This is a genomic window from Marinobacterium sp. BA1, from assembly GCF_041155135.1.
GTDB classification, from domain to species: Bacteria; Pseudomonadota; Gammaproteobacteria; order Pseudomonadales; family Balneatricaceae; genus Marinobacterium; species Marinobacterium iners.
The window spans coordinates 1,376,506-1,491,848 of the sequence record NZ_BAAFHC010000001.1 but is presented as its reverse complement, the minus strand read 5'-3'; the positions used below and the strand labels follow the sequence as shown (position 1 = coordinate 1,491,848).

Annotated in this window: 98 protein-coding genes (2 of these 98 only partly in view); 62 read left to right on the top strand and 36 right to left on the bottom strand. The window is 55.1% G+C overall.

Features of this window, described 5'->3' with window-relative positions; translation table 11 throughout:
• From ACAM29_RS07260 to rlmE, 3 genes are all read right to left on the bottom strand, one after another.
• Positions 1-477: the beginning of an ABC transporter substrate-binding protein gene (locus tag ACAM29_RS07260; protein ID WP_369623700.1), read on the bottom strand. 1,038 nt of this gene lie to the left of the window's left edge; 477 of the gene's 1,515 nt are visible here — the first part of the coding sequence; its start codon is at positions 475-477; the stop codon falls past the left edge of the window.
• Positions 461-1,882: a diguanylate cyclase gene (locus tag ACAM29_RS07255; protein ID WP_369623699.1), complete on the bottom strand. Its 1,422-nt coding sequence runs from the start codon at positions 1,880-1,882 to the stop codon at positions 461-463. Before ACAM29_RS07255 ends, ACAM29_RS07260 begins: the two co-directional genes overlap by 17 nt.
• Before the next feature lie 95 nt (positions 1,883-1,977).
• Positions 1,978-2,598 carry a 23S rRNA (uridine(2552)-2'-O)-methyltransferase RlmE gene (gene rlmE, locus ACAM29_RS07250; protein ID WP_369623698.1) on the bottom strand — a complete coding sequence of 207 codons (621 nt, stop codon included), beginning with the start codon at positions 2,596-2,598 and terminating at the stop codon, positions 1,978-1,980.
• A 158-nt stretch (positions 2,599-2,756) separates the two neighbouring features.
• Here rlmE and ACAM29_RS07245 point away from each other — a divergent pair, with 158 nt between their 5' ends.
• Both ACAM29_RS07245 and ACAM29_RS07240 read left to right on the top strand, forming a co-directional pair.
• Positions 2,757-4,385 carry an NAD(P)/FAD-dependent oxidoreductase gene (locus tag ACAM29_RS07245; protein ID WP_369623697.1) on the top strand — a complete coding sequence of 543 codons (1,629 nt, stop codon included), beginning with the start codon at positions 2,757-2,759 and terminating at the stop codon, positions 4,383-4,385.
• Positions 4,382-5,104, top strand: a complete 723-nt coding sequence (locus ACAM29_RS07240; RefSeq protein ID WP_206841105.1) for an RNA methyltransferase — start codon at positions 4,382-4,384, stop codon at positions 5,102-5,104. The genes ACAM29_RS07245 and ACAM29_RS07240 overlap by 4 nt, the downstream gene beginning before the upstream one ends.
• A gap of 31 nt (positions 5,105-5,135) precedes the next feature.
• Here ACAM29_RS07240 and msrB read toward each other — a convergent pair whose 3' ends face one another.
• The gene (gene msrB, locus ACAM29_RS07235) at positions 5,136-6,281 is read right to left on the bottom strand and encodes a peptide-methionine (R)-S-oxide reductase MsrB (protein WP_369623696.1); all 1,146 of its coding nucleotides are present in this window, start codon (positions 6,279-6,281) and stop codon (positions 5,136-5,138) included.
• 229 nt (positions 6,282-6,510) lie between these two features.
• On the opposite strand from msrB, the gene ACAM29_RS07230 reads away from it, so the two are divergent.
• A complete protein-coding gene (locus ACAM29_RS07230) occupies positions 6,511-7,686 on the top strand; it encodes an efflux RND transporter periplasmic adaptor subunit (RefSeq protein ID WP_369623695.1) in 1,176 nt (391 codons plus the stop codon).
• Positions 7,683-10,844 carry an efflux RND transporter permease subunit gene (locus tag ACAM29_RS07225; protein ID WP_369623694.1) on the top strand — a complete coding sequence of 1,054 codons (3,162 nt, stop codon included), beginning with the start codon at positions 7,683-7,685 and terminating at the stop codon, positions 10,842-10,844. The genes ACAM29_RS07230 and ACAM29_RS07225 overlap by 4 nt, the downstream gene beginning before the upstream one ends.
• Positions 10,845-10,935: 91 nt before the next feature.
• Here ACAM29_RS07225 and ACAM29_RS07220 read toward each other — a convergent pair whose 3' ends face one another.
• Entirely contained in the window at positions 10,936-11,544 is a 609-nt protein-coding gene (locus tag ACAM29_RS07220; protein ID WP_091827610.1) for a TetR family transcriptional regulator, read from the bottom strand.
• Between the two features lie 218 nt (positions 11,545-11,762).
• Here ACAM29_RS07220 and ACAM29_RS07215 point away from each other — a divergent pair, with 218 nt between their 5' ends.
• From ACAM29_RS07215 to ACAM29_RS07185, 7 genes are all read left to right on the top strand, one after another.
• Positions 11,763-13,925 carry a PepSY domain-containing protein gene (locus ACAM29_RS07215; RefSeq protein WP_369623693.1) on the top strand — a complete coding sequence of 721 codons (2,163 nt, stop codon included), beginning with the start codon at positions 11,763-11,765 and terminating at the stop codon, positions 13,923-13,925.
• Positions 13,926-14,011: 86 nt separating this feature from the next.
• A complete protein-coding gene (locus ACAM29_RS07210) occupies positions 14,012-14,722 on the top strand; it encodes a lytic transglycosylase domain-containing protein (RefSeq protein WP_354410621.1) in 711 nt (236 codons plus the stop codon).
• 109 nt (positions 14,723-14,831) lie between these two features.
• Positions 14,832-15,251 carry a secondary thiamine-phosphate synthase enzyme YjbQ gene (locus ACAM29_RS07205; RefSeq protein ID WP_206841116.1) on the top strand — a complete coding sequence of 140 codons (420 nt, stop codon included), beginning with the start codon at positions 14,832-14,834 and terminating at the stop codon, positions 15,249-15,251.
• Between the two features lie 2 nt (positions 15,252-15,253).
• Positions 15,254-16,609 carry an exonuclease SbcCD subunit D C-terminal domain-containing protein gene (locus ACAM29_RS07200; RefSeq protein WP_369623692.1) on the top strand — a complete coding sequence of 452 codons (1,356 nt, stop codon included), beginning with the start codon at positions 15,254-15,256 and terminating at the stop codon, positions 16,607-16,609.
• A 24-nt stretch (positions 16,610-16,633) separates the two neighbouring features.
• Positions 16,634-19,702 (top strand): AAA family ATPase, encoded by a 3,069-nt coding sequence (locus ACAM29_RS07195; protein ID WP_369623691.1) that lies wholly within the window; start codon positions 16,634-16,636, stop codon positions 19,700-19,702.
• 60 nt (positions 19,703-19,762) lie between these two features.
• Complete coding sequence (locus ACAM29_RS07190; protein ID WP_369623690.1) at positions 19,763-20,866, top strand: DUF294 nucleotidyltransferase-like domain-containing protein; 1,104 nt, start codon at positions 19,763-19,765, stop codon at positions 20,864-20,866.
• A gap of 97 nt (positions 20,867-20,963) precedes the next feature.
• Entirely contained in the window at positions 20,964-21,194 is a 231-nt protein-coding gene (locus ACAM29_RS07185) for a bacterioferritin-associated ferredoxin (protein WP_206841123.1), read from the top strand.
• Here ACAM29_RS07185 and ACAM29_RS07180 read toward each other — a convergent pair.
• The 5 genes from ACAM29_RS07180 to ACAM29_RS07160 all read right to left on the bottom strand — a co-directional run bounded on the left by ACAM29_RS07180 (position 21,177) and on the right by ACAM29_RS07160 (position 28,389).
• Entirely contained in the window at positions 21,177-23,942 is a 2,766-nt protein-coding gene (locus ACAM29_RS07180) for an ATP-binding protein (protein ID WP_369623689.1), read from the bottom strand. The two genes, ACAM29_RS07185 and ACAM29_RS07180, sit on opposite strands and share 18 nt — an antisense overlap.
• Positions 23,932-24,126 carry a hypothetical protein gene (locus ACAM29_RS07175; protein ID WP_091827617.1) on the bottom strand — a complete coding sequence of 65 codons (195 nt, stop codon included), beginning with the start codon at positions 24,124-24,126 and terminating at the stop codon, positions 23,932-23,934. The genes ACAM29_RS07180 and ACAM29_RS07175 overlap by 11 nt, the downstream gene beginning before the upstream one ends.
• A complete protein-coding gene (locus tag ACAM29_RS07170; protein ID WP_369623688.1) occupies positions 24,123-26,174 on the bottom strand; it encodes an exonuclease domain-containing protein in 2,052 nt (683 codons plus the stop codon). The genes ACAM29_RS07175 and ACAM29_RS07170 overlap by 4 nt, the downstream gene beginning before the upstream one ends.
• A 1-nt stretch (position 26,175) precedes the next feature.
• Complete coding sequence (locus ACAM29_RS07165; RefSeq protein ID WP_206841131.1) at positions 26,176-26,553, bottom strand: response regulator transcription factor; 378 nt, start codon at positions 26,551-26,553, stop codon at positions 26,176-26,178.
• Positions 26,554-26,712: 159 nt separating this feature from the next.
• Positions 26,713-28,389, bottom strand: a complete 1,677-nt coding sequence (locus tag ACAM29_RS07160) for a methyl-accepting chemotaxis protein (RefSeq protein ID WP_369623687.1) — start codon at positions 28,387-28,389, stop codon at positions 26,713-26,715.
• 258 nt (positions 28,390-28,647) lie between these two features.
• Here ACAM29_RS07160 and ACAM29_RS07155 point away from each other — a divergent pair, with 258 nt between their 5' ends.
• The 20 genes from ACAM29_RS07155 to ACAM29_RS07060 all read left to right on the top strand — a co-directional run bounded on the left by ACAM29_RS07155 (position 28,648) and on the right by ACAM29_RS07060 (position 44,210).
• Positions 28,648-29,391 (top strand): spermidine synthase, encoded by a 744-nt coding sequence (locus tag ACAM29_RS07155; protein ID WP_091827620.1) that lies wholly within the window; start codon positions 28,648-28,650, stop codon positions 29,389-29,391.
• Positions 29,392-29,416: 25 nt separating this feature from the next.
• Complete coding sequence (locus ACAM29_RS07150; RefSeq protein WP_369623686.1) at positions 29,417-29,836, top strand: GNAT family N-acetyltransferase; 420 nt, start codon at positions 29,417-29,419, stop codon at positions 29,834-29,836.
• Positions 29,837-30,228: 392 nt separating this feature from the next.
• Positions 30,229-31,437, top strand: a complete 1,209-nt coding sequence (locus tag ACAM29_RS07145) for a transposase (RefSeq protein WP_369623685.1) — start codon at positions 30,229-30,231, stop codon at positions 31,435-31,437.
• A gap of 92 nt (positions 31,438-31,529) precedes the next feature.
• Positions 31,530-31,949, top strand: coding sequence for a hypothetical protein (locus ACAM29_RS07140; RefSeq protein WP_369623684.1), 420 nt, complete (start codon positions 31,530-31,532; stop codon positions 31,947-31,949).
• 149 nt (positions 31,950-32,098) lie between these two features.
• Positions 32,099-32,818: a hypothetical protein gene (locus tag ACAM29_RS07135; protein WP_369623683.1), complete on the top strand. Its 720-nt coding sequence runs from the start codon at positions 32,099-32,101 to the stop codon at positions 32,816-32,818.
• Between the two features lie 229 nt (positions 32,819-33,047).
• Positions 33,048-33,995, top strand: a complete 948-nt coding sequence (locus ACAM29_RS07130) for an IS30 family transposase (RefSeq protein ID WP_369622921.1) — start codon at positions 33,048-33,050, stop codon at positions 33,993-33,995.
• Positions 33,938-35,623 carry a DUF4435 domain-containing protein gene (locus ACAM29_RS07125; RefSeq protein ID WP_369623682.1) on the top strand — a complete coding sequence of 562 codons (1,686 nt, stop codon included), beginning with the start codon at positions 33,938-33,940 and terminating at the stop codon, positions 35,621-35,623. Before ACAM29_RS07130 ends, ACAM29_RS07125 begins: the two co-directional genes overlap by 58 nt.
• A 72-nt stretch (positions 35,624-35,695) precedes the next feature.
• Complete coding sequence (locus ACAM29_RS07120) at positions 35,696-36,136, top strand: hypothetical protein (RefSeq protein WP_369623681.1); 441 nt, start codon at positions 35,696-35,698, stop codon at positions 36,134-36,136.
• Between the two features lie 86 nt (positions 36,137-36,222).
• The gene (locus ACAM29_RS07115) at positions 36,223-37,362 is read left to right on the top strand and encodes a YaaC family protein (protein WP_369623680.1); all 1,140 of its coding nucleotides are present in this window, start codon (positions 36,223-36,225) and stop codon (positions 37,360-37,362) included.
• Between the two features lie 89 nt (positions 37,363-37,451).
• Positions 37,452-37,883, top strand: a complete 432-nt coding sequence (locus ACAM29_RS07110; RefSeq protein ID WP_369623679.1) for an acetyltransferase — start codon at positions 37,452-37,454, stop codon at positions 37,881-37,883.
• Between the two features lie 95 nt (positions 37,884-37,978).
• Entirely contained in the window at positions 37,979-38,452 is a 474-nt protein-coding gene (locus tag ACAM29_RS07105) for a murein L,D-transpeptidase family protein (RefSeq protein ID WP_369623678.1), read from the top strand.
• 100 nt (positions 38,453-38,552) lie between these two features.
• Positions 38,553-38,918 (top strand): hypothetical protein, encoded by a 366-nt coding sequence (locus ACAM29_RS07100; RefSeq protein WP_369623677.1) that lies wholly within the window; start codon positions 38,553-38,555, stop codon positions 38,916-38,918.
• Between the two features lie 130 nt (positions 38,919-39,048).
• Positions 39,049-39,330 (top strand): hypothetical protein, encoded by a 282-nt coding sequence (locus tag ACAM29_RS07095; protein ID WP_091826914.1) that lies wholly within the window; start codon positions 39,049-39,051, stop codon positions 39,328-39,330.
• 92 nt (positions 39,331-39,422) lie between these two features.
• Complete coding sequence (locus ACAM29_RS07090; protein ID WP_369623676.1) at positions 39,423-39,902, top strand: DUF3916 domain-containing protein; 480 nt, start codon at positions 39,423-39,425, stop codon at positions 39,900-39,902.
• A 65-nt stretch (positions 39,903-39,967) separates the two neighbouring features.
• Positions 39,968-40,264 (top strand): hypothetical protein, encoded by a 297-nt coding sequence (locus tag ACAM29_RS07085; RefSeq protein ID WP_369623675.1) that lies wholly within the window; start codon positions 39,968-39,970, stop codon positions 40,262-40,264.
• A 651-nt stretch (positions 40,265-40,915) separates the two neighbouring features.
• Complete coding sequence (locus ACAM29_RS07080; protein ID WP_369623674.1) at positions 40,916-41,698, top strand: class I SAM-dependent methyltransferase; 783 nt, start codon at positions 40,916-40,918, stop codon at positions 41,696-41,698.
• 88 nt (positions 41,699-41,786) lie between these two features.
• The gene (locus ACAM29_RS07075; RefSeq protein ID WP_369623673.1) at positions 41,787-42,146 is read left to right on the top strand and encodes a hypothetical protein; all 360 of its coding nucleotides are present in this window, start codon (positions 41,787-41,789) and stop codon (positions 42,144-42,146) included.
• A 336-nt stretch (positions 42,147-42,482) separates the two neighbouring features.
• The gene (locus ACAM29_RS07070) at positions 42,483-43,100 is read left to right on the top strand and encodes a hypothetical protein (RefSeq protein WP_369623672.1); all 618 of its coding nucleotides are present in this window, start codon (positions 42,483-42,485) and stop codon (positions 43,098-43,100) included.
• A 95-nt stretch (positions 43,101-43,195) separates the two neighbouring features.
• On the top strand, positions 43,196-43,552 hold the full coding sequence (locus ACAM29_RS07065; protein ID WP_369623671.1) for a hypothetical protein: 357 nt from the start codon (positions 43,196-43,198) through the stop codon (positions 43,550-43,552).
• Between the two features lie 46 nt (positions 43,553-43,598).
• Positions 43,599-44,210, top strand: coding sequence for a hypothetical protein (locus tag ACAM29_RS07060; protein ID WP_369623670.1), 612 nt, complete (start codon positions 43,599-43,601; stop codon positions 44,208-44,210).
• Positions 44,211-44,343: 133 nt separating this feature from the next.
• On the opposite strand, the gene ACAM29_RS07055 is transcribed toward ACAM29_RS07060, so the two are convergent.
• Positions 44,344-45,534, bottom strand: coding sequence for a midcut-by-XrtH protein (locus ACAM29_RS07055; RefSeq protein ID WP_369623669.1), 1,191 nt, complete (start codon positions 45,532-45,534; stop codon positions 44,344-44,346).
• 269 nt (positions 45,535-45,803) lie between these two features.
• Between ACAM29_RS07055 and ACAM29_RS07050 the strand changes: the two genes are divergently transcribed.
• Genes ACAM29_RS07050 through ACAM29_RS07035 form a run of 4 tightly spaced genes read left to right on the top strand, consistent with a single transcriptional unit; the run spans position 45,804 to position 49,559 of the window.
• Positions 45,804-47,453 (top strand): ABC-F family ATP-binding cassette domain-containing protein, encoded by a 1,650-nt coding sequence (locus ACAM29_RS07050; protein WP_369623668.1) that lies wholly within the window; start codon positions 45,804-45,806, stop codon positions 47,451-47,453.
• Between the two features lie 24 nt (positions 47,454-47,477).
• On the top strand, positions 47,478-48,110 hold the full coding sequence (locus ACAM29_RS07045) for a LysE family translocator (protein ID WP_369623667.1): 633 nt from the start codon (positions 47,478-47,480) through the stop codon (positions 48,108-48,110).
• A gap of 40 nt (positions 48,111-48,150) precedes the next feature.
• Positions 48,151-48,642, top strand: a complete 492-nt coding sequence (locus tag ACAM29_RS07040; protein WP_091826923.1) for a GNAT family N-acetyltransferase — start codon at positions 48,151-48,153, stop codon at positions 48,640-48,642.
• Positions 48,643-48,698: 56 nt separating this feature from the next.
• On the top strand, positions 48,699-49,559 hold the full coding sequence (locus ACAM29_RS07035) for a helix-turn-helix domain-containing protein (RefSeq protein ID WP_369623666.1): 861 nt from the start codon (positions 48,699-48,701) through the stop codon (positions 49,557-49,559).
• Here ACAM29_RS07035 and ACAM29_RS07030 read toward each other — a convergent pair.
• Positions 49,521-50,114 (bottom strand): LysE family translocator, encoded by a 594-nt coding sequence (locus ACAM29_RS07030; RefSeq protein ID WP_091826925.1) that lies wholly within the window; start codon positions 50,112-50,114, stop codon positions 49,521-49,523. The genes ACAM29_RS07035 and ACAM29_RS07030 overlap by 39 nt on opposite strands.
• Before the next feature lie 184 nt (positions 50,115-50,298).
• Here ACAM29_RS07030 and rimO point away from each other — a divergent pair, with 184 nt between their 5' ends.
• Both rimO and ACAM29_RS07020 read left to right on the top strand, forming a co-directional pair.
• The gene (gene rimO / locus ACAM29_RS07025) at positions 50,299-51,630 is read left to right on the top strand and encodes a 30S ribosomal protein S12 methylthiotransferase RimO (RefSeq protein WP_369623665.1); all 1,332 of its coding nucleotides are present in this window, start codon (positions 50,299-50,301) and stop codon (positions 51,628-51,630) included.
• A gap of 102 nt (positions 51,631-51,732) precedes the next feature.
• Positions 51,733-52,950: an EAL domain-containing protein gene (locus ACAM29_RS07020; RefSeq protein ID WP_369623664.1), complete on the top strand. Its 1,218-nt coding sequence runs from the start codon at positions 51,733-51,735 to the stop codon at positions 52,948-52,950.
• On the opposite strand, the gene ACAM29_RS07015 is transcribed toward ACAM29_RS07020, so the two are convergent.
• From ACAM29_RS07015 to purM, 4 genes are read right to left on the bottom strand one after another with little or no spacing between them, the layout of a single operon-like run.
• On the bottom strand, positions 52,878-53,159 hold the full coding sequence (locus tag ACAM29_RS07015; protein ID WP_091826927.1) for a YfcL family protein: 282 nt from the start codon (positions 53,157-53,159) through the stop codon (positions 52,878-52,880). The two genes, ACAM29_RS07020 and ACAM29_RS07015, sit on opposite strands and share 73 nt — an antisense overlap.
• The gene (locus ACAM29_RS07010) at positions 53,156-53,866 is read right to left on the bottom strand and encodes a DUF3108 domain-containing protein (RefSeq protein ID WP_091826928.1); all 711 of its coding nucleotides are present in this window, start codon (positions 53,864-53,866) and stop codon (positions 53,156-53,158) included. Before ACAM29_RS07010 ends, ACAM29_RS07015 begins: the two co-directional genes overlap by 4 nt.
• A 14-nt stretch (positions 53,867-53,880) precedes the next feature.
• Positions 53,881-54,528 carry a phosphoribosylglycinamide formyltransferase gene (gene purN, locus ACAM29_RS07005; RefSeq protein ID WP_206841150.1) on the bottom strand — a complete coding sequence of 216 codons (648 nt, stop codon included), beginning with the start codon at positions 54,526-54,528 and terminating at the stop codon, positions 53,881-53,883.
• Between the two features lie 2 nt (positions 54,529-54,530).
• On the bottom strand, positions 54,531-55,586 hold the full coding sequence (purM, locus tag ACAM29_RS07000; RefSeq protein ID WP_369623663.1) for a phosphoribosylformylglycinamidine cyclo-ligase: 1,056 nt from the start codon (positions 55,584-55,586) through the stop codon (positions 54,531-54,533).
• A gap of 147 nt (positions 55,587-55,733) precedes the next feature.
• Here purM and hda point away from each other — a divergent pair, with 147 nt between their 5' ends.
• The 4 genes from hda to tcdA are packed head-to-tail and all read left to right on the top strand — an operon-like array spanning position 55,734 to position 58,234.
• Positions 55,734-56,456: a DnaA regulatory inactivator Hda gene (hda, locus tag ACAM29_RS06995; protein ID WP_369623662.1), complete on the top strand. Its 723-nt coding sequence runs from the start codon at positions 55,734-55,736 to the stop codon at positions 56,454-56,456.
• Complete coding sequence (locus ACAM29_RS06990; protein WP_369623661.1) at positions 56,453-57,184, top strand: TIGR01621 family pseudouridine synthase; 732 nt, start codon at positions 56,453-56,455, stop codon at positions 57,182-57,184. Before hda ends, ACAM29_RS06990 begins: the two co-directional genes overlap by 4 nt.
• A 35-nt stretch (positions 57,185-57,219) precedes the next feature.
• On the top strand, positions 57,220-57,444 hold the full coding sequence (locus ACAM29_RS06985) for a hypothetical protein (protein WP_242530158.1): 225 nt from the start codon (positions 57,220-57,222) through the stop codon (positions 57,442-57,444).
• On the top strand, positions 57,437-58,234 hold the full coding sequence (tcdA, locus tag ACAM29_RS06980; protein WP_175527653.1) for a tRNA cyclic N6-threonylcarbamoyladenosine(37) synthase TcdA: 798 nt from the start codon (positions 57,437-57,439) through the stop codon (positions 58,232-58,234). Before ACAM29_RS06985 ends, tcdA begins: the two co-directional genes overlap by 8 nt.
• A 322-nt stretch (positions 58,235-58,556) precedes the next feature.
• Here the strand turns inward: tcdA and ACAM29_RS06975 are convergent, their stop codons facing one another.
• Positions 58,557-59,384 carry a helix-turn-helix transcriptional regulator gene (locus tag ACAM29_RS06975; protein WP_369623660.1) on the bottom strand — a complete coding sequence of 276 codons (828 nt, stop codon included), beginning with the start codon at positions 59,382-59,384 and terminating at the stop codon, positions 58,557-58,559.
• 176 nt (positions 59,385-59,560) lie between these two features.
• Here ACAM29_RS06975 and ACAM29_RS06970 point away from each other — a divergent pair, with 176 nt between their 5' ends.
• From ACAM29_RS06970 to ACAM29_RS06960, 3 genes are all read left to right on the top strand, one after another.
• Positions 59,561-61,030, top strand: a complete 1,470-nt coding sequence (locus ACAM29_RS06970; protein ID WP_369623659.1) for an alanine/glycine:cation symporter family protein — start codon at positions 59,561-59,563, stop codon at positions 61,028-61,030.
• 77 nt (positions 61,031-61,107) lie between these two features.
• Positions 61,108-62,514, top strand: a complete 1,407-nt coding sequence (locus ACAM29_RS06965; protein ID WP_369623658.1) for an aspartate ammonia-lyase — start codon at positions 61,108-61,110, stop codon at positions 62,512-62,514.
• Positions 62,508-63,515, top strand: coding sequence for an asparaginase domain-containing protein (locus ACAM29_RS06960; protein WP_369623657.1), 1,008 nt, complete (start codon positions 62,508-62,510; stop codon positions 63,513-63,515). The genes ACAM29_RS06965 and ACAM29_RS06960 overlap by 7 nt, the downstream gene beginning before the upstream one ends.
• A gap of 8 nt (positions 63,516-63,523) precedes the next feature.
• Here the strand turns inward: ACAM29_RS06960 and ACAM29_RS06955 are convergent, their stop codons facing one another.
• Positions 63,524-64,387: a prephenate dehydratase gene (locus tag ACAM29_RS06955; RefSeq protein ID WP_369625125.1), complete on the bottom strand. Its 864-nt coding sequence runs from the start codon at positions 64,385-64,387 to the stop codon at positions 63,524-63,526.
• A gap of 113 nt (positions 64,388-64,500) precedes the next feature.
• Between ACAM29_RS06955 and ACAM29_RS06950 the strand changes: the two genes are divergently transcribed.
• The 7 genes from ACAM29_RS06950 (at position 64,501) to ACAM29_RS06920 (ending at position 78,034) form a co-directional block, all read left to right on the top strand.
• On the top strand, positions 64,501-66,573 hold the full coding sequence (locus tag ACAM29_RS06950; protein ID WP_369623656.1) for an ATP-binding protein: 2,073 nt from the start codon (positions 64,501-64,503) through the stop codon (positions 66,571-66,573).
• Positions 66,573-67,940, top strand: coding sequence for a sigma-54 dependent transcriptional regulator (locus ACAM29_RS06945; protein WP_091826939.1), 1,368 nt, complete (start codon positions 66,573-66,575; stop codon positions 67,938-67,940). The genes ACAM29_RS06950 and ACAM29_RS06945 overlap by 1 nt, the downstream gene beginning before the upstream one ends.
• 184 nt (positions 67,941-68,124) lie before the next feature.
• Complete coding sequence (locus ACAM29_RS06940; RefSeq protein WP_369623655.1) at positions 68,125-69,153, top strand: TAXI family TRAP transporter solute-binding subunit; 1,029 nt, start codon at positions 68,125-68,127, stop codon at positions 69,151-69,153.
• Positions 69,154-69,245: 92 nt separating this feature from the next.
• Positions 69,246-71,402: a TRAP transporter permease gene (locus ACAM29_RS06935; protein ID WP_369623654.1), complete on the top strand. Its 2,157-nt coding sequence runs from the start codon at positions 69,246-69,248 to the stop codon at positions 71,400-71,402.
• On the top strand, positions 71,395-72,594 hold the full coding sequence (lhgO, locus tag ACAM29_RS06930) for an L-2-hydroxyglutarate oxidase (RefSeq protein WP_369623653.1): 1,200 nt from the start codon (positions 71,395-71,397) through the stop codon (positions 72,592-72,594). The genes ACAM29_RS06935 and lhgO overlap by 8 nt, the downstream gene beginning before the upstream one ends.
• 129 nt (positions 72,595-72,723) lie before the next feature.
• A complete protein-coding gene (alaC, locus tag ACAM29_RS06925) occupies positions 72,724-73,953 on the top strand; it encodes an alanine transaminase (protein WP_091827032.1) in 1,230 nt (409 codons plus the stop codon).
• Positions 73,954-74,293: 340 nt separating this feature from the next.
• The gene (locus ACAM29_RS06920) at positions 74,294-78,034 is read left to right on the top strand and encodes an EAL domain-containing protein (protein ID WP_369623652.1); all 3,741 of its coding nucleotides are present in this window, start codon (positions 74,294-74,296) and stop codon (positions 78,032-78,034) included.
• Between the two features lie 11 nt (positions 78,035-78,045).
• Here ACAM29_RS06920 and ACAM29_RS06915 read toward each other — a convergent pair whose 3' ends face one another.
• The 4 genes from ACAM29_RS06915 to ACAM29_RS06900 are packed head-to-tail and all read right to left on the bottom strand — an operon-like array spanning position 78,046 to position 85,158.
• Positions 78,046-81,267: an efflux RND transporter permease subunit gene (locus ACAM29_RS06915; protein ID WP_369623651.1), complete on the bottom strand. Its 3,222-nt coding sequence runs from the start codon at positions 81,265-81,267 to the stop codon at positions 78,046-78,048.
• Positions 81,264-82,313, bottom strand: coding sequence for an efflux RND transporter periplasmic adaptor subunit (locus ACAM29_RS06910; RefSeq protein WP_369623650.1), 1,050 nt, complete (start codon positions 82,311-82,313; stop codon positions 81,264-81,266). Before ACAM29_RS06910 ends, ACAM29_RS06915 begins: the two co-directional genes overlap by 4 nt.
• 53 nt (positions 82,314-82,366) lie before the next feature.
• On the bottom strand, positions 82,367-84,520 hold the full coding sequence (locus ACAM29_RS06905) for a putative bifunctional diguanylate cyclase/phosphodiesterase (RefSeq protein ID WP_369623649.1): 2,154 nt from the start codon (positions 84,518-84,520) through the stop codon (positions 82,367-82,369).
• Between the two features lie 5 nt (positions 84,521-84,525).
• Positions 84,526-85,158, bottom strand: a complete 633-nt coding sequence (locus ACAM29_RS06900) for a histidine phosphatase family protein (protein ID WP_369623648.1) — start codon at positions 85,156-85,158, stop codon at positions 84,526-84,528.
• Between the two features lie 132 nt (positions 85,159-85,290).
• Between ACAM29_RS06900 and ACAM29_RS06895 the strand changes: the two genes are divergently transcribed.
• The 3 genes from ACAM29_RS06895 to ACAM29_RS06885 all read left to right on the top strand — a co-directional run bounded on the left by ACAM29_RS06895 (position 85,291) and on the right by ACAM29_RS06885 (position 89,093).
• Complete coding sequence (locus ACAM29_RS06895) at positions 85,291-85,866, top strand: uracil-DNA glycosylase family protein (RefSeq protein WP_369623647.1); 576 nt, start codon at positions 85,291-85,293, stop codon at positions 85,864-85,866.
• Between the two features lie 78 nt (positions 85,867-85,944).
• Positions 85,945-88,806, top strand: a complete 2,862-nt coding sequence (gene rapA, locus ACAM29_RS06890) for an RNA polymerase-associated protein RapA (RefSeq protein WP_369623646.1) — start codon at positions 85,945-85,947, stop codon at positions 88,804-88,806.
• Positions 88,807-88,895: 89 nt separating this feature from the next.
• On the top strand, positions 88,896-89,093 hold the full coding sequence (locus ACAM29_RS06885) for a putative motility protein (RefSeq protein ID WP_369623645.1): 198 nt from the start codon (positions 88,896-88,898) through the stop codon (positions 89,091-89,093).
• A 78-nt stretch (positions 89,094-89,171) separates the two neighbouring features.
• Here ACAM29_RS06885 and hmpA read toward each other — a convergent pair whose 3' ends face one another.
• From hmpA to ACAM29_RS06870, 3 genes are all read right to left on the bottom strand, one after another.
• Positions 89,172-90,356 (bottom strand): NO-inducible flavohemoprotein, encoded by a 1,185-nt coding sequence (gene hmpA, locus ACAM29_RS06880; RefSeq protein ID WP_369623644.1) that lies wholly within the window; start codon positions 90,354-90,356, stop codon positions 89,172-89,174.
• Between the two features lie 84 nt (positions 90,357-90,440).
• Complete coding sequence (locus ACAM29_RS06875) at positions 90,441-93,371, bottom strand: transporter substrate-binding domain-containing protein (RefSeq protein WP_369623643.1); 2,931 nt, start codon at positions 93,369-93,371, stop codon at positions 90,441-90,443.
• Positions 93,372-93,462: 91 nt separating this feature from the next.
• Entirely contained in the window at positions 93,463-94,653 is a 1,191-nt protein-coding gene (locus tag ACAM29_RS06870; protein WP_369623642.1) for an MFS transporter, read from the bottom strand.
• A 147-nt stretch (positions 94,654-94,800) separates the two neighbouring features.
• Between ACAM29_RS06870 and ACAM29_RS06865 the strand changes: the two genes are divergently transcribed.
• Entirely contained in the window at positions 94,801-95,679 is an 879-nt protein-coding gene (locus ACAM29_RS06865; protein ID WP_369623641.1) for an EamA family transporter, read from the top strand.
• Positions 95,680-95,753: 74 nt separating this feature from the next.
• On the opposite strand, the gene leuA is transcribed toward ACAM29_RS06865, so the two are convergent.
• A complete protein-coding gene (leuA, locus tag ACAM29_RS06860; protein ID WP_206842046.1) occupies positions 95,754-97,451 on the bottom strand; it encodes a 2-isopropylmalate synthase in 1,698 nt (565 codons plus the stop codon).
• Positions 97,452-97,676: 225 nt separating this feature from the next.
• Here leuA and ACAM29_RS06855 point away from each other — a divergent pair, with 225 nt between their 5' ends.
• Both ACAM29_RS06855 and ACAM29_RS06850 read left to right on the top strand, forming a co-directional pair.
• Positions 97,677-98,156, top strand: a complete 480-nt coding sequence (locus tag ACAM29_RS06855; protein WP_091826955.1) for an Lrp/AsnC family transcriptional regulator — start codon at positions 97,677-97,679, stop codon at positions 98,154-98,156.
• A 78-nt stretch (positions 98,157-98,234) separates the two neighbouring features.
• Positions 98,235-100,739: an amino acid permease gene (locus ACAM29_RS06850; protein ID WP_369623640.1), complete on the top strand. Its 2,505-nt coding sequence runs from the start codon at positions 98,235-98,237 to the stop codon at positions 100,737-100,739.
• Position 100,740: 1 nt separating this feature from the next.
• Here the strand turns inward: ACAM29_RS06850 and ACAM29_RS06845 are convergent, their stop codons facing one another.
• Together ACAM29_RS06845 and ACAM29_RS06840 are read right to left on the bottom strand one after the other, a co-directional pair.
• On the bottom strand, positions 100,741-101,601 hold the full coding sequence (locus tag ACAM29_RS06845; protein WP_369623639.1) for a LysR substrate-binding domain-containing protein: 861 nt from the start codon (positions 101,599-101,601) through the stop codon (positions 100,741-100,743).
• Positions 101,602-101,994: 393 nt separating this feature from the next.
• Positions 101,995-102,786 carry a helix-turn-helix domain-containing protein gene (locus ACAM29_RS06840; RefSeq protein WP_369623638.1) on the bottom strand — a complete coding sequence of 264 codons (792 nt, stop codon included), beginning with the start codon at positions 102,784-102,786 and terminating at the stop codon, positions 101,995-101,997.
• A 116-nt stretch (positions 102,787-102,902) separates the two neighbouring features.
• Between ACAM29_RS06840 and ACAM29_RS06835 the strand changes: the two genes are divergently transcribed.
• Positions 102,903-104,177: a YbfB/YjiJ family MFS transporter gene (locus tag ACAM29_RS06835; RefSeq protein WP_369623637.1), complete on the top strand. Its 1,275-nt coding sequence runs from the start codon at positions 102,903-102,905 to the stop codon at positions 104,175-104,177.
• On the opposite strand, the gene wrbA (ACAM29_RS06830) is transcribed toward ACAM29_RS06835, so the two are convergent.
• The 3 genes from wrbA (ACAM29_RS06830) to ACAM29_RS06820 all read right to left on the bottom strand — a co-directional run bounded on the left by wrbA (ACAM29_RS06830) (position 104,157) and on the right by ACAM29_RS06820 (position 106,269).
• A complete protein-coding gene (gene wrbA, locus ACAM29_RS06830) occupies positions 104,157-104,756 on the bottom strand; it encodes an NAD(P)H:quinone oxidoreductase (RefSeq protein WP_206841190.1) in 600 nt (199 codons plus the stop codon). The two genes, ACAM29_RS06835 and wrbA (ACAM29_RS06830), sit on opposite strands and share 21 nt — an antisense overlap.
• Positions 104,757-104,774: 18 nt before the next feature.
• The gene (locus tag ACAM29_RS06825; RefSeq protein WP_369623636.1) at positions 104,775-105,758 is read right to left on the bottom strand and encodes a glutathione S-transferase family protein; all 984 of its coding nucleotides are present in this window, start codon (positions 105,756-105,758) and stop codon (positions 104,775-104,777) included.
• Between the two features lie 64 nt (positions 105,759-105,822).
• The gene (locus ACAM29_RS06820) at positions 105,823-106,269 is read right to left on the bottom strand and encodes a DoxX family protein (protein WP_369623635.1); all 447 of its coding nucleotides are present in this window, start codon (positions 106,267-106,269) and stop codon (positions 105,823-105,825) included.
• Between the two features lie 227 nt (positions 106,270-106,496).
• Here ACAM29_RS06820 and ACAM29_RS06815 point away from each other — a divergent pair, with 227 nt between their 5' ends.
• Positions 106,497-108,446, top strand: coding sequence for a DNA topoisomerase III (locus tag ACAM29_RS06815; RefSeq protein ID WP_369623634.1), 1,950 nt, complete (start codon positions 106,497-106,499; stop codon positions 108,444-108,446).
• Positions 108,447-108,538: 92 nt separating this feature from the next.
• Positions 108,539-109,972 carry an aldehyde dehydrogenase family protein gene (locus ACAM29_RS06810; protein WP_091826963.1) on the top strand — a complete coding sequence of 478 codons (1,434 nt, stop codon included), beginning with the start codon at positions 108,539-108,541 and terminating at the stop codon, positions 109,970-109,972.
• Between the two features lie 63 nt (positions 109,973-110,035).
• On the opposite strand, the gene ACAM29_RS06805 is transcribed toward ACAM29_RS06810, so the two are convergent.
• Genes ACAM29_RS06805 through arsC form a run of 5 tightly spaced genes read right to left on the bottom strand, consistent with a single transcriptional unit; the run spans position 110,036 to position 113,982 of the window.
• A complete protein-coding gene (locus ACAM29_RS06805) occupies positions 110,036-110,950 on the bottom strand; it encodes a LysR family transcriptional regulator (RefSeq protein WP_091826964.1) in 915 nt (304 codons plus the stop codon).
• Between the two features lie 32 nt (positions 110,951-110,982).
• A complete protein-coding gene (locus ACAM29_RS06800) occupies positions 110,983-112,650 on the bottom strand; it encodes a SufS family cysteine desulfurase (protein WP_369623633.1) in 1,668 nt (555 codons plus the stop codon).
• The gene (locus ACAM29_RS06795) at positions 112,647-113,033 is read right to left on the bottom strand and encodes a DUF2069 domain-containing protein (protein WP_369623632.1); all 387 of its coding nucleotides are present in this window, start codon (positions 113,031-113,033) and stop codon (positions 112,647-112,649) included. Before ACAM29_RS06795 ends, ACAM29_RS06800 begins: the two co-directional genes overlap by 4 nt.
• Positions 113,033-113,635, bottom strand: coding sequence for an NAD(P)H:quinone oxidoreductase (gene wrbA / locus ACAM29_RS06790; RefSeq protein WP_091826966.1), 603 nt, complete (start codon positions 113,633-113,635; stop codon positions 113,033-113,035). The genes ACAM29_RS06795 and wrbA (ACAM29_RS06790) overlap by 1 nt, the downstream gene beginning before the upstream one ends.
• On the bottom strand, positions 113,632-113,982 hold the full coding sequence (gene arsC / locus ACAM29_RS06785; protein WP_091826967.1) for an arsenate reductase (glutaredoxin): 351 nt from the start codon (positions 113,980-113,982) through the stop codon (positions 113,632-113,634). Before arsC ends, wrbA (ACAM29_RS06790) begins: the two co-directional genes overlap by 4 nt.
• Positions 113,983-114,064: 82 nt before the next feature.
• On the opposite strand from arsC, the gene ACAM29_RS06780 reads away from it, so the two are divergent.
• Together ACAM29_RS06780 and ACAM29_RS06775 are read left to right on the top strand one after the other, a co-directional pair.
• On the top strand, positions 114,065-115,306 hold the full coding sequence (locus tag ACAM29_RS06780; RefSeq protein WP_369623631.1) for a YihY family inner membrane protein: 1,242 nt from the start codon (positions 114,065-114,067) through the stop codon (positions 115,304-115,306).
• Positions 115,307-115,308: 2 nt separating this feature from the next.
• Positions 115,309-115,343, top strand: the beginning of a protein-coding gene (locus tag ACAM29_RS06775) for an acylphosphatase (RefSeq protein WP_369623630.1). It continues 244 nt past the right edge of the window; only the first 35 of its 279 coding nucleotides appear in the window; its start codon is at positions 115,309-115,311; its stop codon lies beyond the right edge, outside the window.

The following is a 115,343-nucleotide window of genomic DNA, read 5'->3' as shown; positions in this document are numbered from 1 at the left end:
GTCGGGCCGTTTGAGCGTGATGATGAGGTGCTCGTCACTCTGAGCGGTGACACTATCGACTTGCTCAAACCATTGTTGCTGGGGGTTGCCGCTGTTTTTATCCAGCAGTCGATTGAGGGAAAAGGCGGCCACATGGGCATCGAAGCGGCTGCCGTCGTGAAAAGTCACGCCCTTGTGCAGCTCGAAGGTATAGGTCAGTCCATCTTCGGAGAGGTGCCATTTACGTGCCAGTCGCGGCCTCAAAAGACCCTCACCATCGACCAGCGTGAGGCCCTCGAACAGATTGCACCAGGTGATCTCGCCAGCCGAGGCGGCGGCAGTAACGGTAGGGTCGAGAGTGGGCGGTTCCAGCTGAATACCAAGCCGAATATGCTCACTGGCCTGCAGAGGCAGGCTGCACAGCAGCAGAAATGGCAGCATCAACCTGCCAATGACGCTGAAACAGGCGAAATGAAACAGATCAGATAGCCTGCGCATAAACGGTCTTTGGAGCTAAGGCGACCTTATTCCGGCCCTGTCGCTTGGCATCATAGAGAGCCTTGTCAGCCGCGTGCAGCGCCGCATCCAGCAGGCTTTCGGTCAGTTGGTCATCTGTCTCGCTCTGAAGAACTGTTGCATCAACCAGGGCAACTCCAAAACTCATGCTCAGGTGAATTTCGTGCTTCTGACTGGATAAAAACGGCTTCTCAGCAATCAGGCTTCGCAGCTTGTCGAGTACCTGATAACCAGCTTCCAGGGAGCCTGTCGTCAGAATAATGGCAAACTCCTCACCGCCGAATCGAGCCAGAATATCGCTTTCCCTCAGCCCTTCGGATAATTGCCGGGATACTTCAATCAAGACCTGATCTCCGGTGGCATGACCGAACCGGTCATTGACCTTCTTGAAGTGATCAATATCACCAATAGCCACACATAATGGTTGGTAGCTCTGACGCAGCAGACGTCGGGCGGCCGCCTGAAAATGACGACGGTTAGCAAGCCCGGTCAAGACATCGTGCTCAGCCAGAAAGGTCAGCTCCTGATGTGCTTCGCGCATGCGAGCTTCCTGATATTGTATGCGCTGGACGTAACTGCGCACGGTTTTGGCCAGACTGGAAATTTCATCGCCACCATGAGTATCAAAGGCATCAACATCAACAACCGGGGCGCTCACATTGCGCTGCATCTGCAGGATGCGCCTCACCACCACGACCTCGAAATAAACCCCGGCCAACAAGGCAAAGACCAGCAGCAACAGGGCAAGTGCGATCAGATTGCGTTGTTGGACATTGATCTCGGCGGCAAGCTGCTCGCTTTGCATCACCATCTGTTGGCGCATGGTGGCGGAAAAGTAGCCCATCAGTATAGCCAGTTGCCCGGCCAGTTCACGGTTGTTGTGTGACAGGGCTCTGATTTGGCGCTCAAGCCCCGCTTGGCGCCCGGTATCGATGCGCTGGCTGACCAGCTCATTCAGTTCGTCAATGTTGCTCTGCAGCTGTGCTTGTGTCTCGCGGACCTGATTGATCAGATCAGGGTTGCCACCCTGCTGGGCAAGGCGGTCGGTCAGCTGGTTTACCCAGAGGGTTCGATCGGTCAGATTTATCAGTGCCTGACGTCGCTCGGTGTGGTTGTTGGCAACAGACAGGCCAAAGCCAAGGCTGTTCAGCGACTCGGCCTGTTGCACCAGTCGCACTGAGGTCATCAGGTTTTCCATTTCGGTACTGGTGAGCGTGTCTACCTGATCGTGCAAGCGCTCGAAGGCACGGCTCATGATGGCCGTAACACCGATAATCAGGGCGAGGATCAGCAGGGTCATGCCCAGCGTCTTGGTGGTCAGACCAAGACCGACCCGCCGGTGGATCATTTTGCTGCCGGCAGCTGGCCGGAGAGCTTTGGCAGGCAATCGCTATCTTGTGTATTCATTTAGATACGCTTTTTGTTGTTTGGATACAGGTGTAGCTGATAACGACGGTTACTTCAATTTATTGGTGAAAATTTTCAACCACGGAAGCCCTTGCCTACCACGTAGACTTCACGTGAGCGTGAACGTGATGCTTCCGGTTTGCGAATAACCACTGTGTCAAAGTGGTTGCGAACTTCCTTCACGAACGCTTCATAGCCCTCACCTTGAAACGCCTTGGCAATAAAGCTGCCTTTGGGCTTCAGGACCTGTTGTGCCATGTCCAGCGCCAGTTCGATCAGGTAAATGGAGGCTGCCTGATCCGCCGTGGCGATACCGCTCAGGTTGGGTGCCATGTCCGAGATCACGACATCAACCGGATTTTCATTGATCGCGTGCAGGATCTGCTCGAATACGCTGTCTTCAGTGAAATCGCCCTGAATAAACTCCACATCGGGCAGACTGTCCATTGGCAAAATGTCGGATGCGATCACTTTGCCACCTGTGCCGACCAGTTTGGAGGCGACCTGTGACCAGCCACCGGGCGCCGAGCCCAGGTCGATCACCAGCATGCCGGGACGAATCAGCTTGTCCTTTTCATTGATCGCCAATAACTTGTAGCTGGCACGGGAACGGTAACCGTCTTTCTGTGCCTGTTTGACGAAGGGGTCGTTGACGTGCTCATCGAGCCAGCGTGCACTGCTTTTGGAACGGGCCATACGGGTTGCAAACCATCTGAAAATTAAAACCTGATTGTACGTCTCGCAGCCTGTTGGTGCCATGTTCTCGGGTGTATCAGACTGACTTTACCCTTGTTGGTCGCTATAATTCGCGGTTTATTGTCCCTTTGCCGGATAAACCGGCCGGAACCCTTGCCATGATCCGTCTCAGCGAACTGTCACTTCCTCTTGATCATCCTGAAATCGCCCTGCGTCAGGCCATTCTGAAACGGCTTGAGCTGGCGGATGATGCGCTACTCGGTTTCAGTGTTTTCAAGCGCAGCTATGATGCGCGCAAGAAGAACACCGAGATTACCTTCGTCTACATTATCCACCTGGATGTGAAAGATGAGGCTGTCGTGCTGGCGCGCTTTGTCGATGATCCGCATGTGACCATAGCGCCGGATACGGAGTATCACCCAGTTGCCGTGGCACCCGCCGATCTGGCTGAACGACCGCTGGTGATCGGTTTTGGTCCTTGTGGTCTGTTTGCCGCCACGATTCTGGCGCAGATGGGGTTCAAGCCGATCGTGCTTGAACGCGGCCGTGATGTTCGCAAGCGTACCCAGGATACCTGGGCGCTCTGGCGTCAGCACAATCTGAGTACCGAATCCAACGTCCAGTTTGGCGAAGGTGGAGCAGGGCTGTTTTCGGATGGCAAGCTCTATTCACAGGTCAAGGACCCCAAATTTTATGGCCGCAAGGTGATGCAGGAGTTTGTTGATCACGGTGCGCCGGACAATATCCTGTATGTCAACAAGCCGCATATCGGCACCTTCCGCTTGACCACGGTAGTATCAAGGATGCGTCAGAGCATCATTGAGATGGGGGGCGAAATTCGGTTTGAATCCAAAGTCACTGACTTGCTGCTGGAGAATGGCGAAGTCAAGGGCGTGACCCTGGCTGATGGCAGTCAGTTGCTGAGCCGTCATGTAGTTTTGGCGCTGGGGCACAGTGCGCGTGATACCTTCCGTATGCTGCACCAGCGCGAAGTACATATCGAACCCAAGCCCTTCGCCATCGGTTTTCGTATTGAGCACCCGCAGTCGATGATCGACCGGGCGCGTTTAGGCAAATATGCAGGCCATGAAGAGCTGGGAGCGGCGGATTACAAGCTGATCCACCATGCCAAAAACGGCCGGGCTGTTTACAGCTTCTGCATGTGCCCGGGTGGTCAGGTGGTTGCGGCGACCTCGGAAGAGGGACGCGTGGTCACCAATGGTATGAGCCAGTATTCGCGCAAGGAGCGTAATGCCAATGCGGGCATTGTTGTTGGCATCAACCCGGAACAGGATTTTCCCGGTGGGCCGCTGGCCGGGATCGAACTGCAGGAAAAGCTGGAGTCGATCGCCTATCAGTTGGGTGGATGTGATTACCGTGCCCCGGCTCAGCTGGTAGGGGACTTTTTACGTGGTCGTCCTTCCGAAAAACTGGGCGAAGTCGAGCCTTCCTATCAGCCCGGGGTCAAACTCTGTGATTTGGCCGAAGCGTTGCCGGATTACGTGATCGAGGCCATGCGCGAGGCGCTGCCGGCCTTTGGGCGCAAGATCCGTGGCTTTGACCGCGAAGATGCGGTGCTGACCGGGATTGAATCGCGTACCTCATCGCCGATTCGCATCACTCGCGACCCACACACCCTGCAGAGTCTCAATGTGCGCGGCCTTTACCCTGCCGGTGAGGGGGCAGGGTATGCCGGTGGTATTCTGTCGGCCGGTATTGATGGCATCAAGGTGGCGGAAGCGGTGGCACTGGACATTCTGCAGCAGCGGGAAACCGAATCGGCATGAAACTGGACGACATCAAGAAGCTGCAGCAGAAAAAGTACCGCAGCGAGCTGGGCGCCTGTCTGGTTGAGGGCGAGCATCTGGTACTGGAGCTGCAGCAGGCGTTGCAGCTCCGTCCCGAGCTGCAGGCCGCCGAACTGTATCTGACCGAAGAATACCGGGACTGGCCAACGCCGCTGGTCAAGCATGAAATCGGCAGTAAACAGATGCGTGCCCTCAGCGCCACCAAGTCGCCACAGGGAATTCTGGCGGTGCTGCCCATCGATGCGATAAGGCCGGTATCTGCCGATGGCGATATCGCCATCTATCTGCACGAAGTTCAGGACCCGGGCAATCTGGGCACAATTCTGCGCACCCTGGCCTGGTTTGGCGGCTTTCGCTGCCTGCTCAGTCCCAACAGCGTCGATCCGTTCAACCCCAAGGTGATTCGTGCCAGTATGGGGGCGATTTTCCACGTACCACTGGAACTGGATGTACCGCTGGAGAGCCTTGCTGAGCGTTATAAACGGATCGGTTGTCTCGACATGCAAGGCGAGCCGCTCAGCGCGCCCACTTTCAGCGAGTGTGACTGCTATCTGTTTGGCAACGAGGCACGCGGTGTGCCGCGTGAACAGCTCGATAGCCTGTCGGCATGCCCGTTCACCATTACGGGTTCAGGCCAGATCGAATCGCTCAATCTGGCAACGGCTGTCAGCCTGAGCGTCTACGAACGCAGGCGCTGAGGCGGTCTGACCGCAGCGCCTGCCACGGGGCTCAGCGAACCGCGTCGATCCAGTCGCCATAGCCCTGTGCTTCCATCTCCTCAAGCGGGATGAAACGCATGGCTGCCGAATTCATGCAGTAGCGCAGTCCGGTGGGTGCTGGACCATCATTGAATACATGGCCCAAGTGTGAATCGGCCAGTGCACTGCGAATTTCAGTTCGGGTCATAAACCATGAACGGTCCTCGTGCTCAGTGACCATACCCTCGCTGATGGGCTGCGTAAAACTGGGCCAGCCGGTACCGGATTTATACTTGTCGCGTGATGAGAACAGTGGCTCGCCTGAAATGACATCAACGTAAATGCCGGGACGTTTTTCATCCCAATATTCATTTTCAAAGGCGCGTTCAGTACTATCCTCGCGTGTCACCTTGAACTGCTCCGGTGTCAGACGCTGACGCAGAACCTCATCCGAGGGGCGCTGATAGTCCTTCCCAGGTGGCCCCATCTCTGTACTGCCAGACTCGGCTTTAGTTGGGCTAAACTGGCTGAAGTCGAGTGTTTGATCATCCCCCCAGACTTGCTCGATAAACTGGTAACGCCCTGAGTTGTGGGTGTAAAAGCGATACCGCACCGGGTTCTTTTTGTAATAGTCCTGATGGTAGTCTTCTGCTTCATAGAATGTGCTGAAGGGCGTGATCTCGATCACCACCGGTTTGTCATAGCGCCCGGACGCGGCCAGGGCATCACGAGAGGATTCGGCAACCTGTCGCTGCTGATCATCATGATAGAAAATGGCCGGACGATACTGTTGCCCGCGGTCGACAAACTGGCCCTTGGCATCGGTGGGGTCCATGAAACGCCAGAAGCCTTCTACAAGCCCCTTGTAGGTGATCAGGGTCGGATCATAGTAGACCTGTACGGCTTCGGTATGACCTGTGCTGCCTGAGGACACCTGTTCATAGGTCGGGTTTGGCTCGGTGCCGCCGCTGTAGCCTGAGATGGCTTCAATAACACCGGGAATTTTTTCGAAGCCCTGCTCGACGCACCAGAAACAGCCCCCGGCAAAGGTTGCTACTTGATACTGCGACAGGTCAGGAGTAGCTGGGGTGTCAGCTGCGGTCAGCCGTGTTGATGCAAATACAGACAGTGCCAGCGCAAGTATGCCGCCGGCAAGGTATCCATTTCGGATAATCATGGGTATCTCCCGTTATGTTCTACTGCTTAGGACCTGCAACCGGGTAAAAGAGTTTCATGCTGCAGCGGACAACAGAGACCACTGGTCGCCTAAAAGGTTTGATTTCAACAAGCTTTTACGTGGCCTGTCGTGAAAGTGTTTAGTCAGCATAGTCTGATTTACATCCATACATGGATGAATGTAAAATACCCTATCTTTTCACTCTGCTTTTGGAAACGGGATTAACGTCATGAAAACAGCTTTTCATACCGGTCGGGCAGTTCTGCTGGCTCTGGCGGCATCGCTGCTGGTGGCCTGTGGCAGCGACGAAGCGCCTCAGAGTGCTGCCGCCCCCGGCGGGCAGGCACTTCCGCCGGTGACGACCGAAGTACTAACCGTCAAGCGACAGGATATTCCGCTACAAAAATCATATTCATCATTGCTGCGCAGCGATGACGAAGTCACGTTAGTAGCGCGTGTGACCGGGGTACTGGAAACGCGTCAGTTCGAGCAGGGTGACTGGGTTGAGCAGGGGGATCTGCTCTATACCATCGAGCCAGAGTTGTATCAGGCTCGCGTCAACGAACGGGCTGCAGACCTGAAAAGTGCCCAGGCAGAGCTGGACCGCGCCCGCCGCGATGCGGAGCGTTATCAGCAGCTACTCAGCCGCAATTCAGTCAGTCGTCAGCAGGTCGATCAGGCAGAGGCTGAACAGAGTGTTGCTCAGGCCCGTGTTGCTCAGGCAGAGGCGGCACTGGCCAGTGCGCGTATTGACTTGAATTACACCCAGGTGAAGGCACCGGTTGCCGGCATGGTTGGACTCAGCCAGATCAATCTGGGCAATCTGGTCAATGCCGGTTCAGAACTGGTCACCATTACTCCGCTGGACCCGCTTGAAGTACGCTTCCAGCTGCCGCAACGGGATGCCTTTGAGCTGCGCAAGCAGCTGGCTGCCGGAGAGACTGATATTCGAGAAATTCGGGCCTCGCTCCAGCTGGCTGGCGACAACGGTACCCAGTCCCTGACTCTGCAAGGGCAGATGGACTTTCTGGGATCTCGAGTGGATGAGAGCACAAGTACTGTGCAGGCCTCTGCCCGCTTTGAAAACCCTGATGCACAGGTACTGCCGGGGCAGTTTGTGCGTGTCAGCATCGAAGGGCTGAAGCGTTTCAATGTGATTGCCGTGCCTGAAATTGCCGTTACTCAGGGGCTGATGGGGCCTCAGGTATTTGTAATTGATGAAGAAGGCAAGGCCCGTGCACAGGCGGTTCAGCTGGGTGAGATTGCCGGTGAATGGCAGATCATTCTCGAAGGGCTGGAAGAGGGTGTACAGGTTGTATCCGGTGATCCTTCTGGTATCAAGCCGGGTACGCCGATCCAGGCAGCCGCCGCCGATGAAGCGGCAGAGGAGGCGAACGCCGAATGAATTTCTCCAATTTCTTCATCGGTCGGCCGATCTTTGCCACGGTGCTGGCAATTATCCTGACCCTGGTCGGGGTTGTCAGCATGCGCGTGCTGCCAATCGAGCAGTATCCCAGCGTTGTTCCCCCCACAGTGTCGGTGCAGGCGCGCTTCCCCGGTGCCAATGCCGAGACCGTGGCCCAGACCGTGGCAGCCCCACTGGCCGAGGCAATCAACGGGGTCGAGAACATGTTGTACATGACCTCGACCAGTGCCGACAACGGTATCATGAGCCTGAGCGTGGCGTTTGATATCGGCACTGATGGTGATACCAACACCATCAACGTCAATAACCGTGTGCAGGGTGCGCTGTCGCAGCTGCCCGAACAGGTACAGGCACAGGGGGTGACGGTCAAGTTGCGCTCCAGCTCTATCCTGATGGTAGTGGCGATGATTTCGCCCCAGGGTGACTACGACAACATCTACATGCAGAACTACGCCACTCTGAATGTACTGGATGAGTTGCGTCAGGTGCCGGGTGTGGGTGAAGCGGAGGTGCTCGGTGGTGGCAAGTTCGCCATGCGCATCTGGATGGACCCCGATAAGCTGGCGCAGTATGACCTGACACCAACTGAAGTGGCAGCCGCAATTCGGTCGCAGAATACCGAAGTGCCGGCAGGCAGTCTGGCGGCAACACCCAATGCGAATCCGCGTGCCTATACCTATACTGTGACGGCGGGTGGACGCCTGTCCAGTGCGGATGATTTCCGTAATATTTTCCTGCGCACCAATGCTGACGGTTCGGCGCTATTGTTGAAAGATGTGGCGCGTATCGAGCTGGGTGCCTCATTCTACGGTATCGATGCACGTCTTGATGGGGCCGGTATGACGCCCATTATCATCAACCAGCAGCCGGGCGCCAACGCGCTGGAAACATCACTGGCGGTCAAGGCCAAGATGGAAGAGCTGGCCGGACGCTTTCCGCCGGGTCTGGATTACGTAGTACCGTACGACACCACGCTGTTTATCAGTTCATCCGTTGAAACCGTGGTGACGACCTTCATCGAGGCGTTCCTGATCGTTGGCGTGATTCTGTTCGTGTTCCTGCAGAACTGGCGCTTTACCGTGATCGCCATGTCGGTGGTGCCGGTGTCGGTTATCGCAACCTTTGCCGGCTTCTATCTGTTCGGCTTCTCAATCAACCTGCTGACATTGTTTGCGCTGGTGCTGTCGATCGGGATCGTCGTGGACGATGCCATTCTGGTAGTGGAAAACGTTGAGCGTGTGTTGAGTGAAGATGATGACATCAGCGTGCGTGATGCCACCATCCGAGCAATGAAAGAGGTGGGCGGCCCTGTTATTGCGACTTCGCTTATCATGGCGGCCGTGTTTGTGCCGGTAGCGTTCCTGGGCGGTTTTACCGGCCAGATCTACCAACAGTTTGCCCTGACGGTGGCGATCTCGGTTGGCTTTTCGGCCCTGATGGCACTGACCTTTACACCGGCCCTGTCGGCCATTTTCATCAAACACAAGCCGCGTTTCGAAGGTTCGGGTGTGTTGCACGTATTGCATGCGCCACTTCGTCTGTTTGATCGCGTGTTTGCGGCTGTTACAACTGCCTATGTCTGGATCGTTAAGCTGCTGGTACAGCGTTGGGTGCTTGCACTGGCGCTGACCGCTGCGTTCAGTGCCGGTTCCTGGTGGATGTTCAGCACGACGCCGACTTCTTTGGTACCGGAAACGGATCAGGGGATTGCGTTGGTCAGTGTTCAGCTTCCTGATGCCGCTTCACTGGATCGAACCAGTCAGTACATGGGTAAGCTGAGTGAGGAGATCGAACAGATCCCCGGCGTTAATCATGTCGTGTCAATTGCAGGCTATGACATCCTTTCCAGTGCGGTTAACACCGCTCGGGGTATCATGTTCATTAGTCTGGTGCCCTGGGAAGAGCGTGAACTGACAGTTGACCGGCTGGTGGGCCAGGTGATGCAGTTGGGTGCACAGATTGACGGTGGTAGTGCCATCGCCTTCAACATGCCGCCGATTATGGGACTCTCAACAACAGGCGGTTTTACCGGCTATCTGCAGTCCTTTGGCGGTGCCAGCTCGGAAGAGCTGTACATGGCATCGGTGAAAGTGATGCAGGCCGCCGCCCAGAATCCTGCGCTGCAGCGGGTATTCACCACCTTCAACGTGAATGTGCCCTCGTTCCGCGCCAACATCGACCAGCAGAAAGCCCTGAGCTACGGGGTGCCACTGACCGATCTGAACGCAACCCTGTCGAATACGCTGGGTAACGGTTTTGTGAACTATTTCAGCTATCAAAACCGCAACTTCCAGGTGTATCTGCAGAACGAAGATGAGTACCGTGACGAACCCGAAGATATCAATAATATCTTTGTGCGTGCGGGAAATGGCGAGCGGATTCCTCTGTCCGAGTTCGTAACGCTGGAACGTCAGGTTGGTCCGGCGGTGGTATCCCGTTTCGGCGTCTATCTGGGTGCCCAGTTCCAGGGCGGACCGGCACCGGGATACAGCTCGGCTCAGGCCATAGCTGCCATGAACGAGATTGTACAGCAGGAGCTGGGTGACAACTGGGGCATGGGCTGGACCGGTACGGCCTATCAGGAAACAACCCTGGGGAATACGGCTTCCATGGCGATCATCTTCGGTATTCTGATGATGTTCCTGATTCTGGCGGCACAGTACGAAAGCTGGTCCCTGCCATTGGCGGTTATGACCGCCACGCCGTTTGCCTTTTTTGGTGCCATCGGCGGGATTGTGCTGCGGGGACTGGAGGTGTCCGTCTATGTCGAGATCGGCCTGTTAGTGGTGGTGGGGCTTGCCGCGAAAAACGCCATTCTGATCGTGGAATTCGCCGAACTACAGCGCAGGGAGTTGGGCAAATCAATTCATGAAGCGGCTGTTACCGCAGCTGAGTTGCGTTTCCGCCCAATCGTTATGACCTCTTTTGCCTTTATTCTCGGTACCCTGCCGTTGGCACTGGCCAGCGGTGCCAGCGATGTGAGCAGTCATCATATCGGTACGGCGGTGTCGGTCGGTATGGCGTCGGTGGCGATCATTTCCAGCTGCTTCGTGCCGAGTTTCTACGCCATGATTGCACATGTGTCTGACTGGCTCAGACGCAAGCGTGGTGTGGCTGAGTCAAATACGGCTCACTGACCTTCAGGTTAAACTGGAAAAAGGCGCTCTCCTTCGGGACGGCGCCTTTTTTATTGCACGATTATGGGAGCAGGGGGGTAAACCGTACGATTCAGCGGTGGGTCATCAGCCCAATCAGGTGGGAAATTAGTGTCTCACCACGGCTGAGGATAGAGTACGCGTCAGGTTTGCGCAGCCAATCATGAAACAGGCCGGAGAGACAGGTATTCATCAAATCGGCAGCCACCTCTGGTGCAACTGAAAGCTCCTGTTGATCCGCGGCGAGGGCGAAATAACGCAGCAGAGCCTCATGAATATCACAGGCGATCTCTTCCTGCATGGTGATAGGGTCGATATCACTAAAAAATTCGCAGCGGTACAACAGAATGGAGTGCACACGCGTATAGCGGGGCTGCTCAAGTCGTGCCAGACCCTTGAGGCAGGCCAGGCGAATTGCGTTCAGTGGGGACTCAGTCAGTGCAGGATCATCAATCTCCTGCACCAGTTCATCAAACGGCATTCGCACCCGTTCCAGCATGGCCCGGAACAGGTCAGCCTTGTTCTTGAAATGCCAATAGACAGCACCGCGTGTCATGCCAGCATGACGGGCAATCTGTTCCAGTGTGGTACGTGCTACACCATGAGCCATGAACATCTCTTCTGCTGCATCAATCAACGCTTCGCGCGTGGCTGCTGCTTCGGCTTTGGTGCGTCTAGCCATAGCTGTAAAGAACCCCAACTCAAATCGTTGAAAAATGAACCATTATTTTATCGTATCGGCGGTATAAAAACATCGATACATTTGTAGATGTATGTATATTCGACAGCCACTGGTCAGATTTACGTATCTTTACGCACCTTAATCTTTGTTTAAGTCAGGCTCAGTTAAAATAGAGGTCAACTGACTGAATCAGTGGCCGCTATGGCTAAGGATGGTGAATGATGAGATCGTACCTGCTGCAGGTGCACCGTTGGCTTGCTCTGCTCCTGACCCCCTTGTTTTTGTTGATTACGTTGACCGGTATGGTGCTGGCGCTCAAGCCTGTGCTGGCCGATCTTTCGGCACCGCCTTACACCGGGGCTGTTGAGGTTAGCCAGGTGCAGGCTTTACTGGAAAGTGCGTCTGCCGATGGGCCGGTTGTCGCCATCGAACGCAGTGCAACGTCCGGTCAATGGGTTATACCTGCGCTGGGTGAGTACCGCCTGAGCGATGGAGTGCGTGTTGGTCCCAGTGAGACGTCCGGTGGGGCGTTCTTTGACTGGATCAAAGATCTGCACAAGGATCTGCTGGTTGATGCCGGATGGTTGGTGGAGTGGGCGACTTGGGCAATGCTGGCAATAGTAGTGGCTGGTATTTTGTTGGGCTGGCCAAAGTTCAAGCAGTCACTGCTGGGCTGGCACCAATTCCTGGGTGTGTGGCTGTTTCCGTTAGTCCTGCTACTGCCGTTGACCGGTATTCTGATGACCTTGCATGTAGCACGTCCTGATCTGGGCCTGCAGCGCGGGGCGGAGCCCACCTCGTTGCAACAGGGTCTGGAGCAGGCGGCGGGCGAGCATAACCTGTCGGGGTTGATCAGTGCGCGTGGTTTCAAGTCAGGTTCGTTGTTGATCGAAACCGAGGAAGCCATGTTGGTGGTCAGTGGCGATCAGGTGACTCCCATCGATTTGTCCTCCAACTGGCCCAAAATGTTACATGAAGGGCTTTGGGGTGGTTGGGTATCCGGGCTTTTCAACATGCTGGTTGGGATGCTCGTTATGGGGCTGACGCTGACAGGGTTCATCAGCTGGTTGAGGCGTCGACAAGCCGCTCGTATCAGCGATATCCGTTCAGGTGCAGAGGTACTGATCGTCTTTGCCAGTCAGACCGGTACAGCTCAGGGCTTGGCCGCTGCAACCGCAGCCACTTTGGAAAAGTCAGGGATTATTGCCGACCAGGGATCGATTGCCGCGTTTCCTGCCAGTAAGTGGCATGCTTACCAACAGGCGCTGGTGATCTGTTCGACTACCGGTGAAGGTGAGCTACCGGATAATGCCCGTAGCTGGGTGAGCGGAATCAAAGCCAGGCAGCTGGAAGGCGTGTCATTCAGTCTTTTGGCACTGGGTGATCGCCGCTATACCCATTTTTGTGCCGGTGGCCAGCGCTTGCGGACTGAGTTGATCAAGGCTGGTGCCCATGAACGACTGACTTTGCACGAGGTGGATGGTGACCCCGCCGTTGGTTGGCAGCAATGGTTGCGACAGCTCGCCGAGTACAACAACTGGAACCTGCAGATCGGTGGTATGGCCGTGCAACGGCAACGGTGTGAGGCGACACTGATTGAGCGTACCCGTCTGGATACTCCGATGGGTGACGATAGCCCTCACAGTTACAGCCTGACGTTTGCCGTGCCGGAAAGTACCCGTTTTGCCCCCGGTGACCTGTTCCAGTTTCAGCCCCGACCTGATGCAGAGCCGCGCACCTACTCAGTCGGTTCGGATTATGAGACAAGCCCCGGCAAGGTGCGCCTGACGGTAGGGTTGCTGCGATATGAAACTGAACAGGGTAATGAGGTTCTGGGTCTCGGCAGCAGTGAACTCTGTTTGAACTGGCCGCTGAACGAATCACGGAGTGTCGAACTGGTGGCTCATCCGGGGTTCAATCCGCCTCAGAACTCAGAGCATCCGATGATCCTGGTAGCGACTGGTTGTGGCATTGCACCCTTTATCGGATTTCTTGAGGCGCGCGCTGCCACGGATCGAAAGGGACCGGTTTGGCTGCTGTTTGGTAACCGTCACGAGAAAGGTGACTTCCTGTATGGAGAGCAGATCAAGGCGCTCAAAGAGCAGGGCGTTATCACCAATCTTGATACCGTCTTCTCTCGTGATGGTGGTGATCAACGCTATATCACCGAGCGGATTGAACACCGGGGTGATCAACTGCTGGAATGGATCAACCGGGGTGCCAACCTGTATATCTGTGGTCGCGCATCTACGCTGGGGAGGGGGATCGACGGCGTGCTGATGCAGTTACTGCAACGCAAGGGGGCCAGCAAGGCTGAAGCAGAGGCTGAACTGGCACGTTGGGTCAACGAAGGCATCATGCACCGCGACCTTTTCGACTGAATGACCTGAACTTGATCAAGTCTGGCCGATAAAGCTGCCCCACAGGGGCAGCATTTCCCGCACACAGGTTCTAGAATGTTGCATAAATGGATTTGAGACTCGACCCTGCTGCCATGTACCGATACGTTTACCCTCTCATGTTTGCCACACTGTTGCTGCCTAGCTTTCATGCCACCGCAGAGATGCGCAAGATTGTGCATCCCGATGGTCGGGTGGAATACACCAACGTTGCGCCTGAACAAAAGGCAGCTGTGGTCAATACCTACTACAAATACCGCAATGCTGACGGTGTGCTCTCTTTCAGCGATGCAAAACCGAGTGGCGTGCAATATGAACTGGTGCGTTTCGACTGTTTTGCCTGCAAGGTTGATTCTACCGTTAATTGGGAGACGACCCCCTTGTTTGCCGACCGTTATCGGGATGAAATCGAACGGATCGCCGCGCTACATGATATGGATGCTGCGCTGGTACGTGCGGTGATTCATGCTGAATCAGCCTTTAACCCGCAAGCGCGTTCCAGAGCCGGTGCGCAGGGGCTGATGCAGTTGATGCCGCAAACGGCAGCAGAGCTCGGTGTCGGTAACCCCTTTGATGCTGAGCAGAATATCGACGGTGGCGTGCGCTATCTGGCCGGATTACTCCAGCGCTATGACCAAGACGTACGCTTGGCAACGGCAGCGTATAATGCAGGCCCCGGCGCAGTGCAGCAGTACGGTGGCATACCGCCCTATGCTGAAACCCAAGCCTATGTGAAAAGGATAGAGGTGCTCTATCGGCGCTATCAAATGATCGATTAGCACGCCTGAATGATTGGCACATGTAAAACGCTGCCTGTACGAGATGTGGTTGAGAACACCGATACACAGCTCTATAGTCGTGCCATTCAGTTATCCATCGGTTCTTCATATGTGGCATCAAACAACCATCAGTCTCAAGGCGCGACCTCGCGGCTTCCACCTTGTGACTGACGAGATCGAACAGGCACTGCCGGAATTACGCCGAGTCAGCACCGGCCTGCTGCATCTGTTATTGCAACACACCTCTGCAAGCCTGACGTTGAACGAAAATGCCGACCCGACCGTTCGCGCTGATTTCGAGGCGTTTTTTAACCGCAATGTGCCGGAAAACGAACCCTACTACCAGCATACCTATGAAGGCCCTGATGACCTGCCTGCTCATTTCAAAAGCAGCATACTTGGCGTCAGTCTGGTGCTGCCTATTGCCAATGGGCAGTTGGCGCTGGGCACCTGGCAGGGGATCTATCTGGGTGAACATCGTAATCGCGCTGGCCGCCGCACCCTCATCGCGACCCTACAGGGAGAGTAACCGTGTCTGATCAGCCTTCACTGTTTGATGAAGAGATGCTGCCGCAGCCTTCGGTGCCGGTTAGCTCGGCGCGCACGGAACGTGCCCCGGCAAAGGCCAAAACCGGGGCCGAGGGGAGTCGTCAAACGTTGCGTGTCCTGCACAGCTCCGACTGGCATCTGGGCCGATTACTGTACGGCCAGAAGCGCTACGATGAATTTGCCGCCTTTCTTGACTGGATGTTGGCACAGATCGAGCATCTGAATGTCGAGGTACTGCTGATCGCCGGCGACCTGTTTGATACCACTACCCCGAGCAACCGGGCGCAGGCGCTTTATTACCGCTTTCTGCACCAAGTGGCGCGCTCACGCTGTCGTCATGTGGTGATCATTGGCGGCAATCATGATTCTCCCAGTTTTTTGAATGCGCCATCCGGTTTGCTCAAGGCGCTGGACGTGCATGTGGTCGGTGCTGCCTGTGACAATCCGGCAGATGAGGTGGTATTGCTGAAAGCAGAAAATGGCGCACCTGAAGCAATTATCTGTGCCGTTCCCTACCTGCGTGATCGTGATATTCGCCAGAGTGAAGCGGGCGAAAGTCTTGAGGACAAGGACCGCAAACTGGTGCAGGGCATTCGTGAGCATTATGCGCAGGTCTGTGTCGCTGCCGAAGAGCTGCGAGAGTCACTGCAGGTGGATGTGCCGCTGATCGGCATGGGCCATCTGTTTGCCGCTGGTGGCAAAACGCTTGATGGCGATGGGGTGCGTGATCTTTATGTGGGATCTCTGGCGCAGGTGGGTGTGGATGCCTTTCCCGATTGCCTTGATTATGTGGCACTGGGGCACCTGCATGTACCTCAGGCCGTGTCGGGCTGCGAGCAGATTCGTTACAGTGGCTCACCGCTGGCCATGGGATTTGGGGAAGCGAAACAACAGAAAAGCCTGTGCCTGATCGAGTTTGAAGGGCGTCGCCCACGGCTTGAATTGATCGATATCCCGCGTTTTCAAAGGCTGGAGCGGATCAAGGGTGATCAGGCTCAACTGAGTGCCGCACTGGACAAGCTGGCGCAGGAGCAAACCTCGATCTGGCTGGAGGTGTTGTACGAAGGCGAGCAGGTGGCCGCCGACCTGCGCGACTGGCTGGAACAGCATACCGATGGCACCCAGCTGACCATACTGAGGGTCCGCAACAACCGGGTAGTGGAGCGCATTCTGGCGCGCAGCGGTGAAGAGGAGACGCTGGATGATCTGGAGCCGATGCAAGTATTCGAGCGTGCGCTTGAACTGCATCAGGTACCCGAGACGCAACAGGATGAACTGAAGCGTCTGTTTGGCAGCGTGCTGCAATCCATGGCCGAGCAGGACCATCGTGCCGAATAGGCGCCTGCGTCAGAGAGACACACAATGCGTATTCTTCAGATCCGTTTCAAAAACCTCAACTCCCTGGCCGGTGAATGGCAGATCGACCTGACCGATCCCGCCTATATCAGCGATGGCATCTTTGCGATTACCGGCCCTACGGGGGCGGGAAAATCGACCCTGCTGGATGCGATCTGTCTGGCACTGTACGGGCGCACACCGCGCCAAAGCCGGGTCAATGCCAGCCAGAATGAGGTGATGTCACGTCAGACCGGCGAGTGCTTTGCCGAGGTGCTGTTTGAAACCCCGCAGGGACGCTGGCGTTGCCACTGGAGCCAGCACCGCAGCCGCAAACAGGCTGATGGCGCGCTGCAACAGCCCAAGCACGAGATTGTAGACGCCGATGCCGACAAGGTGCTGCATACCAAGCTCAAGGATGTGGCCGACACCATTGAACGTCTCACCGGGATGGATTTCGACCGCTTCACCCGCTCCATGCTGCTCGCGCAGGGTGGCTTTGCGGCCTTTTTGCAGGCCGATGCCGACGCACGTGCCCCCATACTGGAACAGATCACCGGCACCTCGATCTATTCCGACATCTCTGTCGCAGTGCATCGTCGAAGGGGCGAGGAGCGACAGAGACTCGATCACTTGAAAGCCGCCCAGTCCGGCCTGCAGCTGCTGGATGAGGAGGAAGAAGCCACACTGTCACGGCAATTGGCCGAGCTGTCAGAGCAGGTACAGCAGCGGTCAAACGTGATCGGACAGCAGCAAACGCTGCTCAACTGGCGACAGCAGCTGGACCGGGAATCCCGGCAGGCCGCGCAACTGAAACAACAGTGGCATGAACTGGAGCAGGCACAACAGGCGTTTGCGCCGCAACAGCAACAGCTGGAGCAGGCGCTGCGAGCGGAGGCACTCAGGCCTGCCTATGAGCCGCTGCGTCAGCGCCGGGGCGACCTGCAGCGCGCGCAAGAGCAGCTTGACCCGCTTCAGGCAGGACTTCCGGCCCTGCAGGACGCCGCCGATGCGGTGCTAGCCCGGCAACAACAGGCACAGGCGCATCTGCAGCAGGCGGAAGCTGAGCTGGAACGCCAACAACCCCTGCTGCGTCAATTACAGGAGCAGGACTGGAAACTGCGTGAGCAGCAGGCGCAGGTGGCACAGTTAAGCGCCCGCCTGCCAGCCGAGCTGCTTGAAGGGTCAGCACCTGACCCGGCAACGCTGGAGGCCGCCATCGAGCGTGATGAGCAGGCACTGCACGCGGCTCTGGCCGGCAGTACCCGCGTACAGATACAGCAGAAACAGGATCAGATTCGCAGTCGTGGCGAGCAGTTGGGTGAACTGCGTAACCGAGTGCAACAGGCCGATGAGCTGAAACAGGCACAGCAGGAGGCCGCTCATAAGCGCGCGGCACTTAAACCGGAACAGGATCGGATACAACAATCGCTTGAACAACAGCACGCTGAAGAAAGCAGGCTGCAGCAGGAGCAACTGGACCTGCAGAAGCTGCAGCGGCTGGCTGAGCGGATTGCCGACTTGGAGCAGCAACGCCATGAGCTGGAGCCGGGTAAACCCTGTCCACTGTGTGGTTCGGAGCAACATCCCTGGCGCAGCGAGCAGCCACCGCAACTGACCGAAGAAAAAACCCGCTTGCAGCGGCTGGAACAGCAACTGACAGCCTTGCGCAGCGAACTGCAGGCGCTGGCGGTACAGCAGGCGCGACTGGAGCAGGACGAGAAGGGGCTGCACCAGCAGGAAGCGGACAGCCAGCAGCGTCTGGAAGCACTGCAGGCCCCCATTCAACACTGTCTGCAACTGCTGGCGTTGGATACTTGTCCAACGCAGGATGAGATCGAGCAGGCGCAACAGGCCGCCCGTCAGCAGTGGGGCGAGTTGCGCGACCGGCTGGCTGAAATTGACCGGCTGGAGCAGGCCCTCAAGCAGCAACGAGCCGAGCAGGAGCGTGTGCAGCAACGGCTGGCGCTGGATGCGGCACGGGCTGATTTGACTCAACTGCAACAGCAGCGACAGGCACTTTCGCCAGAGTCGGATACCGCCGCGTTTGAACAGCGCCTGCAGCAGGCAATACGTCAGGCGCGTCAGGCGCAGGAACAGGCGCAGGCTGCTGCCATTGAACAGCAGAACAGCCTCAACCGCCGCCAGCAGCAGATCAGTGACCTCAAGCGCCATATGACGGACTTGAACACCGAAATGGCTCAAATGCAGCAGGCCTTCGATGCCGCACTGGCGCAAAGCCAGTTTGCCGACGAGCAGACATTACAGGCGGCACTGTTGCCGGAAGCGTCGCTCAAAACGTTGCAGCAGGCGGCTGATAGATTGAAAGCGGACGCGGCACGCTTGCAGGCGTTGCAGGAGCAGTGCCAAAGCAGCCTGCAGTTGCTGCAACAGCAGGCTTTGACCGAGCAGAGCAGTGCAGAACTGGCAGCGGCACTTGAACAGCTTACGTCAGAGCACGGACTGTTGTTGGAAAAACGCGGCAGCCTGCAGCAGACATTGAACATCAATACCGAACGCAAGGCGCAGTTCGGTGCCCAGCAGCAGGCGATCGATGCCCAGCAGCGTGAATTGGAGCGCTGGGATACCCTGCATGCCCTGATTGGCTCGGCAGATGGCAAAAAATTCCGTAACTTCGCTCAGGGGCTGACTTTTGAACTGATGATCGGTCACGCCAACCGCCAGCTGCAGAAAATGTCTGACCGCTATCTGCTGGTACGTGATGCCGAGCAGCCGCTGGAGCTGAACGTGATCGACAACTATCAGGCGGGCGAAATCCGTTCTACCAAAAACCTGTCAGGTGGTGAAAGCTTCCTCATCAGCCTGGCGCTGGCGCTGGGGCTGTCCGGCATGGCCAGCCGCAACGTTCGTGTTGACTCGCTGTTTCTGGACGAGGGGTTCGGCACCCTGGACGAAGAGGCGCTGGAAACGGCACTGGATACCCTGTCCGGCCTGCAGCAGGAGGGCAAGCTGATCGGCGTCATCTCCCATGTGCAGGCACTGAAAGACCGCATCGCCACCCGTATCGAGATACAACCGCTCAGCGGTGGCCGCAGCCGTATCAGCGGGCCGGGGTGTGTGGCGCTAAGCGGCTGAATCAACTGGACTTTACGATCCCTGCCTCTATGCTGAAGGAAACAAGAGGAGGGGAGCGGGATGGATTCGGTTTGGCGAGAACTGTTTGGCCAGCAACGCAGCCTGGAACTGCAGCTGCCATCTGCGCTGCTTGAACCGCTGGAACGGCTGCTGGAGCAGGCGTCTGACAGCTGGGATCAGGCACGCGACTGGCAACCCCAGCTGGTACGAGCACTACAGCAGTTGTCATTGCCGGGTTGGCTGATTGCTCAGCTGCTGAGCGATCACAATGACCTGCTGTATCGGGTCGCCATAGATGAAGCGATGGACGAGATGCAGGCCGAAGGCTGGGGCCCGGCGCCTGTACGTTTCTGTGTGCTGGTGATGGGGTCGGGCGGGCGTCATGAAAGCCTGCTGCACCCGGATCAAGACAACGCGCTGATTCTGGAAGACTACCCCCTCGAACGCCACAACGAGATCGACGCCTGGTTTCGCACACTGGCCGAGCGCTTCACCGCCCGGCTGGATCAGGCGGGGATTCCCTACTGCAAAGGTGATGTCATGGCCTCCCGGCCACTCTGGCGCAAGCCGATCAGCGAATGGAAAGAGCAGATGCGGCTCTGGATGGCGACTCGGCGGGTCAAGCTGGTGCAGCTGTGCAACATCCTGTTTGATTTCGCACCGGTGTACGGTGATGCAACCCTGGCGCAGCAGCTACGCGATGCTATTCAGGCGCAGATACCAACGGCGGGGTTGTTTCTGCACGAAATGGCCGAGCTGTTTGATGAGTCGCCGGTGGCACTGGACCGCTTCGAACGCCTGCAGGGAGATGGCAAGAATGCCCCGCACCCGAATGCACTGAACCTCAAGCGGCAGGGGCTGCTGCCACTGACGGCGGCACTGCGCCTGCTGGCACTGAAAAAGGGCTGCCCCGAGGTGTCCTGCCGGGCACGCCTTGCCTGGCTCGACCAAGCCGGGGTGTTGCAAGCGGGGCAGGCAAGGGTACTGACCCAGGTATTTGAACGTCTGCTGGACAGACTGCTGCAGGCTCAACTGGAACGGACGGAAGGTAACGGGCTACCGGACAACTGGATTGATCAGGCTCTGCTGGACGATTTTGAACAGCGCCAACTGCAGTGGGATTTGAAACAGATTAGGGGGCTTCAACAGAAAGCTTTGGGATAAGAATAATTTGCATTCATGGCTTGTAATGAGAATGTTTGTTATTTATATTGGGCGTATAAATGATATCTATTCTCATGCTTTTAGTGGTGAATGGCTGATGATCGTATGTATTTGTAAAAGAGTCAGTGACCGCCAGATCCGTCAGATGGTGGACGAAGGTGCCAGCTCACTGCGCGATATTCGCAAGGCAACCGGACTGGGTACACAGTGTGGTAAATGTGTCTGCGAAACCCGGGACATACTGCGTGAGCTGAACGGCCAGGACAGCAACCCGCTGAGGGATCTGGCCGCGCTGGCATACGAGCTTCCCTCAACCGCAACTGCCTGAAGGATTGTCTTCTTCCGGCGCTTTTGGCAATTCCATTATCAGGCAGGCCCCCCCCAGCTGCTGCGGGTCATCTACCCATAGACGTCCACCCAGATGGCTGATGATACCGCGGCTGATTGGCAATCCAAGTCCGGTTCCCCGTGGGCGTGTGCCGGCAGGCTGGCCTTCTTCCTTGCGCGCCTGCTCGATCTGATGAAACTTCTCGAACACCTTTTCCCGCTCCGCTTCGACAATGCCGGGGCCATTATCTTCCACCCGAATGCGATAGTGCCGTTTGTGCGGCGCCAGGGTCAGCAATACCTGTGAATTCGCGTCGCTGGCGAACTTGCTGGCATTGTCGAGCAGATTGATCAGTACCTGCTGCAATCGGTCCGGGTCGGCAATAACCATGCAGGAGCTGTCAGGCAGTTTCAAGGCCAGCTCCACTGCACGATCCTCATACAGCCGGGTAACCGCATCCACCGATTGTTGTACCAGCTCGATCAGGTCGCAGCGTTCGGGGTTCAGCGTCATACGACCGGACTCCAGTCGCGCCAGATCCAAAATCTCTTCAATCAGGCGTGACAGGCGCTCGCTCTCGCGGACGATAATCTCCAGAAAGTGCTGCTGTTTCTCAGCAGGCATGGCCTCTGCATCGCGCAGGATCTCGGCAAAGGCGCGGATCGAAGTCAGCGGCGTGCGCAGTTCATGGCTCACCATCGCCACAAACTCATCCTTGAGCCGATCCAGCTCGCGCAGGCGTTCGTTGGCACTGCGCAATTCTTCCCCGATCTGGGCCAACTCGGATGACTTCTGCTCCAGCCTTCGGTTGTACTCCAGCGTCTGTGACGTGGTATCCAGAATGCTTAGGATTGAGGGCATATCCAGCGCTTCGCCTCGCACCACCGAATTGATCAATATGCGTGCGGTGGCGCTGCCCAAAGCACCGGTCAGCCCCTGTTCGGCCGCCGCGATCATGGCGGGTGTAGCGGCGCTGTCGTCACCCGGTTCCGGTTGCTGTCCGCCCAGTAGGCGCCGAGTGGCGGGCTGGCCCAGATAACGGCTCAGCAGCATGAACAGTTCATACCGGCTGGCCTGCCCCTGCCAGATCGGGGCCTGTTCCGCTTCGGGGCGCAGCGCGTTGGTGAACAGTGCGGCCTGGGTCTGCTCCATGTGGCTCTGACGGCTGAACAGCGAGATGCCTACCAGCAGTCCCACATTCACCAACATGCTCCAGAACAGCGCATGGGTATAGATATCCCAGCCTTCCAGCCCAAACAGGGCGTAGGGGCGCAGCAGCTCAATGCCAAGGGGGCCGTGCTCAAGAAAGTCCGTATCCAGCCAGCCGGACAGGGCAAAGCCGGGAATCAGCAGAGTCCAGGCCCACACCAGCGTACCGGCAATCATGCCGATAGCGGCACCGTTGCGACTGGCTCCACGCCAGTAAAGCCCCAACAGCAGTGCGGGGGCAAACTGAGCAGCTGCCGCAAACGACACCAGTCCGATGGTGACCAGACTGTACGCCTCACCGATCAGGGCATGGTAGAGATAGCCCAGAATCAGGATCAGGATGATGGCTACCCGACGAATGCCCAGTAACCAGCCGGATAGATCGGGACGGCTGGCTAGCTGCAGACTGCGCCAGCGCAACAGCAGCGGCATCACCAGCTGGTTGCTGATCATGGTCGAGAGGGCGATGGTCTCCACAATCATCATGCTGGTCGCGGCCGACAGCCCGCCGATAAACACCAGCAGCGGCAGTGCCTGCAGGCCTGCCGATAGCGGCAGTGTCAGCACAAAGTTGTCCGGCTCACCGGTCGCGCTGCCCCCCAGCAGCCCGGCCAGTGCAATCGGAATCACGAACAGGTTGATCAGCAGCAGATACAGCGGAAACAGCCAGCAGGCACGGCGCAGGTGCTGTTCGTTTACGTTCTCGACCACCAGCACCTGAAACTGACGAGGCAGGGTGATAAAGGCCAGCGTGGCGAGCATCAGCGTGCCGAACCAGCCCAGTGCGCCACCGGGAATCTGCTCCAGGCCAAAGCGCTGTCCCAGGTGCGGTAGTTCGGCAGCGGCACTGGCCATCAGGTCATGAGGGCCGGAGTAGAGCACAAAGGTGGCGAAAAAACCGACGGCCAAAAAGGCGAACAGCTTCACCAGTGATTCAAAGGCGATGGCTGTGACCATCCCCTCATGCCGCTCGCTGGCATCCAGATGTCGGGTGCCAAACAGAATGATGAACACCGCCAGCACCAGTGATACCCAGAACGCCTTGTCGCTGAGGAAGCCGCTCAGTGAAAGCTGCGGCAGCGTCTGATCCGGGTACTCGGTCAGAATCGCGTAGCTGACGGTGATCGCCTTCAGCTGCAGGGCGATGTAGGGCATGATCGCGATCACTGCGATCAGGGCTACCAGCGCGCCCAGGCCTCCGCTTTTGCCGTAGCGGGCGCTGATGAAGTCGGCAATGGAGGTGATGCGCTGTGCACGGGCGATGCGGATCATCTTGCGGATCAGCATCCAGCCGCACAGCATCGCCAGTGTGGGGCCAAGATAGATCAGCAGAAAACTCAGCCCCGTGGTAGCGGCGCGGCCCACGCTGCCGTAAAAGGTCCAGGCGGTGCAATACACGGCAATCGACAGCGCATACACGGTGGGCGAATTGACCAGCGAGCGACGCTGTTCGGCGCGGCGGTCGCCCCAGGCGGCAATGACGAACAGCAAGGCCAGATAGCTGAACGCGACGATGAGGACGGTGACATCACTCCTCATGGGGACGCTCCAGAATCAGGGCTGCCAACAAAATCAGCACCGCCCAGATCAGATAGATGATCAGCGGCAGGGTGGAAAAGCCCCAACGGCCTTCACGATCGAACAGCAACAGCAGTGGCGGTGAAAACAGCAGAAGGGCCAGTAAGGTCAGCGCCAGCAGGCGGTTCTGTTCGTTGCGTTTCATGATGGACGCCCCTGTTCCACTTCGCGCTGCAACTCAAGCAACTGCTCAAGCGTTTCGATACCGCGTGAACGCAGTCGCGGTAGCAGCGCCAGCAGCAGTTCGGCGGTCACACGTGCATCCCCCAGCGCCGTGTGCCGTGTACCGGGCGGGAAGGTCAGCTCGAACCGCTCGGCCAGCGCATCCAGTCCGTGACCTTCCAGTGTCGGGTCGATGGCACGGGACAGCAGCAGCGTATCCAGTACCGGCATATTGAACGCGGGCCCGGTCTCGCCACTGGCCAGACGCAGCGCCAGCAGATCAAACACCGCGTTGTGAGCAACCAGCACACCGGGGCCCACGTACTGATGAAAGCGTGGCAGCACCACCTCGATGGGCGGGGCATTGGCCACATCGGCATCCGTCAGATGATGAATGGCGGTACTGTCAGGCGGGATCGGTCGTTGTGGATTGATCAGCTGGTCAAAGCTGTCCTGTGCCAACAGACGGCCGCGCAGAATGCGACAGGCGGCGAGGCTGATGATCTGATCACCGCCGCGCAGGTCCAGCCCTGTGGTTTCGGTATCGAACACCACCAGTTCAAGTTCCTCCAGCCGGGTATGCGCCAATGCCGCGTCAGGGGCGGGCAATTCGGCAATACTGAAATCATGAAACTCGGGTCGTGTCTGGTCTGCGGGCTGTTCCGCCCGGGGCTGTGGGCGGGCACCACGGCTTGACGCTGGCAGCGGCAGGCGCAGGCTGGCGGTGTCAGTATCGTTGCGGGGCTGCGACCACAGCTCGGCACCGTGTTGTGCCAGTACATCCTCAATACGGGGAGAGAGCGGGTCATCGAACAGGTGCAGCGCGTGCCAGAGGCTGAGCTGATGATCGGTCAAGGGTTCACCCTGCCAGATCAGGTCCAGATAGACCCGTTTGTTGCCCAGCAGCACCTCGATATCCAGTGCCTCCACCGGCCGGATCTGTACCAGTTCACGAATCAACCGCTCCAGCATCGCCAACAGGGCCGGGCCGTCGACCCGAATCCAGACCGGGATGCCCACCGGTGTCAGCTCAATCGCTTCTTCATGCAAGCGCTCGCCGAGCGCACTGAACAGGTCGTTGGACCAGGTCTCTTCCAGCCCCGACTGGCTCAGCTGATGAGACTCGACCAGACGGGTAAGGGCTTCCACTTTTTGCGACAGGGCCTGACTCTCCTGACTGATCGCCTGTTCCAGTCTGTGCTGCAGCTCAGGGTTGTGCTCGACCTGCACCAGCGCATCGGCCGCGCTGCCCAGGCTGCCGGCATGGCCACGCAGGCGGGGCAGCAGGGCCGCCAGCTCACGGCGCCAGCGCTGGTCGCTTTCCAGCTCATGAGTGGTGTCTCGCAGGGTGATGAGCGCGCCGCCATGGCGTGCCCCCAGGCGGCGCAACTCGCAGCGCAGCCAGCGCGGCTCGCCGGGCAGCAGCAGCTGGCGGGGTGAGCCATCCTGCGGCAACTGTTTAAGCGCATCGTTCAGGCTGGCGTGGGGCAGCAGCTGACTGATGCGACGGCCCAGCCCCAGCGCCGGCTGGTCATGAAAGAGTGTGCGGGCCGCGGGATTGAACAGCAGCAAACGCTGGTGGTCGTCACAGATCAGCAGCGGCAGGTCCAGCACCTGCAGCACGCCCTCCAGCTCCTGCTGAATGCGCAGCGCCTCGGCCGCCCCCTCGTCACGGGCATCACGCAGGCGCGACCGGTCACCGCGCCAGCCGTCACGAATATGGTCAAGGTCAGGCTGCAGGGGCTTGAGCCAGCCATCCAGCGGGAAATCGGAACGCGCATCCGGGCTGGCCACCAGCCGTGCCAGCAGCACCTGAAACTGCCGCAAAGGGCGAAATAGGTGGCGCTCCAGCACCATCCCCAGCATCAGCACCACGACAGCAGGGCTCAGGCCCAACACCCAGAGGGCGACCCGTTCAGGTGTGGCGGGTGTGAGTACGGTATCCAGCCAGAGCAGCAGCCCAATGCCGCCAAACAGCAGTACGCCGCACAGCAGCATCCAGAGTCCCAGCAGGTTCTGACGCGACGGCATGCTAGCCTCCGTTGCCGCTTTCCAGCAGGGCCTGAACCCGGCTGACCAGTTCGCGAGTCGAGAAGGGCTTGGTAATGTAATCACTGGCTCCCAGTGCCATTCCTTTCTCCTTTTCCACCTCGCGGCCATGGGCCGTGAGCATCACCACCGGCAGGCTGCGGGTGGCCTCATCCGCGCGCAGCTGTTCCAGCAGATCAAAGCCGCTCATGCCCGGCAGGCTGATATCCAGCAGGATCAGATCGGGTACCTGTTGGCTGATCAGTACCTGCGCCTGCTCGGCATCCTCTGCCGTCGTCACCTCGAAGCCCGCCTGCTGCATCAGAAACTCCAGCGATAGCAGAATGTTCGGTTCATCATCGACAACCAGTACGCGGGGCATAATCTCTCCGGCTTTCAGTGGGTTAGTTTCAGTCTAGTGTGCATCAGGCAAAAGGAAAGGGGCAGGGGGCGGCGCCAGACTTTAGTCGTTAATCGATTAAGAGAGACATCAGATTGAAACGGTATGGCGCTACCGACGAATCGGTAGCGCGTAGAGGGGCTAGGCCAGTTTAAATTGCTGTATGTTTTCCTGCAAAGTGATCGAAAGTCGGGCCAACTCCTGGCTGGCAGTTGTAACCTGGGTCGCCGCCGCCGCGGTTTCCTCTATGGCCTGTGTGATGTTTGTAATGTTGCGGTTAATCTCTTCGGCAACGGATGACTGCTGCTCTGCTGCTGTTGCAATCTGCGCGTTCATATCATTAATTGACGATACAGACGCATTGATCACTCTGAGCGCTTCACCCGCCTGAGTAGCATGCTCAACTGTCTTCACCCCTTTGTCTTTGCCTTCTTCCATTTGCTTGGCGGCAGCAGTTGAACCGTGTTGAACCATATCAATCCGTTTTTGGATATCTTCCGTTGAGTCCTGCGTTCGACTGGCGAGTGAACGTACTTCGTCAGCTACAACGGCAAAGCCTCGGCCATGATCACCGGCACGAGCGGCCTCAATGGCGGCATTCAAAGCCAGCAGGTTGGTCTGCTCAGCAATACCCTGTATCATGTCAAGAACAGAACCAATCTGCTCACTGTGGGCAACAAGATCATTTATGCTGGCCGCCGATCGTTCTATTTCGGCAGCCAGTTGGTGAATGACATCTACGACACCTGACACAACAGCCATGCCATTATTGGTTTCATTATTGGCTGTTTGGGCGGCTTCTGCAGCAGCAGCTGCATTTTTGGCTACATCCACAACAGTGGCGGCCATTTCGTTCATGGCGGTTGCAACCTGTGTGATTTCAGCCTGTTGCAGCTGTACCTGCGCGTTGGTTTGTTCGCTGGAGGCTGATAACTCTTCCGCTGCTGCCGAGACTTGTACAGACGCGTCCGCGATGTGCTTCATCATGGTGCGAACGGTAGTAACCATCTCAGCGAAGTAGGCCAGCAGACTGGAGTTGTCGCCTTCACGCAAGGTGATTTGAGCAGTTAAGTCACCCTTGGAAACGGTATTCACGATCTCTTTGACGTCCGCTGGCTCACCACCCAGTTGTCGTAGAACTGTACGTGTGATGTACAGACCGGCAACCAGTGACAGAATAAAGCCAATCGCAACAGCAACCGCTGTTACGAGGACAGAACTCTTCGCCTCTGCCGTGGCATCAGACACCACGGTGTTTGTCAGTTCCTTATTGCGTTGAATTAATGTCAGGAGTTGATCTGCCATAATTTCAGATGGAGCGCTGACGTTGCGAAACTCGTTATTGTATTGGTCAAACAAATCTTCGTAGGCAACCGGATTATGCTCCTGACTCAGAGCGAGCATCAAACTATCCAAACTACCCGCCTGATTACGCCAGTTATTGATTGAAGCCAGAAGCTCTTTATACATTGCTTCACCCTGAGCGGTACGAGGTATAGCCGTATACTGCTTCAGAAGTAAGTCGAGATTTTGCCAGGAATCAAGACGTTGCTGGTAGCTGGATTGATGTGCCTGCAGTGCCTGTGGGGAGTAGTGCGGATATTGCACAACCTGAAGAGTCTGCCCGCGGATCATCAGGCGTTCGGTGTTAATCTGATTCAGAAGATCAATGGCAGTGATCCGGATATTACCAATTTCTTCTACATCCTTTCGCATCTCTATAGCCGCGGAAATACTCAGAAAACCGACGACCAACAGAATAACAGCGACGGCCGAAAAGCCGCCTGTCAGCATGGTACTCAAGCGTATGTCACGCATACAGGTCTCTCCATTGTGTGGGAACTGGTGTGTGGGCCCTGTTGCATCAGGGAGTTAACATTTGGGTGAGGTACTTCTGACCACAAGCGTTACAATGTAACGTTGTGAAGGGACTGTTATTCTTAGAGTTTTTCTAAATTAGCATAAGCTATAAGATGAACATAGTTTCATGACACTTGCGTGTCACCTGCCAACCTCCTGATATAGTGATCGATCTGGCATAATGGAGCCCTTCATATTTAAACCGCAGGAGCCAACATGTCTTTGCCCGGTCACGAAATTTATCGCGGTTATGACGAGTTCGGTGCCGTGCGCGTGCTGGACGATGGCGACAAGCGTTATCTTGCTTTTGGTGATCAGGACGAGCAAAGCTGTTGTCTCAGGAATGAACCGCTCATGCCGGAGCATGAATATGTGCGCGCCATGCTGCTGGCGTTGCTTTTCGCGGAACCCAAACAGGTGATCAGCCTGGGTTTGGGGGCCGGGGCGCTCAACACCTGCCTGCATGGTCGCTTTGCCAGCTGCAAGCAACAGATTGCCGAGCTGCGCCCGGAAGTGGTCGAGGTAGCCTATCGCTTCTTTCAACTGCCGCGTGGCAAGCGGATACAGGTCCACACCCAGGATGCCCTCGGCTTCCTGCGTCATGTGGAAACCCGAAAGGCCGACATCATCTTCAGTGACATTTATGGGGCCGAAGGGCTCAGCGATCAGCAGCTGGGTGAAGAGTATCTGACCCTCTGCGCCGAGCGCCTGAAGCCGGGTGGCTGGCTGGTGATGAACCTGTGGCGCGAACATCAGGGGCCCGACACACTGGAACTGCTGCTGCAACAGTTCGGCACGATTTACGGCTGCCACACCCAAAGCGGCAACTGGATCGTCTTTGCCGCTGAAGATGACCACGGCCAGAGCCAAAGCCAGCTGGAAAAACGCGCCCGCGTGATCAGCCAGCAGCTTAACTTTTCATTGCTGCCGTTTTTGAAGCGCCTCAAACCCTTTCCCTGAAACGTATCCGCGCAGGAGAACCAACATGCCCCGAATCATCCCTGTCGATTTTGAAGGTCCACACAAAACCGCCATCTGCTCGATCCGTGAAACCGTGTTCGTGCAGGAGCAGGGCGTTCCCGCTGAGCTGGAATACGACGGGCTGGACGCCAGTGCCATGCACGTACTGGCCTGTGTGGATGACCAGCCGGTCGGCACCGGGCGCATACTCAGTGACGGTCATATCGGCCGCATCGCTGTGCTGAACAGCCATCGCGGACAGGGTATCGGCGCTAGAATCGTGCAGGCCCTGACCGAACAGGCCGCGGCAGCCGGACATCAACGCGTCTATCTCGGGGCGCAGCTACATGCCACCAGCTTTTATGAACGCCTAGGCTTTACCCCCTACGGCGAAACGTTTATGGATGCCGGTATTGAGCACATCCATATGGAGAAACATCTGTAACCAACCCTGTTGCCAAACGTGCACATCTGGGGCAATCTTGAAGTCTGCCAGCGGGAAGTCGGCAGCCACAATGACAGGGAAAAAAGGATGAGTCGGTGACCGGGACGGTTTGCAGTTTTCATATTTCAGCAGTTGATCATCTTCTTTCTGGCAAGCCTTTGTTCTCTGGCGCTGTGGTCTGTACCCGTTTGAGCCGCAGTCTGGGAACTGTTGTACCTTTTTCTTCTGAAAGTAGCGTTTCGAATCCAATGAAATCAGTGAGTTATGACTAGCTCGGGAAAATTAAAAGGTATACCCGATAATAATTATTATGAGGTCGAAGGCCTCATAAATGGACTGTTGAACATAACCGCTTCGCGGTGGAGTGCGAGATTTTAAAGAGGCATAGGGACATGCCGAATAGAGCGATACAACGGCTATTTCAGTCGTATAAAGCGGCGTTGGATGAATCGCCTCAGCCACGGAAAAACCGGCGGGCGATTACATCCATTACGTATTGTAGAACGCGGGATATGGGGGTGAGTTATTACGCCTGCCCGGACTGTCAGGAGTGGTGGGAACAGTGTCACTCCTGCCGTCACCGCAGCTGTTATGTGTGTGCGCAGAAGCACCGTAAAGACTGGATTGAGGCACAGAAGCAGCGCCTGTTAGACGTGCCGCACTTTCACGTGATCTTTACGTTGCCGCATGAGTATTTGCCGCTGTGGCGGTATAACGAAGGACTGTTTGCACGGCTACTGTTCCGAGCCAGTCAGGAAGCCTTGCAGGAGTTGCTGGCGGATAAGAAGTATGGCGGCATTCGCCCCGGTATTTTGATGGCCCTGCACACCTGGGGACGGCAACTGACGCTGCACCCGCATACGCACTGTCTGGTGACGGCCGGTGGCCTGATGAAGTCTGGTGAGTGGGAAGATGTTGGTGACTACCTGCTCCCAAGTGCGGTATTGAGGCGCTATTACCGTGGCAAGGTGCAAGCCCTGCTCAAGGACGCAGCTGATGACAAACGTCTGGTCCTACCACCAGATCTGAGTGCAGAGGCTTTCTGGCGACAGCACCGTAGCCTGTACAGGAAAGAGTGGAGTGTTCGAATCGAGGAGCGCTACACGCATGGACGTGGAGTCATGCTGTACCTGGCCAGATACTGTAAAGGCGGGCCGTTGAGGCCTGAACAGATCAAGCGTTGGGACGGGCAACGGCTGGAGATGAGCTATCTGGATCACCGAGATAAGCGCATCAAGCAACAGAAATTGACGCCGTGGCAGATGATTCAGCGGTTGTTGCAGCATGTCCCGGCTAAAGGCGTACACACGGTGCGGTACTACGGACTATACGCCCCGGCGGCCAGGAAGCGGCACCAGCAGGTGCTGGCGCAACACGGCAACCTGGCGGGGTTAAAGATTCGATGTACTGCTCCTGTGGAGCAGGTGTTGTTGTGTTGTAAGGATTGTGGTGCGTCCGCAGAGTTGCTGGGAGAACGTTGGCGAAGGCAAGCAAAAGGAATTTCCTTTATAAAAGAAGACGGGGCATTGGCAGTAAGCGATTATGTCCAACAAGGCGTTGAACGTGACCTTGAAAGGGGGAGTATCGGTGACTCATCATGAACTCTGTGCCAACGTATATTTTTTGCGCTTTCAGCGGCACGTTAACTAAACGTTAGCTACACAAAACCACCACCAAAACTGAGGAGCAGAAAATGAAAGACCCACTCAATATAATGCCCGAAGGCGTCCCCTTAAAATCAGATAAGTTCTACAATATCGATGGTTGGGAGAGGATCTATACGGGGGAAGAGTTTAGACGGCCCAAAGATTTACAGAGAGTCGCAATCACCAGAGTTGAGATAACTTTTAGCTCTGAGAAAAATTTTGAAAAATTCTTCTCATTCCTAAAAGAATCTGATGATCGGTTAAGTAAAGTGCCTGACTCTGAAGTAATGTATGACTGGCAATCTCCAATAAAAAACGGCCTTACTATTAGGTTTGGGGTAGCTTGGTATGATCAAGACTTTTATATTGAAAAAAAGGAAGCTTATCTAGATAAGATGCATGAGAACCTTTTTAAGCAATTTGGCGCAAAAGTGGACGATATTAGGGTTGAACATATCCCACTTTAAATTAAAAAGTAGCTAACAAAAAGTTAAACCCGACCTCCGCTGCATTGTTTGCTTTTATGGTTTTACGCTACGCTACCATAAAAGCAAACAATGCGGCTTCGGCTGGTTAACTTGGCGTTATATCAATCAAACTGAGGCTTGAGCATTAAGTGAACATATTTTGCAAGGTAATTAACAATACTTCAGAAAAGTCTGCTCATCCTGAAAAAAATCCATCAACAGAAGTGCGTGAAGCCTCAGGTATATCTGACGAAGACCTCAAGCGGTTATTTTTTGTAGAGTTTAAAAGCCAGTCTTACGCTTCTTTCTATAACACCTCCATGGAGAAAGATAAAAGCATCTTGACTCTATCGGTAGCTGGAATTGGATTTCTTGTAACTTTATTAAATCTTTCAAAGACCATTGATTATGTAGATTTTTCACTTTTCATTATCGCAGCTATATCTTTTTTGGTGTCAATATATTGCGTTGTAACTTTGTTTGGGAAGAATGCAGATTACATAATCGATCTCACTCAAGACAGGGATATCACATTAAAGGAGTACAAGTTGCGTCAATTCGACAAATGGGCAATCAGGTCGTTCTATTTGGCAATTATCGTTTCAATAATTTTGGGTGTATCAACATCAACTTCATTAATCAAAAAAGAGGAAAGAGTAATGTCCGACAAAGAAACCATTGACAAAGTCATTGATTCAGGTGCCAAGCCTGCCAATGAAAGTTTCCAGGGGGCCGTAGACTTAGGGAAGAGTTTAAGTGGGGCTGGTGACCTCTCCCCACAAGCAAATTCTCAAACCAACACTTCTTCTACCAACAATGGCGGCGCATCAGGTATGAAGCCTGACATTTCGTCTCAGAAAAAAGACTAGATATAACAAACACCTGCACAGGAAAACCAAAAGCGCCGCTTCGCTCAGCTTTTGTTTTCCTGTGAGGTGGGCGTTATATCTTAAATCCAGACTTGTGCAGTCGATGAGAGGAATTTGAAGTTGCCGGGAATTCAGATAATAAGTGCGACACTCATGGTTGAACGGCGAGAGGTGGCCAACTGCCGAAGGTGGTACGCTTCAGCTCGCCAAAGTCAAAGTAAGTATCACCATGAGTTATCAGCAGTTGACCGAGGGGAAACGATACCAGATATCGGCTCTCCTTACGCAGGGATATTCGCCGGCAGCGATCGCTACTGTAGTTGAAGTTCATCGCTCCACAGTCTACCGGGAGATGAAGCGTAACAGTCATGACGGGGTGTATGAGCCCGAGGAAGCGCATGCCAGAAGCCATGCACGTCGAGTCATGGCACGCAAATACAGAGTGCCGGAGCAGACCGTCATGTATGTGGAACTGACATTGTCCTGGCACTGGAGTCCGGAACAGATCAGCGGTATCGGCAAGCTCATTGGTCTGCCGGTGAGCCATGAGTGGATATACCGTCATGTCGCTGCCGATAAGGCCCGTGGCGGCAAGCTCTACAAGACATTGCGCCAAGGACACAAACGGTACCGCAAGGGCAGCAACAGCAAGCGTGCGGTCATCCCGGAGCCGATTTCGATCGACGATCGTCCGGCCATCGTGGACACGCGAGAGCGTTTTGGTGACTGGGAGGTCGATACCGTTCTGGGCAAGCATGGTAGCGGTGCGTTGGTCACGCTGGCGGAGCGCAAGAGTCGCCTGTATCTGGTCCGCAGGGTCGACGCCAAGCGGGCTACGGACGTGCGGGATGCGATCATCGATATGCTCATGCCCTATGCGGACCATGTGCATACAATCACGGCGGACAACGGCAGCGAGTTCGTCGAACACAAGGCCGTAGCGGAAGCGCTGGGGGCGGAGTTCTACTTTGCACACCCGTACTCCTCATGGGAGCGTGGACTGAACGAGAACTTCAACGGGCTGCTGCGGCAGTTCATCCCGAAGGGTACGGATCTGAGGCTGATTACGGATGAAGATGTGCGGTGGGCAGAGAAGAGGTTAAACCTGAGGCCGCGTAAATGCCTCGGATTCAGGCAGCCAGAAATGGTGTTCCAAGAATACCTTCAGGCTGCATAGGCGAGTGTCGCACTTCGGAGTTGAATTCGCGGCTACCAAAATTATTCTTACCAAATCAAGATGGGTCAGGTTCCAAAGTTGAAATTGAACATAATGGGTCTGCTGTAATTGTAGGGGCTAATGGTTCTGGTAAGAGTCGACTAGGCGCTTGGATAGAAAAAAATACTGAAGAAAATGTAGTGGTGCATCGTATATCTGCTCAACGCGCCTTAGACATCCCTGAATACGCTACCGTTAAGTCTTTAGAACAATCTTTGAATGATCTTCTTTGGGGTAATGAAGACTCAAGATATGCAAGCCAACGTTACAAATGGGGCCATAAATGGGGCGATAGGCCGGAAACATTTATGCAACAGGATTATGGGAAAGTCCTGTCTACGTTGTTTGCAACCTCCGCGGAAAGAGATCGAAAACATTCTGAAGAGACTAGAAAGCGCCAAGTATATATCCCCGTCGAAGACTCTCCGATAGATGTGCTTATAAAATTGTGGGATGAAATTCTTCCGCATAGGCAGATAGTACTAGAAGATGGCAAGGTCAAGGTAATTGATAAAGCGCATGAAACGGAATACCACGGAAAAGAAATGAGCGATGGTGAGCGTGTAGCACTCTATCTGATGGGGCAATGTTTGGTTGCTCCTAAAGGCTCAATATTCATAGTCGACGAGCCTGAAATCCATTTGCACACATCAATAATGCAATCACTTTGGAATAAGCTTGAAGAAGCTAAACCAGACTGTCTTTTTGTATATATTACCCATGACTTAAATTTTGCTTCAACGAGGGTTAGTTCCAAAAACATTTGGGTTAAAGAATACGATGGAAAAACCACTTGGCAATGGGATTTTGTCCCTGATGTTGAAGGGTTTCCAGAAAGCTTATTACTTGAACTAATGGGAAATAGGCGAACTATCGTTTTCGTCGAAGGAGAGAAAGGCGGAAAGGATCATTCTATATATCAGTCAGTCTTTAGAAGCTACAATATAGTTCCTCGCAGCGGCTGCCAAAAGGTAATAGATTCCGTAAAAGCAATGAAGCTTAACCAATCATTTCATCATGTGAATGTATTTGGAATCATTGATCGTGATTATCGTACAGAGCAGGAAATTGATGGGCTTAAAGATATTGGAGTGCACACGATTGATGTTGCAGAAATTGAAAATATTTTGCTGAACAAGTCTACCTTAAAGCTAGTGGCAGAAAATCAACATCTAGACGCAGATGTTGTAGTTAATAAATCGCTGGAAATCGCAAAAGATCTGCTATCTAAAGATGTAGAACGCCAAGCTTCATTACGCACCTGTAGGGCATTGGAAAATAGACTCAGCAGAATAGACAATAAATCAGTTGGGCTTGATGCTATCAAACTAACTGTAACTGAAACGCTGGCAGAAATAGACGTAGATACGTTATTTACAGAAAATTTGGAGCTATATAGCAACCTAACTAAGTCCGATGATCTCGATGAAATTCTCAAATATTTTAACAACAAAGGCCTCCTGTCAAATATCTGTTCAACTTTTGAACTTGGGAAAAATGGCTATGAGAAGTTGGTGTTGCGAATGCTTAATTCGGAGAAAAGAGACCAAATACTAAATGGTCTTAAAAAATATGTACCAAAGATATAACAATCGCATGTTGTCGGACTGGTTTTCCGCTGCGCTACAAACCCGCCGCAAATGCGGGCGTTAAGCACACTTATGGATGAGCAACCTATTTTAAATTTAGATGGATATCTTTTGGCCCTGAGAAGACTCAGTGGGAATCGATGTGATTTATGGGCGGAGATTTTCGATATAAGCGGTAACGTAGAGGACGACTTTCGAAAGCATCTATCAGATCGCCACGTGGCTCTCATTGATTTTTCGAATATCGGTTACAAAGAAATAGATGAGGTTCTGGAAAAGCATTCGTTTTCAATGCTCCGCATTGAAGACGAGTCTATTTTAAAGCTATTTTCTTGGGATATCGTTGAATATATTCAAATGTCTTATCGACTTATAGAGCCTGAGATAGACCCTATATCAAACAATCAGGTAGTGCTTGCTAGAGCGGAATCAGATTTTCACGGCAGGTATGTATATATTGTTATACCTGTGAAAAATAAAGGCATAGCTATGGGGCTGGCAACCCGTGCTTAACAAAGCAAAGCAGCGGAGCACAAGCAAAAACGCTTGTGCTGGACCTCACGCTGTTTGCGGCGTTATACGAAAAGAGAGTGCTCTGAGTGACTAGAGTTAGAGATCAAAAGGTTGGGGAGCTATTGAAGGTCAAGGGGCGGCCCATAAAGTTCTCGCGGCACCTTGTAAAAAAAGGTGATCGTAGGTTTGGGTTGCAAACTAGAATATTTGCAACTAATCCTTGGTCTGTAATCAGAGGGTCCATCAAGAACATTGATGATCCAGTAGCTAGAAATCAGGCTAATTCATTTGTAGAGCAAGCCGAGGATTTCTATAGGGCTTACCAATCTGCTCATGAAGTATCGTCTAAGCCGCTGCTTGTCTACTATTCTCTTATGAATTTAGTAAAGGCTTTTGGCTTATACAAAGAAGTCATGTATGAGTATGGAAAAGCCCAGCATGGTTTGCAGGAAGGCATTCATCCTAGAGGCGCTGAATTTCAAGATTCATTTCTAAAGGCATTCAAATCTAGAACTTCAAGTATCAATATATTTGGTGACTTCTATCAAGCGTTTACTGGCGCCCCGATGGCCACAAGCGAGCGTGTTTTTGATCTTAAATATATTCATCCTCAAATCTTACAGGACCATCGCTTATGGGCAGCTGCTAATGATGTTGAAGAAAGATTTGTAGAAATCGAAAGAATTGATTTTTTACATGACTCAAACGATAAAAAAATATGGGTCGTTCTTAATATTTTTGCAGATGATTTAACAAGATTCGGTATATCAAGAAGGAAGCTGGTTGATGAGGCTGGTCTTGAAGGGATGTTTCACAACGTTAAATCAGAAGAGTTTCATCGTGATAGACTGCTTCTGAAATTTGAACAGACTAACCCTATGATTTACACAGGTAGGCCAAGCGATAAGTTAGAAGCTCTAGTATCGATTTTGAAAGATGAAATTTGGAGTGCGGTGCTCAGAGCACCTCCGTACAGGAAAAACTACTTGTATCTGTCTCCTGCTTCTGAAAAAAAGGATCGTATACCGCAAATACTATCTATATATGCCTTTATTTACTATTTAGGTTCGGTCACGCGATATAGGCCATACTTCTTCGATACACTTTTATCTCAAGAGCAAGGAGCTCATATCGAAGAGCTAATATCCAATATTCCACAGCAATTTCTATTTCTGTTAGCAAGTGAATTTGCGGGTAGAGAGGTCGCGCATGCCCCTATCGTATAACAAGTCAATCAACTACGCGCCTTTCAGGCGCCGGGCGCAGCAAAGCTGCGCCGGTTATTGAGGCGTTAAATTTTCCATCGGATTTAGTGATGAATATTGAGATCGTAGAAAAAGCAGATCATCTTAAGCTGATAGAAGTCTGGGAAGCGTCGGTCAGGGCAACGCATGACTTTCTGGCTGAAGATGATCTACAGGAGTTAAAGCCGTTAATTCTGGAGCAGTATTTTGACGCAGTTGATTTAAGGTGCGCTAAAAACAGTAACGGTGAAATTCAGGGATTCTGTGGGGTGCATGACGGTAATATTGAGATGTTGTTCATCTCACCTGATGCACACGGAAAAGGCATTGGTGCTATGTTGGCGGCCCATGCTATCAAAGAGCAGGGAGCATCAAAGGTCGATGTAAATGAGCAAAATGAGCAGGCGCTGGGTTTTTACCAACATATTGGCTTTAAAGTGATAGGTCGCTCACCAGTTGATGGTCAGGGTAAGCCATATCCACTGTTGCATATGGCGCTATAAAAATTTAACAAGGCACAGCAGTCGCTCCCATTGGTCGCAGGGGCCGCCAAAACGCTGCGTTTTTTTTCCGGCCCCTGTGTACGGCGTTATATGCTATGAAATGTTTACTGATACTTCTCGCGTTGATTTCATTCCAAGCTAATGCAGATGTTGATCTAGTGCGGGTCGATAAGTCTGAGAGGAAAATGTATCTGCTGTCCGGCGGTGAAATAGTAAAGGAATACCATGTTGCACTTGGCGCTAATCCTAAGGGGCCGAAGGAACAAGAGGGTGATGAACGGACGCCGGAGGGTGAATACACCTTAGACTACAAAAAGGAAGATTCATCATTCTATAGAGCAATGCACATAAACTATCCAAATCAACAGGATATAGCGCATGCTGAGGAATTAGGCGTTTCTCCAGGTGGGTTTATCATGGTTCATGGTCAGCGTAACTGGCTAGGCTGGATTTCTCCAATTTCTCAGCGCTTCAATTGGACGAATGGGTGTATTGCACTGACGAACGATGAAATAGATGAGTTCATGGAGTTGGTTAATGTCGGTACAAAAATTGAAATTAAGTGGTAATGCATATAACAAAGCGTTGAAAATCGTTCGCTTTGCTCACTGGGGCTTCAAAAGCTACGCTTTTTCGGCCCTTTAACTACGGCGTTATGAGTGATTTTCTATGAATGTGACAAGGAAGCCTGTTCATATATTTTTCATTGAGCACTTGCTGTATTCGGTGTATCTGTTCATTTGGTTGGTGTTGGCGGCTTTTGTCATACCAAAATTGTTGGTCCGCTACGCCAATGTCGTGCCGCCAGAGGTCGCAATTTGGGTTTTACCAGCGTTCATGATGATCCCAATAATTGCAGTACTATATTTTTGGCTTCCTTATAGTGCAGTTCGGCTTTGGGTTGCTGCAGGTAACCACAATGACGGTATCGGGCAGTATGCGTGGCGTGTGTATGCTGCTGGTATCTTCTTAGTGTTTGGTTTTCATGGGGTGATGACGCTGTTTTCTGTCGGCGAATTTTTTGAACTCGTCTAGGCATCCCATAAGGCTAGGCGGTGTGTCATCCCATCATAACAAGACACAGCCGTTCGCGGCCGCCGGACGCTCGTTAGGCTGCGCACCATAGGCGCCGCTGAAAAATGGATTTATGATAAGAGGAATAATGATGAAAAATTTTGAAGAAATATATATCAAGGATATTGAAAAGATATTTAGCACAGAAAAAAGAGTTAATGTTTTTCTGAGAATAGGTGCAGTAGTAATGACGCTTGGATGCTTAATTATATTTACTGAATCATTCTATGAAATCTTGCATGGGTCTTGGAAAGACGAAATATCTTTAGGTAATCTATTAGATATGCTCTTCATAGGCTGGCTATTTTGGCCGATGTCGTATGTTGCAATAAAAGGTAAAGGCCCTAAAAAATGGTCGCCATATTCTTATTAAAATCTCATAAATAGGATTTTAACTGAAAAAACATCATGCGAAGAATCAGTGTCAAGCGCCCAAAAGCAAAAGTACGTGGTGTAGAAAGGCGAATGAGAGCCCTGGATAAATGGGCGGACTCTTTTGATGGCTATTTTCCCTCCGAGTACTCACAAGAGAGGTATTGGAATTGGAAACTGCCCGTCTTGGATAGGTTAGTGGAGCCTCCGACGACAAGTGATGAGATACAGTCGCGCTGTGCGCAGGCAATACTTAGAGCAGCCAAAAACCTACTTGAGGCAAAGCCAAAAGAATATGACCAAGCGGTCGTTTCAGCCTTAATAACCTACCCAGACATGTTTAGTAGTGAGATTTGTATATTTTTTGACAGAGAATATTTTGATTCGTTTTTTGACAGGAATAGTGAATGGCAGTCTTTAAGTCCCATCCCCAATAGGAAGCTCTCAAAATTGTTAAGCCTAGAGGTGCCGTCTCCATTCATTCAGTCAGGCTATCTATACCAGATAAAGGACGAATGGGAAGGCGAAGTCACCACTTACGAGGGGGAGTGGTGGTCATTCTATGCTCTCTAGAACGGTTAATAAATCACAGCATCGGGCGCCACTGACGTGGTTCCGGTGTGCTTGGTGTTAAGTGTATGAGCTACATATTTTTTTACATATTGAGAGTTATAATATTCCTACTGTTTTTGGTGGGCACACTCGCAACAATAAATTCCTTGATTTTTCCGGGGGTAGGATTTTTTATTGGTCTTTCGGCTACTTGTTGGTTTTTGTGGAATGTGACGATTTTGCTGCTTCCTAATAATAAAAAAGGTATTGAAGGCTTCGATAAGCTTCAATATTTTAACTCAAACTTTAAACGCACCATACCATGGATGGCAGGGGGAGTAATATTGGCGGATTTTGGGGGAATTATATTTGGCACTTGGTAAGTCACTTCTCTCACGACACTCAGTGCTAATGGGGCTTTGGTAGCTGCGCTGCCTCCTTGGCATAAAAATATGGTGTTAGGTGTGTTTATGGAATGTATATCGATAGCTCCGATTATATTTATTTGCTTGTTTCTATTAGTATTCGTTTTCTATCCAATATGGGGTGCTTTTGAGGGTTTTCTACCAAACAATAGAATGTCGAAAGAAATTCGGTTAACATTTTCTTCGGGTATAGATTTTATGCATAAAGAAATATCCGCTATGAGTTTAAGATCATTATTTTTGCTACTGGTCTATCCCTTCGCAGCACCTTGTATGGCGTCGGCAGCCTACCCAAAAACAGCGTTTGCATTAATTGTGGCGGTCATAATATCTGCGAATATATTGAGAGGTTACGTATGTACTTAACCCGGTGCATCAACTGGACTGTACAGTTCTTCCGGTTGAGTGGATGCCTCGATCAAATTCAGACGAGGTAAAAAATACCAGCGTAAAATAAGCACAAGAAAACACAGTATTATACGAATGAGTTCACGGCCTAAGATGTTAAGCTTGTGCTCTGGTCTATTTGATTCTGGCAGAGTATGAGTCAATACGCATAACCAAAGTGTCTACTTTCTGTGGGTAGAACAAGCGATTTGGGAGAGAGAAGTGCAGGAATTTGATTACTTAGAGATGAACCGCGCAGGTTGGGATAGGCGTGCAGTAGCTCATTTCGGCTCTAGTTTCTATGACCTGCCGGGCTTTCTGGCAGGTGCAACCTCTCTTCGTGAAATCGAGTTGTCAGAGCTTGGGGACGTGAACGGCAAATCTTTGCTGCATCTACAGTGTCACTTTGGCATGGACACGCTGTCGTGGGCTCGCAAGGGAGCAATTTGCACGGGCGTTGACATATCGCCGGTTGCCATTCAGAAAGCCCAGAGCCTGGCTCAGGAACTCAAGTTGAATGCAGAGTTCGTATGTACAGATGTTTATTCTTTCAAACGCTCAGGCCTAACCCCATACGATATCGTGTTTACTTCATACGGCGCACTTTGCTGGCTACCAGATTTAAGTCGATGGGCTGAGATTGTCTCTTCAAATCTTGCAGTTGGCGGTTGCTTTTATATTGCGGAATTTCATCCTATCTATGACCTTTTGTCAGGATATTCGTATTTCACTCAAGTGCAACCTGATGTGGATGAAGAAGGTACGTACACAGAAAATGGCTCAGATGCGATAGTCAAGCTTGCGACTTGGGCACACCCAATGTCTAGCGTTATTAACGCATTGATTAATGTTGGCATTCAAATTGAGCGTGTAAGCGAGTATCCGTTCAGTCCATACAACTGCTTCGAGGGTATGGTTGAGCATGAACCGGGTCGTTTTTACCTGAACCACAAAGGAAATGATATTCCAATTGTCTACAGTATAACTGGGCGAAAAGTCGCCTAACAACTGTTATATTGGGTTGATTATAAAAGTGGGCATTCGTCTGTGGATTATGGGGTAGAATAATCCCACACAAGAAGTAGATATATTCATGAAATGGAAACGAATCGTTTTTTATTTATCTTATAATATAATAAATTTAGGTTGCTTTATTATATGTTTTTATTTTACTACCACCATAAGATCTGATGGGCCGGGTGGTTTTTTTGAGCTTATAATTAAAGTTTGGGTTTTGGCTTTATCCACAGCATTTTTGGTTACTGGCCTTATTTTTTCTGCAAGAGTATATTGTGATAAAAATCCGCGCATTTTTTATTTTTTCGGCTGTATTTTAATTAGCGTGCTATTGTTGTTTTTTTCTACGATTGGTGTTTTTGAGGCGTGTAGTGATGGTAAAGGCTATTGCCGTAATTGGCAGATAGTTGCTATTTATCCTAGCAATTGGCTATAGCCACCACTTGTGGCAAAGACTGATTTTTTGAATATGACCAATGTTACCAAAATGCCAGATAATAATAAGATAATTATTTTTTTCGAATATTAACATCAAGCTTGGTGAACTTTATTTTTATTTTTTGGAAATAAAAGTATTTATAAGACTAATGCTATTGTGGCATTTCGTACCAGCGGTGAAAACGCAAATATCCCAAGGTTTTTATGAATCAAATGACGGTTCCACTTGTAAAAAATCCTGATGTTATTACTAGGTTCATGGTAATGATACGGATTTATTCATACAGGGACCAACATATGACCACCGGTCTTTGATGGCGATATCAGGAATACTATGATATATATCATGCTTTTAACTGTGTTCGTAGCGTTACTCGCGATATTGGCTCTAGTCGTTTATGCATTTAATAAATTGCCACGCTCTTATTTCTTCTTTTTATTTTTTACTCTTATCACAAGCCTTATTGTGGCCTTGAAAATATATGAGAGAAACTTCAAATTAAGTGTTGTTCCGGATGCTCTTCAGGTTAACTCTATTGCTTATAGTAAGGAGGAATCTTGGGGTTTTGGCCCAGGTGGTAATGAGGCAGGTATAAGGGTTTATCCACTGTCTGAAAAAATATCTAATCAAATTAAAAAGCTTGGTATTGAGTATTTTGAAACTCTACCTGCAAATGAAAACCAGAAAAATAGACGGTGGCGTGGGATATACGACTCATGGAGTGAAACGCCTGTAAAAGAGGAACAGTATTGGAAATATGATGAAGGAGGGCGGCTTGATGTTTATGATTATATTTGCAGATATGGTTTTTGTATCAATATTGATGAAGATGTTTTGAGGCAAGCAACCGATATAATCAATAGTGAAGGTAGTTACTATGCCTATGGGCGTATTGGTTTAATTGTTATAAGCCCAAGAGAAAACATTGTTTTATATGTATATAATGGGTAACAATATGCTTAATAATTCCAAAAGTCGATAACATTTATAGTTAAAAAATATTTCTATATGGTGCTATATTTAAATTATATATTATGGAGAACAGTATGGATTCCAGGGATCTTAGTGACAATGAAATACTCGATATTGTAAAGCCGTTGGCTGAGCATACCGAGAACGCATGGAATGAAAAGAACTATAATGAGTTTATACGCTATTTCTACGAAGAAAGCCCCTCGGATACTTTCCCTGAAGAAGATTTTAAGCGGCAGATTGAAGAAAATTATGATATATATGGAAAGCACACAATAGCAGATTTGGTGGCTATACATAGAAATCCAGATCATGTGATTGTGTTGTGGAAGGTTGAACTGGAAAAGCGAAAAGAGCCAGGGCTTCTGATCTACGGTTTTAAGGAGCGTGCTGGACAGGTTTTAATTGAAGGCTGTGCATACCACGCGTAAGAATTAATAGTAACGGCGCTACCCAGAATTTTTAAAGGACTAACGTATGAAAATCGGTTCAACCATTGCAAACACCATTTCTTGTTTTTGTGTGGCTGGAGTTCTTTCTGTTCCTGTCTTTGCGGGGGATGGTGCAGCAGGTGCAACAGAGTGTAGCTATAAACAGGCCCAAGATAGCATGCTCCGGTTTAACAATGTCATGCAAGAGCTGAATCTGGAGATAGTAAAGCTGCAAGCGGCTGGAAAGCCTATTCCCGAGAGTCTACACGGAAAGTTGACTCAGATGGTGGATGAGTCCACGCCATTGAATGTGATGATGGGCGAGATACCCAGCCCTGAGTCGATACAGGCATCTACGGCGGTCGATCCGACCATCTGTCAGGGATACGAGGGACTGATTGAAGCCTATGGCGGGAATTCGGCCGGTGTCGTTCAGGTGCACAAGAATGCGGAGTGCGACCAAGGTTCGCTTTGGACTCGCTATGGTGAGGCGATGCAAGCGGTAACTCGCGCCTTTCAGGAGCAGCGGATCACACGTGAGGATGTTGATCAATTCCGGGTTATGGATGTTCAAATCGGGCAGTATTCCACGACGAACCTTGGCAAGGCCTGTGAGATTCTTGAAGAGTACGAGTCTCAGGTGAGCGCCATCCAGTAATGGTAATCTCGGTCAATCGGGGTCTCAATAGGCACTTATCCGTCGCTGAACGGCAAGGATAACTGCGAAGCACGCACACAGGGCATGACCAAGAAGTTAATACTTATGGTCATGCCCAATCTTCGGGTTTAACTTATGGGCTGAGGACCTCCACCGCTACTGTGCCTGTACTGCTGCCTATACTGTTCTGTATCTGATAATCGAATGTGTATGTGCCAGGCACTGCAGGGTTCACAAGATCGAATGAGCCGTCTGAGTAGACGGTAATTGTACCTCCGGCAAACGGGCTGGAAGTGTTGGGTATAAGGTCTGCCGATACGCTTGCATCACCGCCCCCCCACTGGCTCAAGCTGGCTGCCGGCGTACCGAGGGTGTCATTGTTGAGCAGCCCGACGCCGGCTCCTATATTGAGTGTGACTCCGGCATCTGTAGAGTATTCATTACCGCTTCCAAGCGTGGCTGGGGTGTCGTCTACAGCGGAGGGCAAATCGCCGATCTGGACTGACACCATGCCGATGTCTGAGCTGCCATTAGCAGAAGCCATCTCGTAGTACACTGCTACAGTGCCTGCGCCACTTGTGCCATTGGCAAGAGCCGAGAATACTCCACTACTGGTCATGGTAACGTCCAGTGTCCCACCAGCTACAGGAAGACTGAGCACCGTTGTGCCATCGGCACTGGTACTGCCAACAGTGGCGCCCGAGCTTCCAAACGACAGCACGCTGATCGGTGTACCAAGATCGTTACCGAGCACATTGATCTGTACGTTGCCGCTATTTGTGACTGCCGCCATATCGTCGATGGCCTGGGCCGGGACGGGTGACACGCAGGTAAAGCTGGTCTGGCAGATTGCACCATTTTCCAGTGTGTTGCCTGCAAGGCACTCGGAAATGGGGTTATCGGATACGCAATAGGTCTCCGGTGCATTAACAGAGCGTATTTCCAGCGTAATACCACTGGTGTTGCGATAATCCTGTGGCCCGATTGGCACTGCTACGCTGCCTCCCTGTTGCTCGGACAATTCTGTCGTTGCAGGGCTTGCCGTTGTTTCTTGAATGTATACGCCGCTGGATACCGCGGTTACGGTACCACCTACTGTTAGTAACAATCCGAGTATTTGTTGTGTGCGATTGCGACTCAGCTGGCGCAAGCCAACAATCGCAAGGATGATTCCAAGTGGTAACAGCAGCAGCGAGGGAATCGGAATCGCATGAGCAGCCCCTCCAGTTCCTACAGGGCCGTAGGTTAGGGTGCCTGCAGCAAGTGCAAGCAATGGGTTCGCTGCAATCGGCAATGGCAGCATCCACATCCAGTTTTTTTTCATCGCTTATGCAGCCCTCCTGTGGCCTGCTAGAATATTTGATAGGTTTTTTTTGTGTTTAGACTGACGCAGAAAGTTAACCAGCATACCCCCTGAGCCAGTAAGCTCGACTGCGTTATTGTTCATTTTCTTCGGTGTTGTACAATATATAGCCTGTTTATTCCAATATGAGGTGTTTGTCCAATGCGCCATTGATGCCGCCGTTGTTGTGACGGCCAGTCTCCATCAGCCCCTGAGAGCAGGGGGAGTTCTTGGCATCTTTGGAATACAGCATGACGAAGATTAATCTCGTAGTGAAAGACATGTCTTTCGTTCTGCCGGACGGCAGGACCCTTTTCTCCGCTCTGAATGAGCAGTTTGATTTGCGTCCAACAGGGTTGGTGGGGCGCAACGGTGTTGGTAAAACTGTACTGGCAAAGTTACTGGCCGGATTGCTGGAGCCCGGTACCGGTTATTGTCGGTGTGCCGGTAGCGTGCATTACCTGGCGCAACACGTGGGTCGTTCAAGGGGTTCTACAGTGGCCGACTTGGCAGGAGTCAGGCACCGACTGGATGCACTGTGTCGTATTGAATCAGGCAGTATAGCCGCGGAAGATTTCGAGGCGCTGGGCGATCACTGGGATCTGCGCAAGAGGCTCCAGAATGAACTTGAACGCAATCATTTGGGCCACATGCATGCCGATACACCGGTCGACATGCTAAGCGGCGGTGAGGAAATGCACGTTTCTCTGATTGGGGCCATGCTGTCGGATGCGGATTTCTTGATTCTGGATGAACCGAGCAACCATCTTGATCGTCCAAGTCGGCAGGCGTTAATCGAGCAACTGCAGCGTTGGTCGCGAGGGCTGATCGTGGTGAGCCACGACAGGCAGTTGTTGGAGTCGATGGAACGTATCGTGGAGTTGTCCCCCCAGGGGCTGCGCAGCTATGGAGGCAACTATTCATTTTACGTCGAAACCCGTGCGCATGAACGACAGAGCGCCCAGCAAACACTTGATGAATGCAAGCTTGAACGGCAACGTCAGGAACGAGTAATGCGGAAGCACAGCCTGCGTCAGGAACAACGGCAGGCACGTGGCAACCGGCAAGGAAAAGAGTCGAACCAGGCTAAAATACTGCTGGATCGGCAAAAAGAGCGCAGTGAGGTGTCATCAGGTTCGCTACGCCAGAAACAGGCCATTACTCGAGCGCGACTTGATCAACGTGTACGGGAAGCGGCTAATCATGTTGAAGATGAATCGCACGTAACCCTGCATGCGATCCCCGTGACGCGGATTGCAAAACGCTGTGTGGCTGAGCTGGATAATGTGATATTGCCGCATTTGGAAGGGGATACCCGCACAATAAGCTTGACCATAGGCGGACAGCAGCGTATCGGTATCATTGGCCCGAATGGTTGTGGCAAATCCACGTTGCTGCGAGTGCTTGCCGGTAAGGCTGTGCCCGTGTCTGGGACATGCCTTGTGACACCTGAGTATGCATATCTTGATCAACGGCTGGAGCAACTTGATTCAGAGAAAACTGTGCTGGAACAGCTTCAGATCGCCAATCCCACAGCGACGGAGAGTGATCTGCGTATGCGCTTGTCTCAAGTAGGGCTTGAAGCGCACAAAATCACGACACCCAGTGGGTTGCTCAGCGGTGGTGAGCGTCTTAAAGGAGCACTTGCCTGTGTACTTTATGCTGACTCGCCACCGCAGCTACTGTTACTGGATGAGCCAACTAACCACCTTGATTTGATGTCAGTACAAGCATTGGAAATCATGCTGCGGGGATATAAAGGCGCTCTGGTGGTTGTGTCGCATGATGATGTTTTTTTGAAAAACATTGAGCTGACGGATCACGTGTGTGCGACTGAGCATGGTTGGCGTTTGCAGTGCCCGTCATTGTCTGGCCTTCACCCATCTGAGATCGTGCATTAGGTTACGCCAAATAAGGTAAGCACCATGGATATTTCGAACATACTGCTATTTTTGTCGATTGCGTTTATCGCAACCATTACCCCAGGCCCGGCCATCCTGCTTGCGACTTCACACAGTCTTGCCTATGGGGTGAAGCGCTCGGTTTTCACGATACTGGGAAATATAACCGGTTTATTCATCATGTCGGCGATGTCTGTTGCCGGTCTCAGCGCAATTATCCTCGGATCGGCGCTCTTGTTCTCGGTTGTTAAATTTGTTGGTGCAATCTATCTCATCTACTTGGGAATCAAGCTTTGGCGAAACGGGTTCGCAACGGTCAAAAGCTCGGGCTCTGCAACATTGCAAAATGCCAGTCGCATGAAGCTGTACTCAAGTGGACTGGCTGTTGCGCTGAGTAACCCCAAAGCCATCGCATTTACAACGGCTCTGTTTCCCCAATTCATAGCGCATGACCAGCCTGTGCTTTTCCAATTCAGTATTCTTGTCGGTACCTTCATGCTCTTGTCGTTCTGCTGCATACTTGGGTATGCGTATGCAATTCATACAACTCAGAAAAGGTATTTGGAGTCACGACACAATTACCTGGGGAAGGTTCTGGGGGGAGCGTTCGTTGCCTCTGGTATCGCATTGGCCGGCACATCACATAGAGCAGTATGACAGCCTGTGCTGCGTATTTTTAGGACAAACAGGATGGAAAATGAATATTGAAGTTGTACGGGCTGATTACGAGAACAGTCGACACCAGTTGGACATCCCGTTTCTGCTGAATGTCTATGCCTGCGATCCGATGGGTGGCGGCGAGCCCCTGAAGGATGATGTGATGTGCAACCTGGTGCCGGCGTTGTCTGCCATACCCCATGCGTTCAGTATACTTGCTTATGTGAATGACAAGCCGGCCGGTCTGGTGAACTGCTTTGAGGGGTTCTCAACCTTTGCCTGCAAGCCGCTGATCAATATCCATGATATTTGTGTACTCGGTGAGTACCGAGGCATGGGCTTGAGCCAAAGGCTTCTGGAGAAAGTTGAGGCAGTGGCGAAAGAGAAGGGGTGTTGCAAAATCACCCTAGAGGTACTCAGTAACAATACCGTGGCCAAATCAGCCTATGAGAAGTTTGGCTTCTCCGGTTACGAGCTGGACCCCAAGGCAGGGAGTGCCGTTTTTTGGCAAAAGAATCTTGAAGCTGTTTGATGTGTCTGCCATTTGGCATAGTGGTTGAGGAGTAAGGGCAGGAGTCCTGATTGCATATGACTGATTCAGAAAAGCCTGTTTTCTGGCGAGACAATCGCATGCCATACATTGAGCTGCGAAAAGTGCAGGCGGGCAGAAAGGTGTGTTATGCGCCTCACAGCCACAGGCAGTGGTCCTTGGGTGCCATTACGAGGGGGCAGAGTACGTTTCTGTACCGTGATGAGCAGTATCGAGTCGGTGAGGGCGATCTGGTTATCGTGAATCCGGAATGGGTGCATGCCTGCAACCCGATCGATGATCAGCCATGGGGCTATCTGATGCTATATGTTGATACGGACTGGTTGGCTCGGTTGCGCCACGAGGCCGGCTTGCTGGGTCGGCCCGTCTGGGAAGATATTCCAACAGCAACACTGACGCATCAGCAGATATATGACGGCTACTGCATGATGGCGCAATGCTTGCTTGATCCAGACCGCGCGTTGCTGGAGAAGCAGACCGCCGTTGTTGAATATCTGACGGGATTTATGCAAAGCCTCGCTGGCCATACGGCTGCACCGCAGTCCAAGGCCCCGGACAATCTTCAAGCGGTGGCCGACTATCTCAAGGCGCATGCCGCAACCGCCGACGTGTCCCTCGACAGCTTGTGTGAATGTACGGGCTTTAGTGCCGGTTACCTGATTCGATCATTCAAGCGCCATTTTGGTCTTACGCCACATGCCTATCTGATCAACTGCCGCATTCAGTATGCACAGCAGGCGTTGAAAACGGGGGCGCCGATAGCCGAGGCCGCACTGGATGCCGGCTTTGCAGACCAGCCACATTTTCAGCGTACGTTTAAGCGTTTGCTGGCGGCAACGCCACAGCAATACCGCCGAGGATCAGTCGATCAGCAGATAGATGCAGCTGGCCGCAAGTAGCACGGCAAGTGCTCGATTGATCAGGACCAGTGTGCGGGGGCGCTGGATGAATCGGCGCAGATAGGCGCCGGTGTAGACCCAACAGCTTAACGACAGCCAGCAAATAGGCAGGTAAAGAGCTGCGAACAGGAAGACTTCTCTCACATCCTGACCACTGGTGTAGGCACCGATGCCCGACGCCGAGGCCAGCCATGCTTTCGGATTGAGCCACTGCATGATGGCCCCGGTCATAAAGCCCGGCGCCTTGCTGGCATGTTCTTCCGGCAGTTGGCCGTTATCGCGAAACAGCTGAATGCTGAGGTACAGCAGAAAGGCGATGCCGGCCCAGCGCAGCAAGGTGGCAGCGCCCGGTAGCGCCAGAAGCGCGGAATAAAGCCCCAGGCCAATGGTCATAAATAGTGCTATAAACCCCAGAGTGGCACCGGTCACAAAGATCAGGCCCCTGGAAATGGGGTAGCGGGTACCGCTGCTCAGGCATACCAGGTTCACAGGGCCCGGTGAAATCGATGCGGCAAGCGCAAAGGCGGCCATGGGCAGAATCAATGTGAGTGTCATTATGGTCTCTCTACCAGTGCGTTCGGCCAGAGTGTGCGATAGATGCCGCTTGGCGTATTGAACAAAATTGCACTGCTCGGGCCGATCGGGATAGGGATTCTTCCACCGCTTTGCGCTATAATCGCGACTTTCTTAACCCCTGTCGGCGCTCGCCCTCAGGCTCAATCCTGAACAGTTGATCCCTATGTCTGCACACACACCCAAAGTTGGTTTTGTCAGCCTTGGCTGCCCCAAGGCGCTGGTTGATTCCGAACGTATTCTCACCCAGTTGCGCTCCGATGGTTACGAGGTGGTGCCCTCCTATGATCAGGCGGATCTGGTGGTGGTGAACACCTGTGGTTTCATCGACGCAGCCAAGGCGGAATCGCTGGAAGCGATTGGCGAGGCCCTGAACGAAAACGGCAAGGTGATTGTGACCGGATGCATGGGCGCGCAGGCAGATGAGATTACCAATATCCACCCGCAGGTGCTGGCCGTGACCGGGCCGCAGCAATATGAGCAGGTTGTAGGTGCGGTGCATCAGTATCTGCCCAAGCCCGAGCGCAAGCATGAGCCGTTCATCGATCTGGTGCCACCTCAGGGGATCAAGCTGACACCGCGTCATTATGCCTACCTGAAAATATCGGAAGGCTGTAACCACCGCTGTACCTTCTGCATCATTCCCTCACTGCGCGGCGATCTGGTATCGCGCCCGGTGGGCGATGTGATGGACGAAGCCGAGCGTCTGGTGAAGGCCGGGGTACAGGAGCTGTTGGTGGTGTCGCAGGACACCAGTGCCTACGGCGTAGATACCAAATACCGTACTGGCTTTTGGCAGGGGCGTCCGCTCAAGACGCGCATGAAAGAGCTGTGCGAAGCGATGGGTGATCTGGGCGCCTGGGTGCGTCTGCACTACGTCTATCCCTATCCGCATGTGGATGACGTGATTCCGCTGATGGCCGAGGGCAAGATCCTGCCCTATCTGGACATTCCGTTCCAGCACGCGCATCCGGATGTACTGCGTGCCATGAAACGTCCGGCCGCCAGTGAGAAAACGCTGGATCGCATCAATGCCTGGCGCGACATCTGCCCCGACATCACGCTGCGCTCCACCTTTATCGTCGGCTTCCCGGGCGAGACCGATGCGCAGTTCGAGTACCTGCTCGACTTCCTGGATGAGGCTCAGCTGGATCGTGTAGGCTGCTTCACCTATTCACCGGTAGAGGGCGCGACCGCCAATGCGATTCACCCTGCTGTACCTGCAGAGGTGAAAGAGGAGCGTCTGGCGCGCTTCATGGAGAAGCAGGCGGCCATCAGCGCGCGCAAGCTGCAACAGAAGATTGGCCGCGAGCTTGAAGTGTTGATCGATGAAGTCGGTCTGGATGGCTCCATTGGGCGTACGCAGGCGGATGCACCGGAAATCGACGGTCAGATCTATCTGCTCGATGACGTGAACGTGAAGCCGGGCGACCGGGTGCGTGTGCGCGTAACCGATGCAGATGAGCACGACCTTTGGGGCGAGCGCATCAAGCCCTGAGCTTTGTTTTACCCTGATCCACGCCAAATCCGGGCGCGTAATATGATGGCCCGGGTTTTGCTTATGGGTTAGGCCACATCCCGCATGTTTATCGAGGTTATTATGCAGTATTCACTCTTTCCCTGGTTTCAGCCGATCGTGGAAATTGCCACCGGTCGTGTTGCAGGTTATGAGGTACTGGCCAGACGCAAGGATGAACAGGGTCGGGTTGTATCGGCGGGTGCCTTGTTTCAGGACTCGACGCTACCGGCTGCGGAGCGCCTTCAGCTGGACCGTGATGTACGCCGCCAGGCGCTGAATGCCTTTCTGTCCGCGCCGGAAGATACCTATTTGACCATCAACCTGTCGCCGGAATGGATTGATGCGCTTGATCCGCTGGAGCCCTTGCCAACGCTGGAGATGATGCGTGAGGCGGGTGTGGACCTGAGCCGTGTGATTGTCGAAATTACAGAGCATGGCGGTGGGATTGATCGCATTCACCACTTGGCTCGCCGGTACCGTGCTGAAGGGGTAAGGGTGGCGCTGGATGACTTTGGCACCGGTTTCCAGCAGCTGGATCGGCTGTTGGCCTTTACACCGGATCTGCTCAAAATTGACATGCGCATGTTCAAAAACAGTGCGTTCGGGCACCAGGAAAGTGCACTGCTGCACACTTTGGGTGACATGGCGTCGCGTTTGGGCAGCAAGCTGATTTTTGAAGGGGTTGAAACCGAGGAAGAGTTTTTCCTCGCGCTGCAGTGTAACGCCAGTTACGTGCAGGGCTTTATTTTTGATCCGGCACTGCCCGATTTTCTGGCACCGGATGCCTGCTATGATCGGGTACAGCAGTTGCTGCAGCGCTATCTGGAGCAGATGATCGAGCAGTCTGCGCGGCGGCAGTGGCACTTGGAAGGCATGCAGAGCCAGTTGTTGGCGTTGCGTGATCTGTTGCTGGCGGGTGAGGGGGTTGAGGCTCTCAGGCATTACTGCCCGGATGCGGCGATTCTACGCTGCTTCATCTGTGACCGTCAGGGGCTACAAGTATCGCCCAACTATGAATATCGAGACGGTCAGTGGTGCGAAGATGTGCGGGTGATTGGCCACAACTGGAGCTGGCGCCCCTGGTTCTATCAGTTGGTGGCGGCTGAGGATTATGAGCGGCGGATTCTGCGCTCGGCGCCCTATATGGATATCAGTGGCAACCAGCGCTGCTTTACCCTGACGCTGGCACTGGACCAGCAGCGGGTGCTGCTGGTGGATGTGCTGGATCAGCTGGCCAGCGGTGATCCGATTTCGCCGCAGACTTCGTTCCACAGTGACTTGATGCCGGACTTGTCTTGATCACTGAGCTGATCAACACTGAAGGCATTGTCGAGGCTTTCCTGCAGGTTGTGCAGGAAGGCTTCGCCTGATTCTGGCATTTCGGCTGCAACCAGATTCAAGTGGCTGATCAGGTAGCTGCAATAAAACAGCTCGTCAGGCTTGTCCAGAGCGGATTGCTCGCGTGCCAGAAGGCAGTTCTCGGTTGCGCTGATCAATGCTTCGCTCATGGTGTCTCCAGGTTTTTCAGCAGCAGGGCGTAGGTTTTGCCATCGGATTCGGTCTGCTGCAGACGTACGATCAGATAGTCCAGCTCCGGTGCAAACCAGATCAGGGTTTCGCGGTCGGCATCTTCGCCCCGGTCTCGCATGACACGCACCGTATTGAAAGTGCCGTAGGGCGTCTTGACTTCTTCTTCACCGGTCACCGCAAAGGCGTAGGTCTTCAGCTTGCCGCCATCCGCCACTTGATAGGACATGCTCTGCTGGCCGGCCTTCAGGTCGAGCCGCATCTGCAGCTGATAGCTAAGCTTGTCCTGCGTACCTGGGCCAATCACCATTTTCCAGGGTTTGTCCTTTACCACGGTTGTGACCTTACCGGCGGGCCAGTCAAAGTCGATGTGTGCGCTACGGCTTTTTCCGAGCACCTTGCGGTAGTAATCGTATTTAAGCGGGCGAATCATCTCGCCGCTGCGGTAATTGAAGGACGATGCTTCGCGGATGCCCGCCATCATGGCGGAGGCCTCTGAACTGAAATGCCAGAGACCACCGGTATCCTGCCGCAGCTCGCGCACCGCTTCACCGCTGAGTGATATGCCAAGGTCAAACTCGGTCGTATACACTGCCTTGAATGGCGGCAGAGGGTCGGTGTCGGCGAGAGCGGGTGTGCCCAGCAGTAACAGGGCTGACAGCCATGCTGCCTTGAATTGAAGAGTCATGCAGCCTCCATCGGTCAGATGCCGTATTGGAAACCCGTTGTCGGAAGAGGTTCCCCATCAAGCGTAACGCCGGTATCGGTCAGTGCCAACCGGTTCAGACAAAACCACTCCACCGCCAGCGGGTAGATCCTGTGCTCCAGTGCATGTACGCGCTGCTGCAGACTGTCAGCGGTTTCATCCGCGGCAATCGGGACGCTGGCCTGTACGATCACGGGGCCTCCGTCCAGCTCCTCGGTGACGAAGTGAACGCTGCAGCCGTGCGCTTCATCGCCGGCGTCCAGGGCACGCTGGTGCGTATTCAGACCCTTGTATTTGGGCAGCAATGAGGGATGAATGTTGAACAGGCGGCCATGGTAATGGCGGACCAGTTCGGGTGTCAGAATGCGCATGAAGCCGGCCAGTACCACCAGGTCGGGGCTGTAGCTGTCGATCAGCTCAACCAGCGCCTGATCAAAGGATTCACGGTCGGCAAACTGCTTGTGGTCGAGCAGGCGGGCATCGACGCCTGCCTGCTCCGCCCGGGTCAGGCCGTAGGCATCGGGGCGGTTGCTGATCACCGCCACGATGCTGCCGTTAATCTGTCCCGTGCGTGTCTGATCGAGAATGGCCTGCAGGTTGGAGCCGCTGCCGGAGATCAGTACAACGATGCGTTTGGACGCCATGTTCAGGCTCCCTGACGCAGCTCAACCTGTTCTTCGCCTTCGGCGGCCGCTTCGATCTGGCCGATCAGCCATGCGCTTTCACCTTCAGCCTGCAGCAGTGTAATGGCCGCGTCAGCCTTGTCGGCGGGAACAGCGATTACCATGCCAACACCACAGTTGAAGGTGCGGTACATTTCACGTGCATCCACGTTGCCTTCAGCCTGCAGCCACTGGAATACCGGCGGCAGGGTCCATGAGTCGATGTCGATCACGGCCTTGGCCGAAGCGGGCAGTACACGCGGAATGTTTTCCAGCAGGCCACCACCGGTGATGTGTGACAGGGCATTGACCTGAGATTCGCGGATCAGCTTCAGGACAGACTTGACGTAGATGCGGGTTGGCTCCAGCAGGGCGTCGGCCAGGGTCTTGTCACCCATTGGCTGTTGCATATCGGCATTGGCCACTTCCAGAATCTTGCGGATCAGGGAATAACCGTTTGAATGCGGGCCGGAAGAGGCAAGGCCGATCAGGGCATCACCCACCTGAACTTTGCTGCCGTCGATGATTTCGGACTTTTCAACCACACCCACGCAGAAGCCGGCCAAGTCGTAGTCGTCGCCTTCATACATGCCCGGCATTTCAGCGGTTTCACCGCCGACCAGTGCTGCCCCGGCCAGCTCGCAACCGGCGCCAATGCCAGTGACAACGTCAGCGGCCATGTCGACATTCAGATGGCCAGTGGCATAGTAGTCGAGGAAGAACAGCGGCTCGGCGCCGGCCACGACCAGGTCGTTGACACACATGGCCACCAGATCGATGCCGATGGTATCGTGCTTTTTCAGGTCCATCGCCAGGCGCAGCTTGGTGCCGACACCATCGGTACCCGATACCAGTACCGGCTGTTTGTAACCGGCCGGCAGCTCGCACAGGGCACCGAACCCACCCAGTCCACCCATGACCTCAGGACGGGCAGTGCGTTTGGCGACACCTTTAATACGCTCGACAAGCGCGTTTCCGGCATCAATATCAACGCCGGCATCCTTGTAGCTCAGGGAAGTTTTTTCAGAACCTGTAGACATGGGTGAGTCAACCTTTAAAGCGGGTAAATAACGGTAAAAAATTATTGCGCTAGTTTATCAGGTTGCGGGCGCTCTGTGTTAGAGTTACGCGCGTCATTTACACGCCGTATGTTTTTCCTCGGTATCGCGAACCATAAGACGCTTGCAGTGATTCAAAAAGAGAAAAGCCGTTCTGCTGCACCTGTGCAGTTACCTCTGGGAATAACGCTGCGGGATGATGCCCGCTTCGAGAACTTCGTCTGTGGCCGCAATGGACTGGTGTGCGCTGCACTGGAGAAATCGGTGGCCGGTTTTGGCGAGCAGTATCTCTATCTTTGGGGACATACCGGTACGGGCTGCTCCCATCTGTTGCAGTCCTGCTGCCATGCCTCCGACCCGATCAAGCGCAGCGCCGTTTACCTGCCGCTGGCCGAGCTGAAACAGTATGGCCCTCAGCTGCTTGAAGACTTTGATCAACTGGATTTGGTATGCATTGATAACCTGGAGCAAATTGCCGGTGACCCTGAGTGGGAAGAGGCGATGTTCCATCTGTATAACCGGATGCGCGCCAACGGCCATGTGCTGATTATTGCGGCAAGCCTGCCGCCTGCAAAACTGGGGATTCGATTGGCCGATCTTGAGTCCCGCCTCAACTGGGGCATGGTATTTCAGCTCCAGCCTCTGGATGACGACACCAAGGTGGTTGCTCTGCGTGCACGGGCTCAGGCCCGTGGTCTTCAGTTGGGTGATGATGTGATTCGCTACCTGATGCATCACGGCAGCCGCAACATGGCGCACCTGCTTGTGACGCTGGACAAGCTGGATGTGGCCTCGCTCAGTGCGCAACGCAAGATCACCGTACCCTTCGTCAAACAGGTCATGAACTGGTGAGCCAGCCGGACACCGCGTCTGCCTTTCGCATCATTGAACACAACGCCCGCTTTGTCGTGATCGACAAGGCGCCGGGCATCAGCATGCACAAGGATGATCAGGCGGCCGGTCTGGCAATGCTGCTGGCACAAGAGTTGGGGCAACCGGTCTGGCCGGTGCACCGGCCAGACCGCATGACGTCCGGGCTGGTGGTGTTTGCGCTGTCGGCTGCAGTCGCCGCTGAGCTGTCGGCGGCCTTTGCTGCACAAAAAGTCAGTAAGTTCTATTTGGCGCTGAGCGATCACAAGCCGAGCAAAAAACAGGGCCGTATCGAGGGTGGAATGGTTCGCAGCCGTCGCGGCAGCTGGAAGCTTACGCGTACAGACGAAAACCGGGCGCGTACCGAGTTCTACAGTGCATCGCTCAAGCCAGGCCTGCGCGCCTTTCTGTGTCGTCCCTACACCGGTAAAACACATCAAATCCGTGTCGCCCTGAAAAGCATCGGTGCTCCGATTATTGGCGATCCGATCTATCATGAAAAAACGGATGCGGCGCAGCCGAACGTGGCCCAGCCAGATCGTGGTTATCTGCATGCCTGGCATTTGAGCTTCAGCCTTGCAGACAAGGCCTGTGCCTTTTGTACTGACCCTGACCGGGGTGAGCTGTTCCGGTTGCCCGAGGTGGCAGCGCTGCTGGCGGGTGAATGGCGTGATCCTTTTGCTCTATGCTGGCATGGTACTGCCGGCTGATTTATCATGCGCCTCTTATGAAGACTGATCAAAAAATGAACGAAAATCGTGTGCAGCGGGATTTTTACGCCCGTGACTCTGAGGAACAGCAACTCTTCCTTACCGATACCTGGTGCGACAATTGCCAACAGCTGGGGCTGGGGATGTCCGACCCTGAGGAATACGAGCTGTATGGGCTGGTCTTTATTGAAGGCAAGTGCAATCAGTGCGGCGACACCGTTCTGACCGAACTGACCGAGGATGCGTTCGACGATGAGTGATGTGGCTCAGCAGCGCTTTGGTGGTACGGCTCGGCTCTATGGACTGGACGGGCTCGAACTGTTTCAGCGGTCCCATGTGGCGGTCATTGGTATCGGGGGCGTTGGTTCCTGGGTAGCGGAGGCATTGGCGCGCAGCGGCATAGGCGAAATTACGCTTATTGATCTGGATGATGTGTGTGTCACCAATACCAACCGTCAGATCCATGCCCTCAGTTCCACCGTCGGCCAGTCCAAGGTGGCGGTGATGGCGGAACGTATCCGAGATATCAACCCGGAGTGTCTGGTACATGAAGTAGAAGCCTTCGCGACCCGTGACAATCTGGATGAGTTGCTGCATGACGATCTGAACTACGTGGTGGATGCCATCGACAGCGTGAAGGACAAAGCTGCGGTGATCGCCTGGTGCAAGCGGCGCAAAGTGCCGGTGATCACGATTGGCGGTGCCGGTGGTCAGATCGACCCGACCCTGATTCGCGTTGCCGACCTGACCCGTACCCAAACCGATCCTCTGGCCGCCAAGGTACGCTCTTTCCTTCGGCGCCATTATCGTTTCAGCAGCAGCGGGCGCCGCTTTGCCGTTGAATGTGTCTACTCAGAAGAGCAGCTGCGTTACCCGCAGCCGGACGGCAGTGTCTGTCAGCAGAAGAGCGTGATGGAAAATGGCACACGACTGGATTGTGCCGGTGGTTTCGGAGCCACCACGGTCGTGACCGCAACTTTCGGTTTTGTGGCGGTGTCTCGGGTGCTGAAAAAACTGCAGGAACGTGCCGCCCGCGAGCAATCAGTCTGACATGTAACCCCTCTTGTGGCCGTTGCGTGTCACGTTTCTCGAAATTCAGTCAAAAAAAAACCCTCTTCATCTGAAGAGGGGCAGGCAAAGTGCAAACAACTCAAAACGGCCAGAGTTGGAAATGGGATGCGAGAGCTTGAGGAAGAGCAACGACTCTCGCGGTGCCCTGCGATGCAGGACAAATTTAATATGGCCCTTTTTTGTGCGATGCACAATAGTTTTTTTAGAATAAAATATTATAATAAATAATATTTTTGTGCAGTGCGGAATAAATATAAGCCCTTATATCACAATGATAATGCTCTGATATTGCGTTAAAGCGCTATCGGCCGGTGTGGTGTCTCGCCCGGAAATGAATCTCTTCATTTGTCATATTGTTTTGCACTGCAGCAGGAATGCTTGGATCAAGTTCATCACTGCCGGGGTCTAGCAGTCCGCACATCGCCAGCGCCTTGCGCACTCTGATGCTGGTGCCCAGATACTCATACAGTACCCGTGTGCAGCAGGGCATGCGTTCACTGTTATCAGACACTCCAATGCGCAGTCCTGTCAGCCGGGTAAGTCGGTTACGGAAACTGGGGAAAAGGATTGTCTGGGTCAGCTCATGTCGATTCAGCGTTTCATAATCAACCAGAAATAAACGATCACTAAGCATCACGGCAGCCCCCTGATAGCGGTTGTGGCAGGCTGGTTCACCGGGCTCCGGTTGCATCCGCTCGGTGCGTTGAAACAGGTAGCGCCCATCTCGCTCCTCGATACAGACCAGCGTACGGATCAATTTTCCCGGCGCTGACATCGACAGGTAATATTCGAAATAGTAACCGATATAACGTTCGAGCCCCTGACTGCCACTGCGGAACAGGTGGTCCAGGTGTGCGTTGAGGTTATCTGCAGAAGGTTCGCTGGGTGGCAACGCACTGGGGCGTATCTGCACCAGGCGCTGAAACTGACTGTGTGGCAGCAGAATTTCGTGCACCTCAACCCCAAAAAAATCACAGATACGACGCAGAGTGCCGGCTGAGGGCTTGAAACGTCCGCTCAGGTAGCGATTGAACTGCGGGCGGTTGATGTCGAGTCGGCGGCAGACTTCGGCGATCGATTTGTGATAGCTGCACAGAAGGCGCAGGTTCTGGGCCAGATCCTCGTTCAATCGCGTCACCTCCTGAGGGTTTGTAGTGGGCATGCGCCAAAATGCGCTGGCACTTTTTGGTGTTGTATGTGCGCCAAAATACGCCATTCTGTAGTCAGAGTGACAAATTTTATCAGTGCTGAATCATTGATTAAATGACCCACCGTCCTAAAACAAGAATAGAGTGGAGTGCAGTGATGTTGGAATTTCTCAACGAGCTTCTCTGGGGCAAGGTGCTGATCGGCCTGCTGATCCTTATCGGTGTTGGCTTTACAGTCGTTTCGCGCTTTGTCCAGTTTCGCTATTTCGGTCGCATGTTCCGAATTCTGAGCGCCAGTCAGGCGTTCAAGCATGATAAACATGGCCATCTGAGTTCGTTTCAGGCGCTACTGCTGTCGGTGGCCGGGCGCGTGGGTGGTGGCAATATTGCAGGCGTTGCCGTGGCGATTACACTGGGTGGCCCAGGTGCCATTTTCTGGATGTGGTTGGTTGGTCTGATGGGCATGGCCACCAGCTTTCTTGAATGTACGCTGGCGCAAACCTACAAGCAGGCCGAGCCGGATGGCACATATCGTGGTGGCCCGGCGCACTATATCTCCCGTGGGCTGGGCAAAAAGTGGAACTGGCTGGCTGCGATTTACTCCGTACTGCTGCTGGTGACCTTTGGTTTCTGCTTCACAGCGCTGCAATCCTATGCCGTTGCAACCTCGGTAGGGGACGCCTTTGGTGTGCCGGTGTTCTATACCGGGATCGCCATGGCGATGCTGGTGGGCATGATCATCTTCGGTGGCGTCAAGCGTATCGCCAAAGTCGCCGAAGTACTGGTACCGATCATGGCCGGTGGCTACCTGCTGGTGGCGTTTGTCGTGCTGGGCCTCAATTTTGACCGTATCCCTGATGTATTCATGTTGATCGTTAAAAGTGCGTTCGGCCTTGAACCTGCAGTCGGTGGCGGCATTGGTGCGGCGATCATGATGGGGGTCAAGCGTGGCCTGTTTTCAAACGAGGCCGGGCTTGGCAGCGCACCCAACGTGGCAGCCGTGGCCTATGTGCCCCACCCGGCCAATCAGGGCATTGTGCAGTCTTTTTCAGTCTTTATCGACACGCTGATTATCTGTTCGGCAACCGCATTTATCATTCTGCTCAGCGGAGTGTATGAGCCGGGCAGCGGTGTCGCGGTTGAAGGTGTTGCGCTGACACAGTCGGCACTGGCGGATCATGTCGGTGACTGGGGGCGTGCCTTTGTCAGCATCGCACTGGTGCTGTTTGGCTTCAGTACCATGCTCTACAACTACTATCTGGGTGAAAACAGTCTCAATTTCTTCAGCACTGAAAACCAGAATCTGTTCAATGGATTCCGGGTTCTGATCATTGGGCTCGTGTGCTGGGGCGCCACCACCGATCTGGGTACCGTATTCGGTTTTGCCGATGTCACCATGGGCCTGCTGGCGCTGGCTAACCTGATTGCACTGCTGTTTCTGGTCAAGCCTGGTCTGCGTATTTTACGTGATTTCGATCGCCAGATCGGCGAGGGGATCGAGCAGCCGGTTTTTGATGTCAGCCAGTTCCGTGACATGAATGTGGACCCGGTCGCCTGGGAAATTGAGCCGGAAGATCTGGAGCGGATCAGGGCGCGTGAAACCGCTTCCGGCAATACTGTCAGGTAACAGCTTCTCCAATTGCTCCCGGGTTCACGACGAGCTCGGGGGTCTTTTTAATCTGTTTGCAAGGGTCTATGCATTCGATGAACATGCGCGTTGAACATGATCTTTTGGGTGATCTGGCGGTACCGGCTGGAGCCTGGTACGGCATTCAAACCCAGCGTGCTCTTGATAACTTTTCCATTACCGGTGTGCCCATCAGCCATTTTCCGGCGCTGGTACGTGCGCTGGTGCAGGTCAAGTCGGCTGCCGCCTGGGCCAACCGTGAGTTGGGTGTGCTGCCGGCAGAAAAGGCGGATGCCATCATCGCCGCCTGTGACGAGATTGATGCCGGTCATCTTCATGATCAGTTCGTTGTCGACCTGATTCAGGGCGGCGCCGGCACGTCCACCAACATGAACGCCAACGAGGTGATCGCTAACTTGGCGCTGGAGAAATTGGGGCATGGGCGTGGGGAGTACCGGTATCTGCATCCCAATGATGATGTTAACCGCTCCCAGTCCACCAATGATGCCTATCCGACAGCGGTCTGCCTGGCGATTCAGTTTGCGTCTGAACCGCTTGAACAGGCAATCCGTAGCTTGATCGAGGCGCTGGAAGAGAAGGGGCGCGAGTTTTCCCATATCGTCAAAATGGGACGTACTCAGCTGCAGGATGCCGTGCCGATGACGTTGGGGCAGGAGTTCGAGGCTTTTGCCGTCAATCTGGATGAGGATATCGACCGCTTGCATGAGGTGGCGCGGCTGTTGTGCGAGGTCAATCTCGGCGGTACGGCTATCGGGACCGGTATCAATGCACCGCCGGGGTATCAGGCGCTGGCAGTGGGACGGTTGGCGCAGATCTCCGGCAAACCGGTGGTATCGGCCACGAATCTGGTGGAAGCCAGCTCAGACATGGGCGCTTTTGTCATGTTTTCCGGCATTCTCAAGCGCTTCGCCATCAAGCTGGGCAAGATGTGCAACGATCTGCGTCTGCTGTCCAGTGGCCCACGCACCGGGCTGGGTGAAATTCTGCTGCCGCCGATGCAGCCGGGGTCTTCCATTATGCCGGGCAAGGTCAACCCGGTGATCCCGGAGGCGGTCAACCAGACGGCGTATCAGGTAATTGCCGCGGACCTGGCGGTGACACTGGCGGCAGAAGCCGGGCAGTTGCAGCTCAACGCGATGGAACCACTCATCGTGTACAACTTGCTGAACTCCATCAAGATGCTGACCTCTGCCTGTACCATGCTGGAAAATCGCTGTATTCGCGGCATTCGTGCCAATGAAGAGCAGTGTGCCCGACATCTGAACAACAGTATCGGAATTGTCACGGCGCTGGTGCCGTATATCGGCTACAGCAATGCAACACGGATCGCTTCTACAGCGCTGAATTCAGGCTCTACCGTGCGTGAACTGGTGCTGGCCGAAGGGCTGCTGCCTGAGGCGAAACTGGATGCCATTCTGAGCCCGCATGCCATGTTGGCACCGGTTGCGGTAGCGCCATGGTGAGCAAAATTCTGGTGATCTATACCGGTGGCACCATCGGTATGGTGGCCTCGGCCAAGGGGTATGTGCCGGAGCCGGGTTTTGACGTCCGGCTGAAGGCGGTGCTGGGGGATCGTACAGTGCCGGCGTTTGATCTGCTGGAGTTTGACCGATTGATCGACAGTGCCAGTGTGGTGCCGGCCGACTGGGCACAGATCGCCAGATCCCTGCAGGAAAAGTGGCATGACTACACGGGTTTTGTGGTATTGCATGGGACCGATACCATGGCCTACACCGCGTCTGCATTGTCATTCATGTTGTCACAGCTGGACAAGCCGGTGATTCTGACCGGTTCCCAGATTCCTCTCAGCCAAGTGCGAAATGATGCGCTGGATAATCTGGTCACGGCGCTGCTGTTGGCGTCGCGTACGGATCTTGCTGAGGTGTGCATCTGTTTCAATGGTCGTTTGCTGCGCGGCAATCGCAGCCGCAAGGTGAAAAGCAGCGGCCTGGATGCGTTTGATTCGCCCAATGCCGCCTGGCTGGGTAAGGCCGGGATTGACATTGAGCTGAGTGCAGAGCGACTGCCGCCACAACCCGTGCGCTTTGAAATACCCGCGTATGATCCTGATGCAGTGGTCATGTTGATGACATATCCGGGCATGCCGGTGCGGCTGCTGCAACAAGCGCTGGCGCCTGAAGCGGTAAAGGGAATGGTATTGCTCACCTATGGCGTTGGTAACCCGCCGGAAACCGAGACCGGTCTGTTGGAGGTGCTGTCTCATGCAGGAGGGTGCGGGCAGGTGGTGGTGAATGTGACCCAGTGCCAGCAGGGAGCGGTCAGTCAGGGGGCTTATGCAACGGGTGCCCTGTTGAATCAGGTCGGTGTGGTGTCGGGGCTTGATCTGACCCCGGAAGCGGCCTTCACCAAGCTGCATCATCTGATTGCGCTTGGGCTTTCACCGGATGCAATCCGCAAGGCACTGGGCTGTGCCCTGCGGGGAGAGTGTACGCCGGAACGTTGAGTGCCGGACTACAGCTCCAGACTCAGGTGGCTGAAGCGGAAAGGGTGGGCTGCATAAGTGCCGATCACGCGTACCTCTTCTGCGAAGAAGTTCAGTTCCTGCAGCGCGAACTTCATCGCCTGTTCATGCGGGTGACCTTCAATATCCAGGTGAAAGCTGGACACGGTCATGGTTTCAGAGGCCATGTAGCTTTCCAGCTTGACCATGTTCACTCCGTTGGTGGCAAAGCCGCCCAGTGCCTTGTACAGCGCAGCCGGGATGTTGCGCACACGGAACATGAGGGACGTGATGTAACGCACATCCTTCTCCAGCGGCGGCATCATCTGGTCGCGTGACAGAATCATGAAGCGGGTAGTGTTGCCGGTCTTGTCCTGAAAGTTTTCTCGCAGTACTTCCAGCCCGTACAGCTCGGCCGCCAGACTGGAGGCGATGGCGCCATGACCCGGGGTACGCTTTTGTGACAACTCATCGGCAGAGCCTGCGGTATCCAGCGCGGCAACCGGCTCAATTCCGAGGCTGCGGATGTTTTCGGCACACTGTGCCAGTGCCTGAGGATGCGACGAGACCGTTTTCAGGTCTTCGATGCGGGTGCCCGGCAGCGCCAGCAGGCAGTGGTTGACCGGCTCAAAGTGCTCGCCAATCACATGCAGGCGCGTTTTCGGCATCAGGCGGTAGATCTCTTCAACCCGGCCGGCGGTGGAGTTCTCCAGCGGAATCATCGCCAGTCGCGCTTCGCCGCGCTCGACCATAAACATCGCTTCAACAAAGCTTTCGCAGGCGCGGGGCGTCAGCTCCGGGTGCACGTGGCGGCAGGCAAGATGGGAATAGGCCCCTTCGTGGCCCTGATAGGCGATAATGGTGTTGGCGGTCATGGTATCCATACAGACTGAATAGAATGGGGCCGCTATTATGGCACAGGCGTTGATCGGCTGAAAAAAATATCTGCCTTTGCTAAGGTTCCGCGCCTGCCCAAGAGAGACTGCCAATGCCCGAACGTGCCACGTCTTCAAAATATCGCCTGTCGCTTGGCCTCAAAATTCTGCTGTATAGCCTGCTGTTTCTGTTGCTGGCCTGGTGGGGTGGTCGGGTTGCCTATGATCGGGCCATGCAGCAGTTGCATGTGGAAGGTTCCGATCGGTTGCTGAACAGCATCGGCCAGCTGCGCCGCAGTCTTGGTCAGTACAACTATTTGCCCTTTCTGGTTGCACAGAATCTGCAGGTCAGAGACTTTCTGCGCCAGCCGGATGAACATAACCGTACTCTGGTGAACCGGGTACTGGAGCAGTTCAACCTGGTGGCCGGCTCTACGGCTCTGTTTGTGCTTGACCCTACAGGCGAGGCGCTGGCATACAGCAACTGGCGTGATGAAAGTTCACAACAGTTGCGCTCTCAGTGGCAGCAGCACTATTTCCAGCAAGCGCTGGCGGGAGAGCAAGGGCAGGAACTGCAGTATCAAGAAGATCTGGAAACCGCGACTTTTTTCATGTCAGCGCCGATCTATGATGGCGGGCTGGTGGGGGTAGCCGTGATTCGGCTGGATGTACCCCGGCTGAGTGAACAGCTGACGACGGACCACCCGTTGCTGGTGGTGTCACCCACGGGAGAGCTGGTATTCAAGTCTGATCTGGGGTGGCCGCTGGGGCAGCTGGAGCCCCGGCTGTTGAGTGATGGTACCCGTCTGCAGCTTGTGCCGCATAAAGACTCCATGGCAATCATACATCGAGTTGAGCTGGATGATCTGGGCTGGCAGGTGAGTACGCTGACCGATATCCGTCCGGCCAGGCAGCGTGAGCAGTTGGTGGTGGCCTCGGTACTTTCCGGCGGGGTGGCGCTGGGTCTGTTGCTGCTGTACCTGCGTGAGTCACGCCAGAAACGTCGGCTCCAACTGGAGAGACTGCAGGAGCGGGCACGCAGTGAAGAACAGCAGCGTGACATCATCAATACCGCGCAGGTTGGTTTGATACACATTACGCCTTCGGGCCAGGTTGAGCTGGTCAACCCGATGGCGATGCAGTTGTTTGGCGTTTCGGCGGAACAGATTCGGCACCAGCCGGTGCTGAATCTGCTGCGGGCCGGCTTTTCGGCTCGGCCGCTGCAGCAGGCGCTGGGTGCATTGGGCAGCGAACGCTTTCAGCCGCTGACCGGGCTGGAAGTGGTCGGCCAGCGTGCGGATGGCAGTGAATTTCCCATGCTGATCTCGATTCGGCAGATGGATCGACACCCTGAGCTGGGCTATCTGGTCACTCTGATCGATATCAGCCGTCGCAAGCGGTTGGAGCAGGCGCTTCGAGAAGCCAACGAGTCGCTGGAACAAAAGGTGGTTGCACGCACCCAGGCATTGCAGGAAGCTCAGGCGGAGCTGGTGCAGGCTGGAAAGCTGGCGGCGCTGGGGCGGATGTCGGCTTCTGTCGTACATGAGCTCAATCAGCCGATGACCGCCATGCGTACCTATCTCGCCATTGCTGAAAAGCAGCTGGATAATCCTGATGCACTGGTGCGTAACCTGCGCCAGCAACAGCAGCTGCTCGACCGCATGGCGTTGATTACCGGGCAGCTGAAAACCTTTGCCTATCGCAAACCGGAGCGTATCGATCCGGTGTCGCTGCAGCAGGTGATGGAACAGGTGCTGCAGCTGTTTCGTGGTCGCTTCGAGGAGCTGGATCTGCAACTGCATTTTGATCCGCCGCCGCCTGACATGAAAATTGCCGGTGATGCCGCACGCTATGAGCAAGTGATGATTAATCTGATCAAGAACAGCTGCGACGCCATGTCGACACGACCCGGTGAGCACCACCTCTGGATCAGTGTGCAGGCCATAGAGAACGGACAGATGCTGCTGGATGTGCGAGACAACGGCCCCGGCATTGAGCCCGAGCATCGCACTCAACTGTTTGAGCCCTTCTTCACCACCAAGGAGGTGGGCCAGGGACTGGGGTTGGGCTTGGCAATCGTACACAGTATTTTGCGTGACCTCGGTGGCAGTATCGAACCTGTTGATCAGGCTGAAGGTGCCTGTTTCCGGCTGAGCATGCCGCTTTACCAACCAAGGAGCGAATAATGATTGATCAGGGCCGCGTACTGCTGGTGGATGATGAGGCGATGGTGCGTGAAGCAACTGCCCAGTGGCTGGAGCTGTCCGGTTTCAGTGTGGAGTGTTTCAGCCGTGCCGAGCAGGCGCTGGAGCGGATAGATCCGTTCTGCCCCGGCATTCTGTTGACCGATGTGCGCATGCCCGGCATGGATGGCCTTGAGTTGATGACCGAAGCGCTCAAGCGTGCACCGGATCTGCCGGTGATTCTGCTCACGGCACATGGCGATGTGGATATGGCTACGGCGGCCATGCGCGAAGGTGCCTACGACTTTATCGAAAAACCCTTTGTACCCGAGCGCCTGGTGGAGCGGATTCGCCGAGCCTGTGAAAAGCGACGGCTGATGCTGGAAAACCTGCGCCTGCAGCAGAGTCTGGCCAGTCGTTCGGTGCTGGAAGCGCGTCTGATCGGCATTTCACCGGCCATTCAGCGCCTGCGGCGAGAGCTGCTGGCGTTGGCCGAGCTGGATACCAATGTGATCATCTACGGTGAGACCGGTACAGGCAAGGAGCTGGTGGCGCAGTGTCTGCACGAGTACAGCATTCGAGGCAAGAAGCAGTTCGTGCCAATCAACTGTGGGGCCATTCCCGAAAACCTGATTGAAAGTGAGTTGTTTGGGCATGAGGCCGGTGCGTTTACCCATGCGGCCAAGCGCCGTATCGGCAAGTTTGAGTATGCCAGTGGCGGTACCCTGTTTCTGGACGAGATCGAGAGCATGCCGCTGCACCTGCAGATCAAGTTGCTGCGGGCGCTGCAGGAGCATGTGATCGAACGGCTGGGTTCCAATACATTGATTCCGGTCGATCTGCGTGTGGTGGCTGCTGCGAAGGTGGACCTGCGTGGCGACCCCAATTTCCGTGAAGACCTGTTCTATCGTCTCAGTGTCTCCGAGCTGCATATTCCGCCGCTGCGTGAGAGGATCGAGGATGTGCCGTTGCTGTTTGCTCATTATGCCGGCCGCGGCGCTGATGAGCATGACCGTGAAGCGCGCCAGCTTAGTGATCATGATCTGGATGCGCTTCAGTCCTACGCCTGGCCTGGTAATGTGCGTGAGCTGAAGAACATCGCCATCCGCTACGCCGTGGACCCGCGTGCCAGCGTGGCCGAACTGCTTTCACGGCAAACGCCGCTGATCAGTGCACCGCTGGCCGGGCGGCAGACCCTGTCGTTGGCTGTTCGAGTGGCTGAATACGAGTCGCAACTTATTCGTGAAGCGTTGGAGCGGCACCAGGGCAATATCAAGGCGGTCATGGATGAGCTGGACCTGCCACGCCGGACGCTGAACCAGAAAATGCAGCGTTATGGCCTGAATCGCAGTGATTTTACAGCGCAATAAGCGATTTTTTGCCTATGCTCAGAGGGCTTAATAGGCGAAATTTAGCTCATCAGGTCAGTGTTGCATGCTGAATATATATGTAAAACAAAGGGTTGTAAGGATCGAGTGAGTTGGCCCAGTTCCTGCTTTGTTATTCAGGTCACTAACAACAACGACTGATGACATAACGATAAGGGATACCAAGATGAATCAGAGCAAACGCACCCTGATCAAGACAATGGGTCTTACGCTGGCCATGGCAACCGTTGGCGGCGCTGCCGGTCTGGCACAGGCTGAAGAAAAACGTTCCTACATCATGGCAACTGCATCCACCGGTGGCACCTTCTACCCGGTTGGCGTTGCCATTGCCACGTTGGCTAAGGTGAAGCTTGAGCCTACCATCGGCATGTCCGTTTCTGCCATCAACTCCGCCGGCTCCGGTGAAAACATCAAGCTGATGCGTGAAGACCAGGTTCAGTTCTCGATCCTGCAGGGGCTTTACGGTGCCTGGGCCTGGAACGGTGAGGGTGAGTTGAAAGAGTCCGGCAAGCAGGAGTACCTGCGCTCTGTCACCATGCTGTGGCAGAACGTGGAGCAGTTCGTGGTTCGCACACCCTATGCGAAAACCGGCACCATCATGGACTTGAAGGGCTTTGAGGGCGAGAAGTTCTCCATCGGGCCGAAAAACTCAGGCACTGAAGGCTCCGGCCGTACCATTCTGGGCAATTTGGGTATCGACCCGGACAGCTTCAGCCTGGCGTACATGGGTTATGGCCCGTCGGCTGATGCGATGCAGAACGGCACTATTGATGGCATGAACATTCCGTCGGGCGTTCCGACCTCAGCCATCACCCGAGCCTATGCCGCCATGGGTGGTGATATCACCACGCTGGATTTTACCGACGAGCAGATGAAGCTGGCCAACGGTCGCTATGACCTCTGGACCCGTTATGTCATTCCGGCCAACACCTATCCGGGCCAGACCAAAGAGATCAGCACCATTGCCCAGCCCAACTTCCTGGCGGTGAATGCGGACGTGTCTGAAGAAGACGTTTATCAGCTGACCAAAACCATCTATGAAAACCTGACCTTCCTCAACGGTATTCATGCCGCTACCAAGGCGATGGCACTGGAAAAAGCGATCGCTGGCATGCCGGTACCGCTGCACCCGGGTGCTGTGCGTTACTACCGTGAAGCGGGCCTCGCAATCCCGGATCACCTGATCGCCGAGTAAGCCAGGCTTGCTCACCAGTCTGTCGATTGCACCCCCGTCAGAGGGCGGGGTGTGCAGTTGTGGTGAATACCGAATAACAGAGGACCGAGTCGATGACCTCAACGCAGCTGAATGATCAGCAGACCGCCGAGCGCCTCAAAAGCCTTGAGCTGACCAAGCGTGACGCAAACTCCCTCAGTGGGCGCTTCATTTACTGGGGCGGGGCACTGTTTGCGCTGGCCCACATCTATTTCAACACCTTGGGAACGCTGTCAGAGCTGTGGGTGGCGGCGATCCACTTTGCCGGTTTTGCATTGATCTGTGCATTGATGGTGCCGATGAGCCACAAGGCTGGCGACTCGAAGCTGATGCTGGGATTGGACCTGCTGATCGGTCTGGCGGCGGTGGGGACAACTGCTTATCTGATGCTGTTTGAAGATGCGCTCTATGCGCGTGGTGTCAACTTTATCACCACGGATTGGATCGTATCGATTATCGCCATTGCGATTGCACTGGAGTTGACACGCCGGACGACCGGCTGGTTCATTCCCTGTCTGATTTTGTTTGCCCTGACCTATGTGTTTTGGTGGGGGCAGTATGTACCGGGCATGTTCAACTTTCCGGGCCTGAACCTGGAAACCGTGCTGTACCGGAGTTTCTTCTCGTCCGAGGGGATGTTTGGTTCCATCGCCATGATCTCCTGGACCTATGTGTTCATGTTTATTCTGTTCGGTGCCTTTTTGGTGAAATCCGGTGCCGGTGACTTCATCATCGACCTGTCACGCGCCGTGGCCGGCAAGATGGTAGGTGGCCCTGGTCTGGTGGCCGTGTTTGGCTCGGGCCTGATGGGCTCGGTGTCCGGTTCATCCGTTGCCAATACGGTATCCACCGGTGTCATCACCATTCCGTTGATGCAGAAGGCCGGTTTTCCGCCGCGTTTTGCCGCCGGTGTTGAGGCAGCGGCCTCTACCGGTGGTCAGTTGATGCCACCGGTGATGGGGGCAGGTGCGTTCATCATGGCGTCTTACACCCAGATCCCCTATGTCACCATCATTGGGATAGCGGCATTGCCGGCGTTGCTGTATTTCCTGTCGGTCGGCTTCTACGTGCGTGTCGAGGCCAAGCGCAGCCATGCCCATGCGATTGAGATGGATGCACGCCCGGTGGGTGAGGTGTTCAAGGAAGGCTGGCACTGTCTGTTGCCGCTGGTGGTACTGGTTACCCTGCTGGTAAAAGGTTTTACACCTACCTATGCAGCCGGTATTTCCATTCTGTCCGTGGTAGTGGCGTCCTGGCTGTCGCCGCGCAAGATGGGACCGCGAGCGATTGTCGATGCGCTGGCACAGGGCTCAAAAAACATGGCCACCACCGCCATGCTGCTGATTGCGGTCGGACTGGTGGTGAATGTGGTCTCCATGACCGGTATCGGCAATACCTTCTCATTGATGGTGACCGACTGGGCCGGTGGCAGCCTGCTCATCACGCTGGTGCTGGTGGCGTTGGCATCGCTGGTATTGGGGATGGGCCTTCCGGTCACGGCCGCTTACATCGTGCTGGCGACCCTGTCGGCGCCGGCACTGTATGGCCTGATGGCCGAGCGGGAACTGTTGCAGCTGATGGTCAGTGGCAATTTGCCGGAAGCGGCGCGTACCATTTTCATGCTGGTGGACCCTGCCAGTCTTTCCGCATTGGCCGCGCCCATGAGCGAGGTGCAGGCGATGGGCCTGCTGGAACAGGTGCCGGCAGACTTCAAGGGGCAACTGCTGGAGCAGGCGATGGCACCCGAAAGGCTGGCCATGATCCTGCTGGCGGCTCATATGATCATTTTCTGGCTGTCGCAGGACTCCAATGTGACCCCTCCGGTCTGTCTGACAGCCTTTGCGGCGGCGGCAATTGCCCGTACACCGCCCATGGCGACCGGCTTCACCGCCTGGAAAATCTCCAAAGGGCTGTATGTGGTACCTCTGTTGTTTGCCTATACCCCGTTTATTGGCGGCAGCTGGGTTGAAGTACTGACCATTTTTGCCTTTGGTATTCTCGGCATGTATGCCTTTGTCGGATTCATGGAAGGCTATCTGGAAGGGCGGCTTAATCTACTGTTGCGTTTGTTCAGCGGTGTCTGCGCTATCGGTCTACTCTGGCCTCATGGCCAGCTGGCCTATGACTTGGTGGCTGCCGTGGCGTTTGTAGGCTTGTTTCTGTTCAGTCGTCGCTATGGGGAAAAACCGGCCACCGGTGCTGCTACAGAGGCGAGTGCGAACCATGCATGACTTTATTCTGATTGGTGGCGGAATTCTCGGGCTGGCAACCGCACTGGAGTTGCAACAGCGCTTTCCAGGCAAACGGGTACTGGTGCTGGAGAAAGAGTCTGGCCCGGCGCAGCACCAGACTGGCCACAACTCCGGCGTGATTCACGCCGGGGTGTACTATAAGCCCGGCAGCCTCAAGGCTCGCTTTTGCAAGGCAGGTAATGTCGCTACCAAGGCATTTTGCCGTGAACACGGCATCCCGTTCGATGAGTGTGGCAAGTTGCTGGTAGCGACCAATGCGCAGGAACTGGAGCGGATGAAGGCATTGATCGGCCGCTGTGCCGAAAATCAGCTTCCGATAGAAGTGCTCGATGCCGACCAGCTTAAGTCGCGCGAACCCAACATTACCGGAGTGGGGGCCATATTCGTGCCTTCTACCGGGATTGTCAGTTATAGCCGTATCTGCGAAAAGATGGTGGAGCTGGTAGAGAAAGCCGGTGGAGAGGTACGTTTCAACACCGAAGTGAAACGGATCGAAGAGCGCGAAGCCGATCTGCAGGTTGAAACTGAAACCGAACTGCTCAGTGCTGGCCACCTGATCGCGTGCGCGGGGCTCTGGTCGGATCGTATTGTAAAAATGCTGGGACAAACGCCCGATTTTCGTATCGTACCGTTTCGGGGCGAGTACTTTCTGTTGCCACCGGAGCATGACCGCATTGTGAACCATCTCATCTATCCCATTCCTGATCCCGAGTTGCCGTTTTTGGGTGTACATTTGACCCGTATGATCGATGGTACGGTCACCGTTGGGCCTAATGCGGTGCTTGCCTTTAAGCGCGAGGGTTATCGCAAACGGGATATCAGCCTGTCTGAATTGGCGGGTATGCTGAGCTGGCCCGGGCTGTTGAAAATGCTGGCTCGCAACCTGGGGCCCGGACTTAACGAAATGAAAAACAGCCTGTGCCGCAGCGGTTACCTGCAACTGGTGCGCAAGTACTGTCCACAGTTGAAACTGACGGATCTCAAGCCCTATCCTGCAGGGGTGCGGGCGCAGGCTGTGGCACGGGATGGCTCCCTGGTAGATGATTTTCTGTTTGTGAAAACCGATCGCGCACTGGTGGTGTGCAATGCACCTTCCCCAGCAGCAACCTCTGCCATTCCCATTGCGGCACATATCGTTGATCAGTTAAGCGCTAAATTGAATGAGTTGTGAAGCCTGCAGAGTCTTTGCAGAAGGGACTGGCGTCCGCGGCTGATTGCGGATAATCTCGGTGTCACAGCCATGCGCACATGGCTGGCGTCGCTCGGACGGTTCCGGGCGCTGACGTTTATCGAGGCTTATATGACTGACAAGACCGGTGTGCAATCCGTACGCCATTTTTCCCGTATTGATCGTCTTCCCCCCTATGTGTTCAACATCACGGCTGAATTAAAGATGGCCGCTCGTCGACGTGGCGAGGATATCATCGACTTCAGCATGGGGAACCCTGATGGGGCCACACCTCCCCATATTGTTGAAAAACTCTGTGCCGTTGCTCAGCGTGATGATACACATGGCTACTCGACATCACGGGGTATCCCGCGTTTGCGCAGAGCCATAGCCAACTGGTATCAGACGCGTTATCAGGTCGATATTGACCCTGAAGATGAAGCGATTGTCACTATCGGCTCCAAAGAGGGTCTGGCTCATTTGATGCTCGCAACCCTGGATCACGGCGATACCGTGTTGGTGCCCAATCCAAGCTACCCAATTCATATCTATGGTGCCGTAATTGCCGGGGCTCAGGTCCGCTCGGTTCCATTGGTGCCGGGGGTAGACTTTTTTGTCGAGCTTGAGCGGGCCATCCGCGAGTCGATCCCGAAACCCAAAATGATCATTCTGGGCTTTCCCTCCAACCCCACCGCACAATGTGTTGAGCTGGATTTCTTTGAGCGTGTTGTCGCGCTGGCGAAGCAGTATGACATTATCGTGGTGCACGATCTGGCCTATGCCGATATTGTCTATGATGGCTGGACCGCGCCTTCGATCATGCAGGTACCCGGTGCGCGAGATGTGGCCGTTGAGTTTTTTACGCTTTCCAAGAGCTACAACATGGCCGGGTGGCGTATCGGGTTCATGGTGGGTAACAAAGAGCTGGTACATGCGCTGGCACGTATCAAAAGCTACCACGATTATGGCACCTTCACTCCCTTGCAAGTGGCGGCCATCGCGGCACTTGAGGGCGATCAGCAATGTGTGCGCGATATCGCCGAGCAATATCGGCAGCGCCGAAACGTGTTGGTGAAAGGCCTGCATGAAGCGGGCTGGATGGTGGATAACCCCAAGGCGTCCATGTATGTCTGGGCCAAAATTCCGGATCACTATCGTGAGTTGGGATCGCTGGAATTTTCCAAAAAGCTGCTGTCCGATGCCAAGGTGTGTGTATCGCCGGGCATAGGTTTTGGTGACTATGGTGACGACTACGTGCGCTTTGCCCTGATTGAAAACAGGGATCGTATTCGACAGGCTGTCAGGGGAATCAAGGCCATGTTCCGTCAGGATGGAGTGTCGGGTAAGGATGAGACACCTTGACGTCAAGGTGACATATTCGGGCTCTTGAGGATTATGAGCCAGTGAACGAAGTCAGCCGTAGTATATTCAGCGATGCTAATACCTGATTATTGTCAACGGCTGACCCGTATCTTGCTTGCGACAGCTTTAAACGCTTGTTGTCTGACCGTTAATTGGTTAGTTTGGATGGCCAAACGGATGGCAGTAGTTGGAGCGAGCCTTTAGATGGCGCTGTTTAAGACCATATCCGCAACCTCATTTATACGGCACGGATCGTGCTCGTTACACATATGTTCAAGGATTGAACACACTCCTCGCACCAGACGAAACTCGTTCGGGTCCTGCTGTTTTGGTACGGCTCATGATTGATATGTGGCAGCATCGTCTGTCGCTGCGTCAACTGAGCCGCCTGTTGATGGCTGTGGTCCTGTCCATGGTACTGGTGATGACAGGGCTTGCCTCCGTAGTTGCCAAGGGCCCCGAGTTTGAACGGGTATTCCGTGAGTCTGGTGTCATGATGCTGCTTATTGACCCTGACACAGGTAACATCGTTGAAGCCAATGACGCCGCAGCCGAGTTCTATGGTTATCCGATTGAACAGCTGCAGCAGATGACTATCCAGCAGATCAATACGTTCACTGCCGAACAGGTGGCAGAAGAACGGACTCTGGCGCAAGCCGAGGGTCGCAATTACTTTCTTTTCCGTCACCGCCTTGCCAGTGGCGAAATTCGAACCGTAGAGGTTCACTCCCGCCCTTACCGTTTCAACGAGCAGAACCTGCTGTTCTCCATCATCAATGATATTACCCCGGGCCGGCATGAAGCCCAGGATCTGTGGCACTACCAGGAGCGCCTGGAAGCGATGGTGGACGCTCAGGTAAATGAACTGGAGCGCAATCGCAAGCTGCAGATCTGGCTGCTGGCGGGTGCCCTGTTGATACAGGCGGTGGTCATTACCGCCCTGGCTCTGAATATCCAGCGGCGACGTCAGTTGGAGCGGGAGCGACGCAGAACGACAGCGGCACTTGAGCTGAGCAGTGAGCGCCTCAGAGAGGCTCAACGCATTGCCAGGGTGGGCAGTTGGGAATTGAATCACATCAATCAGCGTTTCACCTGTTCTGATGAGATGTACCGGCTGTTGGACCTTGATCCATCTGAGAGTGATTCCAGCTATCGCAAGGCACTGTCGCGGCTGCACCCTGAAGACAGGCAGCGGATCCGGACTGTGTACAGTGAGGCGCTTAGAAGCGGGAAAACCTACGAGATCAAGCACCGGCTGTTACTGCCGGGTGATATCGTGAAACATGTCAGTGTATGTGCTGAAACCCTGTACACCCCCGAGGGTGAACCCGTGCAGACGCTGGGGACAGTGCAGGACATTACTGAGCAGCAGCTCACTCAGCAGGCGTTGACAGCATTGGCAACCACCTTTGCGCCGCTTGCCGGTGAAGCTTTTTATGAAGCGGTCTGCCGGCACCTGGTTGACGCTCTCGGGCTTGAGTATGCCTTTGTTGCACGGTTTGAAAAAGACTGTGAGCGGGCCGAAGTACTGGCGGGCTGGTCCGATGAAGGCATTATCCATCGTTTCAGCTATGACCTGCACGGTAGCCCTTGTTCTGATGTGTTGAAACAGCACCAACTTGTTTGTGCCACTGGTATTCAGACGAAATACCCTGAAGATTACATGCTCGCGGACATGGGTGCACAAGCCTATATTGGCAGCGCGTTGCTTGATAAACAGCAGCAAGCGGTTGGGCTGCTGGTTGTTATGAGTCGCAAGCCGTTGCTGCAGCCACAGATTGCAACCAACCTGATTCAGCTCTTTGTAGACAGGGTCAGTGCCGAGATGCAGCGCAATGAGGCGGAGCAGCTGATTGCACAGGCGGACCGCTATCGTCAGGTTGTGTTGAAGTTCTCCAGTCGATTCATCAACCTGCCACTGAATCAGATTGAATCCGCTCTTGATGATGCCCTGTGTGAGATTGGCAGCTTCTTTGATGCCGATCGTTGCTATCTGTTCGAGTATGATTTTGAGCGAAAAACCGCCTCGATGACGCTTGAGTGGTGCGCCGAGGGTGTGAAGCCAGGAGCACACAAGCTGCAGCAGCTCCCGATGAGTGAATTCCCCAACTGGATTGCTCTGCATGGAAGAGGCGAGCCGGTTGTCATAGCGGACCTGGAACAGGTTCCCGACCCTTTTATTGTCGAAATACTGAAATCACACGGTACCAAAAGCCTGATCGGTCAGCCGTTGATGGTCAGGGGCCACTGCACTGGGTTTGTCGGTATATCCTCCATGCGCCACCGAGACAAGTTTGGCAGCGAAACCGTAGCCCTACTGAAACTGTTTGCAGAGTTGCTGGTGAGCCTGAGACGCAGAGAGCTTCATGAAAGCCAGCTGCGCTTGTCTGCAAGCGTATTTGATAATGCCAATGAAGGCATCATGATTACCAACCCTGACGGCAATATTGTCAGCGTCAACAACGCCTTTACCCGCACAACGGGCTATGATGCCGACGAGGTGTTGGGGCGTAACCCCGCCTTCCTTAACTCTGACCTTCAGGGTAAGCACTTCCATGCCAGCATGTGGCAGGCTTTACAGCGTGATGGTCATTGGAGTGGTGAGGTGTGGAACCGACACAAGGACGGTGAGCTTTATGCCGTGCTGCAGAAAGTAAATGCTTTTTATGACGAGGCCGGTCGTCTGCAGGGGTATGTGGCGCTACTCTCCGATATCACAACCCTGAAGCTGCAGCAAAAACAGCTTGAGCAGATTGCCCATTTCGACCCGCTGACCGGCTTGCCTAATCGTACGCTGCTGGCGGATCGTCTGCAGCAAGCCATGGCACAGGCCAATCGTCATGGCACCAGTATCGCGGTGCTGTTTATTGACCTGGATGGGTTCAAGGCAGTGAATGACACTCATAGTCATGCGGTGGGTGACCAGCTTCTGGTACAGGTAGCACGGCGCATGAAGCGGGTGATGCGTGATGAGGATACTCTGGCCCGCCTGGGCGGGGATGAATTTGTTGCCGTATTGCAGAACCTTGAGCATCCGGATGCGAGCACTCCGGTACTCGAAAGGCTTTTGCAGGCTGCCGCCGAGCCGGTCCAGTTGGATGAGCTTGAGCTGGCCGTTTCCGCCAGTATTGGCGTGGTTTTCTACCCGCAGCAGGAATCGCTGGATGCCGACCAGTTGCAGCGTCAGGCGGATCAGGCGATGTATCAGGCCAAGCAGGCGGGCAAGAATCGTTACCATCTGTTTGATGTAGAGCGTGATCGCGCAGTACGTGATCAGCATGAAAGTCTGGAGCGCATACGGGATGCCCTGTACAGCGAAGAGTTCAGACTGTTCTACCAGCCCAAGGTCAACATGCGGACCGGTGAGGTAATTGGATGTGAAGCACTGATTCGCTGGCAGCATCCTGAACGCGGCTTGTTGCCACCGGCAGCCTTCCTTCCCGTGATTGAGAACCACCCCTTGGCAATCGAGTTGGGCCACTGGGTGTTGTGTACGGCTCTGGATCAGCAGGTCAGCTGGAAACAGGCTGGCTTGCGATTGCAGGTGAGTATCAATATTGACGCGATCCATTTGCAGCATGCCAGTTTTGTTGAGCGCTTGGACAAAGAACTGCAGCAGCGACCAACGATTCAGCCCGGAGATCTGGAGCTGGAAATTCTGGAAACCACGGCACTGGATGACGTGGTGCAGATATCGGACATCATTACTGCCTGCCAGCGCCTGGGTGTGGGCTTTGCTCTGGATGACTTCGGTACCGGCTACTCGTCGCTGACCTACCTTAAGCGTTTGCCGGCTGAGCTGCTCAAGATCGACCGCAGTTTTGTGCGTGACATGCTTGATGATCCGGATGACCTGGCAATCCTGGATGGTGTCATCCGCCTGGCTCAGGCCTTCCGACGTTCTGTTATTGCCGAAGGGGTCGAAACTCAGGCCCATTGCCAGGCGTTGCTGGAGCTGGGCTGTGAGCTGGGTCAGGGGTATGCCATCGCCAGACCGATGCCGGAAGATGAACTGCCGACCTGGCTGCTGAAGTGGTCAGAGCAGTGGCAAACTGAAGCTGAAACTGAATCTGCGCAGTGATTGCCGCCGCGTTATAGCCAGCGGCGGCGTGCAAGCACATAATACAAAAGCGGCACGACGATGATGGTCAGCAACGTAGACATGGCAAGACCAAACACCAGCGAGATCGCCAGTCCGTTAAAAATCGGGTCGCCAAGAATGAACCAGGCGCCCACCATCGCTGAAATGGCTGTTAGTGCGATGGGCTTGATTCTGACAGCTCCCGCCATCACTACGGCGTCTTCCAGTCCCATCCCTTCATCCTGTAACTGACGAATAAATACCACCAGCAGTATGGAGTTGCGCACAATGATGCCGGCCAGCGCGATCATGCCGATCATGCTGGTTGCGGTAAACTCTCGACCCAGCAGGGCGTGGCCGGGCAGAATCCCAATCAGCGTCAGCGGAATGGGTGCCATGATGACAAGTGGCATCAGGTAGGAACGGAACTGGGCCACCAGCAGCACAAAGATCATGAACACGCCGACACTGTAGGCCAGTCCCATGTCTCTGAACGTCTCATAGGTGATCTGCCACTCGCCGTCCCATTTCAGTGTGCCAAGCTCCGGCAGGTCGGGCTGGCGAATAAAGAACTGTTCCGGCGCATCCTCCTGCTGATTCAGTGCATTCACCATGCGGAACATGCCATAGAGTGGAGAGTCGATCTCACCGGCCATGTCCGCCGTGACATAGGTTACCGGCAACAGGTCCTTGTGATAGCGCGCTGCGTCCCAGTCTGACTCAACAATCTGTGCGAAGCTGGCCAGTGGTATCAACAGACCTTCACGGTTGCGCAGTTGCAGCGAAAGCAGTGCCGACGGCTGTGCTTTGTCGCCTTCATGCAGAATGACCCGAATTGGGACCGGATATTTGGCGTGTTCGTCATGCAGGTAACTCAGGTTGTTGCCGCCAAGTGCTGTCTGCAATGCTTGCACTACCTGTGCCTGAGAAACTCCCAGCCGGGCGGCGCGAGCGCGATCAACCACCAGTTGCCACTGTTTCGCCGGAGCTTCCAGTGTTGAATCGATATCGACCAGTCCCTCGATCTGCTGCATCTGCGCCATCAACTGGAGCGACAGCTCCGCACGTCTGGTTGCATCAGCGGCGTATACCTCGGACACCAGAGGTGACATAACAGGCGGGCCGGGCGGGACCTCGACAATTTTTACCGAAGCGCCAAAAGGCTCGGCGATGGCCTGCAGGGGGTGACGAAGCGATTGAGCAATGTTATGTGATGGGCGCTCGCGCTGACTCTCAGTAACCAAATTGACCTGCAGATCTCCCTGCCAGGGATCGCTGCGCAGATAATACTGGCGTACGAGCCCATTGAAGTTGATCGGCGCCGAGATGCCGGCATAGCTTTGCCAGTTTGCAACTTCAGGTACCGTCTCAAGGTGTTGCCCCAGTGACAGCAGCAGGCGTTGGGTTTCTTCCATCGGAGCGGTTTCCGGCATATCGACCACGACCTGCAGCTCCGACTTGTTGTCAAACGGCAGCATCTTCAGAATCACCAGCTGAAACACCGGCAGAGCGACGGCCAGTAAGGTCAGGCCGATCACCACCATTGCCAGCAGTGCCCGGCGGCCCCGGTGAGCCCCTAGAAACGGAGTCAGCAGTCGGCTGAAAAGCTGGAGTGTAGTCGGGTTGACACCATCACCCGAGCTGCCGGTTTCATTGGCCTGTGCGCCCCGGCGATGGTGCAGCAGACGCAGGGCCAGCCAGGGGGCAACCACAAAGGCAACAACCTGTGAAATCACCATGCCGGCTGATGCATTAATCGGGATAGGGCTCATGTATGGTCCCATCAGACCGCTGACAAAAGCCATGGGGAGCAGGGCCGCCATAATGGTCAGACTGGCCATTATCGTCGGCGCCCCCACCTCGTCTACAGCAACCGGAATGATATCCTTCACCGGATGCAGGGAGTTCTGTATGCGCCGGTTGATGTTTTCGGTGATGACGATGCCGTCATCCACCAGTATCCCGATTGAAAAGATCAGTGCAAACAGAGAAACCCGGTTCAATGTAAAACCCCAGGCCCATGAAAACACTAGCGTCAGCAGCAGGGTTACCAGTACAGCAGCACCAACGATAGTGGCCTGGCGCCAGCCCATGGCGGCCAGCACCAACAACATGACGCAAAGAGTGGCTGAGATCAGGTCTGTGATCAGCTTGCGTGCCTTGCCCGAGGCGGTCTCGCCATAGTTGCGTGTGATTACCACCTCAATGTCATCAGGCAGTGCGCGGTTTTTTAGCAGCTGTAGCCTTGCTTCAATGGCTTCGGTGATGTTAATCGCGTTTTCACCGGGCTGCTTGGCAATGGCCAGTGTTACAGCGGGATAGACCTGCCCGACAGTGCCGGACTTTGCCGCGCTTTTGCCCGGACCGAAGCCCAGCATGACGCTGCGATCGGGTACCGTACTGCCCCTGCTGATTTTGGCGACATCACGCAGGAAAACGGCGGCTCCCTGATGCATGCCGATCACCAGGCTGCGGATGCTTTCGACATCTTCCAGCAGCAGGCCTGCCTGCACCGGAATGGAGAGGTTGTCACGGGTAATTCTGACGGGCTGTGAGCTGCTGTTGGCGGCCTGCAGTACAAGCGCGATATCATCCAGTCCAAGGCCATAGCCGGCCAACAGGGCAGGATCGAAGTGTACGTCAACCCGATCAGGCACACCGCCAACGGTGTAGATATCCCGCGTACCGGGTATCCGCTTCAGTGCCACCTCCAGCATGTGTGCCAGGCGGGTCAACTCTTCGCCACCGTATCGCTGCTGCGGGTCGTACAGGGTCAGCGTCATGATCGGTACGTCGTCGATACTTCTGGGCTTGACCAGCGGCGGGCTGGCGCCAAGGTCGGCAGGCAGCCAGTCCTGATTGGAATACACCTGATTATAGAGTCGAACCAGGGCCTCCTGACGGCTGACGCCGACCTTGAACTGCACTGTGATCACGGCCTGCCCCTGACGCGATACCGAATAGACATGCTTGACGCCTTCGATCTCGCTCATCACCTGTTCGGCGGGCGTGGATATCAGGTTCTCGACCTCTGCGGCACTGGCTCCGGGCAGGGCGACCAGAATATCGGCCAGTGTCACGTCGATCTGGGGTTCTTCTTCCTTGGGAGTGAACACCAGTACCAGAATACCGAGCAGTATGGCCAGCAGGGCCAGCAAAGGTGTCAGGCGCGAGTTCTGAAACACACGGGCAATTGCACCCGAAGGGCCGACAGGAGGCAGTGAAGTGCTCAAGGCCGATACTCCTCGCCCATATTCAATGCAGGCTGTCCGCTGAGTTGCAACGGATTGGCCACTAAGCGCTCTCCCTCACTCAGGCCCGCGAGAATCTCGACCAGGCCACCGTTACGAACACCGGTGCGTATTTGACGCAAGCGAGGATTATCACTGCCATCGAGCACAAACACAGCCCTCAGCTCGCTGCGATGCAGCAGGCTGGTGACGGGAATCCAGAGCGCTTCACGAGTGGCAACCGGGAGGCTGACCTTGACCAGCATGCCCGGAAACAGACGTGCATCGGGTTCATCCAGTGTCATGCGCAGGCGGAAGCTGTGGCTTGTCGGGTCCGCATAGGGGTAGAAAGTCATTTTGCCGGTAGACAGTATATCGCCATCGGGCAGGGTCACGCGGGCCATTCGTTGCTCGCGGGCAATACCGGCATATTGTTGTGGCAGGTCTACCGCTACACGCAGCTGTTCCAGTGAAAGTCCGCTAAGAAGAGGCTGACCAGGATTGACGCTTTCACCCAGTTCTACATGGCGCTCCGTCAAAATACCCCCATAGGGAGCGGTAACACGGGTATAGTCCAGTTGCTTGCGGGCTTCGGCAACTGCTGCCTGAGCACCAGCCAGACGTGCTTCGCTGGCGCTGAGCTGGTTGCGAGCCTGATCCAGTGCCTGGTCCGCGATCAGACGTCGTTCATGCAGCGAGCGGCTGCGACTGAACTGCTGGCGCGCATCGGCAAGGCTCGCCTCGGCTTCAGTGAGAGCAGCCTGGGCCTGCTGCAGCCGCGCCTGCTGCTCGTTGTCTTCGAGCTGTACGATCAAGGCTCCGGCGGGTACTGAATCGTCCACGTCATAGGGCAGAGCGATGACGCGACCACTGGTTTGAGCCGAAACCGTGCTCTGTTGCACCGCTTCAATAACACCATCGAGCTGAACTTTTTCTTCCAGGGCACGTCGCTCGACTAAGACGGTCTCAATCGATTCGGCTGCGGTGACATGGCTTGCGAGGCCCAACAGCAGAACAGTAAGCAGGCGTTGCAGCGATGCAGGTAACATGAGAAAGCCCCTTTGAGTATATTAGATAAATCTAAATACAAAGTGGCAGATCGTCAATGGACGGGTTTCGGTCCTGCTTGCAGGAGCTGTTCACATTCAGTCAGTGGCAGGGGGCGAGCAAACAGATAGCCCTGATAGTGCTGGCAGCCATAGGCTTCAAGGATGGTGCGCTGTTGCTCGGTTTCGACACCTTCTGCGATAACGTCCAGAGACAGGGCGTGGCCCATGGCGATGATGGTCTTGATGATCATGGCATCGTCGTTGTCCGTATCTATATCACGCACAAAAGACTGATCGATTTTAATCTGGTCCAGTGGCAATCGCTTCAGGTACTGAAGTGATGAGTATCCCGTGCCGAAGTCATCCATCGAGAACTTAACTCCATGCTCTCGGAGCCGAGCCATCTTGCTGATGGTTTCCTCAACGTAGTCGAGAACGGTGGATTCGGTCAGTTCAATCTTGAGCTTGCCGGGCGGTACTGTACTTTGTGCCAATGTGGACTCAACCTCGTCTACAAAGTCGGGCTGTCGGAACTGGCGTGCGCTGACATTAACCGCGAGTTGCAGGTGAGCGGTGAGCGGGTTGCCTTGCCAGCGACAAAGCTGTTCACAGGCGGTTTTCAGAACCCAGCTGCCAATCGGTACAATCAGGCCGGTTTCTTCTGCCAGAGGAATAAACTGTGCAGGAGAGACCAGTCCCTTTTCCGAGTGACGCCAGCGCAGTAGCGCTTCTGCACCGATTGGCTGGCTGCGATGATCGAACTGCAGCTGGTAAAAGAGTTCCAGTTCGTTGCGGTCGATCGCCTGGCGCAACTCGGTTTCAAGTTCGGCACGCTGGCTGATTTCGGCCTGAATCTGTGGGTCGTAAAAGCTGACGGTGTTGCGACCGGCAGCCTTGGCTTGATACTTGGCCAGCTCCGCCTGCCCAAGCAGCGCCTCACTCTCAAACTGGCGCTCGGTAAACAGCGCAATGCCGATGCTGACGCTGAGGAAATGATTGAAGTCCTCGATTGAGTACTCGCCCTCGAGGCCGCAGCGCAACTCCTGTGCGATCTGCTCCGCCTCCCTTGCCGCCAGCGAGCGATTGCTTTGTGGCAGTTCGACCAGAACGGCAAATTCATCACCGCCGACACGCGCCAGCAGGTCGCCTTCTCGCAGCAGGGTGCGAATCTTCCGTGCCAGCTCAAACAGAAAGTTGTCACCTGCCTGGTGGCCGCGGATGTCGTTCAGGAGCTTGAAACGGTCCAGATCGATCCATAACAGAGCGTAGTAGTTCTTCATCCGCTCGCTGCTGGTCAAGTGTATCAACTGTTCCTGCAGCATGCGGCGGTTGGGCAGTTCAGTCAGTGCATCGTAAAAGATAAGACGATGATTGGCCTCTTCGGCCTGGATGCGCCTCACCAGATCATCACGAAAGCCCAGAAGCACGCCCGCAATGCGGCCGAATTCGCCTTTGGACTTGCGCTGAAGGCGCTCAATGGCGGGGAGTTTCAGGTTGGCACTCTGGTTGTACGCCAGCTGGCTCAGAGCGTCGGCGATGTCCCGTACTCGGCTGCTGATCATGCGGGCCACCACAATCACGATCAGGGTAATTACCAGTGCCGCCAGCAAGCTCATGACCAGAATGCGCAGGAATGTCTGGTCGTAACGGGTTTGGCTTTCCTGCTCTCGCTGCAGGGCACGTTCCGTCAGCAGTACCGAGATTCGGCCGGTAAACTGGGAAAAGTCATTGTAGCTGTGCTGGGCTGTCGCAAAGAAGCGATTGGCGGTATCAGGATCAACGGCGGCAATCTCAGTGGCCATGATCATCATGTTGCGATAGGCCTCGAACTCTTCTGCCAGCCGAGTGACCGAATTGTGGTTGACCTCCTTGAGCAGGCTGGACTGTCGGAGGGTTTCAACCCGGGTGTTGATTTCGGCCAATTCATCCACGAAATCCCGGTGAGCGTAATACACTTCGACTTCCGTCAGTTCACCGTTGCGAGCCCCGTCCAGGGCCTTGATGACACGGCTGTGGAGGTGGGCGATATCACGATTAAAGCTAGCTTCCTGGTGGATGGTGGCAAGGTCCAGTGCCAGAGCTGCACTGCTGTCCTGTTGTTGCTGGCGCAGACTGTTCAGGGAGAGGTAGCCCAGCAGTATCCCCAAGAACAGTACCAGCAGGGCGGGCAGCAGGAACATCATCAGAATGGTTTTGCCCGCGCGCATGAGTTTCAGTCCGCCGTTTTCAGCAGGTGGGCCCAGTGGCCGGGTTCGATGCTGGCAACATAATCAAAGCCACTGCCATCGGCATGGGGGCGAATAATGACCAGGGTGCCTTCGACCGGGAAGTACTCCATTACTTCAACCATGTTCGGGCCGTGGGCAACCAGAATGCGGTTGCTGCCACGCTCAACCGGTGTACTCAGAAGCTCAAGTGTGCGTGCAATAATCGGCTGTTTTTCACTGCTGGTCAGTGCCGCTACGTACATCAGGTTAGGGTCCACACGATAACCGCCATCACCAAAGATGATGGCCGCTGTCTGGTAGGCTCGGCACATAGGGCTGCTGTACACCTCGCCGAAGGGGATGTCGGCCAGATGAAACTGGTGGGCGATATCGCGCATGATGTCGCGACCAGCATCGGACAGCGGCCGCTGCGTGCTGCAGTCGTCAAGGTCAATCGGTACCTGATCAGGCTGGCTGGTGTCGGTGGGGCCGTGACGAATAAACAGGACATACCCACCCTCACGAATGGCCTGCAGCTGGGCCGGAGTGGCGGGGGAGGGAGTGAAAGGTTCGGCCTGTGACAGCGTGGCCAGTGCCACAAGTACAAGACCCAGCAGCCAGTGAACCTGCTGTTTCATGAAAGATCCCTCTCGACAGACATGTTTGTATTATCGGACAGTACAACAAAAACCACGTATTTAAAATGGCTTTTACACTGGTATCAATATGATACAACGGGACAGTGGAGAACAAAGTGGAGGACTTTGCTGATGTCACTGCCTGAATTGCTGCGGCAAGTGCGTGCCTGTCGTATCTGTGTTGACCAGCTGCCGCTTGGTCCCAGGCCGGTGGTGCAGGCTGACAGCAGGGCACGCTTGCTGATTGTCGGGCAGGCGCCTGGGGTGAAGGTGCATGAGACCGGTATCCCGTTCAACGATGCCAGTGGTGATCGCCTGCGAGAGTGGCTTGGCCTGAGCCGTGACCAGTTCTACGATCCATCCAGGGTGGCGATTGTGCCCATGGGGTTTTGCTATCCCGGGCGCGGCAAGTCAGGTGACAACCCTCCTCGACCTGAGTGCGCCCCAGCCTGGCGAGCACAGTTGCTGGCGGAACTGCCTGACATTGAGTTGACCCTGTTGGTGGGGCGCTATGCTCAGGAGTGGCATTTGGGCAAGGGTATGAACCTCACCGAGCGGGTCAGTCGTTGGCAGGAGTTCGGACCAGACCACATACCCTTACCCCACCCAAGCCCGCGTAATAATCTGTGGCTGCGGCGCAACCCCTGGTTCGAGCAGGAATTATTGCCTCAATTGCGGCAGAAGATAACCTTAATTGTGCCGGATTGAGCCACTTTGACGATCAGGCTTTGAGTCTTACCCGCCAAGCGCCTAAAATTGCCGACCTGAATTCAAGGGAGCCACATTTTGTCACTACCGCCATTTGTACCCGGACAGCGCTGGATCAGTAACAGTGAAGCAGAGCTTGGTCTGGGCATCGTCGTCGAATATGCCAACCGCCGTGTCGAGATCCGTTTTCCGGCTGCAGAAGAAACTCGTACCTATGCCGCCGATAACGCCCCTCTCAGTCGTGTTGCCTATGAACCCGGAGACCGGGTCTGCAATATGCTGGGAGATGCGATGGAGGTGGTTGAGCGGATGGAGCATAACCAGTGCTTCATCTACCGTGGCGTTGATGAGGCGGGCGAAGAAGTCATTTTGCCTGAACTGGAGCTTGACAGTGCCGTTCATTTCAGCCGACCACAGGAGCGACTGTTTGCCGGTCAGATTGACCGCAATGGCCTGTTCAAGCTGCGCGTCGCGATACTTGAGCAACAGCATCGGCTTCGAGCTTCGGCTGCACACGGTTTGTTGGGTGCTCGTGTACAGCTGTTGCCGCATCAGTTCTATATTGCCAGTGAGCTGAGTCAGCGCTTGGCGCCGAGAGCGTTGTTGGCGGATGAAGTGGGGCTCGGCAAGACCATTGAGGCCGGACTTGTAATCCATCAGCGTTTGATCAGTGGGCGTGCCAGCCGTGTGTTGGTTGTAGTACCAGACTCACTGGTACATCAATGGTTGGTAGAGATGCTGCGCCGCTTCAACCTGATGTTCACGCTGCTGGATGAGGCGCGCTGCGTTGATATTGAGCTGAGCGGTCAGGCCAACCCGTTTGAGTCCAGCCAGCTGGTGATCTGCCCGCTGTCGCTTTTGACACGCTCGGATGCGCGCCAGCTGCAGGCCCAAGCGGCCGGCTGGGACTTGCTGGTGGTTGACGAGGCTCACCATCTGGGCTGGAGCCAGGAAGCGCCAAGCCATGCCTATCGTTCCATCGAAGCACTGGCAGAGAAGACGCCAGGAGTTCTGCTGTTGACGGCGACGCCTGAGCAGCTGGGGCCTGAAGGCCACTTTGCCCGTCTGCGCCTGCTTGATCCGGCCCGTTATCCTGATTTGCAGCAGTTTCTTGATGAGGAACACCGTTACCTGCAGCTGAACAGTCTGATCGAACCCTTGCTGGGTGATGACGGGGCCAGTGTCCTGCGGGCTGATGTGCACCTGCGTCAGGCTCTGGCTGAGCGCCTTGGCAACGCGGCGGTAGAGGATTGGTTGCAGCTGCCCGAAGCCCAGCAGTCACAGGCGCTGGATGGACTGATCCGTCAGTTGATTGATCGTCAGGGCACGGGGCGGGTTCTGTTTCGTAACACCCGCGATACTGTCAGTGGTTTTCCTCAACGCCAGTTGCAGGTGCATTCACTGGAAATGCCACCCGAGCTGGCCCTGTTTGATGAGGAGGTGGCTCCCGAGGCCTGGCTGCATCCGGAAAAAATCATCGGTGATGACTGGCTCGAAGTGGACTCGCGGGTTGAATGGCTGGTCGAGTGGCTGAGCCTGAATCGCAACCGCAAGGTATTGGTGATATGTGCTCATGCCGCTACGGCTGTAGCGCTGGAAGATCACCTCAATCTGCGTGAAGGTGTGCGTTCTGCCGTCTTCCATGAAGGCATGAGTCTGGTCAATCGAGACCGTGCAGCGGCCTATTTTGCCGAAGAGGAATTGGGTGCTCAGGTGTTGGTCTGCTCTGAAATTGGCAGTGAAGGCCGCAATTTCCAGTTTGCCCAACATCTGGTGTTGTTTGATCTGCCACTGACGCCTGACCTGCTGGAGCAGCGCATCGGGCGTCTGGACCGTATTGGTCAGTGTGATGATATTCAGATCCATGTGCCTGTCTATACCGGCGGTACCAGTGAGGTGCTGCTGCGCTGGTATGACGAAGGACTCAACGCCTTTAGCCGTGTCTGTGCCGTGGGTGATGCACTTTACCGCCGCTTTGCTCCTCGACTGCTGCGGTGCCTGCAGCAGCCAGAGGATGCTGAGGCATTGCAGGCGCTGTTGGATGATACCCGACACGAACGTGAGTCAATGGAGCTCGACCTGTCGAACGGTCGTGACCGGCTGCTCGAGTTAAGCAGTTGTCGACCGGAGCAGGCCCAGCAGCTGCTGGATGAAGTGGCTGCGGCAGAAAACAGTCGTGAGCTGCAGGCGTTTGCGGAAAAACTGTTTGACCGTTTTGGCGTTGATACTCAACCGCACGGGCCGGACGGGCTGGTGTTGCACCCTGGTGATCACATGCTGTGTCAGCTGCCGGGCCTGCCCGAGGAGGGACTGACCCTCACGTTCAGTCGTGAGCGTGCGCTGGCAAGGGAAGATATCCAGTTCATGAGCTGGGAGCATCCTCTGCTGACCGGCACCATGGAGCTGATCGGTCGTGGTGAGTTGGGCAACAGCGCGGTGTGCACCCTTAAACTGCCGCCGCTGCAGGCGGGCACTTTACTGCTGGAACTTGTATACGAGCTGAGCTGTCCGGCACCACGCCAGCTGCAGCTGGAACGTTATCTGCCCAGTGGCAGCGTGCGTCTGCTGCTGGATCAGGAAGGGCGTGATCTGGCAGGCATGATCGGACATCAGCCATTGAATCAGCTGCTGGAAACAGTGACCCGCAATACCGGTCAAAAAATGGTCCGCCTGGCGCGGGAACAGATCAGTGCCCAGTTGAAACAGGCCGACCCACTGGTAGCAAATGCGCTGGTGAAGCTGCGTGGCGAAGCGTTGGAACAGCTGAAAAAGCAACGCAGTGCTGAATATCAGCGGCTGGCAGCCTTGGCAGAGGTCAATCCTATGGTGCGTCCTGAAGAGCTTGCCGCATTGCAGTCAGATACCGAGCAGATGGCTGCCGCGCTGGAAGGTGCCGAGCTAAGGCTGGATGCCATAAGGCTGATTCTTGTGCGTGAATAATCTTCATCAGCGGGATGGGCCCTGAGCTGTTATGTCACACACAGATGTCGTAGTATGGTGTCATATTCTTTAAGTAAAGGAGGGTATCCATGGATATCGCTTCAATGAGCACCGCCATGAGTAACATGCAGACTCAGGCGAGCCATGCCACCAAGATCAACTCGATGGTGAAGGACCAGATTGAGGCAACCGGGCAGCAGGCTCTGCAATTGATACAGAGTGCAGCACCCGTGCCTGCAGTCGATCCGACCAGTTCAGTTGGACAGAATATCGATATTCGTGTCTGACTGCTGAATTGCCTCGCATCCAGCAATCAAGGCGCCCATGGGCGCCTTGATTGTTTCAGGGGGTACTGATACACGTCTTCAAAGTGCCTTGTGCGGGCCAAAGCACTCATAATGAATGCGGCTGTCATCCACCCCCAAGGCTTTCAGCTGGCCGGCAATATACTGCATGAAGCCAAGCGGACCACAGAAGTAGAACTGCATGCGAGGGTCACTGATTGTGTCTTTCACGGCGTTCAAATCCAGCAGGCCTTCATGATCAAAGCGTGATTCGGCCTTGTCTGCCGCGTCTGGAATCCGATACCAAACCTGGCTGTTGAAATGCTCATGCTGCTTGCACAGCTGACTGACATGTTCTGCAAACGCGTGATGACTACCGTTTTCGGCCGCATGGAACCAGTTCACACTGGCTCTCTGCTTGGTCAGGCTCTCCAGCATGGCCAGCATTGGTGTCAGGCCAACACCAGCTGAGATCAGAGTCACTGGAGTGTCTGCCTGTGCCTGCAGGTAGAAATCTCCGGCAGGCGGCACCAGCTCCACGCGGTCACCTGTTTGCATATGATCATGCAAGTAGTTGGACACCTTGCCTTCCGGCTCACGCTTGACCGAGATACGGTAGCGGTCATTGGCCGGTGCTCCTGACAGGCTGTACTGGCGGATTTCCTGATACTCAAACCCTTCAGGCTTCAGGTAGATGCCCAGATACTGGCCGGGCTTGAATGGCATCACGGCGCCACCATCGGCAGGCTTGAATACGAAGCTGGTGATAACATCACTTTCACGGCGCTTTTCGACCAACTCAAACATGCGCTTGCCACGCCAGCCGCCGGTCTGTTGTTCACTCTCCTGATAGATGGCTTCTTCGCGGTCTATGAAAATACCGGCCAGAACCCCATAGGCTTCAGCCCAGGCATCAATCACGGCCTGGCCGGGGGAGAGCAGCTCATCGATGGTCGCCAGCAGGTGAGTCCCCACAATATCGTACTGTGCGGCCGTGATCTGGAAACTGGTATGTTTCTGCGCAATCTTCTCAACGGCCGGCAGCAGCGCTTCGAGGTTGTCGATGTTGGCGGCATAGGCGTGAACTGCATTGAACAGTGCTTCACGCTGGCGGCCTGACTGCTGATGTGTAAGATTGAAAATGTCTTTCAACTCAGGGTTATGGCTGAACATGCGCTCATAGAAGTGAGCGGTCATGGCAGGGCCTGCTTCGGCAATCACGGGTGCAGTGGATTTAACGATCTCGATGGTATTTTGGCTGAGCATGATGCTTCCTTATAAATGTATAAATTTAACATCTTTATAAAGAGTATCTTGAAAGCATCTTTAATGCAAAGCGTTTAAGTCAGTCTAGAACTCATGGCAGACGCGGTCCCGGCCACTTTCCTTGGCGGCATAAAGTGCCGTATCAGCACGGATACTCATGCTTTTCTGACGATCACCGGGGCGCCAGACAGTGACTCCGATACTGGTAGTGCAGTGGCCAATCAGGGGAAAATTGTGTTCACGGATCGCACGACACAAGCTCTGGGCAAGTGTTTCGGCACTTTCGGCGTTCGTGTTGGGACAGATCACCATGAATTCTTCACCACCCCAGCGGGCAATGACATCATGTTCGCGGCAGTTGCCCCTGAGTATCGTAGCGAAGTCGGTCAGGGTGGCATCCCCGGCGGCATGACCGAAGTGATCGTTGATGCGTTTGAAATGGTCGATATCCAGCAGTAGCACGGCAAAATCATACTGCCCGTCCTGTTCTGCGCGGGCGATCTCCTGGTCAAAAACCCGCTCTATATAGAGACGGTTTTTCAATCGGGTCAGTCGGTCAGTGACTGACAGCTGCTCCAGCATACGGTTTTTCAGCTTCAGCTCTTCATGTGCATCCAGCAGCTGAAGGTTGTTTTCACGGATGGTGTTGTTGAGCCGTGACAATTTGCGGTTCCAGAGCAGAATCAGTACAAGTGCAAAGGCTGTGGCAAGGGTGATCTGGCCAACCAGCGTGTAGTCGGTTCGCTCGGCATAGGTGGGTGCTGTCATCCAGCGGTTGCCGATCGATTCACGCTGATCGTCCGTGACCGACATCAAGGCCTTGTTCATAATCTGGTTGAGAGTTGCGTCTTCTGCGCGCATTGCAAATCGGGCGGTGTAGTTCGGCTCTATCTGGCCGGAGATCTTCAGATTGGCAAAGAAGTTTTGTCCCAGCCCGCGGGCCATGGCTGGCAAGGTGTCTGCCACGGCAAAGATATCGCCCTCGTTCAAGGCATTCAGCGCTGTGGGCAGGTCCGGATAAGTATGCAACTGAAGTTCAGGGTAGGATTGCTGCAACCAGAGATGAGGGTCGTCATTCGTGACGACGCCGATGGTTTTCTGCTCAAGCTGTTCGGCACTGCTGACAAACACCTCGTCGAGCCGGGTGGCGATCACCAATGAGGTGTTGAACAGAGGCTGGGTGAAACTAAGGCTTTGCTGCTCGGGCAACAAGGGTGATTTGGAGATCAGATCACAGTGCCCCTGTTGCAGCGCGCTGAGGGCGGTAGCATAGTTGTCTACCGGCACCAGGCGGAAACTAAGACCCGAATGGTTGCGGATTTTTTCCAGCATGTCGGCAAAGGCGCCTACATGGCGGCCGTCTTCAGTGATCTGCTCATACGGCATTCGGTGGCGTTGAACGCAAATACGCAGTGCTGCTCTGGATTCGAGCCAAGCTAGCTCCTGGCCAGTCAGGTGAACATAGTGGGTTGGGTTGTTGGTGCGCGCAATCCACTCTTGCTGCAGTTCGCGCTTTTCTTTTTCGGTCAGGCTGTTCATCGCTTTCTGGAGAATATCGCGCAGCAGCGGCAGGTCTTTGCGCACAGCTAAATGCAGTGACAGCGGTTCGCCACCCTTGATGTTCAGGGTGCTGAGGGTTTTCAGGTTGGGAACACCATACTTCTGACTCAGATGATCGGCAACGCTCATCAGCTCAATGGTGGCATCTGCCTGGCCTGTGCTGACCATCATCAGTGACTCAAGGCTGTCTGATGACGCAACCAGGTTGACTCCGGGCACACGGCTGAACTGCTCGTACAGAAAGAAACCGTCGGGCAATACCAGTGACTTGCCTTTCAGCTCTTCCAGGGTGTTGATGGGCTGACTGTCACTGTGCTGATACAACGCCTGCGCAAGTCGCAGGTAAGGAGTTGTAAAATGCATGTACTGCTCACGTTCGGGTGAGCGTACGATATTGGTCATGACGTCCAGTTCGCCGCTGCGAATCATCTGCAGGTAGTCGTCCCAGCGCTTGCCGCTGACGAACTCCACCTGCAGGCCTGCCCGCTCGGCCAGAAGTCGAACCAGGTCAACCGAGTGCCCGCGGGGCTTGCCGTCTTCGTAAAAGCTGTAGGGTTCAAAGTTTTCTTCGTTATGAACCCGGATTACTGGCATTTGCTTGACGAATTCGCGCTCTTCAGGTGTCAGTGCAACGGTGCGGGCATTTCGAATAAAGCCAAGGGATTCACTGCCAACCCAGAGGTCAATCAGCTTATCCCATTCGCTGTCAGTGATTGCGTCCATTCCTTTCTGCAGCAGTGAGCGGACCTCCGGCCTGTCGACGCGGACTCCAAAGCGTAGGTCTTCGCGGCCCACGTTGCGCAACTGGAATTCGCCCGCCACTTTGATGTTGGTATAGGCGTTACGTGAGGCATAGTGGTAGCCGCTGGTCAGGTTCTGGATTGCCGCATCCACCTCGCCAAAGGCCAGCGCTCGTACAAGGCGCTCGTAATCATCAAATTCGACCACTTCAATATCGTTGTGGGAGCGAAGCTCAGGCAGGTAAAAGATATTCTGCAGTACGCCAACACGCTTGCCGGACAGGTCGGCAAGGCTTTTGTATTCGCCAAAGTGTTTTTGAGTGAATACAACGGTGGGAATTTCAAAGTAGGGCGTGGTGTAGAGGGTGTAGGGGGTGCGCTCGGGTTTGAATGAGATATCGGCAATGACATCGATCTGCTGTTCGCGCAGCATGCGCAGGTTGTTGGACCACTCGCCGGTATGCACGTCGATGCGCATACCGGTTTTCTGTTCCAACAGCTTAGTCAGGTCAGCGACAAACCCCTTGTGTTGGCCATCCTCAATAAAGGAAAACGGCACAAAGTCATACATGGCGGCCAGTGTAATGGGCTCGCCGCTGTCAATAAGCGCTTGTTCATGCTGGTCCAGCGTCAGATTGTCAGCCCGTGCTGTTGATGCAATAAGCAGTGCCAGTAGAAACAGACTTGCCAGGCAAGCTGAAAGTATACGCGTCACTGTTTCTATCCCTGTCAGTTCGTATCAGATATTGATCAAGTTGACATGATCAATCGACCTGAAGCAAGCATCCTTGCACTGAACGGATCGATTATTGCGTAGGCTCTGGCTGTGAATGACGCAGTCGAGCCAGACTCCAAAGACCCAAAATCGGTCCGGGGAGCAGCAGCCAGGGCAGCCAGTGTACCGGGATCATGACCAGCAGTTGGCTGAGCAGTGCCACTGACAGTACCGAAAGTGTATAGCCCATGCAGTTCATCAGCGTCAGGGCGCTGCCTATAACCTCTGCCGGTGCATTCTGGGTGGATAGCGTCGATAGTTGAGGTGAGTCTGCGGATACGCTCAGGCCCCAGAGCAGCCAGAACACAAACACCAGCAGGAACGGCATTGCGAACATCAGCGGCGAAAGCAGGCAGCAGAGTCCTGACAGCATCAGCATGCCGCGGGCGACCGGGCCACTGCCCAAGCTGACAGACAGCTTGCCGCCAATAATGCAGCCGATACTGCCGGCACCCAGCACCAAAAAGCTGAGCAGGCCGATATTGAGATCGGTCTCATGCTCCCGGCTCCAGGCCAGCAGCCAGATTGGAGCAAAGGCCCAAACCGCATACAGCTCCCACATGTGGCCAAAATAGCCGCCGGCGGCAAGCCGCAGCGGACGATGGCGCAGGGCAAAACTCAGTGCATGCCAGCGCAATGGTGCGCCGCGATACAGTGCAGGGCCATCAGGTACCCCCAGCAAAATCATCAGCGCGGCGATACCGGAAGCAGCACCGGAAGCCAGAATAACCAGCTGCCAGTGATCGCCCAATACACCGGACAGCAGGTGCGGTGACGCACTGCCCAACACCAGTGCGCCGACAAGATAGCCGAGTGCACGCCCCAGTCCTTGTGGATACCAGCTGGCTGCCAGTTTCATGCCCACCGGATAGATTCCGGCCAGCATCACGCCGCTGAGAAAACGCAACAACAATAGCTGGTCATAGCTATGGGTATGACAGCCCAGCAGGTAACCGATCAGGGCACTGCTGCCGGCACAAAGTGAAAACAGAATGCGCGGCGAGATGCGATCAGCCAGTGCGATCACGGCAAACAATAATGCACCGCTGATGAAACCCAGCTGTACCGAGTTAGTCAGGCTGGAGACCGCGCTGTCGGGCAAGCCCCAGTCCTTCTGCAGCGCCGGCATGATGGCGTTGCCGGCCAACCAGTTTACGGTACCCAGAAATTGCGCCAGTACCAGCAGCGGCAAAATGCGTGCAGGCCTTTGTATCTCGCTCATTGTGTAATATCCGTTATTTTTATGGCTTTTACTTTACCGGTGCCGTCGGTTACTGGAAAGAGGCTGCCACCGAGCTGGTACCAAAGTAGCGGGACATTCACTAGAATGCGTCTCCCTGTCTCTTCTGTCACATATAGGTGCTGCCCCATGGGGCTCTGGATACCCTTTACCATTCTGGCCGCGTTTATGCAGGCCTGGCGCAACGCCTTTCAGAACCGCCTGAGCAAAGATGTAAGTACCGCTGGGGTTACGCTGGCACGTTTCATCTGGGCCAGCCCCTTGGCCGGGTTTTATCTCTGGCTGCTGTATCGCTGGGAAACGGCGCCCATGCCCGCGTTAACTGGATCATTCATACTGCTGATCGTACTGGCCTCCATTGCTCAGATCATTGCTACAGCCTTGATGGTGGTACTGTTTCGCAAGCGCAATTACGCCATCGGAGTCGGACTGGCCAAAAGCGAGGCCGTGATTGCAGCGGTACTGGGAGCGCTGTTTTTTGCCGCGCCGCTGTCACCGCTGGCCTGGGCCGGTGTACTGATCGGCGCGCTGGCATTCTGGCTAATGACCAATCCCGGTGCCCTTCGAGAGGTGTCATTTGGTACGCTGCTGACCGGGCTTGGCAGTGGGCTGGCATTTGCGTTGACCACTCTTTGGGTGCGTGAAGCCAGCCTGTTGCTGGGACTGCCGTTTCTGTACAGCGCAGCCTGGGTGCTGCTCTGTGTAATCGCCACACAAACGCTTATGCTGCTGGCGTGGCTGCTGTTGCGTGAACCGTATACGCTGATTGCGCTGTGGCAGCGGCCAAAGCTGGTGTTTGCAATTTCGCTGTTCAGCTGTATCGGTTCGTTGGGCTGGTTTACGGCCATGAGCCTTGAAACCGTGGCGCTGGTCAAAACGCTGGGGCAGATCGAGGTGCTGTTTACCTTGATGATTTCGGCGCGCTGGTTCCGGGAGAAACTCAATGGTCGTGATCTGGCGGGGCTGGGGCTGATCGTAGTCGGTGCCCTCTGCGTGATGCTGGCTTGATCGATCCTGCTGTGAGCAGATGTTCGTCAGTATGCAAGGGGAGGGGGGCACCGATTGACGATGCCCCCTGAAAATCATGCCTGCTGAGTCTGCTTAGCGGTGGCAATCCGAGTTGCTTGACCACAGCGGTTCAGGCCGGATACCACTGCCTTGAGCGAGGCGCTGACAGTATCGGCATCCACAGCCATGCCGCAGACGCGCTGGCCTTCCACATTCAGCTGGACGTAGGCGGCGGCTGCAACGTCGGAACCTTCACCCATGGCGTGCTCGGCGTAGTCGACCACATGGATACTGAGCCCGGTGCGGGTCTGCCAGGCGCTGATGAAGGCCGCCATGGCACCCTTGCCCTTGCCCTCGATACACACCTGTTCGCCGTCGACGCTGATGTCGGCCGCCAGAGTTTCGGCATCTCCACTACGCTCGATGCGGTAGCCGTCCAGACTCACCGGTACCTTGTCCTGTACGAAGTGCTGGACAAGCAGGTCATGGATCACCTGACTGTCCAGCTCACCGCCTTGCTCCTCGGTTTTTTTCTGTACGATCGGGGCCAACTCCAGCTGCAGCCAGCGCGGGATGCTGATGCCGAAATCGCGCTCCAGCAGGAAGGTCATGCCGCCCTTGCCGGACTGGCTGTTGACGCGAATCACCGCCTGATAGCCACGGCCCAGATCCGCCGGGTCGATCGGCAGATAGGCGACCTGCCAGGGCTCGTCATCCTGCTGCTGCTTGAGTGACTTGCGGATCGCATCCTGGTGGCTGCCGGAAAACGCCGTGTAGACCAGCTCACCGATCCACGGGTGACGCGGATGAATTGGCAGGCCGGTGCATTCGGTGCAGACCTGAATGATCTCGTCCGGGTTGGACAGATCAAGCTGCGGGTCCACACCTTGGCTGTACAGGTTCAACGCCAGCGTGACGATATCCATGTTGCCGGTACGCTCACCGTTGCCAAGCAAAGTACCTTCCACCCGGTCGGCACCAGCCATCAGGGCCAGCTCAGCGGACGCCACGGCACCGCCACGGTCGTTGTGGGTGTGCACCGAGATGATGGCGCTGTCGCGGCGGCTCAAATGCTGGCAGAAATACTCCACCTGATCGGCAAAGTGGTTCGGCGGACCAACTTCGACGGTTGTCGGGAGGTTAAGAATGCAGCGCTTCTGTGGCGTTGGCTGCCATTCGTCCATCACCGCTTCACAGACATCAACGGCATAATCCACTTCGGTGCTGGTGAAGCTCTCCGGTGAATACTGGAAGGTCCAATCCGTCTCCGGGTATTTAGAGGCATACTCTTTTACCCAGCGCGCACCGCGCACGGCGATCTGCTTGATTTCGTCCTGGCTCATGCCGAACACCCGCTCACGCTGGATGCGAGATGTAGAGTTGTAGACATGCACCACCGCCTGCTTCACACCCTTGAGTGCCTCGTAGGTGCGAGCAATCAACTCTTCACGCGCCTGCACCAATACCTGTACGCGCACGTCATCAGGGATCTGGTTTTCCTCGATCAACCAGCGGGTAAAGTCGTAATCCGGCTGGCTGGCGGACGGAAAACCGATCTCGATCTCCTTGATGCCGAGCTTGACCAGCAAATGCCACAGGCGTTGCTTCTGGGCCACGTTCATCGGCTCCAGCAGGGCCTGGTTGCCATCGCGCAGGTCGACACTGGCCCAGATTGGGGCTTCGGTCACCTGACGGTCGGGCCAGGTACGGGTAAAGCCGGTGACGGGTTCAACCGGCTGATATTTGCGATGGTTAAAGTTGGCACTTGCCATGGTTTTGCTCTCCATTGGTTGTGGGGTGGGCCGCTGCATTAGACATTCCGGGTAGGACTGTCATCGCCGTCAGGGCTCGGGTAGAACCCGTTGGCGCCTGCGCGGACCGAAACTGAATATGGGACACATGATAGGGGATTTATGATGTCAGGCGATTGCTAAATTGCGCTATTTTGGTCTATTTTTGGCAATATAAATCTCAAATTTATTTTATAGAGCAATTTTATGTCGATACATGAAGAGAGGGCGACACTGGATCGCTATGATCATGCCATTTTGCGAATTCTGCAGCAGGAAGGCCGCATCAGTAATCAGGAGCTGGCCGACCGTATCGGTCTGTCGCCGTCACCCTGCCTGCGGCGGGTGCGGGCGCTGGAAGAGAATGGTCTGATTCGTGGCTATCGGGCATTGGTTGATGCCAAAAAACTGGGGCTGAACCTCACCGTAATCCTGCATATTTCCATGGATCGGCACACGCCAGAGCGGTTCGAGAACTTTGAGCGCACGATCGCCGAACTGCCGCAGGTGTTGGAGTGCCTGATCATCACCGGCCAGGATGCCGACTATCAGCTTCGGGTGCTGGTGGAGGACATGGACGCCTACCATGACTTGCTGCTGCACCAGATTACACGTATTGAGGGGGTTACGGGGGTGCACTCCAGTTTCGTGTTGCGCAAGGTACTTGAGCGTGGCGTTGCCTGTTGATACCGGGATGCTGTTAAGTCGCCGTTTGTCCCGTTATGCTGATGTCTTACATGGGCGCCACCCGACAGGAGTCTGACGATGCGAACCACCGAGTCACGTTCTGCGACAGAGACGGGCGGGCGCATGGGCACCTTTGCAGGCGTCTTCACCCCCAGCATCCTCACCATTCTCGGCATTATTCTGTTCCTCCGCCTTGGCTATGTAGTCGGGGCAGCGGGGCTTGGACTGATGCTGCTGATTCTGCTGACAGCGAATCTGATCTCGGTGCTGACCAGCCTGTCGCTGTCGGCGGTGGCTACCAATCTGCACGTCAAGAAGGGTGGCGACTACTACCTGATCTCACGCACGCTGGGACAGGAGTTTGGCGGGGCGATCGGACTGGTACTGTTTTTGGCTCAAGCGGTTTCGGTGGGGTTCTACTGTATCGGGTTTGCCGAGGCAGTGGTCGGGATGATCCCGGGTGCGCCGGACTGGAGTGTTCAGCTGATTGCTGCACTGGCGGCACTGCTGCTGTTCGGCTTTGCCTGGAAAGGCGCCGATTGGGCCACTCGGTTGCAGTTCGGCATTATGGTGATCCTGGCTCTGGCATTGGTATCCTTCTTCATAGGAGGCGTAGAGCGTTTTGATGCCGAACAGCTGTCGGCCAACTGGTCAGCACCGGGTGAGGTTGATTTCTGGCTGCTCTTCGCAATCTTCTTCCCGGCTGTTACCGGCTTTACGCAAGGGGTCAGCATGTCGGGTGAGCTGCGTGATCCCGGGCGCAGCATTCCCAATGGCACTTTGAGTGCTGTGGCACTGTCGATACTGGTCTATCTCTTGGCGGCCTTTCTCTTTGCCGGAGCGTTGCCGGCAGAGATTCTGAGCCAGGACTATGCCGCCATGCAGCAAGTGGCGGTGTTTGCGCCCTTGATTCTGGCCGGTGTGTTGGCGGCAACGCTCTCGTCAGCCATGGCGTCGTTCATGGGAGCGCCACGCATTCTGCAGTCGGTGTCGCAGGACCGGTTGTTCCCGCTGCTCAACCCTTTTTCCAAGGGCAGTGGTGCCAGTGACAATCCACGCCGCGCGTTATTGCTGTCGGGCGTGGTTGCGTTGATGACCATCGGCTTGGGTGAACTTGACCTCATTGCACCTGTGGTGTCGATGTTCTTTCTTATCTCCTATGGCTTGATCAACTACGCAACCTGGTTTGAAGCACAATCCGCGAGCCCGTCGTTCCGTCCCCGTTTTCGTTTCTATCATCCCTTGCTCAGTTTGGCGGGGGCGCTGGCCTGTCTTGTGGCCATGCTGGCAATTGACCTGCTGGCCGGAATGGTGGCATTGGGTATCATGGCGCTGATCTATCGCTATCTTCAGCTGAAAGCGCCCCTGCCACGCTGGGCGGACGGACGGCGTTCGTATCACACCCGGCAGATACGTCAGCATCTGCTTGCGATTCGCAATGGCCCTGACAGTCCACGTGACTGGCGCCCGAATATTCTGCTGTTTTCTGACAGCAGTCATCGCCGCTTGCCACTGTTGAAACTGGCGGCAGGGCTGGAAGGTGGCAGTGGTTTCGTCACTGCCGTGAAAATGCTGGAGGGTGAAGGACTCCGGTTGCGCCGTCAGCGTGATGAAGTAGAAAAAGTGCTGGCTGACGATATCCAGCGTGCAAGGGTCGATGCCTGGCCGCTGGCGCTGACAGTGAATACATTCGATGCGGGGCTGCGGACCTTGCTGCAAGGCTTTGGTCTCGGCAGCCTCAGAGCCAACCTGATACTGCTTAACTGGCTGGAACATGATCCTCGCACGTTATCAGCTGAGGCTACACATATTTTTGCCCGTCACCTCTGGACCGCTTTCCATGAGGGCTGCAGCCTGCTGGTGTTTGATGGTGATGAAAATCGCTGGGCTCAACTGGAACAGATCCCGCCGGATCAGCGCCGCATCGATATATGGTGGTGGGGCGATGCGTCCAGTCACCTGATGCTGTTACTGGGCCATCTCATGTTGCGCACGCCCGAATGGGAAGGTGCCAGCCTGCGGATTCTGATCGCCCGCAGCGATGAGGACGACCCAACCGCGACACCGGATGATGTGCGCCACTACCTGGAGCAGAGTCGCATTGATGCCCGCGCGGTGCTGATTGATCATACCGACCCCGGCGCACGGGAACGCTATTCGCTGGATGCATCTCTGGTGTTTCTGCCGTTCAGGCTTCAGCGCAACGAGCCGGTTGACTGTTACGGACAGCCTCTTAATGTCGCGCTTGAACCCCTGCCGCTCAGTGTGGCGGTACTGGCCGCCGAGGATATTGATCTGGATGCCGAACCGGAAGAGGGGGAGGCGGCCGAGCGGGCTCGTGCTCTGGACGTCCTGAATGATGCGCGTCGCCTGGCCGAATTAACTGCCGGCGATCTGGAGCAGATGGAGGCCGATTTGGCTGCTGCTGAAGTCGATGCCACTCTGGATCAGGCTGAGTGGGCGCAACGGCAAAACGATCTGGAACAGGCTCGGCGCCGGGCGCTCAAGGCTCGTGCCCGAGTTGAGACAGCTCACCAACTCGCAGTACATGCGGGGGTGCCAGAAGAGATGTTGAAGGCCTGATTTACCAGGCCTGTAGCCGCTCGTGGCGGATCAGCTGTGCCAGCTGCTCGCAGCCGGGTACTTTGCTGCGATAGCGAAGCTCGATGTAGACCGGAGGCAATTCCGGCAGGCCAAGCTGTGAGCCAATGCTCTCCATCCCTTCTGCCAGTGCCCCCTGAGTTCTGACAGTCACACCCAGTCCGGCCCGCACAGCTGCCATCAGGCTGGTAAAGCTGGTGGTTGAATACACGGTACGCCAGCTGATATCGGTGGCATCCAGTGCCTGCAAAGTCGCCTCACGGAACAGACAGGGCACATTCAACAGCACCAGTGGCAGGGGGCGGTTCTTGGACCACTGATAGCCTGCCGGCCCAATCCAGATGAGTTGTTCGTAGCCCAACAGCTCACCGCGCACCTGACTGCGATCACGGCGGAGAATCAGGGCCAGGTCGTACTGTTCGTCGTCGTAGTCCTCACAGACGCTGTTGCTGTAGTCGGTCTGCACATTCAGGCGAATACCGGGGTTGTGTTGCTTGAAGCGCGCCAGAATGGAGGGCAGCATGCTTTCGGTCAGCGACAGCGACACTCCTATACGCAGCTCGCCTTCTGCACTTTGCTCGGTGATGGCGGCTAATGCGTCTTCCTGCAGCGCAAGCAACTGGCGAGCATAGCCCAGCATGGTCTCGCCGGTTGAGGTCAGCACGCGCTTGCGCCCCTCGGTACGGAAAAGCGCCACATCCAGTTCCTGTTCCAGACGGCGAACCTGCTGGCTGACGGTGGACTGGGTTTTGTGCAGGCGTTCAGCAGCGCGGATAAAACCATCTTCATCGACCACGGTGACAAATGTGCGCAGCAGCTCGGTACTCAGGTTAGGCTGGGGCATGATCTATCCATTATGAATAACGATCAATACGATCTAAATTAATCGTTATTCATAATACAAGGGCAGGCCTAAGCTGTCATCAATGATCACAGGGAGGGTTTGATGATGGTTGCCGCTACAGATTCGCAAACACGCAAGGTTCGCCGCTGTCACAATGGCAGTATTGATATGTCATTCTACCTGCCACGAGGCCGTCGACTTCGCGCTGTTGCGTGCATGCGACTGCTTAAAAGCTGTGTACTGGGGGTGACAGGCATCTTTAAAGCAGTAAGCCGCACAGTGCCAGCCCCGCCTGACCGCTGGCGAGCACCTGCAGAAACAGTTAAAGCACCACCGGGTCGGTATAGCTCTTCTCGTTGATGTATGTGTGACAGTGTGGGGTGCTAAGTTCCGTTAACTTGGCTGCTTTTGGGTACGGTAACGGTTGGGGCTGACGCCCAAGTGTTCTCGAAACATCAGGATGAAAGGGGCTGGAGCACTGTACCCCAGCTCCAGCGCAATCCGGGTGACGCTCATCTCCGTGCCCAGCATCTCTATGGCCTTCATCAGGCGCAGACGAGCATACCAGCCTTGCAGAGTGAGTCCTGTTTCACGACGGAAGTGCCGCTCCAGTGTGCGGGTCGACATCGCCATTTCGGCTGCAATCTGATCCAGACCGGGTCGTTTTCCAGGGCGTGCATAGAGCCGAGTGCAGAGTTTGGCCAGTCGGGTATCGGCGGGCCAGGGCAGGGTGTGCCCGCGTTGTGGCAGGCGTCCCAGGGTTTGCAGCATCAACTGGATCAGATTGTGCTCATAACCGTGCAGCGGGTACTCCACCTCAAAATTGGCCGCGGCCAGCATCAGTTCACGCATCAGCGGGGAAACCTCAAGTACCAGAGGTATCGCTGTGTCGAGTGCGTTAAATCCTGTTTCGATATAGAGGCTTTTCAGCTCGGCACCGAATTCGGTATAGGTACTGTGCTCGACCCCTGCCGGCAGCCATACGGCTGTGCCCGACGGAACGAAAAGGCGCTGGCCTTCAAGGTTTGTCACCAAAGTACCTGAGGTGGCGTAGAGCAGTTGGTGCCAATTATGTGTATGTGGCGGGAACAGGTGTTGAGGCGGCATCTGCTGCTGGCGAACATAGACCTGGCGTGGCAGTGAGTGCATCTCGGGTGGCGAGAGTTGTGTGATTGTATTATTCATCGCTCAGGCCTGTATTCATGGTTGTCGAGTTTCATATGTAATCTGTCATTTTATATGAAGAATAGGCCATCTCTGTCCTTTAATCTGATGAACATCAGAAAACAGGAGGGTGGAGAATGCTGACCGAGAAGGTAAAGGTCCTGATTGCCAGCGTGATGGCTGTGGTCATCACGGTAGGGATAGCACGTTTTGCCTATACCCCGATGATTCCGGAAATGATGTCAGGTGTCGGGCTGAACAATGCTCTGGCCGGTATGCTGGCCACGGCCAATTATGCGGGCTACTTCAGTGGTGCCTTGCTGATCTCGTTTATCCGCTCGTCGGGCCTGAAAATATGGCTGTACAAGGCCGGCTTGTTGGGCGCGGTTCTGACCACTGGCCTGATGGGGTGCACAAGCCAGGAGTGGCTCTGGTATCTGCTGCGTTTTCTGTCAGGGTTGAGCAGTTCTGCTGGCGTATTGATCGGTGCTGGCCTGTTGATGAGCTGGCTTCTGCGACAGGGGCATAAGCCCGAACTGGGTATTTTCTTTTCGGGTCTGGGAATCGGTATTGTCATGACGGCACTGCTGGCGGAGATGATTCGACTCCGTTTCAGCTGGGACCAGCAATGGATGATCTACGGGTTTTCCGCCCTGATCCTGCTGTTGCCGGTTTGGTGGTGGAGCCCGGACTACCGCCGCTGCCTGCCCGCCAGTGCAGCCGCGCCAACTTACGAAGCACGAAGGATCAGTCCATTCATGTTGCTGCTTCAGTTGGCCTATTTCTGTGCCGGTGTGGGCTATGTGGTGACGGCGACGTTTCTGGTTGCCATTGCGGAAGCTTCGCCCCTGCTGGAAGGCCGTGGTTGGCTGATCTGGCTGGTGACCGGCATTGCGGCGGCGCCTGCGTGCTGGCTGTGGGATTTGCTGGTGCGCAGGCAGGGAGACTGGCTGGCATTGCTGCTGGCTTACCTGCTCAATGCGGCCAGTGTGCTGTTGTTGCTGATGACAACCGGGCTGGCAGGTGTCATGTTGAGTGCGATCATCTACGGCGTCAGCTTTATCGGTATTGTCAGTATGACGCTGGCAATGGTGGGGCGGCTCTACCCGGAGAATCCCTCGCGGCCGATGGGACGGCTCACCTTCGGCTACGGCATCGCGCAGATGCTGGCGCCCATGATAGTCGGTTATCTGGCGCAGTCGGAAGGCAGCTATCAGAGTGGGTTGCTCATCACGCTGGTGGTGATTATTGTCGGTGCAGTGTTGTTAGTAGGGGCCTGGCTTGTGCAGCAGCAAGGCATGGAGCCTGACGATACGGCACAGTCGTCCGTAGATGTGTTGGACTATGAGGGACGATGCGGGCGCCCTGTGGCAACCCGCAGAGATTCAGCTTCAGGCACTGAGTTTAGCTGAGATTCGGGCAACGTGTGCGCCCTGAAAGTGGGCCATGGTCAACTCTTGCTCTGAAGGTGTGCGTGAGCCGTCGGCACCAGCAATGGTGGCAGCCCCCAGCGGTGAACCGCCGTGTACGGAACTGATATCAGTCATCTCCGGCAGCGCATAGGGCAGCCCTACCACGACCATGCCGTGATGGAACAGGGTAGTGTGGAATGACTGGATGGTAGTTTCGTTGCCACCACCGGTGCCGGTACTGGTGAAGACACTGCCCACCTTGCCGACCAGCGCTCCCTTTGCCCACAGCCCACCGGTCTGGTCAAGGAAGTTGCGCATCTGGCTGGCCATGTTACCGAAGCGGGTCGGCGTGCCGAAGATGATGGCATCATATTGGTCCAGTTCCTTGGGGTCGGCGATGGGAGCCGCCTGATCCAGCTTAACGCCGGCGTTGCGGGCAACCTCTTCCGGCATCAGCTCGGGAACGCGCTTGATGACCACCTCGGTATCCTCAACTGACTGGGCGCCTTCTGCAATGGCCCGGGCCAGGGTTTCAATGTGGCCATAGGATGAATAGTAAAGTACAAGAATTTTGCTCATGATTGCATCTCCTGAGTTTTATTGACTGACAGCTTCACGCTGATGTGGCTGATTAAGGTCCAGAGTCGGGCCGACAGGCACCACACCCGTCGGATTGATGGTGTGATGGCTGCGGTAATAGTGGTGCTTGATGTGTTGCATGTTGACCGTCTCGCTCACACCAGGCCATTGATAAAGCTCACGTACGTATCCCCAGAGATTAGGGTAGTCGACGATCCGTTTCAGGTTGCACTTGAAGTGACCGTGGTAGACGGCATCAAATCGAATCAAGGTCGTGAACAGACGCCAGTCTGCCTCGGTGATCTGGTCGCCCAGTAGATAGCGATGGGTCTCAAGCCGGGTATCCAGTGCGTCCAGGGCTTCAAACAGGGGGTGAACAGCCTGTTCGTAGGCTTCCTGAGTGGTTGCAAACCCCGCCTTGTATACACCGTTGTTGATGCGGTCGTAAATCTCACTGTTCAGCGTGTCGATCTCACTGCGCAGCAGTTGAGGGTAGTAATCCCCTGGGGCGGCACCAATCTCATCAAAGGCGGAGTTCAGGATGCGGATGATCTCCGCTGACTCGTTGTTGACGATGGTCTGACGTTGCTTGTCCCAAAGTACTGGAACGGTGACGCGGCCCGAGTAGTTCGGATCGGCTTTAAGGTAGAGCTCGTAGAGGTAATCCAGCCCATATAGTTCATCTCCGGTTGCACCCGGCTCCGTTGCGAAAGTCCAGCCGTGGTCACCCATGTAGCTGTGTACCACCGAAACCGAGATCATTTTCTCCAGTCCCTTCAGGTGGCGAAAAATCAAGGTGCGATGGGCCCAGGGGCAGGCGAGGGAGACATACAAATGGTAGCGGCCGGGTTCTGCCTGAAAACCGTCTTCGCCGCTGGGGCCAGGCTGGCCGTCGGCAGTAATCCAGTTACGGAACTGTGACTCCGATCGCATGAAGCGACCCTGATTGGATTCGGTGTCATACCACTGGTCAACCCAGCGGCCATCAAGCAGTAAGCCCATGATAATCTCCTGATTGTCAGTGAGGCCGGTTAATTGAATGTCCTGGCTAGATCGACTTCAGAGCCTAGCTCTGACGCTGGTGCAGCATTCGGTCCAGAGACAGGTTGCCACCGCCGCTGATCAGCAGGGAAACAGACATGGCCAGCAGAGACAGAGCAAACTCATAACCGTTGTTTGAGACGAACAGGCCGTGACCAATATGTACGGCGAAAATGGCGACCAGCATGGCAAAGGCCAAAGCTGCTGCTGCCGGGCGTACCAGCAAACCAATTAGAATCGCCAGACCACCGAAGAATTCAGCACTGCCGGCCAGCAGCGCCATCAGATACCCTGGCTCAAGGCCAATGGACGCCATCCACTGACCTGTACCTTCAAGACCGTAACCACCGAAAGCGCCGAACAGTTTCTGTGCGCCGTGTGCCATGAAAATAACACCTGCCGGGACACGCAGTGCCAAGGGAGCAAAACTGTCGGATGTATTCAGCAGGCGTGTGATCAGTGAGGCGTTCATCGTGTTTCTCCACGTGTTTGATGGCTTGAGTTAACTATAGTTGCCATGTGATTGATTAAAAATGGCTAAAATTAGCTCATATTGATCAGATTTATAGATTATTTGGTGGGCTATGCTGTCTCAGATTATGGCTAATATCTGAATAACTGTTTTTATATACAGTCTTTATCGACATGTGTTGTCTGATCTCTTACTCTTGGCATTCCCAAGCCAATGCCCCGAATATCATGAAGCTCTACATCGCCGAAAAACCAAGCCTTGCCCGTGCCATCGCCGCCGTACTGCCCGGGCCTCAGAAGAAAGAGGAGGGGCTGATCCGCTGTGGCGGTGATCAGGTGGTGAGCTGGTGCATCGGCCATCTACTGGAGCAGGCCGAGCCTGATGCCTACGATCCGGCCTACAAACAGTGGCGATTGGAACATCTGCCCATCGTACCCGGTGAATGGCAGTTGAAGCCGCGCAGCGGTGTGGCCAAGCAGGTGGCGGTATTGCGCAAGCTGGTGAAACAGGCGGACCAGATCGTCCATGCCGGTGACCCGGACCGCGAAGGCCAGTTGCTGGTGGATGAAGTGATCGACTTTCTCAAGGTACCGGCTACCAAGCGGTCACAGATGCAGCGCTGTCTGATTTCGGACCTGAACCCCGAGGCGGTGCGCCGTGCCATTGCGCGGCTTAAGCCTAATCAGGACTTTGTACCGCTGTCGGTGTCCGCATTAGCCCGTTCCCGCGCCGACTGGCTGTTCGGTATCAACATGACCCGGGCGCTGACCATCAAGGGTCGCAGTGCCGGCTATGACGGCGTGTTGTCCGTGGGACGGGTACAGACACCGGTGCTGGGGCTGGTGGTACAGCGTGATGCCGAGATTGCCGCCTTTGTGCCCAAGCCCTATTACGAAGTGGATGCTCATCTGCTCACCGAGCGGGGCGAGCGTTTTACCGCCCGCTGGCAACCCAGTGAAGCCTGCGCCCGTTTTCAGGACGAAGAGGGGCGGGTGCTGTCAAAGCCGCTGGCCGAAAACGTGGTGCAGCGCATTACCGGCCAGCCAGGTGTGGTCACCAAGGATGAACGCAAGACCGGCCAGCAGGCAGTGCCGCTGCCCTATAACCTGTCGTCGCTGCAGATCGACTGTGCCAAACGTTTTGGTCTCAATGCCCAGCAGGTGCTGGATGCGGCCCAGGCACTGTATGAAAAACATCAGCTGATCACCTATCCTCGGTCCGACTGCCGTTACCTGCCTGCCGAACACTTTTCCGAAGCGCCTCGTGTCACTCAGGCGATCGCTCGTACCCTGCCGGAGTTGGCGGGAGCGGTACAGAAGGCCGATTTGAGCCTCAGGTCCAAGGCGTGGAACGACAAAAAGGTGGAAGCGCATCATGCGATCATCCCCACCAGCAAGGCGGCGGCTTCGGATCGGTTGAGCCGTGCCGAGCTGCAGGTGTACAGCCAGATCGCCCGTCAGTATCTGATGCAGTTCTACCCGCCCTGTCGCTATGCCGATCGGCGTGTCGAGGTGGAGATTGCCGGTGGCCAGTTTGTGGCCAAGGTGCGTCAGATCACCGATCCGGGCTGGAAAGCGTTGATGGGCAAGGAGGCGCAGGAGGAGGACGAAGGTCAGCTGCCCGCGCTCACGGTGGGCGAGTCACTGCACTGTGAACGTGGTGAGCTGCTGGAAAAAATGACCCAGCCGCCCAAGGCGTTCACCGATGCCAGCCTGCTGGCGGCCATGACTGGCATTGCGCGCTTTGTGCAGGATGCAGAGCTGCGCAAGGTGCTGCGCGATACCGATGGCCTTGGCACCGAGGCCACCCGTGCCGGTATTATCGAATTGTTGTTCAAGCGCGGTTTTCTACAGCGTCAGGGCAAGCAGATTCACGCCACCGAGGCGGGCAAGGCACTGATCGCGGCACTGCCGGAGGAGCTGAGCCGACCGGACATGACCGCACACTGGGAATCGCAGCTGGATGCGATCAGCCGCAAGGCATTCAGCTATCAAGGGTTCATGCAGCCGCTGGAGCAGGCGCTACCGCAGCTGATCGAGCAGATCCGGCCCCAGGCAATGAACGGCATCAAGGCTCCGGCTGGACGCAAGGGTGGTGCAAACCGAGGCAAGCGAAGCGGCAGCCCGCGCAGGAAGGGATCACCCACTGCTCGGCGCAAGACGGCAAAAGCCGGCTGAGATTGAGAGGGCAGGCCGTGATTTTGTGTGTCCGAGCCGCTACCCTTAACAGATTAAGTATCAGCCACGTGATAACAAGAGAGACACAGAACATGCTGGAAAGACGCGACTTCTATATCAACGGCCAATGGGTGGCACCGACTCAGGCCAATGACCTTGAGGTGATTGACCCCTCCACTGAAAACGTCTGTGCCGTCATATCCCTGGGCACTCAGGCCGATACCGATGCCGCTGTGGCCGCGGCCCGCACCGCATTTGAAAGCTGGAGTCAGACCACCAAAGAGGAGCGGCTGGCGCTGCTGGAAAAGCTGTACAGCCGCTACAAGGCCCGTTCTCAGGAGATGGCCGAGGCGATCTCGCTGGAGATGGGCGCGCCGATTGCCCTCGCCCAGAGTGCTCAGTGGGGGGCGGGTGCCGGCCACCTGAAAAATTTCATTCGCGTGCTGCGCGAATATGAATTCGAGACCCCGTTGGGTGAGCATGCACCGGGCAACCAGATTCTTCGAGATCCGATCGGCGTGTGTGGTCTGATTACGCCCTGGAACTGGCCGATGAACCAGGTCACTCTGAAAGTGGCAGCGGCACTGGCAGCGGGTTGTACCATGGTGCTCAAGCCGTCCGAGATTGCGCCGCTTTCGGCCATGCTGTTTGCCGAGATGATCGATGAAGCCGGTTTACCGGCCGGTGTGTTCAATCTGGTGAACGGTAATGGTGCCGGTGTCGGGACTCAGCTGTCCGGACATCCCGATATCGATATGATCTCGTTCACCGGCTCGACCCGTGCCGGTATCGCCATCTCCAAAAATGCGGCTGACACGGTTAAGCGAGTCAGTCTTGAGCTGGGCGGCAAGGGGGCCAATATCATCTTTGCCGACGCGGATGAGAAGGCGGTAGTGCGTGGCGTTCGCCACTGCTTCATGAACTCGGGGCAGTCGTGCAATGCGCCGACCCGTATGCTGGTTGAGCGATCCATCTATGATCACGCGGTACAAACGGCCATTGAGGTGGCAGCCAAAACCGAGGTCAATCAGGCATCACTGGAAGGCAAGCATATCGGACCGGTGGTCTCCAAAGCCCAGTTCGACAAGATTCAGGGGCTGATTCAGCAGGGCATCGATGAGGGTGCACGGCTGGTGGCGGGTGGTACCGGCAGACCGGACGGAATGAGCGAAGGCTACTTTGTGCGCCCCACCGTATTTGCCGATGTGACCAACGAGATGACCATTGCCCGTGAGGAGATCTTTGGCCCGGTGCTGTCGATCATCCCCTTTGACAGCGAAGAAGAAGCGCTGCGCATCGCCAATGACAGCCCCTATGGTCTGACGCATTATGTGCAGACACAGGATGCCGACAAGGCCAAGCGTGTGGCGCGCAAGTTGCGTTCGGGTATGGTACAGATGAACGGTGAATCGCTGGGTGGCGGAGCGCCCTTTGGTGGCTACAAGCAGTCAGGCAATGGTCGCGAGGGCGGCCCCTGGGGGCTGGAAGAGTATCTGGAAGTGAAGGTTGTGACCGGCTGGAGCTGATTTTTCTGGCCCCACTGGCCAAACGGCAGCCCTGTACCGGTAAGACGGAACAGGGCTGTTGTTTCAACCGTCCAGGTGTACCAGTCGATTCTGTACCCAGGGGTGATCGCGCAAGCGCTCTGACATATGGTCAAGAAATGCGCGCACCCGTGGGTTAAGGTTGCGGCGGCTGGCGTACAGTGCGTTGATCTCCAGTGGGTCTAGGGTGAACTCATCAAGCACGCGCACGATGCGACCGGTCTTGACCAGTTCACCGCAGAACACCTCAGGCAGACGCCCAATTCCCATTCCCTGCAGGATCATTTCCCGCACGAAACTCATGCTGTTCGTTCTCAGTCGGCCGCCCATGGTGACCGGTTCGTTGTCATTCCAGTTGGTAAAGCGCAGGTGATCAAAGGGCTTGAGCAGGCTGATGCATTGGTGATGAGCGAGGTCATCCGGTGTCTTGGGCATGCCGTGCTGTTCCAGGTATTCAGGCGTTGCAAAAAGTCCCCGGTGCAACCCGGCAATATGACGTGCAATCAGGCTGGAGTTAGGCAAAGGGCCAAGTCGCAGAGCCAGGTCGACCCCTTCCTCAATCAGGTCAACGGTCCGGGTGCTCAGCTCGACATCCACTTCCAGTTTTGGGTAGGTCTGCATGAAGCTGGTGATCACTTCGTTCATCATGAACACACCGATCTCGGTGGGCATGGTCAGGCGCAGACGGCCACGCAGCTCGGTTTTGGATGCACTGATGTCGTCCTGAACGGCTTCCAGATCATCCACCAAAGGCTGCGCCCGGTTGAACAGCTCCTCACCTTCCGGCGTGAGCTTGAGTTTGCGGGTGGTGCGTTGTATCAGCCGGATACCCAAGGTGTCCTCCAGCTGCGCGATACGGCGGCTGATGGTGGACTTCTGTACATTCAGGCTGTCGGCTGCGGCGGTAAAACTGCCGGTTTCGACAACACGGATAAACAGGCTGAGGTCATTCAGATTCATCAAACTCTCCAGAACAGAAAAGAGACCCGGACCTAGCCTCGCGGATCACGCGCGAAGGCCTCGATGGCCTGAATAATGGCCGCCACGCCATTGCCGCGGGATGGGCTCAGGTGACGGCGAATATCCAGCTGATCCAGAACAGCACCGAGATCAGTGCTCAGCAGCTCGGCCGGTGTAAGGCCGTTGATACGGTCGAGCAGAAGCGCCAGCAAAGCTCGCAGAATACGGGCATCCGCATCGGCCTGACAGGCCAGCCGGCCAGTGTCATCCAGTGCCGGGACAAGCCATACACGCGATTCACAGCCATGCAGACGGTAGCAGTCCTGCTTGAGAGCGTCGGGGAGCCCCGGCAGGCTTTGACCAATGTGCATCAGGGCTTGATAGCGGGCGTTCCAGTCTGTTGCAGAGTATACCCTCTTAATCAGGTTTTGGGAGGTTTTTTGTTCGATAAATGCAACGGTGGTTGAGGTTGTCTGGCTCTGTATCAGCTGATCGAGGCAGCTGGCGAGCTGTTCGGCTTCATCCAGTCGGTTGTAAAAGGCAAAGGATGCACGCAGTGAACCCAGCAGTCCTAATGATCGCATCAGCGGCATGGCGCAGTGGTGACCGGCACGAATGGCAATACCGTGACGATCAAGCCAGTGGGCCACATCCTGCTGGTGGAAACCTTCAAGCTCAAACGACAGCAGACTGACTCGATCACTGCCAAAAGGCAGCTCATGGAAGCCTTTAAGTTGCGAGCAGCAGTCTCGTGCGTGCTGTAGAAGTGTCTGTTCATGCCGTTCCATGGCCGTACGATCCTGCTGCTGCATGTATTCAATGGCGGCTGCCAGCCCTATGGCGCCCTCGATATTGGGCGTACCGGCTTCAAAGCGAAACGGCAGATCGGCATAGGTTGTTCCGCTGAAACTGACATCGCGGATCATCTCGCCGCCACCTTGCCATGGGGGCATCTGCTCAAGCAATTCTCGGCGTCCCCAAAGGGCACCAATGCCGCTGGGTCCAAACAATTTATGGCCAGAAAAGGCGTAGAAATCACATCCGAATCTGGTCAGATCAATATCAAAGTGAGGCAGGGCCTGTGCACCATCCACCAGCGTGACAGCACCGGCATCGCGGCCAAGCCTGCACAGCTGTTCAACGGGATAGCGCGTGCCCAACGCATTTGAGACGTGACTCAACGCAATTAGTTTTGGGCGTTTCTGCAGCAGCAGCTGATAAGCTTCAAGATCCAGATCACCATCAGGCTGCAATGGGATCACTTCAATGCGTGCGCCCACCGTTTCGGCCAACATCTGCCAGGGTACGATATTGGCGTGATGGGAACTCTGCTGCAGCAGAATCAGGTCATCGGCGCGCAACTGGTTACGGCCCCAGCTCTGGGCGACCAGGTTGATCGCTTCAGTAGTGCCGCGTGTCCAGATAAGACAGGCAGGATCGTCAATGCCCAGCCAGTTAGCCAGGGTGGTGCGGGCCTGCTCGAAGGCCGTGGTGGCCTGTGCTGACAGCGCATGGCTGCCGCGATGTACATTGGCGTTGCTCGTCTTGTAAAAGCGACTGATGGCTTCGATGACGACACGAGGCTTTTGGGTCGTGGCCGCATTATCGAGGTAGATCAGTGGCTGGCCATGTACTCGCTGCGACAGCAGCGGGAAATCCCGCCGCCAGCGCACAGGGTCAGAAGGGCGGGAATGGGTCAAGCCGTTGCCTCTGCTGCCTGATATCGGTCAAGCTGACTGCGCCAGCGCGCATATAGCATGGCCGCGTTAAACAGCGTTACCAGCAGTACACAATCGATGATGCCGAGCCAGCGAGTGGGTGGCACCAATGCGGCAATTACGGCTTCAAGGAAGTAGAGCAGAAGCACAAAGCATAGCCAGGCATGACCACGCGGCTTTCCTGAAATCACAACCGGTGCAAAGGCTGCAAGCGGCAGAAAGTGCACCAGCCAGATAACCCATGGATTGTCGCCCTTTGAAGGTGACAGCCAGAGATACCAGAGAGTGAACAGCAACAGCAGGCCGAAATAGCTCAGTAGAACCAGTATGCGGCTGATGCGGGTTTTCAGTTCCAAGGTGCTCATCAGACCTCCCGATGCAGTTTGAGTGCCAGCTGAGCCAGGCGTCGGCCCTGCTTGGCCGCCAGCGCCTTTTCATGTTCATCCAGTTCAGAGCGCTCACTCTGACCACTGACGTGGGTTGCCCCGTAGGGTGTGCCGCCAGTCTGAGTTTCCAGCAGCTCGGTTGCGCTGTAGGGCAGCCCAGCGAGCACCATGCCGTGATGCAAAAGAGGCAGCATCATGCTGATCAATGTGGTTTCCTGTCCACCATGCAGGCTGGCACTGGAGCTGAAAACGCAGGCTGGCTTGTCGATCAGGGCACCGGAGAGCCAAAGGCTGCTGGTGGAGTCGATAAAGTACTTGAGTGGCGCTGCCATATTGCCAAAGCGGGTGGGGCTGCCCAGCGCAAGGCCTGAACAGTGGGCGAGGTCGGCTTCGGTACAGTAGATGTCGCCACTGTTGGGGATGTCGGATGCAGTCGCCTCGCACACGGTCGATACAGGCGGGACCGTGCGCAGCCTTGCTTCCATCCCGGCCGCTTCAATACCGTGGGCTATCTGATGAGCCAGGGCACGGGTCGCGCCACTGCGGCTGTAATAGAGCACCAGAACGTATGGCTGACTCACGCCAAAATCTCCAGTACCGCTTCCGGCGGGCGACCGATGCGGGCGCGATCGCCGTTGATGACGATCGGGCGCTCAATCAGTTTGGGGTGCTGGGTCATCGCCTTGATAATGGCGGCATCATCCAGCTCCGGGTTGTCCAGACCGGCCTCTTTGTATTCGGCCTCTTTTACGCGTAGCAGCTCCCGCGGGCTTATGTTCAATGCTGCCAGCACTTGCTTCAATTCGTCAGCCGTTGGGACATCCTTCAAATATTCCCGCACCTCAGGCTCGATACCCTGTTCCTGCAGAAGTTGTAGGGTCTGACGTGACTTGGAACAGCGTGGGTTGTGATAGATGCTAATCGACATAAGGGCTCCGTTTCGGGCTTTCAATACAGTCTCTGGAGCCCTATTGTATAGGGCATAACCTTGTTTAGTTAAGAGAGAGTGTATGCAGAAGGGATCCCTGCCAGTGGTTTTGGTATTCATTCGTTCACTGGCACGTCAGTTTCAGGCCAATCAGGGCATCCTGAATGCGGCGGCACTGACTTATACCACGCTGTTTGCCGTTGTGCCCTTGATGACGGTGTCCTACTCGATGCTGGCAGCTGTACCGAACTTCAAAGGGGTTGGTGAGCAGGTTCAAGCCTGGATCTTCGCCAATTTTGTGCCTGCTACCGGTGAAGTGGTGCAGAACTATCTGGGTACCTTTGCCTCGCAAGCACAAAGTCTGACCGTAATCGGCATCGTGTTTCTGGTCATTACCTCAATCATGATGATGAAAAACATCGAGGCGGCCTTCAACCGGATCTGGCGAGTGGCCGAGCCGCGCAAGGGGCTGTCGAGCTTTCTGCTCTACTGGGCCGTGCTGAGCCTGGGGCCTGTCCTGATTGGTCTGGGACTGCTGCTGACCTCCTATATTGCCAGCCTGTCCATTATCACCAGTGCCACCGAGGTGGTTGGCCGGGCACGACTGCTGTCAGTCTTACCTCCGATATTCTCAGCGCTGGCGTTCATGCTGCTGTATGCGGCAGTACCCAATTGTCGCGTACCGTTGCGAAATGCGGCTCTTGGTGGTCTTTTTGCGGCTGTCCTGTTCGAGATCGCCAAGCGTGGCTTTGTCCAGTTCGTCACTCTGTCGCCGTCCTATCAGCTTATTTATGGTGCTTTTGCGGCAGTGCCTCTGTTTCTGGTCTGGATCTATATCAGTTGGGGGATCATTCTGCTGGGGGCAGAACTTACACGGTTGCTGACGGTGAGTCAGGTCAATAAGTACCGGACCAATGAGCCTCACCTGTATACTGTTTTGGCAGTCCTGCAGCGCCTCTGGCGCGCGCAGCAGGAAGGTGAGCCCGTACCTGATCGGGTGTTGCTCAAAGAGGTTCCCGGGCTTGATCAAGGGCGCTGGGATGATTACGTACAGTTGCTCAGTGGCGCCGGACTGATTCGGCGTACAGAGGGTGGGCAGTATCTGCTCAGTCGTGATCTTGGCAGTTATACCCTGTTGCAATTGCAGCAGGAGCTGCCCTGGCCACTGCCGGACCCGTTGCCCGAAGAGGGTGAGCACTGGCAACGAGAACTTCAGCTAAGGTTGCGTCAGTTGCAGGTGCAGCGGGGCGAAGCGCTTAACCTTAGCCTGCGGTCACTGTTTCGTGACAATGACAGACAACACGAACTGGAAACACGGGAGTGATGATGGCAAAAATCTGTGTGCATGCGCGGATAACCGG

Excerpts from the sequence above, each read along its gene's own strand:
- rlmE (WP_369623698.1), bottom strand. The coding sequence starts at position 2,598 with ATGGCCCGTTCCAAAAGCAGTGCACGCTGGCTCGATGAGCACGTCAAC.
- ACAM29_RS07245 (WP_369623697.1), top strand. The coding sequence starts at position 2,757 with ATGATCCGTCTCAGCGAACTGTCACTTCCTCTTGATCATCCTGAAATC.
- ACAM29_RS07240 (WP_206841105.1), top strand. The coding sequence starts at position 4,382 with ATGAAACTGGACGACATCAAGAAGCTGCAGCAGAAAAAGTACCGCAGC.
- msrB (WP_369623696.1), bottom strand. The coding sequence starts at position 6,281 with ATGATTATCCGAAATGGATACCTTGCCGGCGGCATACTTGCGCTGGCA.
- ACAM29_RS07230 (WP_369623695.1), top strand. The coding sequence starts at position 6,511 with ATGAAAACAGCTTTTCATACCGGTCGGGCAGTTCTGCTGGCTCTGGCG.
- ACAM29_RS07225 (WP_369623694.1), top strand. The coding sequence starts at position 7,683 with ATGAATTTCTCCAATTTCTTCATCGGTCGGCCGATCTTTGCCACGGTG.
- ACAM29_RS07220 (WP_091827610.1), bottom strand. The coding sequence starts at position 11,544 with ATGGCTAGACGCACCAAAGCCGAAGCAGCAGCCACGCGCGAAGCGTTG.
- ACAM29_RS07215 (WP_369623693.1), top strand. The coding sequence starts at position 11,763 with ATGATGAGATCGTACCTGCTGCAGGTGCACCGTTGGCTTGCTCTGCTC.
- ACAM29_RS07210 (WP_354410621.1), top strand. The coding sequence starts at position 14,012 with ATGGATTTGAGACTCGACCCTGCTGCCATGTACCGATACGTTTACCCT.
- ACAM29_RS07205 (WP_206841116.1), top strand. The coding sequence starts at position 14,832 with ATGTGGCATCAAACAACCATCAGTCTCAAGGCGCGACCTCGCGGCTTC.
- ACAM29_RS07195 (WP_369623691.1), top strand. The coding sequence starts at position 16,634 with ATGCGTATTCTTCAGATCCGTTTCAAAAACCTCAACTCCCTGGCCGGT.
- ACAM29_RS07190 (WP_369623690.1), top strand. The coding sequence starts at position 19,763 with ATGGATTCGGTTTGGCGAGAACTGTTTGGCCAGCAACGCAGCCTGGAA.
- ACAM29_RS07185 (WP_206841123.1), top strand. The coding sequence starts at position 20,964 with ATGATCGTATGTATTTGTAAAAGAGTCAGTGACCGCCAGATCCGTCAG.
- ACAM29_RS07180 (WP_369623689.1), bottom strand. The coding sequence starts at position 23,942 with ATGAGGAGTGATGTCACCGTCCTCATCGTCGCGTTCAGCTATCTGGCC.
- ACAM29_RS07175 (WP_091827617.1), bottom strand. The coding sequence starts at position 24,126 with ATGAAACGCAACGAACAGAACCGCCTGCTGGCGCTGACCTTACTGGCC.
- ACAM29_RS07170 (WP_369623688.1), bottom strand. The coding sequence starts at position 26,174 with ATGCCGTCGCGTCAGAACCTGCTGGGACTCTGGATGCTGCTGTGCGGC.
- ACAM29_RS07165 (WP_206841131.1), bottom strand. The coding sequence starts at position 26,553 with ATGCCCCGCGTACTGGTTGTCGATGATGAACCGAACATTCTGCTATCG.
- ACAM29_RS07160 (WP_369623687.1), bottom strand. The coding sequence starts at position 28,389 with ATGCGTGACATACGCTTGAGTACCATGCTGACAGGCGGCTTTTCGGCC.
- ACAM29_RS07155 (WP_091827620.1), top strand. The coding sequence starts at position 28,648 with ATGTCTTTGCCCGGTCACGAAATTTATCGCGGTTATGACGAGTTCGGT.
- ACAM29_RS07150 (WP_369623686.1), top strand. The coding sequence starts at position 29,417 with ATGCCCCGAATCATCCCTGTCGATTTTGAAGGTCCACACAAAACCGCC.
- ACAM29_RS07145 (WP_369623685.1), top strand. The coding sequence starts at position 30,229 with ATGCCGAATAGAGCGATACAACGGCTATTTCAGTCGTATAAAGCGGCG.
- ACAM29_RS07140 (WP_369623684.1), top strand. The coding sequence starts at position 31,530 with ATGAAAGACCCACTCAATATAATGCCCGAAGGCGTCCCCTTAAAATCA.
- ACAM29_RS07130 (WP_369622921.1), top strand. The coding sequence starts at position 33,048 with ATGAGTTATCAGCAGTTGACCGAGGGGAAACGATACCAGATATCGGCT.
- ACAM29_RS07125 (WP_369623682.1), top strand. The coding sequence starts at position 33,938 with ATGCCTCGGATTCAGGCAGCCAGAAATGGTGTTCCAAGAATACCTTCA.
- ACAM29_RS07120 (WP_369623681.1), top strand. The coding sequence starts at position 35,696 with ATGGATGAGCAACCTATTTTAAATTTAGATGGATATCTTTTGGCCCTG.
- ACAM29_RS07110 (WP_369623679.1), top strand. The coding sequence starts at position 37,452 with ATGAATATTGAGATCGTAGAAAAAGCAGATCATCTTAAGCTGATAGAA.
- ACAM29_RS07105 (WP_369623678.1), top strand. The coding sequence starts at position 37,979 with ATGAAATGTTTACTGATACTTCTCGCGTTGATTTCATTCCAAGCTAAT.
- ACAM29_RS07100 (WP_369623677.1), top strand. The coding sequence starts at position 38,553 with ATGAATGTGACAAGGAAGCCTGTTCATATATTTTTCATTGAGCACTTG.
- ACAM29_RS07095 (WP_091826914.1), top strand. The coding sequence starts at position 39,049 with ATGAAAAATTTTGAAGAAATATATATCAAGGATATTGAAAAGATATTT.
- ACAM29_RS07090 (WP_369623676.1), top strand. The coding sequence starts at position 39,423 with ATGAGAGCCCTGGATAAATGGGCGGACTCTTTTGATGGCTATTTTCCC.
- ACAM29_RS07085 (WP_369623675.1), top strand. The coding sequence starts at position 39,968 with ATGAGCTACATATTTTTTTACATATTGAGAGTTATAATATTCCTACTG.
- ACAM29_RS07075 (WP_369623673.1), top strand. The coding sequence starts at position 41,787 with ATGAAATGGAAACGAATCGTTTTTTATTTATCTTATAATATAATAAAT.
- ACAM29_RS07070 (WP_369623672.1), top strand. The coding sequence starts at position 42,483 with ATGATATATATCATGCTTTTAACTGTGTTCGTAGCGTTACTCGCGATA.
- ACAM29_RS07065 (WP_369623671.1), top strand. The coding sequence starts at position 43,196 with ATGGATTCCAGGGATCTTAGTGACAATGAAATACTCGATATTGTAAAG.
- ACAM29_RS07060 (WP_369623670.1), top strand. The coding sequence starts at position 43,599 with ATGAAAATCGGTTCAACCATTGCAAACACCATTTCTTGTTTTTGTGTG.
- ACAM29_RS07055 (WP_369623669.1), bottom strand. The coding sequence starts at position 45,534 with ATGAAAAAAAACTGGATGTGGATGCTGCCATTGCCGATTGCAGCGAAC.
- ACAM29_RS07050 (WP_369623668.1), top strand. The coding sequence starts at position 45,804 with ATGACGAAGATTAATCTCGTAGTGAAAGACATGTCTTTCGTTCTGCCG.
- ACAM29_RS07045 (WP_369623667.1), top strand. The coding sequence starts at position 47,478 with ATGGATATTTCGAACATACTGCTATTTTTGTCGATTGCGTTTATCGCA.
- ACAM29_RS07040 (WP_091826923.1), top strand. The coding sequence starts at position 48,151 with ATGAATATTGAAGTTGTACGGGCTGATTACGAGAACAGTCGACACCAG.
- ACAM29_RS07035 (WP_369623666.1), top strand. The coding sequence starts at position 48,699 with ATGACTGATTCAGAAAAGCCTGTTTTCTGGCGAGACAATCGCATGCCA.
- ACAM29_RS07030 (WP_091826925.1), bottom strand. The coding sequence starts at position 50,114 with ATGACACTCACATTGATTCTGCCCATGGCCGCCTTTGCGCTTGCCGCA.
- rimO (WP_369623665.1), top strand. The coding sequence starts at position 50,299 with ATGTCTGCACACACACCCAAAGTTGGTTTTGTCAGCCTTGGCTGCCCC.
- ACAM29_RS07020 (WP_369623664.1), top strand. The coding sequence starts at position 51,733 with ATGCAGTATTCACTCTTTCCCTGGTTTCAGCCGATCGTGGAAATTGCC.
- ACAM29_RS07015 (WP_091826927.1), bottom strand. The coding sequence starts at position 53,159 with ATGAGCGAAGCATTGATCAGCGCAACCGAGAACTGCCTTCTGGCACGC.
- ACAM29_RS07010 (WP_091826928.1), bottom strand. The coding sequence starts at position 53,866 with ATGACTCTTCAATTCAAGGCAGCATGGCTGTCAGCCCTGTTACTGCTG.
- purN (WP_206841150.1), bottom strand. The coding sequence starts at position 54,528 with ATGGCGTCCAAACGCATCGTTGTACTGATCTCCGGCAGCGGCTCCAAC.
- purM (WP_369623663.1), bottom strand. The coding sequence starts at position 55,586 with ATGTCTACAGGTTCTGAAAAAACTTCCCTGAGCTACAAGGATGCCGGC.
- ACAM29_RS06985 (WP_242530158.1), top strand. The coding sequence starts at position 57,220 with ATGAACGAAAATCGTGTGCAGCGGGATTTTTACGCCCGTGACTCTGAG.
- tcdA (WP_175527653.1), top strand. The coding sequence starts at position 57,437 with ATGAGTGATGTGGCTCAGCAGCGCTTTGGTGGTACGGCTCGGCTCTAT.
- ACAM29_RS06970 (WP_369623659.1), top strand. The coding sequence starts at position 59,561 with ATGTTGGAATTTCTCAACGAGCTTCTCTGGGGCAAGGTGCTGATCGGC.
- ACAM29_RS06965 (WP_369623658.1), top strand. The coding sequence starts at position 61,108 with ATGAACATGCGCGTTGAACATGATCTTTTGGGTGATCTGGCGGTACCG.
- ACAM29_RS06960 (WP_369623657.1), top strand. The coding sequence starts at position 62,508 with ATGGTGAGCAAAATTCTGGTGATCTATACCGGTGGCACCATCGGTATG.
- ACAM29_RS06955 (WP_369625125.1), bottom strand. The coding sequence starts at position 64,387 with ATGACCGCCAACACCATTATCGCCTATCAGGGCCACGAAGGGGCCTAT.
- ACAM29_RS06950 (WP_369623656.1), top strand. The coding sequence starts at position 64,501 with ATGCCCGAACGTGCCACGTCTTCAAAATATCGCCTGTCGCTTGGCCTC.
- ACAM29_RS06945 (WP_091826939.1), top strand. The coding sequence starts at position 66,573 with ATGATTGATCAGGGCCGCGTACTGCTGGTGGATGATGAGGCGATGGTG.
- ACAM29_RS06940 (WP_369623655.1), top strand. The coding sequence starts at position 68,125 with ATGAATCAGAGCAAACGCACCCTGATCAAGACAATGGGTCTTACGCTG.
- ACAM29_RS06935 (WP_369623654.1), top strand. The coding sequence starts at position 69,246 with ATGACCTCAACGCAGCTGAATGATCAGCAGACCGCCGAGCGCCTCAAA.
- lhgO (WP_369623653.1), top strand. The coding sequence starts at position 71,395 with ATGCATGACTTTATTCTGATTGGTGGCGGAATTCTCGGGCTGGCAACC.
- alaC (WP_091827032.1), top strand. The coding sequence starts at position 72,724 with ATGACTGACAAGACCGGTGTGCAATCCGTACGCCATTTTTCCCGTATT.
- ACAM29_RS06920 (WP_369623652.1), top strand. The coding sequence starts at position 74,294 with ATGATTGATATGTGGCAGCATCGTCTGTCGCTGCGTCAACTGAGCCGC.
- ACAM29_RS06910 (WP_369623650.1), bottom strand. The coding sequence starts at position 82,313 with ATGTTACCTGCATCGCTGCAACGCCTGCTTACTGTTCTGCTGTTGGGC.
- ACAM29_RS06905 (WP_369623649.1), bottom strand. The coding sequence starts at position 84,520 with ATGCGCGCGGGCAAAACCATTCTGATGATGTTCCTGCTGCCCGCCCTG.
- ACAM29_RS06900 (WP_369623648.1), bottom strand. The coding sequence starts at position 85,158 with ATGAAACAGCAGGTTCACTGGCTGCTGGGTCTTGTACTTGTGGCACTG.
- ACAM29_RS06895 (WP_369623647.1), top strand. The coding sequence starts at position 85,291 with ATGTCACTGCCTGAATTGCTGCGGCAAGTGCGTGCCTGTCGTATCTGT.
- ACAM29_RS06885 (WP_369623645.1), top strand. The coding sequence starts at position 88,896 with ATGGATATCGCTTCAATGAGCACCGCCATGAGTAACATGCAGACTCAG.
- hmpA (WP_369623644.1), bottom strand. The coding sequence starts at position 90,356 with ATGCTCAGCCAAAATACCATCGAGATCGTTAAATCCACTGCACCCGTG.
- ACAM29_RS06870 (WP_369623642.1), bottom strand. The coding sequence starts at position 94,653 with ATGAGCGAGATACAAAGGCCTGCACGCATTTTGCCGCTGCTGGTACTG.
- ACAM29_RS06865 (WP_369623641.1), top strand. The coding sequence starts at position 94,801 with ATGGGGCTCTGGATACCCTTTACCATTCTGGCCGCGTTTATGCAGGCC.
- leuA (WP_206842046.1), bottom strand. The coding sequence starts at position 97,451 with ATGGCAAGTGCCAACTTTAACCATCGCAAATATCAGCCGGTTGAACCC.
- ACAM29_RS06855 (WP_091826955.1), top strand. The coding sequence starts at position 97,677 with ATGTCGATACATGAAGAGAGGGCGACACTGGATCGCTATGATCATGCC.
- ACAM29_RS06850 (WP_369623640.1), top strand. The coding sequence starts at position 98,235 with ATGCGAACCACCGAGTCACGTTCTGCGACAGAGACGGGCGGGCGCATG.
- ACAM29_RS06845 (WP_369623639.1), bottom strand. The coding sequence starts at position 101,601 with ATGCCCCAGCCTAACCTGAGTACCGAGCTGCTGCGCACATTTGTCACC.
- ACAM29_RS06840 (WP_369623638.1), bottom strand. The coding sequence starts at position 102,786 with ATGAATAATACAATCACACAACTCTCGCCACCCGAGATGCACTCACTG.
- ACAM29_RS06835 (WP_369623637.1), top strand. The coding sequence starts at position 102,903 with ATGCTGACCGAGAAGGTAAAGGTCCTGATTGCCAGCGTGATGGCTGTG.
- wrbA (WP_206841190.1), bottom strand. The coding sequence starts at position 104,756 with ATGAGCAAAATTCTTGTACTTTACTATTCATCCTATGGCCACATTGAA.
- ACAM29_RS06825 (WP_369623636.1), bottom strand. The coding sequence starts at position 105,758 with ATGGGCTTACTGCTTGATGGCCGCTGGGTTGACCAGTGGTATGACACC.
- ACAM29_RS06820 (WP_369623635.1), bottom strand. The coding sequence starts at position 106,269 with ATGAACGCCTCACTGATCACACGCCTGCTGAATACATCCGACAGTTTT.
- ACAM29_RS06815 (WP_369623634.1), top strand. The coding sequence starts at position 106,497 with ATGAAGCTCTACATCGCCGAAAAACCAAGCCTTGCCCGTGCCATCGCC.
- ACAM29_RS06810 (WP_091826963.1), top strand. The coding sequence starts at position 108,539 with ATGCTGGAAAGACGCGACTTCTATATCAACGGCCAATGGGTGGCACCG.
- ACAM29_RS06805 (WP_091826964.1), bottom strand. The coding sequence starts at position 110,950 with ATGAATCTGAATGACCTCAGCCTGTTTATCCGTGTTGTCGAAACCGGC.
- ACAM29_RS06795 (WP_369623632.1), bottom strand. The coding sequence starts at position 113,033 with ATGAGCACCTTGGAACTGAAAACCCGCATCAGCCGCATACTGGTTCTA.
- arsC (WP_091826967.1), bottom strand. The coding sequence starts at position 113,982 with ATGTCGATTAGCATCTATCACAACCCACGCTGTTCCAAGTCACGTCAG.
- ACAM29_RS06780 (WP_369623631.1), top strand. The coding sequence starts at position 114,065 with ATGCAGAAGGGATCCCTGCCAGTGGTTTTGGTATTCATTCGTTCACTG.